This window comes from Paenarthrobacter sp. DKR-5, assembly GCF_018531425.1.
GTDB lineage: Bacteria > Actinomycetota > Actinomycetes > Actinomycetales > Micrococcaceae > DKR-5.
The window spans coordinates 1-110,768 of record NZ_JAHBOI010000009.1 but is presented as its reverse complement, the minus strand read 5'-3'; the positions used below and the strand labels follow the sequence as shown (position 1 = coordinate 110,768).

The following is a 110,768-nucleotide window of genomic DNA, read 5'->3' as shown; positions in this document are numbered from 1 at the left end:
CCCGATCGGCGGCGGCTGGTGGCGTCCGGGCAGGGAACCGCAGGGAGAAGTCGACTACGGCTACCTGCTGGACGGCTCGGACAAGGCGTTCCCGGACCCGCGCTCGCGGCGGCAGCCCCGCGGCGTGCACGAGCTCTCGCGCACGTTCAATCCCGGCGCGCACGAGTGGCAGGACGGCGGCTGGCGCGGCCGGCAGCTGGCGGGCGGCTCGATTTACGAGCTGCACATCGGAACCTTCACCCCGGAGGGCACCCTCGACGCAGCCATCGGGAAGCTTCCCTACCTCGTGGAGCTGGGGATCGACTTCGTGGAGCTGCTGCCGGTCAACGGTTTCAACGGCACGCACAACTGGGGCTACGACGGCGTGCTGTGGTACACCGTCCAGGAGCAGTACGGCGGCCCTGCGGCCTACCAGCGCTTCGTGGACGCAGCCCATCGCCACGGCCTCGGCGTGATCCAGGACGTGGTCTACAACCACCTCGGGCCGAGCGGGAACTATCTGCCGAACTTCGGACCGTACATGAGCTCCGGGGGCTCGAACACGTGGGGGGAGAGCATCAACCTCGACGGGCCGGATTCCGGGGAGGTCCGCTCGTACATCCTGCAGAACGCCCTGATGTGGCTGCGCGACTACCACGTGGACGGCCTCCGTCTGGATGCGGTGCACGCGCTGGCGGACCACACGGCGGTGCACCTGCTGGAGGAGATGGCGGCGCAAGTCGACGTGCTCTCCGCGCAGCTGGGTAAACCGTTGTTCCTGGTGGCGGAGTCGGATCTCAACGACCCGAAGCTGATCACCTCCCGCGAAGCCAACGGGTACGGCCTCACCGGCCAGTGGAGCGACGATTTCCACCACGCGGTGCACGTCAATGTCACCGGTGAAACCGCCGGCTACTACGAGGACTTCAATTCCCTTGCCGCGCTGGCCAAGGTGGTGACGCGCGGGTTCTTCCACGACGGCACGCTGTCCACCTTCCGCGGCCGTGTCCATGGCCGGCCCCTGGATCTGCACAAGACTCCGACCTGGCGACTGGTGACCTGCATCCAGAACCACGACCAGGTGGGCAACCGCGCGATCGGGGACCGCATCAGTGCCACCGAGAGCTACGGGCGCCTCGCGGTCGCCGCTGTGCTGAACCTGACCGCACCGTTCACGCCGATGCTCTTCATGGGAGAGGAATACGGTGCCTCTACGCCGTGGCAGTTCTTCACCTCGCACCCTGAGCCGGAACTCGGCAAGGCGACGGCGGAGGGCCGGATCAAGGAGTTCGAACGGATGGGCTGGGACGCCGCGGTGGTGCCCGACCCGCAGGATCCGGCCACCTTCGAACGCTCGAAGCTCGACTGGTCCGAGGCCGGGCAAGGGGACCACGCCCGGTTGCTGGAGCTCTACCGCGCGCTGCTCCGGCTCCGCCGTGAGGTGCCGGAGCTGACCGACCCTAGGTTCGGCGAGGTGGCGGCCGAATTCGACGAGTCCAACCAGTGGTTCCTGATGCGGCGCGGAGCCCTCGCCGTCGCGGTGAACCTTGCGGACGGCGCCAGGAGCGTACCCGTGGCCTTCGAAGAAATCCTTCTCTCCACCGAGCCCGGCATCGGTCCCGGCGCCGGCACCCTGGACCTTCCGGGCGCCAGTGCCGTCGTCGGACGGACGGCCTGAGGCTCACGCTGGTCCATGGCTTAGCGCCACGGACCAACGTGCACGGACCTGCGTCCGTCGATCAGTAGAGGGATCCCAGGATGTACTGCGTCACAAGGGGTCCGGTGAGCCTGACCCCCCGATAGCGGCGCGCATGCCGCCGCCGGATCGGCCGCCACGGTGTCGGTTTCACGCCGAGCCTTCTCAGCGCCCGGGTAAGCCGGCGGTCGCTGAGCGGTGTTTCGCCGCGCAGCTCGCACCAGGTCAGGTAGACGCCCGTCATGGAGTCGAGCGACGGCTGGATCAGTTCGTCGTCGGTGGACGCCGTGCACGTGGTGAGGAAATCCCTGACGTGGGCGGCGTCGCTATGGCTGCGGAGATGAGGGACGTTGAGCATGATCGTCCTTGCCCGCCGGCCGCCACGGGACGGTCGGCTTTGTACTGCGAAAGCCGGCCATGTCTCGACCTGCGCTTCGCACCATTCTTGTCTCCGCGCCCGGGGGTGGCAAGGGGTCGGCTGCAACCGGGGGTCAGGGACGGTGCTTGAAGCTCTCGTAGACGGCCGCGATGTCCTCGCTGCCATGGCCCGCGGCGCTGGCCGTGCCGAACCTGCCGCTGACCGCCTCCAGGATGCCCGTATCCACCCCGTGAGCCCGGGCGGCGTCGGTGATCAGGCCCAGGTCCTTGGCGAGCCCGTCGAGGGCGAACGCCGTCGGGTACGTCTCCGCCGTCATGGCACCGCCCTTGAGCTGCGCATAGGGCGTATCCACCGCGCTGCCCTTGATCGCGTCGAGGAAGAGCTGCGGGTCGAGGCCCTGTGCGGCAGCCAGCGCCAGCGACTGGGCGATGCCAGCGGTGATGGTCGCGAGCCAGGCATTGCAGGCGAGCTTGAGGGCGGTGCCGTCACCGATCCGGCTGCCGGTCTCGACGACCTTGGCGCTGATAGCCTCCAGGACCGGACGCGCGGCCTTGATGAGCTCGGAGGGCCCGGCGACGAGGGCCGTGAGCTGGCCCGATTCGGCCGGCTGCTTGGTCCCCAGCACCGGAGAATCCACGAGGGGAAGGTTGTTCTGCTCGGCGAAGCGGGCGACGGCGGCCGTTCCCTCGGCGCCGATCGTGGAGGCCTGCAGCCAGACCGCACCCTCGGCCAGCGCCCCGGGAAGCTCGCGGGCGACTTCCAGCACCGCGTCGGCGTCGATCAGGATGGTGATGACGACTTTGGCGCCGGCCACGGCAGAGGCGACGTCGGTGGCAACGTGGGCCCCCTCGTTGGCGAGCGGCTGTGCTTTCTCCGGGGTCCGGTTCCAGACCGTGACGTCGAAACCTTCGCTGAGCAGATGGGAGGCCATGCCCCGGCCCATGATGCCTGTTCCGAGGACTGTTACCGCAAGTGCCATGAGGTGGTGCCTTTCGATCGGTGCGTCGAGCAGACTTGATATCCGAGCCGGCTGCTTGACCAAGATACCAAGCCTACTTAGTATCACATCATCTTCACCCCCCGTCCGGTCAAGAGGCAATGAGATGGATCTCACTTCCGCCACGTGGACTTCCGTTGCGCGGTTCGCGTCTAATGAGTAGTGACAAACGTAGGAGCCCGTGACGATGCTTGCTCCGACTTTTCTTTAGTCTCCGCAGTGCAGCGGCCCGGCAGGAAAGTGCAAGCCGTCTCGGGTGGACCCGGAAGGCAACACTGTTGAACCACCTCGCTGACCAACACCTGCAGGGCTGGAGCGGTCGGGAGGCGCTTGCCGAAGCGATGATTCCGCTGATCGGCCGCCTGTACCGCGAGAACAATGTCGTGACCAGCGTGTACGGCCGCAGCCTGATCAACCAGTCCGTGATGGGACTGCTCAAGGCGCACCGCTTCGCCCGCCAGATCGACGACGTCGAACTTCCCATCGAGGAAACCTTCCCCGTCCTGAGCGCCCTCGACGGGCTTCGGCTGGGCGCGGCATCGGTGGACGTCGCGCGGCTCACGGTAGCCTTCCGCAGCGAGGCCGCGGGCCGGAGCCTGGAGCAGTTCCTGCGTGACGAGCTTGCCGACATCGTGGACCGCCAGGGGGCCGACGGGCGGACCAGCACCGACGTCGTGCTGTACGGCTTCGGCCGCATCGGACGCCTGCTGGCCCGGATCCTGATCGAGCACTCCGGCGGCGGCCACGGGCTGCGGCTGCGCGCCATTGTGGTCCGCAGAGGCTCGGAGAACGACCTGATGAAGCGCGCCAGCCTATTGCGCCGCGACTCGGTGCACGGCCCGTTCGAGGGCACCATCACCGTTGACACCGAGAACAACACCATCCTGGCCAACGGCACGCTCATCCAGGTGATCTACTCCTCGGATCCGGCGTCCGTGGACTACACCGCCTACGGCATCGAGGACGCGGTCGTGGTGGACAACACCGGCCGTTGGCGCGATGAGGAGGGCTTGTCCCAGCATCTGCGCAGCCGCGGGGTCTCCCGCGTCCTGCTCACAGCACCCGGCAAAGGCAGCTTGAAGAACATCGTGCACGGCATCAACCACGCCACGATCGAGGACAGCGACACCATCGTCACTGCCGCCTCGTGTACGACCAACGCCATCACCCCCGTCCTCAAGGCAGTCAATGACCGTTTCGGCGTCGAGCACGGGCATGTGGAGACTGTGCACTCCTTCACCAATGACCAGAACCTGACGGACAACTTCCACAAGGGCGACCGCCGGGGCCGTTCGGCCGCGCTGAACATGGTGCTGACCGAAACCGGCGCCGCGAAGGCCGTTGCCAAGGCCCTGCCCGAGCTCGCCGGCAAGCTCACCGGCAACTCGATCCGCGTGCCCACCCCGGATGTGTCCATGGCGATCCTGAACCTGACGCTTCAGACCGAGGCGACCAAGGACGAGATCAACGCCTACCTGCGCGGCATGTCGCTGAACTCGGACCTGCACAAGCAGATCGACTACATCGACTCGCCGGAAGTGGTCTCCACCGACTTCGTCGGTTCCCGCCGGGCGGGCATCGTGGATGGCCTGGCGACGATCGCCAACGGCCGCCACGCGGTGCTCTACGTCTGGTACGACAACGAGTTCGGCTACAGCTGCCAGGTGATCCGGGTCCTTGAGGAGATGGCTGGCGTGCACGCCCCGGCCTTTCCCGGCGTCGGCAAGGACGTTGCCAACGCCGAGCACGAGGACTTCGCCGCCGCACTCTGACTCCGGCTAAGAGTTTTTCCCTCTCTGGCCCTGCGTACCGGGGCGTGCCTCGCGGGCCAGCCGTTCCAGTATCTCCGCCAAGGGGTGCGGGGCATGGGTGGGCAGGACCAGTTCGAGGGAGATCTCGGGGGCGTCGGGAACGGCGATGTAGCGCACACCCGGGTGGGGATGCTGCCGGCCGGAAGCGGGAAGCACACCGATACCTCTGCCGGCCGCGACCGTTTCGATTGCTTCGTCGTAGTTGCGGCTGCTCAGAACGACGGCCGGCTGCCGGCCCCCGGGCCAGATGTCGGTGCCCACCGTGCCGCTGACCGCATTGACCACCAGCGGATAGTCGGAGAGCTCGGACCAGTGCAGCCTCCGCCTCCGCGCGAGCGGGTGGTCGCGCGCGACAGCCACAATGCGCGGCTCGGTGGTGAGTTCCACGGTGTGGACCGACGGCGCCGTGCCCGTTCCGGCATACACGATCGCCGCGTCCGTGCGCCCGTCGGCCACTCCGCCCCAGCGGTCGTCGCAGCGAACGAGCTGCACCTGTGAGCCGGTGGCCTTCTCGAGCCGGCCGATCAGGTCCTTGGTCAGTGAGCTGGGCAGCAGCCAGGTGAAGCCCAGCCGCAGAACATCGGACTCCTTCACCGCGCGGATGGCCGCGTCCAGCTGCGGCAGAACGGCCGCGAGTTCGGAGCGGAGCCGCTCGCCTGCGGGAGTGAGTGCCACGCTGCGCGTCGTTCTCACCACGAGCCGGGCATCGAGGGCGCGCTCCAGCCGGCCGACGGCGCGACTGAGCGTTGGCTGGCTGGTGCCCTTGAGCGCCGCCGCGCGGGTGAAGTGGGTTTCTTCGGCCAAGGCCATGAACAGTTCCAAGTCCCGCAGCCCGACATCCATGCATCCATTGTATGAATCCGGCGGAACGGGTATTTCACTTCGGGGCCGGCCGCGCCTAGCGTCGAGCGGGTATTTGAGCCGCACGGCACCTCGGTGCGCGGGCCGCACGGCTGCCAGACGACGCGCGCCGGGAAGACAGCATCGCTGTGCAAATCCATGAAGTGCTCCAGTCCATTGCAACCCCTCTCGGAGGTGGGGCCTATCCCCGGGGTCCGTACCGGTTCGTGGGCAGGGAGTACCTGAACATCACCTACCGCACGGACCCGGAGGCATTGCGGGCTGTCGTCCCCGAACCGTTGGAGGTCGCGGACCCGCTGGTGCGATTTGAGGTGATCCGGATGCCCGACAGCTCGGGCCTGGGTGATTACACCGAATCGGGGCAGGTCCTGCGGGTGAAGTACCAGGGCCAGGACGTGGATTATGTCCACAGCATGTTCCTGGACAACGGGCCGGCAATCTCCGGCGGCCGGGAAGCCAGCGCCTACCCGAAGAAGCTGGGCCGGCCGCGGCTGTTCGTCGATTCCGACACACTCGTCGGGACCCTGGACTACGGCAGCCTGCGGGTCGCCACGGCGACGATGGGCTTCAAGCACGCCGTGATGGATCCGGAGGAAGCGCGCGCCGAAATCGCCATTCCGACGCTGATGCTCAAGCTGATGCCCGGTTACGACGGCAAGCCCCGCATCGCGGAACTCGTCAGGACCGAGATTCAGGACCTGACCATCCGCGGCGCCTGGACCGGCCCCGCCCGGCTCGAACTGCACGCGCATGCTTTGGCGCCGCTGTCCGACCTGCCGGTGCGCGAGATCGTCTCGTCAAGCCACATCCTGACCGACCTGAGCCTGCCGCCCGCCGAATTGGTGCACGACTACCTGGCCGGCTGAGACGGGTCAGACCATCAGACCGGCGGCCAGAACGGCCATCAGCACCGCTATGCCGCCATCGAGGATGCGCCAGGAACGCGGCCGGGCAAAGACCGGCGCAAGGAACCGCGCGCCGAAACCGAGCAGGCTGAACCAGAGGGTGCTGCCGAGCGCGGCCCCGAGGGCGAACAGCCACCGTCCGTCGGGACCGTGCGGGGCAGCCAGTGAGCCGAGCAGCAGCACAGTATCCAGGTACACATGCGGGTTCAGCCAGGTGATGGCCAGGCAGGTTCCGACGGCGGCGGCCAGGCTGCCGGCCGCGCCGGAGCCCGCCGTCTGGAGTGCTCCCGGTCGCAATGCCCGCCGCGCGGCGATGACCGCGTAGGCGAGGAGGAACGCTGCACCTGCCCAGCGGACCACTTGCAGCACCCAGGGGGCTGTGCGGGTCAGGGCGCCAATCCCTGCAACCCCGGCAGCGATCAGCACCACGTCACTGGCGATGCAGATCAACACGATCGGGAGGATGTGTTCGCGGCGCAGGCCCTGGCGCAGCACGAACGCGTTCTGGGCTCCGATGGCCACAATGAGGGAGAGGCCGGCGCCCAGTCCGGCTGCTACGGCGAGAAGGGATTCCGGGAGGGTCACCCGCCCGACATTAGCGATCCGGACCGATGAATCCCAGCCGGATTTCCTTCACTGCTCCTAGCTCGAGATGGCGGCGATCAGGTCCCCGACGCGGTAGTCCGGGTAATAGCGGGCGATGTCAGCCTGGCTGAGGATCCCGACAAGTGTCTCGCCGCGGAGCACCGGCAGCCGGCGGACCCGGTGGCGCTGCATTACCGAGATGGCGTGCTCGATCGAGTCGTCCGCATTGACGGTGACCGGCAGTCCCTCCACCAGTTCACCGGCCGTCATACCGGACGGGTCGCGTCCCTGTGCAACACATTTGACGACGATGTCCCGGTCCGTGACGACCCCCACGAGATGCTGCTCCGGGTCCAGGATCGGCAGCGATCCGACGTTGAGGTCAGCCATCTTCCGGGCCGCTGCCTCCAGCGTGTCCTGCTCGGCGGCGCAGGCCGCCCCGGGGGTCATGATGTCGCGTGCCAAAGGCATTTTCCCTCACTCCTCCCTCGGAAACCGGGTCCGGACCTGGCCGGTCTGGAGTACTGCCAGACTAGACCCGGGTGGGGCGGCCGTCCATCAGGCCAAGCAGTCCTGAATGTGTGAGGCCGCAGCGCGCGCCGCGGGAACGAAGCCGACGACGGCGTCGAGGTCGGTAAGCAGTGTGACCGTCGAGATGCTGATGGCGCCGATGGTTTTGCCGCGGACCTGGACGGGTACGGCGAGGCAGCGGATATTGGTTTCGTTTTCTTCTTCGTCGAGCGAGAAGCCCCGTGCCCTGATGCCGGCGAGGTCAGACAGCAGGGCATCGAGCGTGACATGGGTTCGGGGCGTCCGGGCAGCAAGGCCGGTGCGTTGCACGAGTTCTGCCACCTCCGCGTCGTCCATGCCCGCGAGGATGCACTTGCCGATGGCTGTGCTGTGCAGCAGTTGCTTCATTCCCACGTGCGAGGCGATGCCAAAGCCCTGCGGCCCCTCGACCTTGTGGGTGTAAATGAAACGGTCGCCGGCCGCCAGGCCGAGGTGGACAGTCTGTGAAACCTCGTCGGAGAGGCTCTGCAGAATTCCGTCCACGCTGGCGTTCACCGGGTCGCGCATGGCCGCAGCCGCGACCGCCCGTGCCCGCGGGCCGAGCTCGTAGGAACCGCCTTCGTGGACTGCGGCCCATCCCTCGGACACCAGCACGGCGAGCAGGCGATGGGCGGTGGACTTCGCCATCCCGGCGTCGGCCGCCAGAGCCGACAACTGAATGCGGCCCCCGGCGCTGCCCAGCGCTTCCAGCAGCTTGAGCAGCTTCCTGGGCGCAGCTCCCTCCCCGGATCCGGATCCTGCCGGCATTACTGGCCCACTTCCTTGTTCTGCCCCACGACTCCCGCCCGGCATGGAGGATCTGCGATATTGACACGCCTATGCAGGGTGCCTAACCTACTTCCTATATGATTCCATCACCCCGAACACCATTCCGTCAAGCGGAACGCGGGTAGCCGGCAAAGGAGCCGTTATGGACCAGAAAGAACTGTTGACGCTCAGCGACCGTGCCGCCGAGCACGTGCTGAACCAGGAGGGGACCGGCGACGGGCGCCGTGCAGGGTGGCTGATGATCTCCACCATCCTGATTGAAGCCTGGGACCTCTACTCCATTTCATTTCTGCTGATTTTTGTGAGCAAGGACCTCCACCCCAGTCCCGCAATGCTCGGCCTGGCATCGGGCGCGGTGCAGGCGGGTGCTCTCCTTGGCGCCTTCTTCGGCGGCTGGATCGCGGACCGCCTCGGCAGGCGGAAGGTCTTCCTCGCCACGATGATCCTGTTCATTGTGCTGGCCGCTGCGCAGGGCTTCGCAACCGATATGTGGCAGCTGGTCATCATCCGGTTCCTGCTCGGGTTCCCGTTGGGCAGCGACATTTCGACCGGTTATGCCTACATCATGGAGAGCATGCCCAAGGGCAAGCGCGAGGTGATGGGCAACCGGTGGCAAATGATGTTCGGCATCGGGGAGATCGTCGCCATCATCGTGATCACCATCCTGTACATGACGGGTATGGACCACGCCCTGCTGTGGAGGCTCGGACTGGCACTGGGCGCCGTCCCCGCACTCGCCCTGCTGGTCATGCGCCTGGACGTTCCCGATACCGCTCTCGCCCTGATCCAGCGCGGCAAGTTCGCACAGGCCAAGAAGGTCTCGCGTGAGATGTTCAACGACGACCTCGACATGCTGCCCGACCAGGACTACGCGATCGACCGTCCCCGCACCCGCGACTTCCTCGCCAGCATCTGGGCCGACCGCACGCGCCGCCGGGCGACCATTTTCGCCTGGATCTCCAACGCCATGCAGGGCGCGGAGTTCGCCGCGTTCGGGTTCTACCTGCCGACCATCCTCATCCTCACCGGAGTATCCGGCATCACGGCAACCAACTTCCTCACCGCCGGGATCTACGTGATCGCGACGATCGGCGGTTTCACGGCGCCGCTGGCCACCCCGAAGATCGGACACAAGGGCGTGGCGCGCGTGGGCTACGGCCTGGCCTTCGTCTCCCTGATCCTGGCGGCCATCTTCCTGCAGGTGAACTGGAAGCCCTTGGTCCCGCTGGCAGCGGCCGGCCTGATGTTCGGCCACTATTGGGACGCCTCCAACGGGATGACGATCGCCTCCATGGTCGCCCCCTCGCGCTACCGCGCGACAGCGTCCGGATTCGGTTACATCTTCGTCAAGCTCGCCTCATTCGTCGCGATCTTCTTCTTCCCGATTATGTTCACCGCGCTCGGCGTGCCCCTGGCCACCGCCCTGGTTGCGTTGCTGTCCCTGACCGGTTACCTCGCGGCGACCTACATCCTTCCCGAGGTGTACGGCTATGTGGAGCAGGAGCGGGCTGGGGCGGCGGAACCGGCGGCGGAAGGCGCTCTGTGAGCACTTCGCCCCGCATCGTCGTCACCGACTGGGACCAGGACTCCCTCGCCGAGGAGGAGGCCGTCGCCGAGTCGAGGAGCATGGAACTGGTCCGGGCCGACTGCCGGACGGAGGAGGACGTCATCCGCGCGGCGGCCGGAGCCCAGGGAATCCTGGTCCAGTACGCCCCCGTCACGCGCAAGGTCTTCGAGGCTCTGCCTGAGCTGAAGGCTGTCGGGCGTTACGGCGTCGGCGTGGACACTGTGGATGTGGAGGCCGCCACCGACTCCGGCGTGGCGGTCTGCAACGTTCCTGACTACGGCACGGAGGACGTCAGCGACCACGCCATAGCTCTGGCGCTCACCCTGGCCCGCGGGGTTGCCGCCCTCGACCGGGCGATGCGCCGGGGGGATTACTCCCTGGCCCCGGCCCAGCCGCTGCACCGTCTTTCCGGACGGGTCTTCGGCGTCGTCGGGCTGGGCCTGATCGGAGCCGCCACCGCCCGCAAGGCGCGGGGAGTCGGTTACAGCACCATCGGGTTCGATCCGCTGCAGACGCCCGGGACCGTCAGCCCGGACGGCACAACGGTGGTGACGTTCGAGGAGCTCATCAGCCGCGCCGACGTGCTCTCCCTGCATGTGCCCCTCAACCGGCACACACACCATCTCGTCAATGCGGAGGTGCTGGCGCGCATGAAGCCGGGAGCCTTGCTGGTCAACACCTGCCGAGGCGGGGTTGTGGACACCGAAGCCTTAGTGGAAGCGCTCCAGTCGGGGAGCCTCCGCGGGGCCGGGCTCGACGTGTTCGAGGAAGAACCGCTTCCGTCCACCAGCAGCCTGCTCGGACTCCAGAACGTCGTCCTGACGCCCCACGCCGCTTGGTACAGCGAGGAGTCCCAGGAAGAGCTCAAGCGCCGGACAGCGGAAAACGTGATGGATGTCATCGCCGGGCGGGCGCCCCGCAACATCGTGAACCCGGAGGTACTCAAATGACCACTACCGAAACGACGGAAGAAGCAGCCGGGGCCGAGGTGCGCCCCGTCCCGGACGGCCGGGCGCCGGTGCGCCGGCAGCTCCCCCGCCTCTCGGAAGTGCGTGAGCTGCTGCAGTTCCGGGCCCCCGTCCTGGACCCGGTCAAACGACGCTTGGACAACGCCCTCACCATCGAGGACCTGCGGCGCATCGGACGCCGCACCACTCCGCGCGCTGTCTTCGACTACGTGGACGGCGCGGCGGATGCCGAGGTCACGGCGTCCCGGAACCTGCAGGCGTTCCGGGACGCGGTCTTCATTCCGGAGAACCTCAACTCCGTGGTCGATCCGAATCTGTCCACCGAGCTGCTCGGCGAACGCATCGACTTCCCGCTTGTCTTCGCGCCCACCGGATACACCCGCATGATGCACCACGAGGGCGAAGCGGCGGTCGCCCGCGTCGCCCAGCGCAACAACCTGCCGTACACCCTCTCCACGGTGGGAACCACCGCCATCGAGGGCGTACGGGAGGCCGCGCCGGAGGGGAAGAACTGGTTCCAGCTGTACCTCACCAACAATCACCGGTTGAACAACGAACTGGTGGACCGCGCGCTGGCCGCGGGATGCACGACGGTAGTGCTGACCATCGACACCGCAGTGGGCGGCCGTCGGCTTAAGGACGTCCGCAACGGGCTGACCATTCCGCCGTCCCTGACCGTGAAGACCTTCCTGGACATGTCCCGCTTCCCCTACTGGTGGATCAACAAACTCACCACCGCGCCCATTGATTTCGCCTCCGTGCGTGATTTCCCGGGAACCTCCGCGGACGTCGCGGCCCTCCTGTTCGATCCAGGCCTGGAGTACGAAGACCTGGCATGGCTGCGGAAGAAGTGGCCGCACAACCTCCTGGTAAAGGGGATCCAAAACCCCGAGGACGCGCGCCGGGTGATGGAGCTCGGGGCCGACGGCGTCGTGGTTTCCAACCACGGCGGACGCCAGCTCGACCGGACTCCGGCAACCCTCGACATCCTGCCGGCGGTCCGGGAGGCGGCGGGTCCTGACGCCACCGTGCTCCTGGACAGCGGAATCAGGCATGGACAGGACATCATCGCCGCGGTTGCCAACGGAGCCGACGCCGTGATGATCGGCCGGGCCTACCTGTACGGGCTGATGGCCGGCGGTGAGGCCGGCGTCGAACGGGCAGTCGAGATCCTGCGTTCGGAATACCGGCGGGGCCTCCAGCTTCTCGGGCTCGACGCGACGTCGAAGATCGCCGCACGCCACGTGAACATCCACGCTTCCAGCCTCGAAAGCAGCTCGATCCAATGACCAAGAATCACCTTTTTGACCCGAACGATGCGCCACTCGGAACGCTGCTCAAAGCCCGGACAGCTTCCGGGGAAGTCCGCTGGTTCCACCAAAGCCGGGACGGATTGCGCGAGCTGGGCGCGGAAACCGGACTCGGATCCTTGCTCGCCCTCGGGATTGCCGACGCCCTGCGGACCCTTGACGCAGCGCCCCTTGCCTCCGAGGCTCCGGTGGAGCTCCTCGCTCCGGTCGACGACCGTACGGAGGTCTGGGCAGCTGGCGTAACGTACCAGATCTCCAAGGAAGCCCGGATGGAGGAGAGCAGCGAGGCGGACATCTACGACCGGGTGTACGACGCCGAGCGGCCGGAGCTGTTCTTCAAGGCGATCGGCTGGCGGGTGTCCGGACCGGGGGGACCGGCGGGCATCAGAACCGATTCCGAACTGAACGTCCCGGAACCGGAACTGGCTCTCGTCCTGAACTGTGAAGGCGACATTGTCGGCTACACCATCTGCAACGACATGAGTTCCCGGTCCATCGAAGGCGAGAACCCGCTCTACCTGCCTCAGGCCAAGGTGTACCGGCACAGCTGCTCGATCGGCCCCTGGATCCGTCTCGCCTCCCACATGCCCGACCCGCAAGACGCAGGAATCACGATGGAAATCGCCCGGCGCGGTGAAGTGGCATGGAAGGGGGACACGTCGACGGCCAAACTCAAACGGACGTTCGCGGAACTTTCCGCATATCTGGTCCGGGCGGAGACCTACCCGGAAGGTGCAGTGCTGTCGACGGGCACGTCCGTCGTCCCGGGCCTGGACTTCATCCTGTCCGAGGGGGACATCGTGACCATCACCATTGAGGGCATCGGTGTGCTGTCCAACGCTGTTACCCGGGTCTGAGACCCCGAAAGGAGCATGAATGTCCGTGCTGAGCGGGGTCATCCCTGTGGCCCCAACCATCTTCGCCGAGGACGAAACTCTGGACCTGCCCGGGCAGCTGCGCGTCCTGGACTACCTCGTCGACGCAGGCTCCGACGGGGTGTGCATCCTGGCGAACTATTCGGAGCAGTTCTCCCTCGACGACGCCGAACGGGACCTGATCACCGTCAGCGCGCTGCAGCACCTGGGCGGACGCCTTCCGGTGTGCGTTGCCACGAGCCATTACAGCGTGAGGGTCGCCAGGGCCCGGGCGTTGCGCGCTCAAGAGCTCGGGGCCTCCCTGGTGATGCTCATGCCGCCGTTCTACGGCGCCGGCATCACCGCCGATGAAGAGTCGATCCTCGAGTACTTCAAGCGGCTGACGGACGGGCTGCACGTCGACGTCATGATCCAGGACGCCCCGGTGAGCCCGACCCGGCTTTCAGCGGCGCTGCTGGCACGCTTGGCGCGCGAAATACCCCAGGTCAAGTACGTCAAAATCGAGATGCCGCAGACCGCGGACAAGCTGCGTGCGCTGATCGCCGCTGCCGGGGATGACCTTCCTGGACCCTTCGACGGCGAGGAAGGCATCACGCTGATCCCCGACCTGGAAGCCGGTGCCAGCGGAACGATGAGCAGCGCGATGGTTCCCGACAAGCTCGGCCCGATTGTGCGTCGCTTCCACAAGGGCGAACGCGACGAGGCGGCGAAGGACTGGGAGGCGGTGCTGCCGCTCATCCACTTCGAGAACCGGCAGTGCGGCCTGCGCGCGACGAAAGCGCTCCTGCAGGAAGGCGGCATCATCGCGAGCGACAGGACGAGGTCTCCCTTCCCCGATTTGCCGCCCCACACCCGCGGCCAGCTGATCAGACTGGCGGAAAGCCGGGACCCGCTCATCCTGCGCTGGGCCTGAGGCCCTCGACGCCGTCGTCCCGGCGCCGCTGAGGCCTGAATACCGCTAACCGAAACAGCGAAGGAGCACTCATGGCCCTTAAATCGATCGAAACCATCAGGACCGGCCTGCAACCGAACGTCACCATCGTCGCGATCCGCGACCAGGACGGCAACCTAGGCCTCGGAGAGACGTTCTTCGGCGCATCCAGTGTGGAAGCGTACATCCACGACGTCGCCGCTCCCGTGCTGGCCGAAACCACCGTCGACACGCCCTCGGCCGCGGCAGCCGCGCTGGAGCCGTACGTCGGCTACACCGGCTCGGGTGCCGAAGCCCGTGGGAACTCCGCCATCGACATTGCGCTTTGGGACCTGCTTGCCAAACGCGCGTCGCTTCCGCTGAACGAGCTGCTCGGCGGCCGCTTCCACAACGGGCTCCCCGTCTACAACACCTGCGCCGGATACTCGTACATCAACGCCGAGTCCCGCCAATCCTCGTCCAACTGGGGCACCAGCCTCACTGAGGCAGGACCAGGAGGAGGTTACGAAGACCTGTGGGCTTTTCACAATGAACCCGCGAAGCTGGCCCGCGAGCTGGTCGAGGCCGGTTATCCGGGTATGAAGATCTGGCCGTTCGACCTCGCAGCCGAGCAGAGCGGCGGCAGCCGTTCCGCCGATCTCCGGGCCGGCCTGGCGGTGCTTGAGGCCATCAGGAACGAGGTGGGGGACGAAATCAACATCTACCTCGAGCTGCACGGCCAATGGACGCTTTCAGGAGCCACCCGACTGCTGCACGCCGTGGAACCTTACGACCTCACCTGGGCGGAAGACCCGATCAGGTCGGACCAGCCGGAAGCGCTCGCCGTGCTGCGCTCGCGAACCGACATCCCGATCGCAGTCGGAGAGAGCACCGGCGCCGGAAACCTCGGTTACAGAGCCCTGCTGGAACAAGGCGCCATCGACACAGCGATTCTTGACCTCGGCTGGTGCGGCGGCATCACCCAAGGCAGGAGGGCGGCCCACCTGGCTGACAGCCACGGGCTGCCGGTGGCCCTGCATGACTGCACTGGGCCGATCGCGCTCGCTACCGCAGTTCATCTTGCGACCGCCACCCCGAACGTGGAAGTCCAGGAAGTTGCACGAGCTTTCTACCATGGCTGGTATCAGGACATCGCCACCGGCTTACCCGAGCTCAGGGAGGGAACCATCAGCACGACGTCGGCACCGGGCCACGGCATCGAATTGGCGCCTGGGTTCCTCTCGCGGGCAGACACGTCCCGCCGGGTCACCACTCTGTAGCGCAAACCACTTCCAGGAGGACAGGAAATTCATGGATTTGAAACGTCAGGCACTGAAGTTTGTTCGGCTTGGGCCTGTGGGTGCTGAGCGTCCGGCGGTTATTGCCGAGGATGGTTCCGGCGGCGGGAAGACGTACGATCTGACGCCGTTGACGGCGGATGTGGACGGTGCTTTCCTGGCGGCCGGGGGTGTCGATGAGGTGCGCCGGGCTTTGGGGGAGGGGCGCCTGCGGGAATTGGATGCTGCCGGGCTACGGGTGGGTTCCCCGGTTGCGCGCCCGTCGGCGGTGGTGTGCGTGGGGATGAACTACGCCGCCCATGCGGCCGAGTCGGGGGCGGAGCCGCCGAAGGTTCCGATCATCTTCTTCAAGACGCCGAACACCGTCGCCGGGCCGGAGGACGAGGTGTCGATTCCGCGCAACAGCACCAAGACGGACTGGGAGGTTGAGCTGGGCGTGGTGATCGGGAAGCGGGCGAGCTATTTGTCCTCGGTGGAGGACGCGGCGTCGCACATCGCCGGCTACCTGGTGGCGAATGATTTGTCCGAGCGCACGTTCCAGATCGAGGACTCGGGCGGGCAGTGGTCCAAGGGTAAGTGCGCTCCCGGGTTTGCCCCGCTGGGTCCGTGGCTGGTGCCCGCGGACGAGGTGGATCCGGATAACCTGCGGCTGCGCAGCTGGGTCAACGGGGAGGCCCGGCAGGATTCGAGCACCGCGGACATGATTTTCCCGGTCCGTTACCTGATCCACCATCTGAGCCAGTACATGGCCCTGGAGCCAGGGGATGTGGTGCTGACCGGAACACCGCAGGGCGTGGCACTGTCCGGCAAGTTCCCGTACCTAAAGGCCGGGGACGTCCTCGAACTTGAAATCGAGGGCCTGGGCCGGCAACGCCAGACCTTCGCCCAGGCCTGAAGCAGGCGCAACGGCACGGCAGCGACGGAAGGAGATGTGATGGGTGAAATGGACTCGCTGGTGGCCATCGTCACCGGGGGGGCCTCCGGCATCGGGGCGGCGGCAGCGGCAAGACTCGCGGCAGCAGGGGCAACTGTGGCCGTCCTGGACCTGAACCCGGGTGAGGCAGGCGACGGGCATTTCGCGGTGGGTTGCGACGTGGCGGACGATGCCTCGGTCGCCGCCGCGGTGCAGGCCGTCGTCGACAGATTCGGCCGGCTGGACATCGTGGTGAACAACGCCGGGATCGGAGCGCAAGGAACTGTCGAAGACAACACCGACGAAGAGTGGCACCGGGTGTTCGACGTCAACGTGCTGGGTATGGTGCGCGTCAGCCGCGCGGCCCTGCCGCACCTGCGGCGTTCGCCCGCCGCCGCGATTGTGAACACCTGCTCCATTGCCGCCACCGCCGGTCTGCCCGCGCGGGCACTCTATTCGGCCAGCAAGGGCGCAGTTCTTTCGCTCACGCTGAGCATGGCGGCGGACCACCTGCGGGAGGGCATCCGGGTGAACTGCGTGAACCCCGGCACGGCCGACACGCCGTGGGTCTCCCGGCTTCTCGCTGCAGCGGATGATCCCGCCGCGGAGCGTGCCGCCCTGAACGCGCGCCAGCCCCACGGCCGGCTGGTGAGCGCGGACGAAGTGGCAGCCGCCATCGTCTATCTGGCGTCCCCGTCGGCCGGCTCCACCACGGGGACCTCGCTGGCGGTCGACGGCGGGATGCAGGGGCTGCGGCTGCGCCCCGTCCAGTGAAACGGGTCAGCCGCGGAAATGGGTGGACGGCGCTTCCTGTCCGATGGACTGGAGGACGGCGGCGGCGACAGCGTTCAGCTTGATGTTCCGTCCGCTCGAGGCGGCTTTGAGTATCGTCATGGCGGTGTCGTGGCTGCACCGGTTCTGGCCCATGATGATCCCCGCCGCGACGTCGATCACGGTGCGGGAATTCATGGCTGCCCTGAGTTGTTCCCCGGTGTCGGCCAGCCTCGCGATGCGCACGGCCAGGCGCAGTGACTTCGAGGCCTCGTCCGCCAGGGTCTCGGCGGCGGCAACATCCTCGGCAGTGAAATAGCCCGCGATCGGGGCGTACAGGTCCAGCCCCGCCTGGGCTTCCCCCTCGAGCCGGACAGGAATTCCGAGCGCGGAAAGGATGCCGTGGCTGGCAATCGCCTCGGCGTATCTGCCGAACCTTTTCTCGGTCCGGAAGTCCGCCACCACGTATGTGGTTTCCTCGCGGGCTGCGCGCAGGCACGGACCGTCGTCAAACGGGTACTGCACCTCGTCCATCTTTTGCGCCTGCTCGTTGCTGCTCGCCACCGTCGCCTTGGTGAGCGGGCGAAGGAGTGTTACTGCGGCAAGCACTTCGGTTCCGCGCGAGGAGAACTTGCCGGCGGCAAGTTTCGCCAAACCGGTGAGGAATTCGCCGATGTCTTGGCTCTGCAGGACCATGTCCTGCAGAGCGCCCGGCAGCTGGGCTTCGCTGCGGCTCGTGTTATCGGGCATGTCTCTCACTTTCGGGGCTTTCGCCGTCAGCGCTGCGGCCGCCGGGACCTGCACGGCGTTGACGGCCTCGCCTGAGTTGCGACGCCTGGGTGAGCTAACCCTACGCTCCCGCGGGTGCCCGTAGACTTGCGCTGTGGATGCTGGTCACGGGACGCTGGGTAGCCGGAGCTCCGAGGCGGTCGCAACCCTCGCCCCCGGATATTTCGCACTCGTGATGGCGAGCGGCATCATCTCGGTTGGCCTCGAGCTCGAGGGGTTCCACGCGTTCTCCGCCATCTTGCTCGCGGTGTGCGTCGTCGCCTACGGGGTCCTCGTCGCTCTCAACGCCGTGCGGCTCGCCGCTTTCCGGCGCCCTCTAAGAGCCGACTTCATGCACCCTGGCCGGGCCTTCGGCTTCTACACCTTTGTGGCCGGTACCAACGTCCTGGGCGTGCGGCTTGCGATGACCGGGGCGCACTGGGCGACGGCGGTCCTTCTTGCCGTCGCCGGGCTGGCGTGGTTCGTGCTCGGCTACGTCATCCCCTGGACAGCCGTCCTCGGTCGGGACGAGCGGCCCGTGGTCAAGGACGCCAACGGAACCTGGTTCATCTGGTGCGTCGCGAGCCAGTCCGTTGCCGTGGCCTGCGCGACGCTCGAGCCGCTCGCCGGCAGTTGGAAGGCGGGCCTGGCCCTGCTCGCCGTCGTGGCGTGGTCCGTGGGGATCATCCTCTATGCGGCCGTCGGCATCTTCGTCTCGCTCCGCCTCATGATGTACCGGATCAGGCCCGAGGACCTCGGACCGGCGTACTTTGTGGCGATGGGTGCGATGGCCATCACCGTCCTCGCGGGTGCGCGCATCGTTGAAATGGCGGATGCCCCCATGGTGGCAGTGACGCGCGGGCTCGTGGCCGGCGCCTCGGTGGTGTTCTGGGCGTTCGCCTCCTGGCTGTTCCCTGTCCTCATCGCGGCCGGCTGCTGGCGCCACCTCGTCAAGAAAGTTCCGCTCTCCTACGAGCCCGGACTGTGGGGGGTTATCTTCCCGCTGGGCATGTATGCAGTGGCTGGCATATACCTTGGCCGCGCGGACCGCCTCCCGGTGGTTGAGTTGATCGGGCGGACCGAACTCTGGGTCGCCGTCGGTGCCTTTGCCGTGACCATGGGAGGGATGCTGTTCCATCTCTGGACGACGCTCGTCCTACCGCGGCCCGGGCGCGAGCGGGCACACCCGTAGCTCATTGCATGCAACCTTGCATGCTATGAGCGATAGACTGGGTCCATGGAGACCAGTGCCGCCGCAGAGCGCGCCTACCAGCACGCCAAGCAGCTGATTCTGACGGGGTCCGTGCAGGGCGGGGAGTTGCTGTCGGAAGGCGTCCTCGCGGCTGAATTGGGGATCAGCCGCACGCCTGTGCACGAGGCGTTTCTGCGGCTGGATGCGGAAAAGCTGCTGAAACTGTCCTCACGCCGCGGGGCGGCAGTGGTGCCGATGGCTCCGGACGAGGCGCGGGACGTCCTGGAGATGCGGGAGGCAATCGAGCTGTCCACCGCCCGGCGCGCGTTGGCGGACGGCCCGCCGTCGCCGGAAGCGATCGCTGAGCTGAAGGCCAATCTTGAGCGCCAGCGCCAGCTGGCGGCGGCCGGGGACATCGACGGATTCGTCGAGGCGGACAACGAGTTCCACGCCTCGATCGTGCGTGCTTCGCGGAACCAGACCGCGCTGCACTTCCACGACGCGTTGCGCGACCGCCAGCACCGGCTCCGCCGGCAGCTGCTGCACGTGGGTCCGGAGAACGTCGCGGCGGCGCTGGCGGACCACGAGCTGATGCTGGCGGCGGCCGAAACCGGAGACGCTGAGGAATTCTGCCGCCTGATCACCCAGCACGTGCGCCGGCACCGGGGAATCCTGTGATGCGGGGCTGGAAGGGAGTCTTTGGTGCCCTGTTTGTCTGCTCATGGGCAGGAAACCAGTTCAGCCCGCTCCTGCTGATGTACGAAAACACGCGCGGGTACGACGCCGTCACCGTCAACGCGTTCCTTGGGGTCTACGTCCTCGGCTTGGTGCCGGCGCTTCTGCTGGCCGGGGTGCTCTCGGATCGGTACGGCCGGAAACCGGTGATGACGGCGGGCGTGCTTTTCGCGCTGCTGGCCAGCGCCGTGCTGTCGCTCGGAGCGGTCGGAACGGCGCCGATCTATGCCGGGCGGCTGCTCTCCGGCATGGCGGTCGGAACGGCGATGGCGGTGGGTAGCACGTGGCTGAAGGAGCTTTCCCAGCCACCCTTCGATCCCGCGGCCGACCGCGGATCCGGAGCGCGCCGCGCGTCCCTGGCCTTCACGCTCGGCTCCGGTCTGGGGGCGCTCCTGGCCGGTGCCCTGGCTCAGTGGGGGCCGCTGCCCGAGGTCCTGCCCTTCCTCCTGCACCTTGTCGTCGCGCTGCCGTTCGTCGTCGTCGTGCGCCGCATCGAGGAGACGGGCGGAACCAGCCGCGAGCCCCTGCGGGAACAGCTCCGCGTCCGCTCGATTGCACACAAGCGCTTCCGGCGGGTTGTTCTCGTCACCGCACCGTGGATCTTCGGCGCCGCCGCGCTCGCTTATGGCTACACCCCGGTCCTGCTCAAAGCGCAAACCCAAGGGTTCGGCATCGCCTATGCCACGCTGCTCACCGTTGTGTCCTTGGGCGTTGCCGCGGTTGTCCAGCCGGTGGCGAAGCGACTCGATTCCGTTTCCAGTGCCCGCGGCATCACCTTCGCCCTGCTCGTCCTCACCGCCTCGGTCGCCTGCATCGGGCTTGCCGTTGCGACGGCTTCGGTTTGGTTCGGCATCGTGTCCGCGGCGCTGAGCGGCGCGGGAATCGGGACGGCGCTCTCCACCGGACTGCTCGAAGTGCAGCGCATAGCGGGCACCCGCGACCTGGCCGGCCTGACGGGTGCCTTCTACGCGGCCGCGTATGCCGGGTTCCTCCTGCCCACGCTGATGGCAGCGATGACGCCGCCGTTCACGTCCGCCCAGCTTTTCGCTGCGCTCGTGCTCCTGGCACTCGTCTCAACCGCCGTCGTCGTGCGCAACTTCCGCAAGCACCTGCCGGCGGTAAGCGCGGCCGGCTGAGGCATTTAGGTGTTGTGTGTGGCCGGGGCGCTGATGGAGACAGAGTTTCCGACCGGACCCCTGCCGGAGCTTTCGTCAACGCCGGCCGGCTGGTTGACGTCCAGTGAGGTGGGGAAGAGCTCCGGACTGTAGGTGTAAAGCAGAGTGGCGAAGGTTTGGATGAGCAGGTTAACGCAGAACCCGAAGATCACTATGGCGATCGGATTGAACGTGAGTCCGTAGGCAAGGCCGCTGGCGGCCGTGGCCAGCGCAGCGATGACCAGGGGTACCTTGCGACCGAAACGGTCTGACACCGGCCAAGCGAGCAGTGCCCCCGGGATGGCGCCGATGGTGGTCAGCGCGGCGAACTGCAGCGACTGGGTCAGGCTGAAGCCTTGCTCGGCCAGGAGCGTGGGAACCCATGCCACGAAGCCGTAAAAGCCGAGGGTCTGAAAAATCCAGACCACCGCGAGGAACAGTGTTCGGCGGCCGACGGAACCACGGAACAGTTGAGCAAAAGCGGGCTTGGATTCGGTCTCGGGGCGCACAGACTTCAGATCTACCGGTCCGAGGTGGGGTGCGTGGTGTTCAAACTTGGCGAGGACTGCTTCGGCGTCGAGGTGCCGGCCTTTGTGCTGGAGCCACCTCGGGCTTTCGGGGAGAGCCAGGAGTGCGGGGACCGCGGCCAGGGCCAAGGACCCGGCCACGAAGACCAGTCGCCAGGCGTCATGCCCGAGGGGGATGATGCCCCTGGCGAGGAAGGACATACAGGGGATCCCCGCCAGCCCGATTGCCATGACCGCGGCCTGCATCCTGCCGCGGCGCGAAGCGGGCATGACCTCCGAAATGTACGTGGTGGCGGCCACCACCATGGCTGACAGCCCGGCACCGGTGAGCAACCTGAAGGCAAAGAAGCTCGGTATGTCATAACCGAGGGCGTTAACGAGGGAGAACACGGAGAAGACGAGCGTAGAGAACACCAGTGCGCGCTTGCGCCCGATATGATCGGAAAGCCGTCCGCCAAGGCTCGCACCAAGTGCCATGCCGGCAAAGGCGGCGGAGGTCACAATGGCGATGTCTGCGACGCTGAACCGGAGGTGTTCCTTCAGCGCGGGCGCGACGTACGCAAACGTGTTCAGGTCGCCGAATTCAAAGAGGAACACGAAGGCGAGGGTGAGGAGCGCGAGTTTGTGCAGGCGCGTGACGGGCAGCCGGTCCATGCGGGCTGCCACAAGTGCGGCGGATGGCATTTATCCTCCTTGATAAATCTTCTGGATCATATTTTCGCCTCGTAGGGCGACGTTTCCGCTATCGGGCACCGGCCGAAGGTGCGCCGTCCCCGCTCCAAGTAACGAACCGCGTGCGGAGGGCCACCAGGCCGTCGTTACGGCTGAACATGGAGCGGCCCTTACCGCCTGCCTGGACGAGCCAGAGGAACCGGCCGTCATAGGTCACGCCGTCGGCCGTGCCGTCGGACACTTCCACCCCGTCTCTGAAGAGGGTGATGCGGTCGTCTGTCTGGATCAGAGTCCAGTCCGCGATGTATTCCGCGGGAGCGCCGGTTCGCCGGTGCGGGGAGCGGAGGACTGTCATGGGGATTCCTGGTGCATAGGGGTCGGCGGTCCCGTCGCGGGACCCGGCCCGAGCCGGGACCCGCGACAGGATGGTAGGAGCTACTTGGTGTAGCCGAAGACCTTGTTCCACGTGGCCAGATCTTCCTTGCCAAAGGTGATGGCGTCGGAGTTCTGCATGCGGTAGACCTTGCCGGAATCGACGGCGGGAAGCTTCACCCCCATGATCGTGGGCGGTGCGACGTCGGTGCGGACCGGGTATTCGCCGATCTGGGCAAACACCTGCTGGCCCTGCTTGGAGAGGTTGTAGTTCAGGAATACCTTCGCCGCTTCCGCGTTTTTGGCCGTGCCGGTCATTCCGAGGTAGTAGTCGTAGGAGACCAGCCCTTCGTTGGGGACGACGAACTTCACGGGTGCTTTGTCCTGCACGGCGGAGATGTTGGTGCCGCTGATGGTGACGGTGCCGACGGCGATCTCACCGCGCGCGAGCGCAGTGGCTTCGGCGCCGAGAGAGTCATAGATCTTGGGTTTCTGGGCGGCGTACTTGCTGAAGTAGTCGCTGCCCAGCTTGGTCTCCATGAACCTGTTCAAAGCCGCCGTACTGCCACCGGAGCCGCCTTGGACGATGCCGATCTTGCCCTGCCATTTGCCGCTGACCGCGTCTGCCCAGGACTTGGGGGCGTCGGCTTCCTTTACGAGCTGCGTGTTGTAGCCGAGGGTGTAAACGGAGTTGAACATGCGCGTGAATTTGCCCCCGTCAACGGAGACGTCCTTGAACTTGGCCGCCCCGGGGACGTCGTACGCCTTCCAGACGCCGGCGTCCTCCATTGACTTGGCGATCCGGTAGTCGGAGGTGCGGATGACGTCGGCGGCGAGCTTGCCTGCGCCCTGTTCGGACAGCACCCGCTCCGAGAGCTTGTTCGGGGTCAGGCGCACGACGTTCACCTTAATGCCGGTGTCCTTGGTGAAAGCTGCCACGAGGGCGCTTTCGGAGGAGTCCGTGTAGCCGGAGTACAGCGAAAGGGTCTCGGTCCTGGCCTTGTCGAAGGTTGCCTTGTCGGCGATCGTTTCTCCATTGATCACCAGGCCGTTGTCAGTGTTGACGTTCGCGGCGGCGGTGACGACGCTGGCGCTTTGTGCCGCGCTTCCGCAGGCGCTGAGTCCAACGGCGAGGAGCAGGCCGGCAGCCGCGACGGCCGGCAGTTTGGACGCTAACTTCATTGTGTGTCCCTTTCGAGTGGTTGATGGGGCGGTCAGCTCTTGGTCTTGCGTTCCCCGCCCGCTTTTTGTGCGATGACGGCGAGGATTCCGATCACTAGGCAGTAGAGGACGCTGACAGCCGCAGCGGCCTGGCTTTGCCCGTTGTCGAAGTTGTCGAACACGAGGATGGACAAGATCCGGGTGTTGGAGGTGAACAGGAAGATGGAGGCGCTTAGCTCCCGCATCGAGAGCATTAGGAACAGCAGGAAGGAAGACGTGATGCCCACCCGCATGAGGGGCAGGGTGACATCCACGACCGACCTCGCGCGCCCTGCCCCGAGCATGACGGCGCTGTCTTCGAGATCCTGATCCATTTGGAGCATCGATGCCGAGACACCGCGGTAGCCCTGTGGAAGAAAGACCGCGACGCACGCGACGGCGAGGATGGCCAGCGTTCCGTAGATCGGCAGGGGCAGCAGCAGCCAGGTCCAGAGCAGGCCGATACCCATCACGATGGCGGGTACTGCCAGGGGGGTCATGGCGACCAGCTCGATCAGGCGTCCGGTCCGGGACTTGGTGCGGTAGCGGACGTAGGAGGCGATGAAGCTCAGGGTGGTGCCTGCGAAGGCAGCGATCAGGGCGACCAGCACGCTGTTTTTGAGGGCGAGCTGGAAATCGTTGGAGCCGAGGACCTCGAGCAGTTTCGCAAAGCTGAGCGAGTTCGCTTCCAGCAGCTGGGAGATTGAGGAAACGAACGGCGTGGCCTGCATGGAGGCGGTCAGCAGGGCGAGCATTGGCAGGACCACGGAAACCGCGAAGTAGCCCACGGCCAGAAGCGTGAACGGCCAGCGCAGCTTGCGCAGAGGCACCTGCCGGGGCCGGTTGCCCTTGCCTGTCATCGTGGTGAACTTGCGCTTGTTGATGATGCGTTGCTGGATAACGGTGACAGCCATGAGCGCGACGGTAAGGATGACGGCGACGCTGGCGGCTTGGTTGCTCTTCGCCGGAGTCGCGCTCATCAGGCGGTAAATGTAGGTGGGCAGGGTATCGACGCCGGCAGGGTTGCCAATGACCTGGGCCACGGGAAAGTTCTCCATGGTCAGAGCGAACACGAGGACCGCTGAGCCCAGGATTGCGGGCAGCGCCAAGGGCAGCGTGACGGTTCGAAGCATCGTCCGCAGGGGGGCTCCGTGCACCGTTGCCGCTTCTTCCAGGTCCGCGTTCATCATTGACAGCGAGCTGTGCAGCAGCAGGAAGGCATAGGGGGCGTAGAAAATTCCGAGGACAAAGACCAGCCCGGGGAGGCTGTAGATGTTGATGGCAGCGTCAATCCCGAGATCCCGCAGGAGGATATTGATGTAGCCGGCGCTGGGGGAAGACAGGAGCGACCAGGCGAGGGCTCCGACGAGGGCGGGAATGAACATCGGCGCCATGCCGATGAAGAAAATGAACTTCCGCCACGGTGCGTCCGAGCGGGCGCAGACGAAGGCGAGGAAGGCTCCGATAAGAAGGGCGATGAGTGCTGAGCCGGTTCCCACCATGAGGGAATTGACCAGGGCCCCGAATGCTTCGGGTGTGGCCAACAGGGCCAGATTGGAGAGAGTAAGTCCGCCCAGGGAGATGCTGCCGGGCCGGGGAACGCTGTCAGAGAATGCGGCGAGGAGCACGAGGCCGAGGGGGAGGACGACGAGGACGGAGAGGATGATCAGGACGACCAGGCCGGAGGTGTTCTTCTTCAGGACTGCCAGTGCGCGCGCCGGCCGGTGGCTGCCTTGCGCCGAGTTTGACGGGTGTCGTGCTTCTGCCGCGGTGGTCCTGGTGGGCGTCTTGAGGCTCATGCGAAGACCTCCGCCGGCAGGATCTGCACTTCGCGTGCGTTCACGGTGACCCAGACGCGGTCGCCCACATTATGCTGCTCGCCCCGCTTGAGGCCACCGAGGACATCGAGCTCCGGGCCGGCTTCAAGTTCGACGGCGTAGCGCACGTCGTTGCCTTGGAAGCCGGCTACACGCACCGTCCCCGGCCAGGAGTTCACGCTGCCCGTGGGTGCTGCGGTCACTTGCAGGTCTTCGGCCCGGATGCACACTTTGGGGGAGAGAGCGGCTTGGGCTGGCGGTTGGGTGGCGTGGATGGTCAGGTCACTGGCAGCAATACGTGCAGCGGTCTGTCCGTCAGCGGCCGTGATCTCCGTACATTCCATGATGTTGGAGACGCCGAGGAAATGGGCGATGGATGCGCTGGCGGGGGCCTCGTACATGTGCCGGGGTGCGCCCATCTGGACGATGCGGCCGCCCTGGAGCAGCGCGATGCGGTCCGCCAGTGCAAACGCTTCGTGCTGGTCGTGCGTGACGTACACGCAGGTGAGTCCGAGCTTGAGCTGAATCTCGCGCAGTTCGACGCGGAGGCGGTCACGCAGGCGTGCATCAAGGTTGGAGAGTGGTTCGTCCAGCATGAGGACGCTTGGCCGCATGACCAGACTGCGGGCGAGGGCTACCCGCTGCATTTGTCCGCCGCTGAGCAAACTCGCTCCGCGCTCGGCAAACTGGTCCAGGCCCACCAGGGTGAGGGCCTCGGTGACTCTTTCGTCGATTTCCTTCGTGGCGAGCTTCTTGCGCTTGAGCGAGTAGGCGACGTTTTGGGCGACGGTCATGTGCGGCCAGACCGCGTAGGACTGGAAGACCATCCCTACGTTGCGCTTGTTCGGCGGGAGGTTGATTCCCTTTTCGGAGTCGAAGACAACGATGTCATCGATGATGATCCGCCCGGAGGTAGGTTCTTCCAGACCGGCGATGCAGCGCATGGTGCTGGTCTTGCCGCAGCCTGACTGTCCCAGGAGGACGAGGGCTTCACCGTCTTCGATGTCGAGGTTGAGGTTCTCGATGGCTGTGAAGCTTCCGTATTTCAGTTGCAGGTTTTGGATGCTGATCTTCATGGCTTTTCCTTGGGCTGGTGGTTGCCGGTTCGGATTTTCAGTCGCGCGGCACCAGGACGGTGCCTTCGCTGATGACGCGGGCTGAGCGCTGGAACGAGGCTTCGGAGGGCTCGGGTGCGTCAAGGCCCACAATGGTTTTGTTCTTGAGCAGGTGGATCAGCAGTCCGGCGTTGTTGTCAGCGGCAGCCACTGCCTGCCGCTGCACGACGGTTCCAGGCGTCCCGAAAGCTGCGGCGACGGCAACGGCACTGGTCAGGCCGATGGCGGGGTGCAGTGCGCTCATGGAAATCATTCGGGCCGATATTCCTGATGATCCTTCCGGCGGTGCGCCCACCACGCCGACCTTCGGGACCGAGCTGAGGCCAGCGGGAAGGTTCATCTTTTGTGCCGCGGCCGCCCGTAGTGCGGGCGCCAACCGAACGAGACCGTCCAGCTCTGCGGCCTCCTCCCTGCCGGAAAGTCCCAGGTCGGGGGCATGGAAGAGCGCGGCCGGGGCGCCGGCGTCGATCAGGGTTGCCTGATAGCGGTGGCCGTCAAGCTCTATTTCGTCAATGGGGCTCCCCGTGGGGTACTGCGGGCCGTAACTGGACCAGGTGTCCTTTTGGAAGATGACGTCCACTGGTACGCCCGGATAGTGCTGGCCATCGAGCCTACGGCCGCCGTAGACCGGCACGTGTGCGCCCGGTGTCGGGATCTCGCAGACAAGCCGAAGCCCGGTCAGAACATTCAAAATGGTTACACGGGTGACCTCGGCTGCGGGAGCGACCAGGCCGCTGTGGAGAGCGTAGAGCCCCAGTGCCGTGGCGCAATTGCCGCAATTGCTCGCCCACTCGACGGCGGGCTTGTCGATGGCAACCTGAGCGAACCGGTACCGCACCGTTCCGTCCCCGTCCACGCCGTCCACGACAATGGCTTTGCTTGTTGTCGAGGAGGCGCCGCCCACACCGTCAATCTGCCGTAGGTCGGGGGAACCGAAGGTGCGGATCAGGAGCCGTTCTGTCGCATCGACGTCTGCAGGCAGATCTTGCGCACGGAAAATCCAACACTTGCTGGTACCGCCGCGAACGAGCGTTGAGGGGACAGAGACGACCGAGGGTCGGGCCGCCTGTGGCTTGGTCCCGGACAGAAGCGCCATTGTTTCTCCTTGAAGACTGCACGGACTGCATGCAGTTGGGGTGAATCTGCAAGAGGAGAGTCGAAAAGAATCCCGTGAACTCCACCTGTATGTCGTTGCTCACAAACGGTATACCGTTGGCGCGAAGGGCGCAACAGTCGTGCGGCAGTGAATACAACCGCTAGAAGATGCGCGCAGTGAGGCCGGGGAACATGAAGGGCCGCACGGACCTCTGTCTACAGACACGACAAACGGTATGCAGCGGGTTAGAATTGCGTCTCGGGGTATGGCGCACGGCGTCATCCCACTTTCCTGTATGGAGACCGGAGGCATCGCGTGACGTCACAACCTGTGATGAGCCCTTACCTGATGATCAGAAATGCCATCATTTCGCAGGAGTTTCCGCCGCGGGCCCAGCTCGTCGAGAGCGCTTTGGCCAAGAAGTACAACGTTTCGCGGACTCCCATCAGGGAAGCCCTGAGGCGTTTGGAGACGGAAGGGCTGGTCGAGCGCTTCGGCTCACGCATGCAAGTGCGTGAATACCGTCCGGAAGAGATGCTCGACCTCTACGAGGTGCGGACCTTCCTGGAGGAGGCTGCCGCCAAGACCGCGGCCCTTCGCCACACGGATATGGATCTGATGCTTATTGAGCGGGCCCATCAGGCGATGGTGGATGTCGATTTCGATGCTGCTGCGCCTGCGGAGCTGGCTGCCGTCAACCGCACCTTTCACGAGCGGGTCTGGGCTGCGAGCCATAGCGCTGCGCTCCTGGATCTGCTTGACCGGATTCTTGTGCATTTCATCCGGTACCCGGGCACGACGCTTTCAACACGGGAACGCTGGGACCGGGTTCTGAAGGAGCATGAGGAGCTCGTGGCGGCTATCCGTGACCGCGATGCCGAGGAAGCCGGCAAGATCGCCAGCGCCCACATGGATGAAGCTAAGAACATTCGGATCCAGATGTACATCGATGCGCAGGAAATCAGCCAGAACGCTCAGCGCTGAGGCGCTCGGCGTGGAAATTTAGCAGGACCGGCTCTTCCCTCGGCTTCGCGCCAGGTCGGCCCCAGGATTTTCCCTGCCCTGGACAAGGGCACCAACCCCGAAGGAGTAGCTGTGCACGGATCCATCGTCGTCGGAGTGGACGGAAGTGAAACGGCCCATCGGGCGGCGCAGGCGGCCGCCCGGCTCGCAGCGGAAAGAAACGCGTCGTTGCACTTGGTGACTGCCTACGGCAACGAAAAGACGGAAGTCAAAGAGATCGCCGGCGAAGCCTGGACCATCTCGAATGCATCTGAAGCGCTGAGGATAGCGCAGCGAACCGCCGCCCTGCTTGCCGAGGAAACCGGAATTCAAGCCTCGGCCGTGGCGGAGGCCGGCAAGCCGCACGAGGCACTCACGCGAGAGGCGCTGCGGCTCCACGCAGGCACTATCGTCGTCGGGAACCGTGGAATGAAGGGCATCGGCCGGGTGCTCGGCAGTGTTGCGAACTCGGTTGCCCACCATGCCCCCTGCGACGTCTACATCGTGAAGACGGACTAAGCACCCCCGAAGGCTCCGGGCGAGTCTGATGCACACATCGGCGCACCTATGTATACAATCGTATGCAGCGATGGAGCTGCGAGGAGGATTGTCGATGATCAGAACCGAAGTGCTTGTGATTGGCGGCGGAAACGCCGGATTTACTGCCGCCCTTGCTGCCTCCGAGCGGGGTCGCGAGGTTGTCCTGGTGGAAAAGGCTGAGGAACCAGCCTCGGGCGGTAACAGCTTCTACACTGCCGGAGCCACCCGTATCACCCACCAAGGGTTGGAGGAGCTCCTGGAGTTCGTCGAACCGGACGAGCGCCATGCCGTGACCGAGGTTCCTGCCTACACTGCCGCCGATTACCTCGCCGACCTGTCGAAAGTCTCCGAGGGCCGCAACGACCCGGCACTTTCTTCAGTCCTTGTGCAGGAGAGCAACCCGACCATGCGCTGGCTGCACGGGATGGGCCTGAAGTACCGTCTGATGTACGAGCGCCAGGCATACCGGACTTCGGACGGTGGCTACTTGTTCTGGGGTGGCCTGCACGTGGGCAATGTGGGCGGAGGGAAAGGCCTCATGGCCGATCACCGCGCGGCGGCGAGGCACCGCGGGGTTGAAGTCCTCTACGGGTGTGCCGCCAGCGGATTGACCGTGGAGAACGGCCGGGTGACCGGCATCCACTACAGATCGGCGTCGGGCGGGGGGATTATCGAGGCCGAATCCGTGATCATTGCCTCCGGTGGCTTCGAAGCATCACCGGAACTGCGGGGCCGCTACCTGGGTGAAGGGTGGCAAAATGCCAAGGTTCGTGGCACCCCTGGCAATACCGGGGAAATGATCCTTGCGGCGTTGGACGCCGGAGCGGCAAGAGGCGGCGACTGGTCGAGCTGTCACAGTGTGGCTTGGGACGCGTGGCACCCGAACAACGAAAGCAACCTCGAGCTGACCAACCAGCTCACCCGCGGCGGCTATCCCCTCGGGATCATCGTCAACAGAGACGGCGTCCGCTTCGTGGATGAAGGGGCCGATTACCGCAACTACACTTACGCGCGGTACGGCCGTGACATCCTTTCCCAACCCGGCTCAGCCGCTTTCCAAATCTTCGACTCATCCTCCCGCGGCATGCTTCGTGCCGAAGAATATGACATGCCCGGTGTCTCGGTCGTGTGCGCCGACACCGTCGACGAGCTGGCGCTACGAGCCGGGATCGACCCCGATGGGCTTGAGGAAACAGTGCGGAGCTTCAATGCTTCCATCAGCGACGCGGTGCCCTTCGACCCCAACATCAAGGACGGAAGGAAGGCGCGCACCACCCCACCGAAAAGCAACTGGGCCCGCAGCCTCGCGTCCCCTCCCTTCTACGCCTTCCCGGTGACCTGCGGCATTACCTTCACCTTCGGGGGCTTGAAGACAGACACGTGGGGCCGGGTGCTGGGTGAACACGATGCACCGATCGACGGGCTCTACGCATGCGGAGAAGCTCTCGGCGGCCTCTTCAGCGGAAACTATCCGGGAGGATCCGGTCTTGCAGCCGGCGCCGTCTTTGGACGTCGGGCCGGCTCCGTCGCTTGAACGCCACAGGCCGGCCGGTGCACCCCACCGGCCGGCACGCACCACCGCCAACAGGAAGAGGACAAATGGCCACCACCCCGGTCCATGAGCAGCTTCGCCGGGACATCCTGGCGCAGGTTTTCACCTCCGACGAACCGCTGACGGAAGCTAAGCTAACCGAGCGGTACGGGGCGTCGCGGACGCCGGTTCGGGAGGCCCTCCAACGCCTCGAGCAGGACGGGCTCGTTCAACGCCGGGGCAAGGTGGTGGTGGTCCGTACGCACTCAGCCGAAGAAATCATCGACATCTACGAATCAAGGATCGTCCTCGAACAGGCCGCCGCGTCAAAGGCCGCAGCCAAATCGACGCCCCTGGACCTGCGACTGCTCGAGGCCACCCTGCAGAAGATGCGAGAGCTGGACACCGCCGACGGACGGGCCCTCGCAGAAACGAACCGAACCTTCCATTCACAGCTCTGGCACGCCACGCACAGCCCCTCACTCATCGGACTGCTCGAACGCCTCGACCAACAGGTGCGCCGTTACACCTTGACCACGCTGACCTTCCCAGGCAGATGGGCTGAGGTACTCGCAGACTACGCAGAGCTTCTCCGGGCCATTGAGGCAAAGGATCAGGAGGCAGCAGGGCAGATCGCGGCCCGCCACATGTCGGAAGCCCTGAACATCAGATTGAAGATGTATGCGGAGGATCCGAACACACTCTAGGAGGGCCTTCCTTGTCCTGTCCGCGCACCTATTAGACCCGCCGGCCGACACCCCTGCATACTCCATCGCAACAGGTAACCCGAGAGTCGGGCGCAGGGATGGCCGGTGAAAGGAGGCGGGGCACGCTCCCAAGAGCATGCCCCGCCTCACCCCCAATTCCAGGCGCTTGCCCATGCCATCCGAACAGCGAACCGCCGGTTGAGGCCGTGGGAGAGCGTCCCTGAGTTCCCGGGCGCCGCCGCGCGCAGCGTGAGAACCGTCCGTTGTCCGGCGCACGTTTCGGGACGAAAGCCCCGTACCGGAAGCGGCCCAGGCGCGTAGCCTGATCTCGCTGGCGGACCGTCCTTCAACGACGACAGGAAACGGAAGGTGTCAGCAATGGGAGCAAAGGAAAACGAGGCCCTGGTTCGGCGCGGCTATGAAGCCTTCATGGCAGGGGACATGGCCACTCTTGGCACGCTCTTCACCGACGACGCGGCGTGGCACGTCGGTGGCAACGGAGCCCTCTCTGGCGATAAGCAAGGCAAAGACGCGATCTTCTCTTACTTCGGTGAGTTGTTCTCGCGTTCGGACGGGACATTGCGGCTGACCTTGGAAGACGTACTGGCAGGGGAGGATTATGCCGTCGGGGTGCAATCCAACCACGCCAAGCGCAACGGCCGGGAACTGGACCAACAGATCGTTGTCTTGTTCAGCCTGCGGGACGGCAAGGTTTGCGACGGTCGCGAGTTCTCCGAGGACACCGCTGCGAACGCCGACTTCTGGTCGTAGAATCGGCGGCCGTCAAAGCGGATCTTGCGGAAGCGGCGCCCTCCGGCCGCTTCCATGCTCCCCGCTTCGTAAATCAAACTCCGGCGCTGCAGAGTCTCGAGCCGTCGATAGAGCGCGGCGCGGGACACACCGGTGAAGGCGGGGAGTGCTGGCGCGACATGCCGCTGGCGGCCCGGATCAGGTCCAGAAGATGACCGCGAGGTGGCGCCGCTGATCCTGATAGATACATTCGATTGTCATCGGTCCTCCTGTCCGGCTGATCGTCATCTCGGCCGCCGGCCGTCCGCCATGCTGCCCCGGAAGTGTCGCAGGCGGCAAGAATCAAGCGTCGGAGCCGATCCACTCCAAGGCGGCTGCGGCGGTCCACGCCTGGTTCAGGCTACCCAGCGGTTCTCCGGTGAAGGGCTCGTAGTACTCACTGAACTTCAGGTCCGCAAGTTGCTCCAGCGAAGCGGTCCTGAGCATCTCGTAGAGGTCGCCCTGCCCGTTGCGCTGAGCCGCCCAGCCGAGCAGGAGGTTTAGGAACGGCCAGACCGGACCGCGCCAGTACGTTCGGGGCCGGAACGCGGGACTGGAGGGGGAGGTCGACGGCGGCAGTGGGAAGCGCAGTCCGGGATAGCCCATCCAGTCCGGACCAAGGAGCAAGGCCCGCTGGGCAGCGAGGGATTGGGCCCCGCCCCCCGCCACGAGGGGAGCAAAACCGGAGACCGTGTCGGTGGCGATCCATTCCCCGGCCAGGACGTCATAGTCGCGGGCCAAGCCGGTGCGGGGATCGACCGTGGAGGCAACGCCGTCGCGGAAGCGCCGCGACAGCCCCCTCAGTTCCTCCGCCTCTGAAGCGCGTCCGATGTCGTCCGCCAGGGCGGCGAGGACATCGCTGGACGCGGCCATGATCCCGGAGAAGAACACGTCCCGGACACGGAAGTCCACCACGTCCTGCATGGCCTTGTCGTCATAGTTCACCGAGGCCATCTGCTGGACGAGCCACAGGTACTTGGTGTACTCGGCGTCGTCAGGACGTTCGCTGGCGTCGGCGACGTGGAGGGTGTCCCGCCGGGTGAACGGTTCAACTGTCCCTGGGTTGATGCGCGCATACGGGCCGTCCCAGCGAGGGGAATTGTCGAAGCCGGATTCCCAACCGTGGTGGATCTCGATCAAGCCCGCGCCGTCGGGGTCCCGGACGTCGGCGAGCCAGCGGTGCCACGCCAGCCAGCCGTCGAAGGAGTCGCGCAGGAATGACTCGGCCGCTTCCTGGTCCTTTCCTCCGTTTTCCCGCCCGCGGTCAACAATGTGGCGGACCGCGATGGCGTGCACCGGCGGCTGGCAGATGCCGCTGCTCTTGACTGCGGACGGCCGGGCTTTCGCCGACTCGGTTCCCCAGCGGTCGAAACCCGGGAAGTAGCCGGCGGAATTTTCGTTGAAGACGATGTGGGGGATCATCCCTGTTGACCATTGCGCCGCCAGAAGGCTCCGCAGTTCGGTGATGGCACGCGGGACGTCGCAGCGCGCCAGCCCAATGGCCACGAAGGCGGCGTCCCAGCTCCACATGTGCGGGTAGAGGTTGGGTGCTGCGCTGGTCATGGTGCCAAGGTCGTTGAGTTTCAGGGCTTCAATGGCGGCCCGTCGCAGTTCCGTGACGCCGACGCGGGTTTGGGGATTCACTTGGCCTCCAGTGCCAGGGATGTCGCGCTGTCGTAGAAGCGCAGGGTGTTCGGGGAGAAGGTGAGCCAGATGGTCTGGCCCGGCAGAGTCCGGAAGGTCGGCAGGGCCTGCACCTTACTGCTCTGACCGTCGACGTCGACCGTCAGGAGGACTGAGGAGCCCATCTGCTTGACCGCCTGCACAGTCGCCGGGACACGCCGGGAGGACGCTTCGGCGGGACGGCCGCCCTTGCGGGGAGTGCTTGTAGCTGTGGTTCATTGACTGCTCCATTCAGGTGCGCGCCGCTGCAGCGCCTTTCGTCTAAGAGTGAGACAAAACGTTTGGATGTGCCAAGGACCACACTCGCCGATAGCATGAGCCTCCGGCGCTGGGCGGCTCGTGGCGGGCGTCGATCGAGCTATCGGGCGCGCGTCCTCGGAGATACCATTGTTGAACCCTGCTCGAAGACGGCACCCGCTGAGCTTCCGCGCAACGGGATCGATCTTTACACCAGGAGATACAGGCTGTGGCACAATCACCGGTCAAGGGCCGCCGCGCGCAGGCAGAATCTGCCAAGATCAACGCGATCCTGTCGGACCATCCCGTGATCGCAAGCATCAAGGACGAGGACGGGTTGCGGGCCGTTCTCAAGGCCCCGTGCCCTGTGGTTTTTGTGCTCTTTGGATCAGTGATGTCGATCAGAGGAATCGTGCAAGCCCTCAAGTCGGCCGGCAAGACGGTCTTTGTCGATGTGGACCTCCTTGACGGTTTCTCCAGCAAACCGGTCGTGGTGGATTTCCTGAAAGCAAACACCCAGGTTGACGGGGTCTTAAGCTCGAAGGCCGCAATAGTCCGGGCGGCGAAATCTGCAGGACTGTTGTCGGTCCACCGCCTCTTCCTTATTGATTCATTCAGCTACAACAGCCTGCCCAAGCAGGTCTCCATATCGGGCGCGGACGCCATCGAGATCCTGCCGGGATGCATGCCGCGGGTAATCTCCTGGGTCTGCGACGACATAGATCTTCCGCTGATAGCCGGCGGCCTGGTGTGCGACAAGGAAGATGTCATTGCAGCGCTGGGCGCAGGTGCCACCGCGGTGGCCTCGTCCAATCGCGACGTCTGGCTCATGTAGGGGGCGGCGTCCCAGCCCTATGCAGGGCCGTGGACTGTGTGCTAGAGTCCACTTCAACTTAAAACTTCATACTTGTTCCGGGCCTGGCCCGAAACGGTTGCTCGAAAACTAGAGAACAGCGACCCCCAATTCCAAGGGGATCGTTGTTCTCTTTTTTTGTGCCCGTCGTCGAACAAGGTGGAGGTTGAGCCACAGCCAGAAGATTATCTGCTTGAAAAGAACGGAACATTCGAATTGACAACCCTCACTCGCGAAGAGATCGTAAGCGCCTACGTCGATATCCTCGGCAGTGACCGCGTGATCACCGATGAGCAAACCCTCCGGGAGAACAGCGTCGACCGTTACTACAAGGTCGAGAATGTATTCGGGATCTATTCGCTGCCACTTCCGGCAGCTGTCGTAAAACCGTCCACGCCCGAAGAAGTTTCGTCAGTACTCAAACTGGCAAATGAATACGGCATCAGCGTCGTTCCGAAGACCGGGGGCTCTGCCACCGAAGGCGGCCTCGAAACCGTCGTCGAGAATTCCGTCGTCATCGACGGATCCGCGATGAACGAGATCATCGAGATCGACACGGACAACATGCTGGCAACAGTCCAGTGCGGTGTTCGCCTGCAGGATCTCGAAGACGAACTGAGGAAAGTCGGCTACACCACCGGGCACTCCCCGCAGTCCAAGCCGATCGCTCAGTTCGGGGGCCTGGTTGCCACTCGCTCCATCGGACAGTTCTCGACTCTTTACGGCGGCATCGAAGACATGCTCATAGGGGTTGAGACGGTCTTTCCCAACGGCGAGATCTGCCGCATTAAGAACGTCCCGCGCCGCGCGGCCGGTCCGGACATCCGCCACCTGGTCCTCGGCAACGAGGGTGCGCTCAACTTCATCACCGAAGTGAGCGTCAAGATCTTCCGCTACTATCCCGAAAACAACCGGTTCTACGGCTACCTCCTCGACGATATGAAGACCGGCTTCGAGATCCTCCGCGAGGTGGTCACCCAGGGTTACAAGCCTTCTGTCGCGCGCCTCTATGACAAGGAAGACGGGCTCTACCACTTCGAGCACTTCTCCGACGGGCGCTGTGTGCTGATCTTCATGGCGGAAGGCCCTAAGCCCATCGCTGATGCGACGGGCGAGGCGATCGAGCAGATTGTTGCCTCTTTCTCCGCTGCCGATCGTGTTGCGGATTCGCTGATCGAGGACTGGTTCAACCACCTCAACTGGGATGTCTCAAAAATCGAGGAAGAGCGGGTGGAGATTCGCGAGACATTGAACAACGGCTTCACGACCGAAATTTCGGGAAACTGGAGCGTTATCAACGACATCTACAACAACGCCCTGGCGAGGATTCGCAGCGAAGTTCCGGCGGAATTCACCCTGCTCGGCGGCCACTCGAGCCACAGTTACCTCAACGGAACCAATATGTATTTTGTCTACTACTACAAAATCGACGTGGATCCCACCGAAGAACGCACCACCTACCACGACCCCATTCAGAACATCATCGTCGAGGAAACACTGAAGCTCGGCGGTTCGATGTGTCACCACCACGGCGTAGGCAAGCACCGCACGCACTTCCTGGCTGAAGAATACGGCTCCTCGCTGTACATGCTGGAGACTCTCAAGTCCGCCTTCGACCCGAACGGCATCATGAACCCCGGCACAATCTTTCCCCTCTGAAGCCGTCGAAAACAATAGAACCGAGGAGTACGCATGTCCGATTTGAATATTGCCGACTTCGAGATGAGCTTCTTCTCGTTGAAAGGCAAGAATGCCATTGTGACCGGAGGGAACACCGGTCTCGGCCAAGCCTTCTCACTGGCCCTCGCCAAGGCGGGAGCCAATGTGCTGGCAGCGAGCATCATGCCCGACGACGGGCGCACCGGAAGCCTCGTCGAGGCCGCCGGCGCGAAATACGCCTACGTCATGTCCGACATCACGGTGGAGGGCAATCCCAAGAAGGTTGTGGACGCATGTGTCGATGAATTCGGCAGCGTCGACATCCTCATCAACTGTGCCGGCCGCAGCATCAATGAACCGGACGTCCTCAAGTACACCCGCGCCCAGTGGGACCCGATGGTGGCGCTGAACCTCACGGCCGCCTTCGAAATGGCACACGAGTGCGCCAAGCACATGGTCCGGCAGCGCAGCGGCAAGATCATCAACATCTGTTCAGTGTTCACTTTCCTTGGCGGTCAGTGGTCGCCGGCTTATGCCGCCACCAAGCACGGCATTGCGGGCTTCACCAAGGCTTACTGTGACGAACTGGCTCAATTCGGTGTGCAAGTGAACGGGATCGCGCCCGGCTACTATGCAACCGAGCTGACCGCGGACACGAGATCCGACCCGGAAGCCAACCAACGGGTCCTGGACCATATCCCGGCCAACCGCTGGGGGCAGACCCAGGACCTTATGGGCGCGACGGTATTCCTGGCGAGCCGGGCATCCGACTACGTCAACGGCCACATCCTCAGCGTCGACGGCGGCTACCTGGTGCGCTAAGCGCCGTCAGCAGATTAGGAAACCAGACATGACCACCCAGTACATCGTCGGACTTGACGGGGGATCGCAGAGTTCGAAGGTAGTCATTTTCGACACAAACGGCCGAGTCGTATGCGAGGCAAGCCAGGCCCTGGCGCCAATGCACACGCCCGGGGCCGGGATCGCCGAGCACCCGCATGACGATCTCTACGACTCCCTTGTTACTGCGGCCTCCCGGGCGATGGCGGCATTCCCGGGCAACCCGGAGGACATCATCGGTGTGGGATTGTGCAGCATCCGGTGCTGCCGCGCCCTCGTCCGCAGCGACGGAACGCTCGCCGAACCCGTCCAGAGCTGGATGGACCACCGGCTTTCCCGGGCATACGAGCACAACAACGACGACGTCGCGTACGTCACGACCGCTTCCGGATACCTCATGGGACGGCTCACCGGCGAGCTGACGGACACGGCCGCCAACTACATCGGGCCCTGGCCAATGGACGTCCAGACCTGGAACTGGTTCGACGACCAGGAAAAGTTCGACTCGTTCAACGTCCCGCGGGGGATGCTGTACCGGCTGCAGATGCCGGGGGACATCGGCGGTTATGTGAACAGCAGCTTCTCGAGGCAAACAGGCATCCCGCAAGGAATTCCTGTCGTCCACACCGCTAACGACAAGGCCGCCGAGGCGCTGGGCTCCGGCCTCCGGGACGACACCACCGGCCTCGTCTCCCTCGGCACCTACATTGCGGGCATGGTTGTCGGGAAGGAATTCGTGGCGGAACCGCGAAACTACTTTTCGAACTTCGCCTCCGAACCTCACCGCTACATATACGAATGCGCCGGCATTCGCCGGGGTATGTGGACGGTCTCCTGGCTCCGGGATCTGCTCGGTGCCGATAACGCCCGCGCCGCTGCCGAGTCCGGCGCCACGGGCGAGGAGCATCTCAACAAGCTGGCGTCCGACGTTCCTGCCGGAAGTGACGGACTGCTGTGCGTTCTCGATTGGCTCGCACCGCCGAACAAACCCTTCAAAAAAGGCATGTTCATCGGCTTCGACGAACGGCACGGGTACGCCCACATGTACCGCGCCGTCCTTGAAGGCATCGCTTTCACCATGAAGCGGAATATGGCCGCCATGACCGCCGAACGAAACATCAGTCTTAAAAGGCTTGTTGTCTCCGGGGGTGGGTCAAACAGCGACCTCGTCATGCAGATCTTTGCGGACGTCTTCAATATCCCTGCTGTGCGGAACGTCGTCCGTAACGCCGCTGGCCTGGGTGCCGCCATCTGCGTTGCTGTGGCCTGCGGAATCTACGCCGACTTCGATGAAGCATCCGAACACATGGTTCGACGCGAGGATCGCTTCGAACCCGATCCACGCAACGCAGAACTCTATGAACAGCTCTGTGCGGTCTCAGCGGAAATTCCCGCGCAGACAGACCCCATTCTGGAACGAATCCACCAAATCCTGTCCGATAACTAAGGAGTCGTCCTCATGCTCAAGCTCGGCAAATCAAAGAAGATTTTTCAGCTTGCATTGCTCATCCTCGCAGCGGGTTCCATTTATCCGCTTGTGTACCTTCGCCAAAACTTTGAGGCGACCATTCTCACGGTCTTTCATCTGAGCAACTCAGAGTTGGCCGGCCTCTATTCGATGCTTGGGATCATCTTTGTCATCGGCTACATCCCGAGCGGATGGCTGGCCGACAAGATCTCTGTTCGGTACCTGATCGTATTTTCGCTCGTCCTTACGGCGCTGACCGGTCTGTTCTACGCGCAGGTGCCGGACAAGTCCACGCTGGTCTATGTCTACCTCGCCTGGGGTTTCGCCACGGTCTTCACTTTCTGGAGCGCAATCCTCAAGACTGTCAGCCTGCTGGCCGACAAAAGCGAGGAAGGCAAGTACTTCGGTGCGCTTGACGGCGGACGTGGCCTTGTCGAAGCGATCCTGGCCAGCTGCGCAGTCGGTCTCTTCGCGCTCTTTGCGGGTAACGGTACCTCGGACATCACGCAGACCAAGGCGGGCTTCCAGGCCGTCGTCTACATGTACTGTGCAGTGCTCATCGTTATCGCCGTGCTGATCTTCTTCGTTCTCTCCGACACCCGGACGACAGCGACGGCCTCGCAGGAAGAGCCGGTGGAGTCAACGTTCGCCGCGGTACGCCGGATCCTGAAGATCCGCGAGGTATGGGTGATGAGCGTGGTGCTGTTCTGCGGCTACACGCTGTTCTGGGGACACTACTACTTCTCCGGGTTCCTCAACGTGAACCATGCCGTGACCCCGGTGAACGCGGGCGTGGTCACCGTTATCGTGCTGTGGATGCGTCCGATCGGCGGATTCGGAGGGGGATACCTCGCCGACAGGCTCGGCAAGTCCCGCGTCCTCGCGGTCTCCATGGTGGTCGCGGCATTGGGATTCATCTGCCTGGGCCTGCTCCCGAGCGGCTCTACTTCCCTGGCGTATGTCCTGGTCGTCGTCGTGGGCCTGTTCCTGTACGCAATTCGAGGAGTCTACTGGTCCTTGCTCGACGACTGCCGCGTCCCGGCCGCCGCGACCGGCATCGCCATCGGCATCATCTCGTTCGTCGGTTACCTCCCTGACATCGTCATCCCTCAGATCAGCGGCGCGATCTACTCCGCTTTCGGCAAGGACGTGGCCGGTGCCAACAACCTCTTCTTCATGGTTACCGCCGGGATCGGGCTGGTGGGCGCCGTCGCCGCGGCCTACTTCGCAGTGCTGATGAAGAAGCGCAGGAACTCCGAGACCGCAACTGTCAGTGAGGCGTTGCAGGCGGCGACCTGACCTGAGGCCGCTGACGACAGAGAGTGCCCGCCCGGGTATCCCGGGCGGGCACTCTCTGTCCAAAGGCGAAGGTGCCGCGCCCGCCGCCCTCGGCTAGCCTGCTTGGGTGACCCCGCCGAGCGGCGAGAAGTCCGTGGGGGTCATATAAGTGGAGGAGATATCGCTGATGAGATCACCGTTCGCCATCGAAGCCGCACGGGCGGCCACCCAGCGCGGGTCGTTCTTGAAGTTTTCCCAGTTGGTTTCGGGATTGCCTTCGTGGCGAACGAGATAAATGAGGAGATCGGGGTTGTCAGCCGAAATCCAGTACCCGATGTCATGGATTCCGTGGACACGGAAAAGCTCCTGGGTGTGGTCTCGGAATCGCTGAAGGAGCGCTTCCATCTTGCCCGGGGCTGCGGCGTAGGTACGTAGCTCGAATTGCACAGTGGCTCCCTTGTCGACACTAGGACGGTGTTGTTTGAGGGAGCTTAGCCTGATCCGGGCGGCTCCGCTGGTCAGAACCGCTCAAGGCCTCTCCAGCGTGGCGCTGTCCGGCAAGTTCCCGTACCTGAAGGCCGGGGACGTCCTCGAGCTCGAAATCGAGGGCCTGGGCCGGCAACGCCAGACCTTCGCCCAGGCCTGAAGCAGACGGAACCGGTGGCCCGGTCCGGCCGGTCAGCCGGACGCGTTGAGGTCGCGAGCGAACGGGATCGATTCCATGGCACCCGGCCGTGTCACTGCCCGGGCTGCCGCCGCGGTGGCGGCGGCAAGTGCGCCGGCCAGGTCGGACGGCGCTGCCAACAGGGCGGCCGCCAGGTAGCCGACGAAGGTGTCGCCGGCGCCCGTCGTGTCCACTGCGGCTACGGACGGAGCGGGGACGTGCTGCACGGTGCCGTGCGCCGCTGCGAAAGCGCCGCCCGCGCCCGCCGTGCAGATCACGGCGGTTCCCGTGGCTCCGGCAAGCTCGAGGGTCCGGTCCGCCAGCTCTTCGGCCGTGGCGCCGCTGAGCCTGCCGACGACGGCGAGTTCATGCTCGTTGACGACCAGAAGGTCGACGTCGTCGAACAACCGCTCCACCGACGTTGGTGCCGGCGCCGCGTTGAGGATCACGAAGGCCCCCTTGGCGCGGGCCGTCCTGGCGGCGCGGCGGACTGTGGCCACAGGGACTTCCAGTTGGAGGACCAGCACGTCGCCCGGACGCACCGCACCAAGGGATTCCTCGACATGCGCGGCCGTCAGTGACCGGTTCGCGCCGGGGCAGACGATGATGGCGTTCTCGCCGTGCTCATCCACGGGGATGACAGCCGTTCCGGTGGGAGTGCCGGGGTCCACGAGTACGGCTGCGGAGTCGATTTCCGCCTCGGCGAGGGCCTGGAGGATCAGCCGGCCGTGCTCGTCGTCGCCCACCGCTCCGACGAACGTGACCTGCGCGCCGCTGCGCGCGGCGGCGACAGCCTGATTGCCGCCTTTGCCTCCGGGGGCGAGGACGAGGCTGTCACCGATCACGGTTTCGCCCGCGCGGGGGAGGGACTGCACCTGAATCCGCTGGTCAATGTTCAGGCTTCCTGCCACGTAGACCGTGCGCACGTCGGATCCTCCTTGCAAGACGTGGAAACGATTCCCGGGGTATGACTTGTCCGCCTCCGGCTGCCCTCTCACCAGCGGCGGAACCCGCCTTCGGTGTTGAGCACCTGGCCCACCATCCAGCGACCTTCGTCGCTGACCAGCCACGCGATCAGTCGAGCCGGGTCATCCGGCTCCCCGAAGCGCCCGGTCGGGCAGTGTTCCAGCACCGCGCGGAGCGTCTCGGAGGGACGGTCGGAGGTCCCCTCGTTCAGGTAGCCGGTGTTCACCGGGCCCGGATTGACGGTATTGAGCAGGATGCCTTGGTCAATGAGGTCGTCCGCCACCGACGCCGTGATGCCCGCCAAGGCCGCCTTTGACGTGGCGTAGGCGATCTCGTTCGTCATCGGTCCCTGCGTCTGGCCCGACGTCATCCAGACAACGCGGCCTCCGGGCCGCCCGTCGTGCTGGGCAGCGAACGCCCGGGTCGCGAGCAGCGTGGACCGGGTATTGACCTGCCAGTGCGCGTCGAGCATCTGCGGGCTCAGGGTGGACAGCCGTCCGTCCCCGCCGCTCCGGGCATGGTTGCAGACCAAAATGTCCACGTGGCCGAGCGCTGCGCGGGCCTGTTCGATGAGCTCAGCTCCGGCGTCAGGAGCGGCGAGGTCGATACTGGCATCGCCCAGCCGCGCGCCCTCGGCGAGCTGCGCCCGCACGGCGCCGACGACGTCCTCCGGCCTATCGGCCCCCCACGGCTGCTCGGCGTCGTGCGGCGAGTAGTGGTGAAGGAAGAGGTTCGCTCCCATGGAAGCCAGTCTTGAGGCCACGGCAAAGCCGATCCCTTTGCGGCGGCTCACCCCGGTGACGACGGCGGTGCGCCCGGCGAGTGGCAGTCCGTTGGCATGCATTCGCCCATCGTAACCGCGGTAACAGAAAGAAAAGTGTTGCCCGAGCCTGCGCCATGACGGATGATGGAACCACTTGATGGATTGATATTTTCATCAAGTGATGTTGGTGGCTGGGGACCTTCATTCGGATGCAACACTGCCGAGGGGGAGCCATGACAAGTCCAGCGGGACTACCGCCGCGCCGGGAGCGGGCCTGGAGTGCGACCGGGACCAGGCGATGGGGTGCGGTCGCCGAGCGATGGGCTCCGGACGGCCCTCCGGACCGTGAGCACCCACCGCTGCGGCAGACCTCCGCTGCGCCGGACCGCCTCAGCGTCGAATTCACCCGAATCGGGTCCAACGAACATGTGCCTGATCTGGTCCTGCCGTGGATGGGCGTGCGGGAACTGCGCGACCACATCCACGCCTACGTCGAGGACCACCTCGGGCCGGTGGTGTTCAGCATCAGCCTCTCCGGCGACGGCGGGTTCATCGACCTGGGGACCCACAATGCCGGGCTGTTCCGGGTGCGCGCCCGGCACGAGTCGGCGCCTGGCCGTCCGCACCACGGCTAGTCCCTGCGGACCGGCGACCGCGCGCCCAGGCCGGCACTGATCAGCGACCACACGGCATCCAGCTCGGCGCCGATGCCGGGGCTGCGCCATTCGGCGGCGTGCGAAGGGTGGTGGAACCATGCCGTCGCCTGCAGGACGGCCCGTCCCGCCGTCGGAGGGTCCACTTGCGCGAACTCTCCACTGGCCACGCCCGCCGCCACAATGCGTGAGACCTGTGCGGTCAGCTGGTCGACATGCGCGGCGACCACTTCCCTCGCTTCAGCGGTGAGACGCTCGAAGGTCGCAAACAGCTCCGGGTCCTCCCGCGCCATCCGCTGCTTGACGGCTGCCAGCTGCTGCAGCCAGCGCAGCAGCCGTTGGGCGGCCGGCCCCTCGCCGTCGGCTGTCACTTCCAGCGGTTCAGACACCCTGGCCAGCCACCGCCGGGCGACGGCGTCCTGCAGGGCAGCCTTGGCCGGGAAGTGCCGGTACACGCTGCCATGGCTCACCCCGAGGGCCCTGGCGACATCGACCACTGTGGTCTTCGCCGGCCCGTAACGTCGCAGGACGTCTTCGGCAGCGTCCAGAATGGCTTCGGTGGTGAGGGCAGCTGGGGCCATCAGCGCTCGCTGTCCAGGAACGCCATCTGTCCGGCGTCGTAGCGCGTTCCCGCAGCGGCATCCGCCGGGACGGCAGCTTGAATGGCGGCAAGATCCGCTTCGCTGAGCTCCACCTCGACGGCGGCGAGCGACTCGGCCAGGCGGTCGCGGCGGCGCGCGCCGACGAGCGGAACGATGTCCTCGCCGCGCGAGAGCACCCACGCAATCGCCAGCTGGGCGACCGTCGTGCCGCGCTCCTCGGCGAGAGCGCGAAGGGTTTCCACCAAGTGGAGGTTCCGGCCCAGATTTTCCCCCGTGAAGCGAGGCAGGTGCGAGCGGAAGTCGCGGCCGCTCTCGCTCCGCTCGGGGGACCAATGCCCGGAGAGGAGCCCCCGGGAGAGCACGCCGTAGGCGGTGACTCCGATGCCCAGTTCCCGGGCGGCGGGCAGGATGGACTTCTCGATTCCGCGGGAGATCAGCGAATACTCGATCTGCAGGTCCGAGACGGGGTGCACCGCGTGCGCCTTGCGGAGGGTGTCCGCCCCGACCTCGGAGAGGCCGATGTGGCGGACGTAGCCTTGCTTGACCAGATCGGCTATCGCCCCGACCGTGTCCTCAACCCGGACCGAGCTATCCAGGCGCGCCGGGCGGTAGATGTCCACGTAGTCGGTCCCGAGCCGGCGGAGCGTGTACGCGATGAAGTTCTTGATGGCGGCAGGGCGCGTGTCCACGCCGCTCCAGCCGCCCGCAGGGTCCCTGAGGGCACCGAACTTCACGCTGACGACCACATTCTCGCGGTCGCGGCCCCGCAGGGCATCCCGCAGCAGGAGTTCGTTGTGGCCCATGCCGTAGAAGTCGCCGGTGTCCAGGAGGGTGACGCCGGCATCCAGGGCAGCGTGGATTGTGGCTTTGGATTCGGCCTCGTCGGCGGGTCCGTACAGATCGGACATGCCCATCAGGCCCAGGCCCAGCGGGGACACTTGCGGTCCCGTGGCCCCGAGGCGGCGGGAAGGTGACAGAAGGGCGGGCTGGCTGCTCATTCATCCAGCGTACGGGATCCTACTGACAGAATTCAGATTTTGTCAGTGCAACGGTCCCGGCCGCCGCGTGGACGCACGGCACGGACAGCTTGAGGGTAGACAAAGCTGTCTGCTAGGCTCGCATCATTCAACTAGACAAATCTGTCTACCCTATTCCTGGAAAGAAGACCATCATGAAAATCGCAGTTCTGGGCACCGGCACCGTGGGCCGCACCGTCGCTGGCGCGCTGGCGGAGCGCGGGCACGACGTCGTCGTTGGCACCCGGGATCCCGAGTCCACCGTGGCCCGCACCGAAGCGGACGGCATGGGCAACCCTCCGTTCGCTCAGTGGCAGGCCGGGCACGCCGCGGTCGCCCTGGCGTCCTACGCCGACGCGGCGGCGCAGTCCGAGCTGGTCATCAACGCGACCAGCGGAGCCGGGTCCCTTGCGGCCCTGGAAGCAGCCGGTGCGGCGAACCTCGACGGCAAGATCCTCGTGGACATCGCCAACCCCCTGGACTTCTCGCAGGGTATGCCGCCGTCGCTGAACCCGGTGAACAGCGACAGCCTCGGCGAGCAGATCCAGCGCGCTTTTCCCGCTGTCAAGGTCGTCAAGACTCTCAACACCATGAACGCCCATCTGATGGTGGATCCCGGAAGTGTGGCCGACGGCGACCACTCGGTTTTCGTCTCGGGGAACGACGCCGACGCCAAGCGTGCCGTCACCGAGCTGCTCGGCAGCCTCGGCCACACCGATGTCATTGACCTCGGTGACATCACCACCGCCCGCGGCTCCGAAATGCTCCTGCCCATCTGGCTGCGCCTGTGGGGCGCTCTCGGCACGCCCGCGTTCAACTTCAAGATCGCCCGCTAGTGGCGTCAGATCCCGCGGCTGGGGGCGCCGGCGCTCCGGACCGCCGTACGCTCGTCCTCGTCGCCCATCCTGACCTTTCCCGCTCGCGCATCACAGCGCGGCTGACCGAGGTGGCCGGGGGACTGCCCGGCGTTACGGTCCACGATCTCTCGGCCGCATATCCCGACCGGAGGATCGACGTCGCCCGGGAGCAGCAGCTCCTGCGCCGGCATGAGACCCTCGTGTGGCAGTTCCCGTGGCATTGGTACTCCGTTCCGGGAGTACTCAAGGAGTGGATGGACAGCGTGCTCACCTATGGCTTCGCCTACGGGTCCGGAGGGGATGCGCTGCGCGGCAAGCGGCTGCAGCTGGTCACTTCGACCGGCGGGCCGGCGGCGAGCTACGGCCGGGAGGGCCACAACAGGTTCACCATGGCGGAACTGCTGCGCCCCCTGGAGGCAACCGCGCACCTGTGCGGCCTGGACCTGGCCGAGCCGCTTGTGCTTCACGGGGCGCGGGGGATAGGCGACGACGGACTGCTTGAGCATGCGCAGCGCTACCGGGCCCTGCTCACGGCTGGCGCCGAGGGCTATTCTCGTTCTGAAGAGCCGGTAACGGTCGCTTAGGAACCACCGGTCCGGCCGGCGGTCGCGTGGAGAGCAGGTGAGCCGTGTCGCGCCACACAGGAGAGGTGTACCGGTGTCCGGACCCGGCCTGCGGGTGCGAGATCATTGTCGTCAAGGCGGCCGCGGGAGCGCAGTCCCCGGACAGCGCTCCCGTCTGCTTCTGCGGTCACCCCATGGAGCGGGTGAGCTGAACCAGGCTCACCCGAGCGGTTCGCGGGGTTCCTCGAAACCCTCGGCGCTGCCCTCCGTGCCGGTGCGGTCGTACGGACGCAGCCTCGGGCGCCCCGCCTCCGGTGAGCCGGCGGGAACCTCACCGGTCTCGGACCGGACGGTGTCCGAATAGGTCAGCTGGCCACCGTCGGGCTGGTAGTGCCGGAAGAGTTTGTCCTCCTCCTCGGGCTCAAGGTGGCCGCCCGGGTCCACCCGCGGCGCGTCCTTGATCTGGTCCTTGCTGTACTGCACGATGATGTCGCTGCCCTCGGTCCTGGCGCCCGCCAGCGGGATGAAGGTCTCGTGCGAGCCGAACAGACCGGTGCTGACGGTCACCCAGCTCGGCTGGTCGGTGCCGTCGTCGAGGTAGATCTGCGCGATGCCGCCGATTTTCTCGCCGTCGGAGCCGATCACATTGCCCGGGTGCATGAGCAGGTCGTTGAGGTGTTCTTTGGCGATCATGGCCGATGCTCTCCTTGGATCGTGCGGTCTGCCGTTCCAGCCTCCCCGGTGAGGGGCCTCCTCCATCATGGGCACGGTGGTTGCTCCGTTGGCAAGACCCGGGCACGCTCCACCGCTCGCGCACGGACAAAGCGGTGGGCCGCCGGGCGGCGCCGAAGCACCGCCCCGCGGCCCGGGAGTGGCGGCCCGCGGCCGCCGCACCATCGCGCTTAGTGCACGTGGTTGCCGAGCTCGCGCAGCGGCGTCTTGTTGGTTTCGCGGGCCCACAGCGCGCCGGCCAGCGCCAGGATGGAGGATGCGGCCACGATCCAGGCGGCCGGTCCCCAGTTGGCCTTCACCGAACCCACGAGCGCGGCGCCGAGCAGCGGGGTGAAGCCCGCGCAGAGGATGCCGACCTGCAGGCCGATCGCCATGCCGGAGTAACGGACCCGGACATTGAAGAGCTCGGCGAACCACGCCGGGTAGACCGAGTTCGATGCCGCGTAGGTGCCGGCCGTGATGAGGGTGCTGACCACGAAGATCATGGCGATGTTGCCGGTGGAGATCACCGAGAAGTAGATGAAGATCATCAGGCCGGAGCCGATGACGCCGCCGGCGAAGACCTTGCGGCGTCCCCAAATGTCGGAGAGACGGGCGAGGGCCGGCTGCGAGACGACGGCGATCACGTTGCCGAGGACGCTCACCCACAGCATGGTGGTGGCGTCCACGCCGACCGAAACGGCATAGGCCAGGCCGAAGGACTGCATGAAGGTGTTCGTCACGGTCTCGAAGGACATCAGCGCGACCTGGAAGAACTGGGCCGGGTGGGTCCTGAACATCTTGACGAAGGGAAGCTTGACCAGGTCACCCTTTTCCTGCTTCTCCTCGAAAATCTCGGGCTCCTCGAGCGACCGGCGCACCAGGTAGGCCACGATCAGCACGATGATGGAGAGCCAGAACGGGATGCGCCAGCCCCAGCTGAGACGGTCCGCTTCGCTCATCGCCGCGACCGGCAGGAACGCGAGCGAGGCCAGCACGATGCCCGCCGAGATGCCGCTCATTGCAAAGCTGGCGAAGAATCCGCGGCGTCCCGCCGGGGCCTCCTCCATCGTCAGGGCGGAAGCGCCTGCGGTCTCTGCGCCGGCCGAGAGGCCCTGCATCAGGCGCAGCAGGACGAGCAGGCCGGGGGCGAGGTAGCCGGCGGACTTGAAGTCGGGGAGGATGCCGATGAGGAACGTGGCGCTGCCCATCAGGACGAGCGTGAGCACCAGGGTGTTCTTACGCCCGATCTTGTCGCCGAGGTGGCCAAAGATCACGGCGCCGAAAGGCCGGGCGACGTAGGCGACTCCCAGGGTGGCGAACGAGGAGAGCAATGCCACGGTGGGGTCTCCCGACGGGAAGAAGATCTTCGAGAAGATCAGGGACGCGGCCGTGGCGTAAACGAAGAAGTCGTAGTACTCGAGGGCGCCGCCCAGGAAGCCGGCCAGAGCGGCCTTCTTGGCTCGGCGAAGACGCCGGGCAGCTGCTTCCGGAGACTCTGTCTCCGGGGTGGCCACGGAGGAGGAGAGATCAGACATTGCGGGTCCTTCCACATCGAAAGACGGTAGGGGATAACGGGATGGATCGAACGTCGATGTTCGTATGGTGAACATCCGTTCGTTTAGCGGTTGTGACGTACAATACATTGCCCGGGCGGAGACCACAAGATCTCCGGTACGGGGCAGGCGGGAGCTGCGGGTGAAGCGGCCCGGCGCTGTTGCGCGGGGCGGTGGAGGGTGCCGGGTGGAGGGGGCGGGCCTCAGCCGGCGGAGGGCCGGCGGGTGCTCTGCTGCACCAGCAGCGCGGCCGTGGCGCGCGCAGCCTCGGCTGCGGCCGGATCCGCGTCGAGGGCTCCGCTGGCGAGCCCGCCGTCCAGCAGCAAGGACAAGCTGCGGGCAAGCTGGCCGGGCTGGGCCGCTCCGGCGCGCGCGGCCAGGGTTTCCAGCCAGGCCAGCACCGCCTGCTTGTGCGCGACGGTCCTTGTGTGGATGGCAGTGCCCGGGGCGGACTCGGCCGCCGCGTTGATGAAGGCGCAGCCCCGGTATCCCTCGCGCTGGCAGGAGCTGTAAAGGGCATCGAAGAGGCCGACCAGCTGGTCCGCCGGATCCTCTCCCGCCGACGCGGCCGCTGCGTGCAGCTGCCCGGTCCAGACGCCGTCGACCTTGTCGAGGTAGGTGAGGATCAGGTCGTCCTTGGAGGGAAAGTACTTATAGAACGTCGCCTTCGCGACCCCGGATTCAGCGATGATGGTGTCAATGCCCACGGCGCGCAGCCCCCGGGCGTAGAAAAGCGCGAAGGCCGTCTCGAGGATCCGCTCACGGGCGCTTCCGGAGGGCGCGCCCGGCACTGGAGCGGGGGATTCGGCGGGCGCGGCGGTCATCTGTCCATCATACAAGACAAGTCTGTCTACTGGGGCTCCCCGCCGATCCGCAGGAGGGCGGGACGAAAGGCGCCGTAGGTTCGAAACTGAAGTTGGGCTCCATATTGTGGACACCGGAGAGTCCCCTGTTCACAGTGTAAACAGAGCTCGAAGCGAGCGGTTTCCCGGAATTGACACCCTTCTGTGACGGCCGTTACGCTCCTCAACAATGCCTGCGTCCACAAAGTGGTCGCCCCGGCCGACGTCCTCAACGCGGCCGTCCTGCCCCTATCTCGACGAGGAGACAAGCCCATGTCCAAGGTGCAATCAAGTTCCGGAGCGGCCCTGCAGGACGCCCTGCGCGACGGGATCACGCTCGCGGTAGGCGGCTTCGGCCTCAGCGGCATCCCGGCGGACCTGATCGAGGCCGTGCGGGACTCCGGCGTCAAAGACCTGACGGTCGTCTCCAACAACATGGGCATCGACGGCAAGGGGCTGGGCCTGCTGATCGAAGCCGGTCAGGTGCGCAAGGTCATCGCCTCCTACGTTGGTGAGAACAAGCTGTTCGCCGAGCAGTTCCTCGCCGGCCAGCTCGAGGTCGAGTTCACTCCGCAGGGCACCCTGGCCGAGCGCCTGCGGGCCGGCGGCTCCGGCATCCCCGCGTTCTACACCAAGACCGGGGTCGGAACCCTCGTCGCGGAGGGCAAGCCGCACGCTGACTTCGACGGCGTGACGTACGTCCAGGAGCGCGCCATCGTCGCCGACGTCGCGCTCGTGCACGCGCACACCGCAGACACGGACGGCAACCTTGTGTACCGCTACACCGCCCGCAACTTCAACCCGGTGGTCGCGTCTGCGGGAATCGTCACCATTGCCGAGGCGGAGGTCATTGTCGAGCCGGGAGCGATCCACCCGGACCACGTCGTCACGCCCGGCGTCTTCGTGCACCGCCTCGTCCAGGCCACCGCCCGGACCAAGGACATCGAGCAGCGCACCGTCCGCCCCCGCCTCGCTCCGGCAGCCGTCTAGCGCGCCGTCCGCAACCACCAATTTTCTGATTCAAGGGAGAACAACCATGGCCTGGAGCCGGGATGAAATGGCCGCCATCGCAGCAACGGAGCTCAGCGACGGCGATTACGTGAACCTGGGGATCGGTATTCCGACCCTGGTGGCAAACAATCTGCCCGAAGGGGTCCGTCTGGTGCTGCAGAGCGAAAACGGGCTCCTCGGGATGGGCCCCTTCCCCTACGAGGGAGACGAAGACGCGGACCTGATCAACGCCGGAAAGCAGACCGTCACGGTACTGCCCGGCGCCAGCATCTTTGACTCCGCCACGTCCTTCGGCATGATCCGCGGGGGCAAGGTGAAGGTGGCCATCCTGGGCGCCATGCAGGTCTCCGGCGACGGCGACCTCGCCAACTGGACGATCCCCGGCAAGATGGTCAAGGGCATGGGCGGTGCGATGGACCTGGTCGCCGGGACGCCCCGCGTGGTGGTGCTCACCGAGCACGTGGCGAAGGACGGCACGCCGAAGATCGTCTCCGGCTGCACCCTGCCGCTCACCGGCGTCAAGGTCGTGAACCGAATCATCACCGATCTCGCTGTCTTCGATGTCACGGACGCCGGCCTGGTCCTCACCCAGCTCGCTCCGGGCGTCACGGTGGAGGAAATCCGCGCCAAGACCGAACCCGGCTTCACCGTCGCCCCGGAGCTGGAAGGTGCCGCACGGTGAGCCTGCGCGAAGCATTCGGCAAGGACATCCTCCTGACCGGCTGGGGCCACAGCCGCTTCGGCAAGCTCACCGACGAGACCCTCGAGTCACTGATCGTGCAGGTGGCCACGGACGCCATCCGCAACGCCGGCCTGGAAGCCTCGCAGATTGACGAGGTGTACCTGGGCCAGTTCAACTCCGGCATGATGCCGCTCGGCTTCCCGTCCTCGCTGGCGCTGCAGGTCTCGGATGAACTCGCCAACGTGCCCGCCACCCGCACGGAGAACGCCTGCGCCTCCGGCTCGGCCGCATTCCAGCAGGGCGTCAAGGCGGTGCTGGCCGGAACGGCGCGCAACGTGCTGGTCATCGGTGCCGAAAAGATGACGCACGCCACGCCCGACGTCGTCGGCGCCGCGCTGCTCGGCGCCGACTACGAGATGGCGGGCAAGCCGTCGAGCACAGGCTTCACCGGGCTGTTCGCCGAGGTCGCCAAGCACTACGACAAGCGCTACGGCGCGCGGCTGGGAAGCTTCGCAACCCTCGGGGACGTGCTCGGGTCGATTGCCGCGAAGAACCACCGCAACGGCGTCGACAATCCCTATGCCCAGTTGCGCAAGAACCTCGGCGAGGAGTTCTGCCGCACCGTTTCCGACAAGAACCCGATGGTGGCCGACCCGCTGCGCCGCACCGACTGCTCGCCGGTGTCCGACGGCGCCGCCGCGGTGATCATCAGCTCCGGCCCCTCGGCGGGGGCGGCGACCGAGGCGGTCCGGCTGGCCGGTTTCGGCCATGCGAACGACTTCCTGCCGGCATCCCGCCGCGACCCGGTCGAGTTCGCCGCAACGCGTGTCTCCTGGCAGCGGGCGCTGGCGATGGCCGGCGTCGGGGTGGAAGACCTGGACTTCGCCGAAGTGCACGACTGCTTCACCATCGCCGAACTGCTCATGTACGAGGCGATGGGCCTCGCCCCTGCCGGGCAGGGCGCCCTCGCCCTCGAGGAGGGCTGGGTCTACAAGGACGGCAGGCTGCCGGTCAACGTGTCCGGCGGTCTGAAGGCGAAGGGGCACCCCGTCGGCGCGACCGGCGTCTCGCAGCACGTCCTCGCGGCCATGCAGCTGACCGGAACGGCCGGGGACATGCAGCTGGCGGCGCCGCGCCGCGCCGCGGTGCAGAACATGGGCGGCGTCGGCATCGCCAACTACGTGAGCGTGCTTGAAGCGGTCTAGGCGTAGTCGTTGTAGAAGCCGCGGCCGCTCTTGACGCCCAGCCAGCCCTTGTCGATGTACTCCTGCAGCAGCGGGGCGACCTTGTTGGGCCGGCCCTCGAGTTCGGAGTAGTGGTTCTCGATGTCGAGCACCACGTCCAGGCCGACCTGGTCCATGAAGCGGAACGGGGCCGCGTCGGCCTTGAACAGGTCGGCGAACAGGGCGTCGATGTCCTCCGGCTCGGCCACGCCTTCGGCGACGACGGCGAGGGACTCGCGCTTGATGGCGGCCCAGATGCGGTTGAAGATGAAGCCGGTGCTCTGCTCGCGGACCAGATGCGGAACGAGCGCATAGCGCGGAAGCTCCGCCGTGAGCAGGTCGAAGATGCGCGGGTCGGTGCTGGTGCTGGACATGAGCTCCACGGAGCGTGCGGCCGGGGGCATGTAGAAGTGCATGTTCAGCACCCGCTCCGGGCTGTTGACGCCGTCCATGAACTCGGCGGTGGCGAACGAGGAGGAGTTGCTGGCCAGGATGGCATCCGGTTCGGCCAGGCGGTCCAGGTCGGCGAAGATCTTCTTCTTCAGCTCCAGCTTCTCGGGGACGGCCTCGACGACGAGCCAGGCTCCGCGGAGGGCCGCGGCCAGGTCGTCGGACGTGGTCAGCTCACCCGCCGGGGCGCCGTCAAACGAAGCGGCGACGGCGGGGCGTTCCTGTTCGATGAACTCCACCGCCGCACGGGCGACGTCGAGGTTCGTGTCGAAGATGCGGATCTCGGCCCCGCGCAGCGAGAGCATCAGGGCGATGCGCCGGCCGAGCGTTCCGCCGCCGATGACGGTAATGGGCCTGGTGCCGATCTCGGCGGGCAGGGTGTACCACATGGTGGTTCCTTTCGTGGTGCGGGGACGTTCAGGCCTGGACGGCCGTCAAGGGGGACCGGCCGCGCCGGCAGACGGAGAAGAGTGCGGGCACGGAGGCCAGCACGAGGGCTGAGCCGTAGACCAGGGTTGTTCCCTGCATGCCCGCAACATTGAGCAGCAACCCGGCGGCCACAGCGGGAACGCTGAACCCGAGGTAGCAGATGACGTAGATGCTCGAGAGCATCGCGCCGCGTTCGTTCGGCCTGCACAGCGGCAGGGTCATCCGCATGGCGCCGTAGTAGCCGCTGCCGAAGCCGAGGCCGGCGACGCCGGTCCCAACGAAATACAGCGGAGCGGAGGCGAGTTGCACGGCGAGCACCGTGATGGTGATGCCCGCCATGAGGCAAACGACGCCGGCCATCAGGGTATTGCGGTCGGACCAGCGGCGGACGACCAGAATGGCGGCCGCGCCAGGGACGAAGAGCGTGAACAGGGCGAGGCCCCCGACCAGGACGGATCCGTTTCCGGTGATCGAGTGGGCCAGGCCGGGGCCGAGCGAGAGGTAGAACCCTGCCAGGGCCCACGTGGCAGCGGCGACGGGCATGGTGACAACCATGGTCCGCCGGGCAGCGGCAGGGATGGATGCCTTGGGCAGCAGGGAGTGCAGCCATCCCGGGGTCTTCGCTCCGGCGCTGGGGATGAAGAACAGCCCGGTGCCGAACACCAGGAGCAGGACGGCGATGCAGAAGTAGACGCCCTTGGTGGGCTCCGGAAGATAGCCAACCAGGGCCGCTGAACCGAGCGCACCGGTCGAGAGGCCGACGGGCGAGGCGGCGCTGTTGACGAGCGAGCCGCGGCCGGTCCGCGGACCTTCGAAGGCGAGCAGGGCCGAGCCTGCCGCGCCCATGGCGGCGCCGGTCGCGACGCCCTGGAGTGCCCGGGCTCCGGCCAGGACCGCGGCCCCGGGGGCGAAGGCGAAGACCATCATGGCCGCCACCTGGAGCAGGATCGCTGCCAGCAGGACCGGCCGTGTGCCGAAGTGGTCTGCCAGCGAGCCGACCACCAGCAGGGTGAGCAGGACGGCCACCGCGTAGACCGCGAACACCATGGTGACGGCGAGGGAGCCGAGGCCCCATTCGCGGGCGTAGTACTCGTACAGCGGCGACGGGGCGGAGGATGCCCCGATGAAGGTGATCAGGATCGCCGCGTGCAGCCAGAACGCGGAGCCATGGTTTTTCAAGTGTTGTCCCAACTCGTTAAAGCATAATTTATGCATTTAGTAGATTATCACTTAAAGCGGAACATTTGCGTTAGCATGATGTGATGACCGTTACAGGGACGCCCCGGCCGGGCGGACGCAGCGCGCGGGTGCAGCAGGCGGTGTATGCGGCTGTCCGGGAGCTGCTCGAGGAGCACACGGGGGACCGTGCGTCGCTTTCGATCCCGCTGGTGGCCGAGCGGGCCGGCGTGAATTCGTCGACGATTTACCGCCGCTGGGGGGATCTGCAGCGGCTGCTCGCCGCCGTCGCCTCCAACCGCTCGCTGCCGGAGCAGGTCGAAGATACCGGCTCTCTCGCCGGTGACATGCTGGCCTGGTTCGTGCCCTACGTGGAGGATTTTTCCTCCCCGCTGGGGCGTCAGGTGCTCCGCGACATGATTGCCGACGGGGACGTCACCCGCGACTACTTCGGGCTCATGCGCGGCCATGTGGACGAAATCCGGCGGCTCGCTCTCGAGCGCGGAGAGGTGCCGCCGGAGGCGCGCGACATCATCGACGTCGTCGTCGCCCCGGTGATTTACCGGATCCTTTTCAACAACGAATCCGCCGAGGAACTCGACGTGCGGGGAAGGATCGCCGCCGTCCTGAGCGCCGGCAGGCACTGACCCCGCGGCCGCAGGGGCAGCGGCCTGCACGGGAAGTGTCAGGGGAGCGGGCGTCCGCGGACCGAGCTCCAGAGGCCGTACCAGTCGGTCCGGCTCATCAGCGCGGCCTGCTCCTCGGCGCCGGCGCAGGCCCGGATGCGTTCCGGGTTCGTGGTACCGATGACCGGACGGATCCGGGCAGGGTGCTTCATCAGCCAGCCGAGAACGATCGCCTCGGGCGACGTCGACCGGGCCTCCGCCAGCTGCGTGACCAGGTCCGCGGTCGCGAGTTCGTCCGAGGACGAGGCGGCGGACGCCGTGCCCGAGAAGACGCCCTGCGCCAGGGCTCCCCACGCCTGCAGTTCCACGCCGTTCTCCCGGCAGTATTCGAGCGTGCCGTGCGGGAAGCTGACGCCGCGGCCGTCGGGATGGTTGACCAGCACGCCGGATTCGAGCCAGTCCAGCCGGGCCAGGCTCATTTCCAGCTGGTTCGCCACCAGCGGCTCGTCCAGGGAGCCCTGGAGCAGGCGCATCTGCTCCCCGGACATGTTGGAGACGCCGAAGGAGCGCACCTTCCCGGCAGCCCTCAGTTCCGCGAAGGCAGCGGCGACCTCGTCGGGTTCGAGCAGCGGATCAGGGCGGTGCAGCAGCAGGACCTCGACCTGCTCGGTGCCCAGCCGCCGCAGGCTCTCGTCAACCCGGGCGAGGATGGTCGCCTTGTCCAGGTCGTAGTGTCCCGGGATGCCGGGTTCGCCGAGCCGGATGCCGCACTTGGTCTGGATCGCGATGCTCTCGCGCAGGCCGGGCCGTTCCTTCAGCACCGTGCCGAACACGGCCTCGGCCTTGCCGTGCCGGTAGATGTCCGCGTGGTCGAAGAGCCGGATGCCGGCTTCCAGGGCGGCATCCACTGCCTGGTGTGCGGCGGCGACGTCGGCCTTGCTCACCGGATCGGTGTTCCAGGCGCCGCCCAGTCCCATGCAGCCGAAAATCAGCCGGCTGCCGCCGCCGGGACCGTAGGACTCCGCGGCGGCGCTCATGCCTCGTCCTTCCGGCCGGCCTGCTCGAGCCGGTAGGGGCTGGCGGCGTAGACCCCGAGGATCCGCACTTCGGTGGTGAAGAACGCCAGTTCCTCCAGCGCGAGGCGCAGGGGCGTGTCATCCGGGTGGCCTTCGACGTCGACCATGAACATCGTCGCGGCAAACTCCCCGCCCACCATGTAGCTCTCCAGCCGGGTCATGTTCACCCCGTTGGTGGCGAACCCGCCCAGGGCCTTGTACAGCGCCGAAGGGACGTTGCGCACCCGGAACATGAAGCTGGTGACCGCCGGCCCGGGCAGTTCCACCCGGTTGGGGATGGGGCGCTGATCGGCCAGCACGACGAACCGGGTGGTGTTGGTCGGGTCATCCTCCACGTCGGAGGCGAGCACGTCCAAGCCGTACATCGAGGCGGCCAGCGGCGGGGCGAGGGAGACCTTCGTCGGATCGTTCCATTCGCTCACCTCCCGCGCGGAGCCGGCCGTGTCCCCGGCGATGACGGGCTTGAGGCCGAGCCGGCGGATCAGCCTGCGGCACTGTCCGAGGGCGTGGATGTGGCTGTGCACCTCCTTGGCCTGCTCCACGGTGGCGCCGGGGATGCCGAGCAGGTCGAACCGGATGCGCAGGAAGTGCTCGCCGACGATCTGCAACGTGGTGGCGGGCAGCAGTGCGTGGATGTCCGCCACGCGCCCGGCGATCGTGTTCTCGATCGGGATCATGGCCAGTGCGGCCTCGCCGCTCGTGACCAGCTCGAAGGCGTCCTCGAAGCTGGCGCACGGCACCGCTTCCAGCTCCGGGTACATCTCGGTGCACGCGATGTGGGAGTTGGCGCCCGGCTCGCCCTGATACGCGATCTTTTCAACCATGGGCAAATGTTTTCACGTCCGGCCCCGGCGATGTTAGCCGGGACCGGACAGCGGTCACTTCGGGCCGCCGGAAACGGACCGGGGTTCAGTTCAGCTCGTCCACCAACTCGGACGCCGGACGGTTCGCCACCACCGGGTAGGGCCCGGTGAACCCTTCGCGCTCCTGCGCGATGGCCAGGATCCTGTCGCGGGAGAGGTACCAGCCGCCGATGAGCATCGGGATGACCAGGACCAGCGAGGCGACAGTCCAGGTGCCCACCGGGGAGTCCATGGCCATCAGCACCAGGACCGCGGCGAGGAAGGCCAGGGTCAGCCACCCGGTGTAGGGGGCGCCGAAGAGCCGGAACGAGGGCCGGGTCAGCAGGCCCTTGCGGGCCCACGACGCCAGGCGCATCTGGCAGAGCATGATCATGCCCCAGGCCGCGATGATGCCGACCGAGGCGATGTTCAGCACGATCTCGAACGCCTGCGAGGGGACCACGGCGTTCAGGCCGACGCCCAGAAGCGCGACCAGGGCGGTCAGCGCAATGCCGCCGTAGGGCACGCCTGCCTTGTTCATGCGTGCCGCGAACCTCGGCGCCGAGCCGGAGAGCGACATCGAGCGCAGGATCCGGCCGGTGGAGTAGAGGCCGGCGTTGAGCGAGGACAGGGCGGCGGTCAGCACCACGAGGTTCATCGCCGAGTCGATGCCCGGGATGCCGATCGAGCCGAAGAAGGTCACGAACGGGCTCTCGCCGCTCTTGTACGCGGTGTAGGGCAGCAGCAGGGACAGCAGCACCAGGGAGCCGACGTAGAAGACCGCGATCCGCAGCACCACCGTATTGATCGCCTTGGGCATGATCTTCTCCGGGCTCTTGGTCTCACCCGCGGCCGTGCCGATCAGCTCGATGGAGGCATAGGCGAACACCACGCCCTGGATCACTACGATGGCCGGCAGCAGCCCGTTGGGGAACACGCCGCCGTGGTCGCTGATCAGGCTGAACCCGGTTTCGTGCCCGGGCAGGGGCGTGCCGAAGATTACGAAGTACAGGCCGACGGCGAGGAAGGCGACGAGGGCGAGCACTTTGATCAGGGCGAACCAGAACTCCATCTCCCCGAACACCTTCACCGACACGAGGTTCAGCCCGAGCACCAGCAGCAGGGCGCCGAGGGCGAAGACCCACTGGGGCACCGCCCCGACGGGGGACCAGTATTTGGCGAAGAAGTGCATGTACAGCGCCACCGCCGTGACGTCCACGATGGCCGTCATGGCCCAGTTGAGCCAGTACAGCCAACCGGTGGCGAAGGCGGCCTTCTCGCCGAAGAATTCGCGGGCGTAGGAGACGAAGGAGCCGGAGGACGGCCGGTGCAGCACCAGTTCGCCCAGCGCCCGCAGGATGAGGAAGGCGAAGAATCCGCAGATGGCGTAGGTGATCACCAGGGCCGGTCCGGCTCCGGCAAGGCGGCCGCCGGCGCCCATGAACAGTCCGGTGCCGATGGCCCCGCCGATGGCGATCATCTGGATCTGCCGGGGCTTGAGTCCCTTGTGGTAGCCGTGCTCCTCCGCGTGCAGCGCGGCGCCGCGGACGGCGGCCGTGGAGGGCGTTTCGGGCGTGGGAGTACTCATGGAGGTCCTTTCGAGGGCAGGGCACGACGTCGTGCCCTGCAAGATGGCTCGTGAGGGTTGGTGAGGGTTGGTGCGGTTGGGAAGAGTCGGGTTACTTGGTGAGGTTGGCCAGCCGCTCGGGCAGCAGGAACTGCTCCAGCTGGCCCGCACTGAGCAGGCCGTGCTCGAGCACGAGTTCGGCGACGCCGCGGCCGCTCTGCAGCGCTTCCTGGGCGATGGCAGTGGCGGCGGCGTACCCGATGTGCGGGTTCAGTGCCGTGACCAGCCCGATGGACTGCTCCACGGAGATTCGCAGCCGTTCGGTGTTGGCGGTGATGCCGTCCACGCAGCGTTCGCTGAGGGTCAGGCACGCGGTGCGCAGGTGGGAGATGCTCTTGTCGAGGCTGTGCACGATGATCGGTTCGAACGCGTTCAGCTGCAGCTGGCCGCTTTCGGCCGCCATCGTGATGGTGACGTCGTTGCCGATCACCTCATAGGCCACCTGGCTGACAACCTCGGGAATGACAGGGTTCACTTTGCCCGGCATGATCGACGAGCCGGACTGCACGGCGGGCAGGTTGATCTCGTTGAGACCGGCGCGGGGACCGGAGGAGAGCAGGCGCAGGTCGTTGCAGATCTTCGAGAGCTTCACCGCGACCCGCTTGAGCACACCCGAGAGGTGGACGAAGGCTCCGACGTCCTGCGTGGCCTCGATCAGGTCCACCGATGTGACGACGGGCAGTCCGGTGACTTCCGCCAGCTGGCGGCAGGCTGCGTCCGCATAGCCGGGAGCCGCGTTGAGGCCGGTGCCGATGGCGGTCGCCCCCAGGTTGATCTCGTGCACCAGCTGCACCGCTTCGGCCAGCCGGTCGCGGTCCTCGCCCATGGTGACCGCATAGGACCCGAACTCCTGGCCCAGCGTCATCGGCACGGCGTCCTGCAGCTGGGTCCGGCCCATCTTTACCACGGCGCGGAATTCGGCAGCCTTGGCCGAGAAGCTTCCGATCAGCACCTCCATGGCGCCCAGCAGTTCCTGCACCGCCCAGATGGTGGCGACGTTGACTGCCGTGGGGTACACGTCGTTGGTGGACTGGCTGAGGTTCACATGGTCGTTGGGATGCAGCGCGGCGTAGTCGCCCTTGGCGCGGCCGAGGATTTCCAGCGCCCGGTTGGCGATCACCTCGTTGGCGTTCATGTTCGACGACGTGCCGGCGCCGCCCTGGATGACGTCGACGACGAAGTGCTCGTGCAGGCCGCCGTCGAGGATCTCACGGCAGGCCTGCTCGATGGCCGCACCGCGCCCGCGGTCCAGCAGCCCGAGCTCCTGGTTGGCGCGGGCCGCCGCGAGCTTCACGGCAGCCAGGCCCTTCACAAGGTTGCGGTTGGTGGAGAGCGGATGCCCGGTGATCGGGAAGTTCTCCACCGCCCGCAGGGTGTGGATACCCCAGTATGCGTCCGCCGGGACGTCCCGGTCGCCGAGCAGGTCGTGTTCGGAACGCGTTTCCGAACGAAGGGCTGTGTCCGTCACGGACGTCTCCTAAAGGTCGTTGGTGAAATCGGTGGCACTGAGGCGGCCCACGGGCCTGCCCCCGCCGAGGACGGGACGGCTGGCCAGTTCGTCCAAACCGGACGTGTCCACCCCGGCCAGCTGCAGGGCCCGCACGGTGACGGGCATCCGGGCCCGGTCCCCGCCGTCGGAAATCTTCACGGCAACCGCGCGGCCGTCCGGCAGCCCGACCAGCTGGACGCCTTCGAAGCCGTCCTTGGCTACGGCACCCGGCAGCAGGCGCATCAGGGCCGTCACGTCCCGGCCCTCACCGGCTATTTGTCCGGGGAAGGAGGACATCGCCGCTGCGACAGCCCCTTCCGGCGAGGAGGATGGGGAGGATGCGATGCGGCCGTAGGCCCGGGCAATGGCCGGCAGCGTGAGCGCATAGACGGGAGTGCCGCACCCGTCGGTGCTGCTGCAGGTGACGATCTCGCCGCTGAGGTCCTGGACCGTGGCGAGCACGGCCTGCTGCAGCGGATGCCCGGGGTCGAGATAGCCCTCCACCGGCCAGCCGTTGATGAGGCAGGTGGCGGTCATCGCCGCGTGCTTGCCGGAGCAGTTCTGCGCCAGCCGGTCCGGGCCGTTGCCCTCCCGCAGGTACTCCTCGCGCTCCGCCTCGCCGTAGGGCAGGTCGGGAATGTTGGCCAGGACCGAGACATCCAGGCCGTATCGGGCGAGGATCTTGGCCGCGCCGGTCCGGTGCGCTTCCGAACCGGAGTGGCTGGCCGCGGCGAGCGCGAGCAGCTCCGGTTCCAGTTCCAGCCCGGAGCGGACCATCGCCACGGCCTGCAGCGGTTTGAGGGCCGAACGCGGGTAGAACAGTTCCTGGGGGGCCCCGACGGCGAGCGTCACCCGCCCTGCGGCGTCGACCGCAGCCACCGAACCGTAGTGGACGCTTTCCACCAGGTCTCCGCGGATCATGCGTGCCACCGGCACGTGTCCCGGAACGTAATGCTGATCAGTCATTGTTGTCCTCTCCGATGATGCTGCCGAGCGCGCTTTCCACTTCCCGCAGGTGCATCTCCATGGCGTGGGCGGCCTCCTCGTAGGAGCCTTGTTCGATGGCGGCAAGGATGCGTGCGTGCTCCCGGTTGGACTTCTCCCGCCGGTCCGCCACCAGGTTCAGCGTTTCGGACTGGTTCGCCATCGCGTCCCGGAGTTCAGCGACCACGCCGGCAAAGACACCGTTCCCGCTGGCTCCGGCGACGGCGGCGTGGAAGGCCGCGTCCAGGCTGACCCACGCCTCGGGGTCATCCTCTTCGACCATGGCCTCTACGATCCCGCGCAGGGCTTCCAGATCGCTGTCGGTCCGGCGCTGCGCGGCGCGACCGGCGGCCGGGACCTCGATGTGCGGCCGGGCCTCGATCAGGTCGCGCGCCGAGTACCGCCCCAGGACAAGGTCCCGGGCGACGGTGTTTGAAATGACGAAGGTTCCGCGGCCGGTACGGGTTTCGGTGAGGCCCAGGGCGTTGCAGGAGCGCAGCGCCTCGCGGATCACGGAGCGGCTCACGCCAAACTGCCGGGCGAGGACCGCTTCGGAATCCAGCCCCGTGCCGACGCTGATCTTGCCCTCCTCGATGGCCTCCCGCAGTGCTTTGAAGACTGTCTCCGCGGCGCTCACGCGCACAATCGGGCCGTGTCCAGCTGTCCAGCTGTCTGACAAGTTCACCCGTTGACTATGACAGGCGTCACAGCACTCTGTCAACGGCGCCCGGAGCCCGTTCAGCTGCGGCACCTTTGCTGGCACACTGGACCGATGGGCCATATCGACGTCGCGAACATCGACTACTTCCTCTCCGACGGGCGCCAGCTGCTCAACGGCGTGTCCTTCCGCGTCGCCGACGGGGCCAAGACCGCACTGATCGGCCCCAACGGCACCGGCAAGACAACGCTGCTGCGGATCATCGCCGGGGATGTCGACGCCGAGGAAGGCAACATTGCGACCTCCGGGCACGTGGGGGTGATGCGCCAGTTCATCGGACAGATCCGGGATGACACCACCGTCCGGGACCTGCTGCTCGGCGTCGCTCCGCTGGCGCTGAGGGAGGCGGGCCGGGCAGTGGACGAGGCCGAACTGGCCATGATGGACAGCGATCTGGAGAAAGTGCAGATCGCCTACGCCCAGGCGCTCGCGGACTGGGGCGACGCGGGCGGCTACGAGCTGGAAACCGGATGGGACGAAGTAACGATGGCGGCTCTCGGCGTCGACTTCCACCGGGCGCAGTACCGCCGCGTCGCCACGCTGAGCGGCGGGGAACAGAAGCGCCTCGTGCTGGAGGCGCTGTTCGCCGGTCCGGACGAGGTGCTGCTGCTGGACGAGCCGGACAACTATCTCGATGTTCCGGGCAAGCGCTGGCTCGAGGCCAAGCTGGCCTCCTCGCCCAAGTCGGTGCTCTTCGTCAGCCATGACCGGGAGCTGTTGGCGACGGCGGCGACCCGCATCGTGACGCTGGAACCCGGTGCCTCCGGCGCCTCCGCATGGGTGCACGGCTCAGGGTTTGCCAGCTACCCGCAGGCCCGGGAGGACCGCAACGCCCGGTTCGAGGAGCTTCGCCGGCGCTGGGACGAGGAGCACGTCAAGCTCAAGGAGCTCGTGCAGCGGCTGCGCGAAAAGGCAAAGTTCAACGACGGCGTGGCGTCGCGCTACCAGGCCGCTCAGACCAGGCTGGCCCGGTTCGAACAGGACGGGCCACCCGAGGCCATCCCGGTGCAGCAGCATGTGACGATGAGGCTGTCCGGCGGCCGCACCGGCAAGCGGGCCGTCGTCGCCGAGCAGTTGGAACTGACGGGGCTGATGAAACCCTTCGATGCCGAACTCTGGTTCGGGGACCGGGTGGCCGTGCTGGGCTCGAACGGTTCGGGGAAGAGCCACTTCCTGCGGCTCCTCGCCGGCGGCGGCACGGACCCGGACCGGGAGCACCTGCCTGTCTCCGACGTCGTGCTGGCGCCGGTCCCGCATGAAGGCAGCGTGAAGCTCGGCGCGCGGATCCGGCCCGGATTCTTCGCGCAGACGCACTCGCGACCGGACCTTGCCGGGCGCACGCTGCTCGACATCCTGCACCGGGGGGACGAGCACCGGTCCGGTCTGAGCCGCGAGCCTGCCGCCAAGGCGCTGGACCGCTACGGCCTGGCCGGGGCCGCCGAACAGCTCTACGACTCGCTTTCCGGCGGCCAGCAGGCGCGGATGCAGATCCTGCTGCTGGAGCTCTCCGGGGCGACGCTGCTGCTCCTCGACGAGCCAACCGACAACCTCGACCTGCACTCGGCGGAGGCGCTGGAGCGCGCCATCGATGCCTTCGAGGGGACCGTCATCGCGGTCACGCACGACCGCTGGTTCGCGCGCCGGTTCGACCGGTTCCTGGTCTTCGGGGCGGACGGAACCGTGTACGAGTCGGCACAGCCCGTCTGGGACGAGGAGCGGGTCCGCCGCGCCCGCTGACCTCAAACGTGCCCGCCGCGCCCGCTGACATGACCCTGAGGCGGGACGTTCAGCCGGTGTGCATGGACACGACGGCGAGGATGAATCCCGTCAGCGCCACAGCCGCGCAGATCAGCCACAGGACCATCTGGCCGATGCCGCGGTTGCGGACTCCGGCGCCCGTATTGCTGGCCAGTGATTCTGCCCGCAGTAGTGCGACGGCGGCGCTAATGATTGCAGCCGACCAGAAGAGCCATTCGAGCGGAACGAAAGGGTCATTTCCCATGGGGACCTCCTCGGAACTGGTTCACCGGGAACGGGTGTCCGTCCCCTTCAACCATTCACCTGCAAATCCTTGCGTCAGCGCAACCATTCCTTCCGGATCGTGACCGGACATTAATGTTTCACGCTGATGTTGCGCCGCCGAGGTCCGAATTGCTCATGTCTAATGAGCAAATGATCAGGTGATGATAGTTTTTGGTGGTGCATACCGCCGACCGACACCGTTTGATCGCCGAGCTTCTCCGCCATCAGGAGACCGTCTCCGTCGCTGAGCTCGAAACCGTCTGCGGCGCGTCGGGTGCCACCATTCGGCGCGACCTTGAAGTGCTCGCCGGCCAAGGCGTGCTCCGGCGCACGCACGGCGGCGCGCGGAGCCTTCTGCTGCGGGGGGAGGAGCCCGGCTACGGGCAGCGCGCGCTCGAACACCGGGAGGCGAAGGTGCGCATCGCGGCAGCGGCCACGGCCGCGCTCCGGGACCGGGAGAGCCTCGTGCTGGACAGCGGCACCACCGCCGTGGAGCTGGCCAGGATCCTCGCCACCCGCCCGCTGACCGTGATGCCGCTGTCGCTGCAGGCGATCGCGGAACTCGGAGGCTCCGACGCCGTGGACCTGATCCTGCCGGGAGGCCAGCCGCGCGCCGGCGAGGGAGCAATCGCCGGACCGCTCGCGGAGGCCACCATCCGCTCCCTTCGGTTCGACACCGCAGTCCTCTCGCCCTGCGGCTTCTCACTGCAAGACGGTGCGACGGCCTACGATTTGGGTGACGCCGCGATCAAGCGGGCGGCCATGCAGTCCAGCGGCCGAACCATCCTGCTGTGCGACGCCGCCAAGTGGAACAGGACGACGCTCGCCGTCGTCGCGGCCGCGGACTCGATCGATCTGCTCATCACCGACCATCTCCTCACCGACGAGGAAGCCGACTTTTTCACCCACCATTCCGTGGAGGTAATCCAGGCATGACCGCCGTCAACCCGCGTGCCGCCGCCCGCGCCACCTTCCTCATCTTCGGCCTCAACGGCATGGTCTTTGCCAGCTGGGCAGCCCGCATCCCGGCCGTCACCGCCACCCTCGGCCTGAGCTCGGGCGAGATGGGGGCCCTGCTGCTGGTGACGGCGGTCGGCTCCCTGATCTCGCTGCCCCTCTCCGGCACCGTGGTGGCCAGGATCGGAACCGCCCACGCGGTGCGGGCGGGGGGACTGCTCGCCGCCGTGGGGGGAGTGAGCATCGCGCTGTCGCTGCTGGCCGTTTCCGTGCCAGGGGTCGCCGCCGGACTGTTCCTGTTCGGGGCCGGCGTCGGCCTCTGGGACGTGTCGCAGAACCTGGAAGGCGCAGAGGTGGAACGGCGTCTGCGCCGGACCGTGATGCCGCAGTTCCACGCCGGGTTCAGCGGCGGAGCGTTCGTCGGGGCGATGATCGGGGCCGGTTTGGCGAAGCTCGACGTCGGCCTGCCCGTCCACCTGCTGGCGATCGCGGGGATCGTGGTGGTGCTCGTACTGGTCGCTCCGCGCTACTTCCTTCCCGACCGGCCGCATGCCCCGGCCGCAGGCTCGCCCCAGCCGCGTGGTGCGACGGCGTGGCGTGAGGGCCGCACGCTGCTGATCGGACTGGTGGTGCTGGGGGCCGCGCTCACCGAAGGGGCAGCCAACGACTGGCTCGCGAAGGCCACGGTCGACGGCCTGCACGCGACGCAGGCCGTCGGGGCGCTGATGTTTGCGGTGTTCGTCGCCTCGATGACGGCTTTCCGGTTCGTGGGCGCCCGCTTCATCGATCGGTACGGGCGCGTGCTGGTGCTGCGGGCCAGCCTCGGCGCGGCCCTGGCCGGGCTGGTGGCGTTCGTGCTCGTGCCCAACGTCTGGCTCGCCGCTGTCGGGGCCGTCCTCTGGGGCGCCGGGGCGGCGCTGGGGTTCCCCGTGGGGATGTCCGCCGCGGCGGATGATCCTGCGCGGGCGGCCGCGCGGGTGTCGGTGGTCTCGACCATCGGCTACACGGCTTTCCTCGCCGGGCCGCCCGTGCTTGGCTTCATCGGGGACCATGTCGGAGTGCGGAACGCGCTGCTGGCGGTGGGGGTGGTGATCGTGGCCTCGCTGGTCACGATTCCGGCGGCCCGGCCGCTCCCGGTGCCCGAACCGGCGGTGCATTCCGACTGACGCATCGAAGCTGGAACGGGAGCCAAAAGGCAGCTGCGATGCCAAGGCCGAGCAGTGCCCCGGCCACCACGTCGCTGAACCAGTGCACGCCCAGATAGGTCCGGCTGTACATCATCAGGACGGTTCCCGCGCCCGCCGCGGCCCAGGCCCAGGCGTGGCCCACGACGAAGGCCGCGGCTACCAGCGCGACGCACGTGGCGGAAACATGCCCGGAAGGGAATGAATTGGTCGTCACGCTCACGAGCCGGTCCTCGGGCCGCTGGCGGTCCACCAGTATCTTCACGCCGTCAGTGGCGACCAGAGCCGTTACGCCGGTGACGGCCGTGTAGGCGGCGGACGCCCGCCGGCCGCCGAGCCACAAAGCCGCGAAGAACGCGGCGTGGAAGAGCCACATGCCCCACAGACCCAGCCAGTTCAGCACATAGTTGGCGTCCGTGAGCCACCCGGACCGGAAGGCTGAGACCAGGCCGGACCAGGCAAGATCGAGCGGCTGGAACACGGGATGGCGCCGGTCCAGCATGACCAGCGCTCCCAGCACCGTGAAGGCTGCCAGCGAAACGGCCGACCACGCGCGCAGGGGCCCGCGGCGGTAGCGGCGCGGAGCCAGCAGCTGTGCCATGAGCCCATGGTAACGGGCGTGGGAGGACGTAGGCTGAGCAAATGCGCAGACACCTCAGGCGGCCGCTGGCCCGGGTCTCCAGCTGGGACAAGGCGATGGTGGCCGCCCTGGCCGAGGTGCCGCACGGACCGTGGGACGCCGGCTTCCGGCACCTCTCCAATGCGGCCACGCACGGCAAGCTGTGGTTCGGCATCGCCGGCGTCCTGGCCTTCGTCCCCGGCCGTCCGCGCCGCGCCGCCGTGCACGGCCTGCTCGCCCTCGGGGTTGCCTCGGCCGCCACCAACCTGATCTTCAAGTCCGCGCTGCCCCGCCGGCGGCCGCTGCCGGTGCATCTGCCGCATTTCCGCTTCGTCAATCCGCAGCCGACCAGTTCCTCACTGCCGTCGGGCCATTCGGCCTCGGCCGTCGCGTTCGCCACCGGGATGGGGATGGTGAGCAGGCCGCTCGGCGCGGCCGCTGCTCCGCTGGCAGTCGGCGTCGCCTATTCGAGAGTGCACACCGGTGCGCACTGGCCCTCCGACGTCGTGCTCGGGTCCGCGATCGGGCTGGGTGCCGCGGCGCTCACCCGGCGCTGGTGGCCTGCCCGCGATGCCGCGCCGGAACCCTCCCCGACCCGTGAGCAGGTGCACCCGCTCGGCGCGGGGGAGGGACTCGTCGTGGCGCTGAATACCCTCGGCGGTTCCTACGACGACGACACACGGACGGCGGTGCAGACGGCGTTTCCGCAGGCCCGCCTCGTGGAAATCGGCAGAGGGGACGACCTGCGCGCGGAGCTCGAACGGGCCGCGGATGAGGGCGCTGCGGCGCTGGGGGTCTGGGGCGGCGACGGGTCGGTCGGGTCGGCCGCCGCGGTCGCCTGCGAGAGGGGGCTGCCGCTGCTGGCGTTTCCCGGCGGGACGCTGAACCACTTCCTCCGCGACGCCCTCGTCCGGGACGTGGTATCCGTGGCCGAGGCCGCCCGCTCCGGGCAGGCGGTCGTCAGTGACTGCGGCGTCGTGAGCATCGAACGCGGGGGCAAAGGCTCGGAGGAGCAGCAGGACCTGTTCATGCTCAACACGGCGAGCATCGGCATCTACCCCAACCTGGTGCGCCGCCGCGAGCTGCTGCAGCCGGAGCTTGGCAAGCCGCTGGCCGGGGTGCTGGCGGGACTGCGCACCTTCGCCGTAGCCAGGCCCTTCCCGGTGCTGCTGGACGGGGTCCGCACCCGGATCTGGATCCTGTACGTGGGCCGCGGCCGCTACTACCCGGAGGACCTTGCGCCCCTGGTGCGGCCCAAGCTCGACGACGGCCTGCTGGACATCCGGGTGCTCGAGGCGGAGGAGCGCTTTGCCCGCGTGCGCCTGCTCTGGGCCGTGCTGACAGGCACCACGCAGACCTCCAGCGTCACCCACCTTCGCACCGCCACCAGCCTCCAGGTGGAATCGGTGGACGGGCCGCTCTCCCTGGCGGTCGACGGCGAGGTGGTCGCCGGAGTGCGCAGTGCCAGGTTCGGCGTGCGCCCCGGCGCACTGCGGGTGTACTCGGCGACCAACGGCTGAACGCGGGCAGCCCCCGGCGGCGACGGGGGAGCCGGCAAGAACCATCCCGCAGGTACTCCCTCGGCACGCCGCCCGGCCGTAGCGTGGAGGATGTAGCCGCTGCTCCGCAACCCCGAAGGACCATCCGATGATTGAGGCAGTACAGCTTGCCAAGACCTACGGCGACAAGCACGCCGTCGACGGTGTCACCTTCACCGTGAAGCCGGGAGTTGTGACCGGATTCCTGGGCCCGAACGGTGCCGGGAAGTCCACCACCATGCGCATGGTCCTGGGCCTGGACCGGCCCAGCGGCGGCACCGTGACCGTCAACGGCCGGGCCTATGCCCGGCACAAAGCGCCGCTGCGGGAGGTCGGAGCCCTGCTCGACGCCAAAGCCGTGCACACCGGCCGCACCGCCTACAACCACCTGCGGGCCATGGCCGCAACGCACTCCATCCCGACATCGCGGGTACGGCAGGTGATCGAGATGACCGGCCTGGCCGACGTCGCCCGCAAACGCGTCGGCGGATTCTCCCTGGGCATGGGCCAGCGGCTCGGCATCGCCGGCGCGCTCCTCGGGGATCCGCACACCGTGATCCTGGATGAACCGGTCAACGGCCTGGACCCGGAGGGAGTCGTCTGGGTGCGCAACCTGGTCAAGTACCTGGCCGCCGAGGGCCGCACCGTCTTCCTCTCCTCCCACCTGATGAGCGAAATGGCGCAGACAGCGGATCACCTCATCGTGATCGGCCGCGGCCGGATCCTCGCGGATGCGCCGATCGCCGACATCATCAACGGCAACGGCGCCGCCCGGACCCGGATCCGCACCGAGCGGGTCTCCGACCTCCAGCGCCTGCTCGCCCGGGACGGGGTCTCGGTGGAAATCCCCGAACGGGAGACGCTCGTGGTCTCAGGCCTGGGCCCGAAGCAGATTGCCGCCGTCGCGCTGGAACACGGCCTGCTGCTCTACGAACTCACCCCGCTCCAGGCCTCGCTTGAGGAGGCCTACATGGAGCTGACCAAGGACGACGTCGAATACCACTCCCTGTTGACCGCCGGGGCCCCGGCAGAAGACGCCGCACCGTGAGCACCGCAGCTGCCAACCGCGCCCACCGCACCGTCGGCCCCGGCCTGGCCTTCCACCGCGTCCTCAACTCGGAATGGATCAAGTTCCGCACCCTTCGCTCGACCCTGATCCTGCTGGCGGGCACCGTGCTGGTGATGGTGGGACTGTCCGCGCTCAGCGGTTGGGGAATCGGACAGGCCTTGCGCGACGCCGCCGTCAATCCCCGGGCCGGGGCGGCCCTCAGCCAGCCTGACCTGCTCACCAGCATTCCTACCAGCGGGGTCGGCCTCGCCCAGCTGATCATCGGCTCGCTCGGGGTGCTGACCATCGCCTCGGAGTTCAGCACCGGCATGATCCGCTCAACCTTCGCGGCCGTCCCCACCCGGCTTCCGGCGTTCGTGGCCAAGGCGGTGGTCCTCACCGCGGTGGCCTATGTCGTGGCGACGGCGTCCGCCCTCCTCTCCTACCTCGTGGCGAAACCGATCCTTGCCCAGTACAGCCAGACCCTCTCGCTCGACCAGGCCGGAGTGCTGCAGGGCATCCTGCTCTCGGGGGTGTACGTGGCGGCGGTCGCCCTGATGGGCATGGCGCTGGGGGCCATCACGCGCAACTCGGCCGGCGGCATCATGAGCCTGGTGGGCCTCTTCTTCGTCGCTCCGATCGCCCTGCAGATCATCCCGGGCGACGTCGTGAAGACGCTGAACAAATACAGCCCCAGCGGCGCCGGGAGCAGGCTGCTGCAGCACACCACGCTGGCAGACCAGCTCGAACCGTGGCAGGGCGGCCTGGTGCTCGCCGCCTGGACCGTGGCGCTGCTGGCGGCCGCGGCGGCCCTGCTCAAGCGACGGGACGTCTAGGCCCGCAGCCGCCGTCCGGGCTACTGCCGTCCGGACTACTGGGCCAGGCCGACCACCAGGTTGATCGAGGTGGCGAGGATGACGATGCCGAAGATGAACGCGAGCAGGCTGTGCCTGAAGGCGGTGGCGCGGATGGCGCTGGTCTGGATGCCCGTGTCCGAGACCTGGTAGGTCATGCCGAGGCTGAACGCCATGTAGGCGATGTCCAGGTAGGTGGGCGGCTCGGGCTGGTTGAAGTCGATCCCGCCCGGCTCGGCGCCCCCGTAGTACTGGCTGGCGTAGCGCAGCGTGTACAGGGTGTGCACCAGGAGCCAGGAGACCGCGACGGTGCCGATCGCCAGCAGCGCCAGCCATGCCTTGCCGGCGCCCTGGGTGTTGCCGGACTCCACGAGCACGAGCCCGACGGCGGCGAGAGAGCCCACATTGGCCACCAGCAGGAGGATGTCGCGGGTGCTCGCGGACGGGTCCTCGGCCGTGGCGTGCCGGCGGGTTTCGGCAGGGTCCATCCGGGAGATCACGCTCCACACCCAGACGTCGTACACCAGGGCGGCGGTTCCCCAGCCGACGGCGGCCGCGTGGATCCAGTTGCCCAGCAGCCCCGTCCCCGCTGCGGCCGTGAGACCCGCCAGCAGCATGATGGCGAACCGGAGCTTGCCGTGCCGCGCGCGTTTGCTTTCCGAAGTCATGGCCCGATCATCCCATCCGCCCCGCACGCTCCCGCGAACGGCCAGTCGTGGCGACCTCCCGCGCCGCGGGGTCGCCGTTGCCGCCCGCTCGACGCGCGTGCTGCTCAGAGCCGGGCGTTGGCCAGCACCGGAAGCGTCTTCCGGACCTGTTCCACAGCACCTGGGTCGACGTCGGCCACGAGAAGCCCCGGGGCGCCGTCGAGCCGGGCCAGCACCGTCCCGTCGGGGCCGACGACGGCGCTGTGCCCGATGCCCGTGGGAGCCGTGCCGCGGGTCTCGATGCCGGCGGCAGCCGGATCAGCCTGTCCGCAGGCGAGGACGAACGTGGTGCTGTCGAGCGCACGGGCCCGCACCAGCAGGTCCCACTGGTCGGTCTTGCCGGGCCCGGCCCCCCAGGAGGCGCAGAGGATGTTGATGTGGGCACCCGCCCGCGCATTGGCGGTGAACAGGGCCGGGAAGCGCACGTCGTAGCAGGTGGCAAGACCGAAGGTGACGCCGCCCAGCGTGAAGGTGCTGACCGCGTCGCCGGCTTCGACAGTGTCCGACTCCGAGAACCCGAAGGCGTCGTAAAGGTGGATCTTGTCGTAATGCGCCTCGATGCCGGAGCCCGTTGCCAGCAAGGTGTTGCGCACCTTGCCCCCGGCAGCCGGGGTGAACATCCCGGCGACGACGGCGATCCCGTGCCGGGCGGCAACGTCCCGCAGACCCTGCGCCCACCGGCCGTCCAGGCTTTCGGCGATGTCCGTCAGGGAGTTGCCGAAGGCCCGCATGGAGGCTTCCGGGAACACCACGAGCTCGGCGCCGGCCTCCTTGGCCCGCCCGGCGTGCTCGTCGAGCAGCCGGAGATTGGCCTCGGGGTCGCGCCCGGTCACGATCTGGGCAAGAGCCACTCGCATGGGATCTCCTCTTCCTTTTCCACAAGCCTAGGCCGTGTCGCCGCCGCCAACGCTTTTCCGGTAGCATAGGGAAGTCTGTGCTGGCGCCCGGCAGCGGAAGTCTTCCGCCCCGCCGTCGCCGCATATTCGCATTGAACCTCCTGTTACGGAAGGACCGTAACCGCTTAGCCCAGAGGAGGTGGGTTCACATATGCGTCCTTACGAATTGATGGTAATCATCGACCCCGAGGTCGACGAGCGTACCGTTGAGCCGTCGCTCGACAAGTTCCTCAATGTTGTCCGCAACGATGGTGGCACCATCGACAAGGTGGACATCTGGGGTCGTCGCCGTCTGGCGTACGACATCAAGAAGAAGTCCGAGGGTATCTACGCCGTGGTGAACTTCACCGCTGCGCCGGCTACCGCCCAGGAACTGGACCGCCAGCTTGGCCTCAACGAGACCATCCTGCGCACCAAGATCATCCGTCCGGAAGACCAGAAGGTTTCCGCCGAATAGTCGGTGGCACCTGATTGGCTTATTCCCAACGGTTTATTCGGAACAGAACTTAGGAGGCAGTAGATGGCAGGCGAAACCACTATCACGGTCATTGGTAACCTCACCAGCGACCCGGAACTGCGGTTCACCCCGTCCGGCTCGGCAGTGGCCAACTTCACCATTGCGTCCACTCCGCGCACCTTCGACCGGCAGTCCAATGAGTGGAAGGACGGCGAAACGCTGTTCCTGCGCGCATCGGTCTGGCGCGAGGCTGCCGAAAACGTCGCCGAGTCCCTGACCAAGGGCACCCGGGTGATCGTCAACGGCCGGCTGAAGTCCCGTTCCTATGAAACAAAAGAAGGCGAGAAGCGCACCGTTATCGAGCTGGAGGTCGACGAGATCGGCCCCTCGCTGCGCTACGCGTCCGCCAAGGTCAACCGCACCCAGCGCTCCGGCGGACAGGGCGGCGGCGGCTTCGGCGGCAACAACTCCGGCCAAGGCAACTCCGGCTGGGGCGGCCAGTCCTCCCAGCAGGAAGACCCGTGGGGCGCGCCCTCCGGTGGCTCGTCCGGCTGGGGCAACGGCCAGGATTCCGAACCTCCCTTCTAAGCACCACCCCGACGGCGTCCCGCCGTCACCACCATCCCGCGGACACGGTGTCTGCGGGCTCCACTAGATACTAAGGAGCTCCACGATGGCTAAGGCTGAACTCCGTAAGCCCAAACCAAAGTCCAACCCCTTGAAGGCCGCTGACATCACTGTCATCGACTACAAGGACGTCGCCTTGCTGCGCAAGTTCATCTCCGACCGCGGAAAGATCCGTGCCCGTCGCGTCACCGGCGTGACCGTGCAGGAACAGCGCAAGATCGCCCTGGCGATCAAGAACGCCCGCGAAGTTGCACTGCTGCCCTACTCCGGCGCAGGCCGCGGCTAAGCGAAGGAGATAGAAGAACATGGCAAAGCTCATTCTGACCCACGAAGTCACCGGTCTCGGTGCTGCTGGCGATGTTGTTGAGGTGAAGAACGGTTACGCCCGTAACTACCTTCTGCCCCGCGGCTTCGCCCTCACCTGGACCAAGGGTGGCGAGAAGCAGGTTGAATCCATCAAGGCCGCCCGCGTTGCACGCGAGCACGCCACGCTGGAAGACGCCCAGGCCCAGGCCCAGGCTCTCGGTTCCAAGACGGTCAAGCTGGTCGTCAAGGCCGGCGAGTCCGGACGCCTGTTCGGCACCGTGAAGGCCGAGGACGTCGCGAAGGCTGTTGAGGCTGCTGGCCTCGGCGCCATCGACAAGCGCAAGGTCGAACTGCCGGCACACATCAAGTCGGTCGGTTCCTACCAGGCCAACGTCCGTCTGCACGAGGACGTCGCCGCTGTGATCGACCTCGAGGTTGTCGCGGGCTAGTTCCGCGTCCCCTTGCAGGACTGAAGGGCCTCTGTCTTCGGACAGAGGCCCTTTTTGCTCGGGCGACGGTGTGGGGCACCCCGGCGTCTCCTGCTGGAATACCGCGGCACCTCGCCGCGTTGACCCTCGTAGATGCAAATGCATGTACCGGCTTTGCCGGGGGAGAGGAGAAGCGCAATGAGCGAGCGCACCATCACTGTTGTTTCGGCGGGTCTGGCCAGGCCGTCGTCGAGCCGGCTGCTGGCGGACCAGCTTGCGGCCGCTGCCGGGCGCGCGGTCGCCGACGCGGGCGGCCTGGCGAGCATCGAGGTCATTGAACTGCGCGACCTGGCGGTGGACATCGCGAACCGCTTCGTGACCGGCTATGCAGCGCCGCGCTTGGCCGCAGCGCTGCGGCAGGTGGAGGAGGCCGACGCGCTGATCGCCGTCACGCCCGTCTTCAGCGCCTCCTACAGCGGCCTGTTCAAGTCCTTCTTTGACCTGGTGGACAACAAGGCCCTGGAGGGCAAGCCGGTGCTGATGGGGGCCACCGGCGGGACATCGCGGCATTCCATGGTGCTTGACTTCGCGCTCCGGCCGTTGTTCAGCTACCTGCGGGCGAGCGTCGTCCCCACCGCTGTCTACGCAGCGCCGGAGGACTGGGGTGCCGGAGAGAATGGCGTCGGCCAGCTCTCGGGGCGCATTGCGCGCGCCGGTCGTGAGCTCTCCGAGGCGCTCGGTACAGCCCGGCCCGCGCACCCCCGCCGGGAGGTCGACGGCGCCTCGTTCGAGGACCTCATGGCGGGGCTGTCCCGCTGACCGGTCGGGGCTGCCGTTGGCGCGGAAGCATGATCGTCCGGGTACATTCGGGCCCGGACCGATACCGCCGGCCACATATGCCCTGCTGACAGCCGCCTCGGCCAGGGCCGGGCTGTGGAAAGTGGCCCAAGTTACCTTCCGGTAAGGGCCGTCGCTGCGTTTGTCAACAGAGAAGCTGTGGATGAAAAAATTCTTTCAACTTCTTTTCCTCCACAGCATGTGAAGAGTGTATCCGCAGGTCAGCCCGCTGTTTCTGAAACCGCAGATCCTATATCCACAGTCTTCTCCCCAGCCTGTGCACACAAGCGGGGCGGATATCCCCAACTTATCCACAGCCCCTGTGTTCTGTGGGCTTGGAGCTGGTTCTGCTGGGAACTAACGTGACTTCGTACCCCCGCACCTGACCCCGACCGCGGAACTTCCCCGTCAAACGGCGGAGGCGTTCACGCCACTGTCGGGGCCAGGCGATAGAAAGGGTGCGGCGGCGGCCGACGCCGCCTGGAGTGGTCAGCCACGCGATGCCTAGGAGGTCCGCCGGGACATGTCGATAGCACATCTCGACTCAGTAGGAACATCCTCCCGGGAACCGGATTTCGCCCGAACGCCGCCGCAGGACGTCGTTGCCGAGCAGAGCGTCCTCGGAGGCATGATGCTCTCCAAGGACGCCATTGCCGACGTCGTCGAGGTGCTGCGCGGGCCCGATTTCTACCGCCCGGCGCACGAGAGCATCTACGAGGCCGTGCTTGACCTGTACGGCAGGGGTGAGCCTGCCGACGCCGTGACCGTGGCCGACGAGCTCACTAAGCGCGGCGAGATCGGCCGCGTTGGAGGGCCCGCCTACCTGCATGAGCTGATCCAGTCGGTGCCCACCGCCGCGAACGCGGGCTTCTATGCCGAGATCGTCCGCGAACGTGCCGTGCTGCGCCGTCTCGTCAATGCAGGCACGCGGATTGTCCAGATGGGCTACAGCCAGGACGGCGAGGTGGACGACATCGTCAACCAGGCCCAGGCCGAGGTCTACGCTGTCGCCGAGAAGCGGACGGCCGAGGACTACGTTCCGCTGAAGGACGTCATGGAGTCCACCGTGGATGAAATCGAGGCCTCCGGGCACCGCGGTGAAGGCATGGTCGGCGTGCCCACAGGCTTCTATGAACTCGACGAGCTCACCCATGGCCTGCACCCCGGGCAGATGATCGTGATCGCCGCCCGCCCCGCCGTCGGCAAGTCCACCTTCGCCCTGGACTTCGCCCGCTCCGCCGCCATCAAGCACAACCTGGCCACTGTCATGTTCTCGCTCGAAATGGGGCGTAATGAGATCGCCATGCGCCTGCTCTCGGCCGAAGCGACGATCAGCCTGCAGGACCTGCGCAAGGGCACCATCAAGGACGAGCAGTGGTCGAAGATTGCGACCACCATGGGCCGCATGAACGACGCACCCCTGTTCATCGACGACAGCCCCAACATGTCCCTGATGGAGATCCGCGCCAAGTGCCGGCGGCTGAAGCAGCAGCACGACCTCAAGCTCGTCGTGCTGGACTACCTGCAGCTGATGAGCTCCGGAAAGCGCGTCGAGTCCCGCCAGCAGGAAGTCTCCGAGTTCTCCCGTGCGCTGAAGCTGCTCGCCAAGGAGCTGCAGGTCCCGGTGATTGCCCTGTCACAGCTGAACCGTGGTTCCGAGCAGCGCACCGACAAAAAGCCGATGGTCTCGGACCTGCGCGAGTCCGGCTCCATCGAGCAGGACGCCGACATGGTCATCCTGCTCCACCGCGAGGATATCTACGACAAGGAATCCGCCCGCGCCGGCGAGGCCGACGTCATCGTCGCCAAGCACCGTAACGGTCCCACCAAGACAATCGTCGTCGGTTTCCAGGGCCACTACTCCCGCTTCTCCAACATGGCCAGCGAACACGGGTAGCAGACGTCGGTTTCCGGGTTGAGGCCGACCCACTTTGGAGATGCGGAGACGATGAGAACAGTCGTTGCCGCGACGGGGCGGCCCCCGGGACTTAGTCGTTGCCTTGGGGGAATAGATGCCGTCCTTGGTGCTTTATGCGTAGTGTCCGCGTCGGCTGCAGATGGACGGCATGTAATCCCTAGATATGCGAGGACCTCACCTTATGTCTCTTCTTGATCCACTTTTTACCTCGGCCCGTCTCGGTTCAACCGAATTGTCGAACCGCGTTGCCCTAGCGCCCATGACGCGAGTCAGTGCTATGGAGGACGGCCGCGCTACGGACCGGATGGTCTCTTACTATTCCCGGTTTGCGCGAGGCGGTTTCGGGCTGCTGATCACCGAAGGCATTTACACCGATACGGCCTACAGCCAGGGATACCTTCACCAGCCCGGGCTCGCCACGCAGGAACAGACCGAGGCCTGGAAGCCTGTCGTTGATGCTGTCCACGCCCGCGACGCGCGGATCTTCGCGCAGCTGATGCATGCCGGGGCGCAGTCCCAGGGCAACCGGTTCGTGGAGTCGACGATCGGGCCGTCTGCTGTGGCACCGAAGGGGGAACAACTGGGTTTCTACCGGGGAGAAGGACCCTACCGTGTGCCGCTCGCTGCGACGCGGGAGCAGATGGATCAGGTGCTTGAGGGGTTTGTCATGGCGGCTCTGAACGCCAAAGCCGCGGGTTTCGACGGGGTCGAGATTCACGGGGCGAACGGCTACCTCCTTGATCAGTTCCTGACCGACTACCTCAACCGGCGAACAGATGAGTACGGCGGGAGCCCGGAGAACAGGGCGAGGTTCGCTGTCGAGATTGCCCGCGCTGTCCGTGACGCGGCGGGTCCGGACATGACCGTCGGGATCCGGATTTCTCAGGGAAAGGTCAGCGATTACGCCCACAAGTGGACCGGCGGGGTCGAGGAAGCACGAACGATTTTCACAGCGTTGGCCACCGCGGGCATCGATTACATCCACACCACCGAATATCGGGCCGCTGCCCCTGCCTTCGATGAAAATGGCCCTTCACTCGCCTCCCTTGCCAAGCAGTATTCCGGGCTGACGATCATTGCCAACGGGAACCTGGACGACCCTGAAACGGCCGCCGCCCTGATCGCGGAAGGGCAGGCGGACGTCGCCGCCCTGGGGAAGGCCGCCCTGGCGACCAGGGACTGGCCCCACCGTGCCCGGGCCAACGCAGACCTGAATGAGCTGGACCCCGGTGTGTTCGCGCCTCTGGCTGACGTGAAGGATTGGGAACTGGAACAGCCAGCATAAGAGGAGGTTTTCAAACAGACTGCTTACGCTCCCCCGATTGTCGTCCCGCACAGGCCGCCGGCAGCCGGGACTGGGCGGCCTGCCAGCGCCCCGTTGCTGCTCACCCGAGAGCTCAGCGGCCCGGGTTGCCGGCAGATGTTAAAGCCAACCTTCCAATTCTGGCCCTTGGTCATACGCGTTCCCACGGTCGCATCCCTTGCGAACCCGTGAAATCCGACAATCGCTCGTGGCCGCCCGCGTTTCTGCTCGCAGGCTGCGGGATAACTATAGGTTCATCGACGTCTAGAAAACGGTTGAGCAAAGGAAAAGACAGAGCACGCAATCAACTAGTTCCTGATTGCCACGCCGGCCGATGTTTCTTGGATCCGACCGGGCTTTCCGCGTTTCGCAGCCTCCAAGGGCTTCCGTCTAGAAGGTCGCGTCGGTCCGGGTGCGGGTCCCGGAGAGAAGGCTGCCGGCGCCAGTGATGGTCGGCGTGTGTCCGAGGGCTTTCAGAATTTCGTACGTTGTGGCCGTCGCCGCAGTGATGACAGGCAGCCCGAGTTCATCTTCAACGGCTTGGACTGCCGGGAGGGAGGGCATTTGGACGCAGGCCGAAAGCACGATGGCCTCGGCGCCTTCGAGCTTGAGGTTACGTGCAATGCCGGGGAGGTTCTGCGGGTCCAAACAGCCCACGGCGAGGTTGTCCGCAACCTCAAGGCTGGTCGCATCCAGGACGGATATTCCTGCGGCCTCGATGTAGTCCACAACCATCCGTGTCAAGGGCTTCATGTACGGGGTGATCATCGCAACCTTGCGTGCGCCCAGCTCGTGCAGGGTTCGCACCAGCGCTCCCGCGCTGCTGGTGACCGGCGCCGGGTGTCCGTTCCCCGCGGCAGCAGCAGCGATCACTTCTTCGGATCCGGCGTGTGCCCCCGGGCCCTGTGCCATGACAGCTACGAGGCAGGCGTAGGCGATGACGTCCACGTCTGCGTCCGACACTGCTTCCGCACAGCCGGCCGCTTTGTTCACCATCGCGAGAAGCTCTTCACGGTTGACGTTCTTCATGCCCGCTCTGGCGGAATGGAAGGTGTACTTGTGGCCGGTGGCTTCAGACTGGCGGCGGAAAAGCTCGGGAAGCTCGGTCTCCATGGTGGTGTTGGAACTAGGAACGATCAAGCCGACTCGCGACGCGCCCGATTGCCTGGGCTCGGCGTCGGTTTCACAAGTGATTTCGGGGGTGCTCATAGTTCTCCACGACGGTGTGTTGACTCGGTGCTGACGGGGTGTTCATCCCATATTCTGGGTCTGATCTCATGATGTGGGTGGTCGAACGGAATGTCAACCTGATCCGCGCCGCCGTCGCCTCATTAGGCCGAGGCTGGTTCGGGGGCATCGGCTCGCTTCGTCCTGCCGATGGCGGTAGGGCGCAGGCGTCCTGGCTCGACCCTGACCTGAAAGACAAGGAAGGCGTCCAGAAGCTGCTGCTCAACATCCCCGAACCGCACCTGGTCCTGCGGGAAGTGGACAAGAAGGTCGGGTCAGCACTCAACAACGGGGCCCGAACTCATTGAACCCGTCACCGAGCCCCCGGCCGTGTCCAAAGGGGGAGTAGTAGCGGCCTGCCAGCTATTGATGACCACGGCGTGCAGCTGCCAGCCCTCCGGGATCTGCGCCTCCAGCGGAGCCTTGTCCTCCTGGTAGGAATCGGCCTCCGCCTCTACTTTCTGGGTCGGGGTGCTGCGCATAATCCCTATCTCCACCCCGCTCAGCGCTGCAGGTTTTCCTCCAGCGGATCCGGTTCGTACAGGGCCATCCACACCCCGGTGGTTGTGGTGCTGCCCTCGATGAGCCGCAGCGGTGCTTTTCCGGCGCCCTCAAAGAGCCGGCGTCCGGTACCGAGCACCAGCGGGTAGATCATGAGGAGGTACTCGTCGATCAGCTCCGCGGCCATCAGGGAGCCGATGAGCACGCCGCTGCCCATGATGACGAGATTGGTGCCCGACCTCTGGCGGAGTTCCGCCACCGAAGCCGGAACGTCGCCGCTCAGAAGGGTTGAGTTCGGCCACTCGAGTCTCGCCGCGGGATTGCTTGAGGCGACGTATTTATGAGTCTCGTTCAGGGCCTCCTTGAACGGACCGCCCCGCGCGTTCCAGGACGAGAGGAGCTGATCGTAGGTGCGCCTCCCGAACAGGAAGGCGTGGTCAGCACCCATCCGCTCGCCCATTCGGGCGACCATCGCGTCGTCCGCGTACGGGGCGGCCCAGCCGCCGTGCCCAAACTCACCCCTCGTGTCCTCGTCCCGACGGCCAGGGCCTTGCATGACCCCGTCGAGCGTCAGGTGGTTGATCACAATGACCTTTCCCATCGCTCCCGTCCTTTCGATGCAGACCGACTCGATGCAGACCGACCCGGTGCAGACCGACGATGTCGTCAATGCTTGCTCCGTGACCCGTTACGGGTCAACGGGCCGCAGCCGGACGGCCCAAGAGGCCCTGCACCTTCGGCGAGAAGGTGCAGGGCCGCCTTGACTGTCTGCGGACGTCGTGCCGTCAGCCGTTGGAGCCGGCCGGCGTCGTCGTCGCCGAATAGCCCTCGAGCTTGAGCGCCGCGTCCACGTACTTGTTGGTGAAGGTGTCGGTGAAGTTGATCTTGGAGGTGTCGACGCCGTTCTGCTTCTCCATCGCAAAGATCACCTTCGGGCCGCCCGCGGGCATGATGCCGTCGGGCAGGAACTGGGCCTTGTCCGTGTTCAGGGCCGAGACGTACTGGTCCTTGGAGATGGTGGCGTTCTGCACGAAGGAGGCCGGCAGCTTGTCAGCAATTTCCGCGGCCGAGTGGGTGCTGATCCAGTGCAGCGTGTCCACGAGGGCGTCGACGACTTTCTGGGCCGCGTCCTGATGGGCACTGACCCAGTCGGCCCGAGCCAGGACGCCTGCCGCCGGCCACGCGCCGCCAAGGGCGGCTTTGGCTCCGTCCGAGGTCGCAAGGTCAACCGCGGGGACTGCCAGGTTCTTGCTTTCGAGTGCCCCCACTGTCGGCTGGGTGGTCATCACGCAGTCGGCGGAGCCGCGCTGGATGGCAGCGATGGCGGTGGCTCCGGCCCCGACCGCGATGGTGTGGTAGTCCTTCTTGGTGACGCCGGCCTGGGAGGCGATGAACTGGGTGAGTTCATCGGTGCCGGAGCCGAGGTCGGTCACACCGACGGTCTTGCCGCGGAGGTCCGCCGCGGAGTGGACGTTCGCCTTGGGGCTGCACATGATGCGTTCACCCGGTGCGCCGGAGAGCTGTACGAGGTTGATGACATTCTTGCCTTTGGACTGGAAGTCGACCGTGTGGATGTACCAGGCTCCGGCCATGTCCACCTGGCCGGAGGCCATCGCATCCTCGGCCCCGACGCCGCCGTTCTGCTCGGTCGAGAGCTCGACCTTCACCCCGTACTTCTGGTAATTGCCCAGCCCTTCGGCGAGCTGGTAGGGGAGGTAGATCTGCTTGTCGATCCCGCCGACCATCAGCTTGACCGTGGGCATCGCCGAGCTGTCCGCGGCCGCGGCACTGGCGGACCCCGCCGTCGCCGGGCTGCTCGCCGCGGAGTTGTTGCCGCAGGCTGCGAGGCTGAGGGCGACCGCTCCCACGGTGGCGGCAACGTAGATCTTGTGCTTCATCATTGGGGCACTTTTCCTTTTCTTTTCGTAAGGGGTATTGCAGGTTTTCCGGGGTGAAGCCGAAGGTGTCAGATGGCCTGGGATTCTGACCTGTTCGGCGGCCGCCATTTCAGGACGGAATGTTCCAGCAGGCTGATCAGGTACTCGGCACCAAGCGTGATCACGGCGATGATCACCATGCAGGCAAAGACCGTGTTCGGGTCGAAGGTGCCCTGGGCCTGGCTGATGATCAGCCCCACACCTTGCTGGGCGCCGAGCACCTCCGCGACCAACGCGCCGATGATGGCGAAACCGAAGGCGGTGTGGAGGCTCGCGATGATCCAGGTCATCGCCGACGGGATGGTCACGTGGATGGCGACCTGGACGGGGGTGGCGCCGAGTACGCGGACGTTGGCGACCAGGTTCTGGTCCACCTCGCGCACGCCCTGGAAGGCGTTGAAGAAGACGACGAAGAACACGAGCACCGCGGCGAGCAGCACCTTCGGGAACACGCCCAGCCCGAACGCGACGATGAAGATCGACCCGAGCACAATGCGGGGGATGGAGTTAACGATCCTGATGTACGGCCCGACGACGGCCGAGAGGTACTTGTTCGAGCCGAGCAGGATGCCGAGCACCACGCCGACGAGCGTGCCGAGCAGGAAGCCCAGGATTGCCTCCTGCATGGTGACCCACAGGTTCTCCCAGATGGTCCCGAAGGCGGTTCCTTCGGTGAAGAGCTTGACGAGGCTGTTCCAGATCTCGCTGGGCTGGCCGAAGAAGAATTTGTCCACCCAGCCTTCCTCGGTGAACCATTGCCAGCCGCCGACCACGGCCACGGCGAGGATGGCGCGCCCCGCCCAGATCCATCTGGTCAGGCGTCGGTGGGCCGCCTTGCCGGCGTCCGCGGCCGCTGCCTGTCGTTGCGGCGTCACTGTTTCCCCTTGGGCGAGGGCGCTCATGCCGCTTCACCCGCGGTTCGGGCGTAGGCGCGCGTGACTTCGTCCTTGAGTGATTCCCAGATCCGGCCCTGCAATTCCAGGAAGCGCTCCTCGTGGCGGATCTGCTGGACGTCCCCCCGGGGCCGGGGCAGGTCAATGTCGAAGACGTCCTTGACCGTTCCGGGGCTGCTGGTCATGACCACGACCCGGTCCGACAGGGCCACGGCCTCGTCGAGGTCGTGCGTGATGAACAGGACGGAGGGCCGCAGCTCCTCCCACAGGGTCAGCAGTTCGTTCTGCATGATGGCTTTGGTCTGCACGTCGAGCGCGCCGAAAGGCTCGTCCATGAGCAGGATCCGGGGGTTGTTGATGAGGGCCGCCGCCATGGCCACGCGCTTGCGCATGCCACCGGAGAGCTGGTGCGGGTAGCGGTCTTCGAAGCCGGCCAGGCCGACACGGCGCAGCCAGTCCCGTGCGAGCAGGGTCGCTTCCCGCTTCGGAGTGCCAAGGAGGACCGGTCCCATCATTACGTTGTTCAGGACGCTCTTCCAGGGAAAAAGCGCGTCAGCCTGGAACATGTAGCTGACGCCCTTCGTGACGCCTTCAACCGTGTGACCGCCGACGCGGACGGAGCCCTCGCTCGGGCGTTCCAGCCCGGAAACCTGTGCCAGCGTGGTGGACTTGCCGCAACCCGTGGGACCGACGATCGAGCAGAACTGCCCGGGTTCGACCGACAGCGTCACGTCGGTGATCGCGGTGAAAGTCTCGCCCTTGGGGGTGAGGTACCGCTTGGTCAGCCCGCTAATGCCGATGCCGGCGTTGGCGCCGGTCTCGCCCGGCGGCCGATGTTGGTGGGTTGCACCCATAGCGTGAGGCCTCTCTGTCGAGCGGGCGTCAATTGCCACATTTGCGGCGACGCCCTTGTCGGTGGATTCTTTACTCATGCCTCGTGACCACTCACGCTTCGTGACATGACTCACAACTGCTGCACCCACCGTAGAAACGGCCGGCACGGTGCAGCCACGCTTGCGTGGCTTGCGAGGAATACCAGCTTTCATTCACTTTTTGAGCCTTCTGCTCAACACCCTGACCCGGACCAGCGATGAGCGGCACGCGCCGGTGGTGGCGTGCCCGGTCGCTCGCATCCCAGATCCTGGTGTGGACACTCGTGCTGCTCGCCGTTGCGGTGGCGCTCGGCGCACTTGTGGCCGGCCGCATCACCGGCCAGACCCTCGATGACCAGTTCCGGCTGCGCGCCCTTGGCGTCGCGGAGTCCGTTGCGCAGATGCCGGAGGTGGCGGCGGCCGTTGTCTCCGGCGACCCGACGCACCGCATCCAGGCGATTGCCGAGCGTGTGCGCACGCGGGCCCAGACGGACTACGTCGTCGTGACGGACAGGGACGGGGTCCGCTTTTCGCACCCCACTCCGTCGCTCATTGGGAAGCGTCTCGAGGAGCCTGTGGCGGCACTGGACGGCCAGTCACACGTCGGGACCAACCATGGCAGCCTCGGCGACTCGGCCAACGCCAAGGCTCCGATCCTGGACGCTTCGGGAAAGGTCGTGGGACAGGTTTCGGTGGGCATCCTCGAAGCCACTGTCAGCACGCAGTTCGCACGCGACGCGGGCGTGGTCGGGGGATATTCGGCGCTCATTCTTCTGATCGGGGGTGCAGGTTCGTTCCTGCTCGCACGGGCCATCAAGCGCGCCACGTTCGGACTCGAACCGGCGGAGATCGCTTCGCTCCTCCAGGAGCGGGAAGCGCTGCTGCACGGCATCCGCGAGGGCATGGTCGGCCTGGACGACGCCGGCCGCGTCACCGTGATCAACGGCGAAGCGCGCCGCCTCCTGCAGCTCGAGGACGTCCCGCTCGGCCGCCGGGTCGAGGAGCTCATCCCGCCGGGCAGGCTCCTTGACGTCCTCACCGGCGGTGTGCCGGGCACGGACCAGACGGTGATCACCGATGACTCGTTGCTCGTGGCGAACCGCATGCCGGTCAGCGTGGCCGGCCGCAGCGTGGGCGCCGTCGTGACGCTGCGCGACCGGACCGAAGTGGAAGCGCTCGTCCGGGACCTGCGCTCGCTGGAAGGGCTTATGGAGGCCTTGCGCGCGCAGGAACACGAGTACGCCAATCGTCTCCATACAGTGGGCGGCCTGCTCGACCTTGGCGAGACCGAACATGCGCGCTCGTTCATCTCCGGCATCGCAGACACCTCGCGTTCCCTCGGCGAAGGCCTGCGCGCCCGGATCGAGCCGCCGGAGCTCGCGGCGCTCATCCACGCCAAGATCACGGTCGCCGCGGAGCAGGACGTGCAAGTGACCGTCACCGACGAATCGCGTCTTCGCGAGCCAGGGCTCGGAACGCAGGACCTGCTCACCATCGTGGGCAACCTGCTCGACAACGCGATAGACGCCGTCTCAAGCCTCCCCGGCCCGCGTGACGTAGCGCTCACCCTGGACGATTCCTCCGGCGTTTTTGTCGCTGTGTCTGACAGCGGACCCGGCGTACCTGCAGGGTCCGTCGAAGACGTAGTGCGGGACGGCTACACGACAAAGGACGCGCGCTCCGCCAACGCGGGCGGACCGCAGCTGCGGCGCGGCATCGGGCTGGCGCTGGTGGCGAGGATCGTGCGACGGGCAGGCGGCACAATGGACGTGTTCGCGGGACCGGGCGGACGATTTGAAGTGTGGATTCCGAAAGGCGGCTCAGAAGGATGATTCGGGTGCTCGTGGTCGACGACGACTACCGCGTTGCGCGGCTCCATGCCTCCCAGGTGGTGCGGGTGCCGGGATACGAATGCGTCGGCGAGGCGCACACCGCGGCGGAAGCGCGCGCGGCGATCAGCCGTGAGCGTCCGGACCTGCTGCTCCTGGACGTGTACCTTCCGGACGAAGACGGCATTTCGCTGCTGCAGTCCCTGCGCGAGGCGGGCCGGGACGTGGACGTCATCATCATCACCGCGGCGCGGGACGTGGCGACGGTGCGCGCGGCAATGCGCGGGGGAGCGGTGTACTACCTCGTGAAGCCGTTCGGGTTCGAGCAGCTTGCCGAGCAGTTGCGCGCCTACCAGAAATGGCGCGTGGACGCCGAGTCGCGCCGCATCACCGGGCAGACCGACGTGGACGCCCTGTTCGCGTCACAGCGCGCCGCCCTGCCGCGGTCGCGCTCCGGCCCGTCTGCCCGACGTCTGCCGCCGACGATGCAGAAGGTCCTTGACGCCGTCGTTGCTGCCCGTCGACCGCTGGGCGCCCAGCACGTCTCGGACTTGATTGGCATCTCCCGGCCCACTGCGCAGCGGTATCTGAGTGAGCTCGAGCGGAAGGGCCGGGTGAGCCTCCACCTCGAGTACGGTGCCACCGGCCGCCCCGTCAACACGTACGTGCCCGCGCAAGGCCGGTAAGTCCCGGGCGACGGCGGAGAAGTGCGTCGCGCCGGCACGGACTCTGTCAGGATGGCGACGGGGTCGCCTCGGGGTGTCCTGCTTCGAGGGCAGCGTCCCCGTTAGCCGGCAGGATGAGCTGCTCCCGCGCGGTCTTGTCCTGCAGGGTGACGCCGATGCCTGCCGCCACCACGAGAGCGATTCCTGTGACGGCGGCGGGCCCAGGAGCTTGCCCGAGGACAGCGAAGCCGATGGTTGCCGCGATCGCAGGTTCCAGGCTCATCAGGGTGCCGAAGGTGGAGGCCTTCAGCCGGCGCAGGGCGAGCAGCTCGAGGCTGAAGGGGACCACCGGCATGAGCAGCGCCAAGCCGGCGCCCGTGAGCAGAAGTCCCCAGTCGAGACGCCCGAAGACCGCAGGCCCGGCGATGAGGGTCGTGACCGCCGCTGCGGCAGGCATTGAAACCGCCAATGCCTGCAGGCCGTTCACTTCGTCCCCTGCCCGCTGGGTGAGCAGAATGTAGGCGGCCCAGCACGCGCCCGCGCCCAGTGCCAGGAGCACCCCGGCCGGATCGGCGTCGCCGCGCCAAGGCTCCGTCAGGGCGGCGACGCCGGCCGCTGCAACCACCGCCCACCAGCGCCCGGACTTGCGGCCGCGGATAACAGCGACGGAGAGCGGACCCAGGAACTCCAGGGCGCTTGCCATGCCGAGGGATATCCGGACCGCCGCTGCCATGAACAGCAGCGTCATGCCCGCGGTGACCACGCCCAGCAAGAGGCAGGTCAGCAAGGCTGGGCGGCTGAGCCTGGCGCGCCAAGGCCGGGTAACAGCCACCAGGATCACTGCCGCCCATGCCAGGCGCAGCCAGGCCACCCCTTCAGAACCAAGGCGGGCGGAGAGTTCCACGGAAGCAGCCAGACCCAGCTGCACGCAACACATCGCGGCGCCGGCCATGGCGGTCCCGCCACCGGCACCGTTCACACGCCTCTGAGGCAACATCGTCATGCCCCCAGTAGACCGTTGCCGACCGTCGTCGTCCACGTGACAATGCTTCACATATCGTCCACGAATCATGGACAATAATCCCGTGGAGACGCGCCGCCTGGAATTCCTTCTCGAACTTGCCCGCCAAGGCTCCATGCGCAACGTCGCCGACGCCTTGGGCACCACGACGTCCACTGTTTCGCAGCAGATTGCCGCCCTGGCCCGCGAAACCGGCACAGCGCTGCTCGAACCTGTCGGCAGGGGCGTGCGCCTGACTCCCGCCGGCCGCCGCCTGGCCCGGCAGGCGGAAGCAATTCTCGCCGCGGTGAATTCGGCGGTCGCGGAACTCGACTCCGGCGCCGAACCGGCGGGAACAGTGCGCGTAGCCGGCTTCGTTACCGCCGTGCGCAAGGTCCTCATGCCCATCATCGGGGACCTTGCCCTCAGCCACCCGCGCGTCAAACTCGAAGTACGGGAGCACGAACCCGATGAAGCCCTCGCTCTGCTCGCAGGCGACAAAGTGGATCTGGCCCTGACCTACGATTACAATCTTGCGCCGGACGGGCGCGGCGCCGGCTTTGACTCAACCCCTTTGTGGAGCACCCCGTGGAGCCTCGCCGTGCCGGAACATGACAAGCCCGCACACCCTGCGAGTGCCCCTGAAGTCTTCGCGAGGTTCCGCGCCCAGGACTGGATCGTCAATTCGCGAAACAACGCGGACGAACACGTCCTCCGGTTGATCTCCTCCATGGCGGGCTTCGAGCCCAAGATACGGCATCAGGCGGACAGTCTGGACCTCGTCGAGGACCTCATTCTCGCCGGACTCGGAATAGGCCTCCTGCCCGCTGACAGCCTGCCTCCGGCGGGCATCCACCTCGTCCCTTTGACACAACCCGACGTGGCGCTGCGGGCCTATGCCCGCAGCCTGCGAGGCAACAGCAACTGGCCCGCGCTTGCCGCTGTCCTGCACCACATCAAAAGAAAAAGCGCGGCTGCGGCCACGAGGGGCCCAGCCCCGGAACGTGATGCGGCAGGATGAGGCGTATGACCATCGCAAAGACCGTGCTGCTGTTCATCCTGGCCGCCGCCGCGGAGATCGGGGGCGCCTGGATGGTGTGGCAGGCCGTGCGCGAAGGCCGTGCCTGGTGGTGGGCCGGGATCGGAGTGATCGCCTTGGGCCTGTACGGGTTTGTGGCGACCCTGCAGCCGGACGCGCACTTCGGACGGGTGCTTGCCGCCTACGGCGGGGTTTTCGTCGCGGGGTCCTTGGTGTGGGGGACGGCCGTCGACGGGTTCCGGCCGGACCGCTGGGACCTCATCGGGTCCGCGATCTGCATCGCGGGAGTGGCTGTGATCATGTTCGCTCCGCGCGGACCGGCTTCGTAGCCGCCCACCGACGCTCAGCTCAGTTGGTCGGCAGTTGGTTCCCGGGCCGCAGCGGGGCGGAGGCTTCAACGCCCGCACCTTGCTGCATTCCGCCGAGCACCGCCGAAACTGCCTCCTGCGACGTCTTCGAGGGGGACCAGCCGAGCTCGTTCCGTGCGCGCGAGGTGTCCATCAGCGGCACCTGCGCACCCATGTCCACCCAGCCCGGGTCTGAACGCTGAAGGTGCAGCCGCCAGCTGGCCGCGACGAGGCCGCGCAGCAGCCCGAGCGGAATCTGCACGGCGCGGCGGGCGCCGACCAGCGGGGGAAGAGTGCTCCCGTCCAGCACGGGCTCCGCGGCGACATTGAAAGCGCCCCGCGCCTTTTGCTGCAGCACGCGGAAGTAGGCATCGGCGACGTCGTCGGCGTGTACCGCCTGGAAGACAAGCTGCCGCGGCAGCGGCAGCACCGGAACCCGCAGCCGGCTGAGCTGGACCGGAAGCAGCGGCCCGAGGAAGTAGCGGCCCACTTCCTGCGCCTGGCCGGACTGGAAAATCAGCCCCGGCCGGAGCCGGGCCACCGCCGTGCCGGGGTGTGCAGCTTCGATGCGGTCCAGCGCTGTCTCAACCTGCGCTTTATGCCGGCTGTAATGCGAGGTGGCGATGCCGCCGGTCGGCCATTCCTCGCCGACGCGCCTGTCCTTCGGTCCCGGGCTGTAGGCGCCCACCGAGGAGGCGTAGACCAGATGGGGGACACCGGCGCGGCAGGCCGCTTCGAAGACGTTGATGCTCCCCGTTACGTTGATCCGCCGGAGCTGGTCCTGGTGGTGGTTCGGCTGGATCGCCCAGCCCAGGTGGACGACGGCGTCGCATCCGGCGAAGACAGCCTCCAGCAGCGCCGGCGCCGCGACGCTGCCGACGTCGATCGAGTGCCACGCGGCTCCCGCATAAGGCTCCGCTCCGGCGTCCGGTTTGCGCCGCGCTATGCCGATCAGCTCATGGTGTTGCTGGTCCTGCTGCAGCCGGCGCAGCAGCGCCGTACCCGCATTTCCGCTGGCTCCCACGATGGCAATGCGCATCTCGCTCCTTCGGATCGTCTGTCCGCTCCACGCTAGCCCCTGCTCGCACCGATAGGAACCGCTTAGCTTCCGCGCGGCTGCCGGGCAGCGCTGTACGAGGGTTCCCGCAGTTGCCGGGTCCAGCCGTACACCCCGGCACCCGGGATCGGATTCAGCACCGGGTCGTAGCGGGCCGCGGTGTCGGCCCGTTCGCCGTCCGGCCGCAGGGTGAGCGTGGCGAACTGCGTCCAGGGTTCCAGCGGGCCGGCGTGGTACAGGCCCAGCGTCCAGGGATCTCCGCCGAGGCTCCGGCGGAACGCCTCCGCATCGGCAGGCAAATTTGCCGCGGCGCTCAGGGGACGGGCCGCCAGCAGCAGCGGCCCGCGGCCCGTCCGGTAGGGCATGAGGCTCGTGAACGGCCCCGCGGCCGCCGAGCGGCGCATGGTGAGCACGAACCGGCCGGCCCGCGTGGCGCCGGTGGAGGCCAGCAGAATGTCGAGATGGCGCCCTTCGTGGGGGACTCTCAGGGCGAGCCCGAGGATATCCGGCCAGCCGCCGGGGAGCCCCAGGGAGCGGGAGAGGCGGGCCGTGACCTGGTCTGAACCCCCGGCGTCGATCCACTCGACGCCGGTCGGTTCCTCCAGCCCGTGGCGTTGGAGCATCCCGGTGAGCGCGACACCGTCGGGGTGGATGGGCCGCCCGGGGCGCGCGGCCTTGAGCGCGCGGAAGAGCATGGCGAAGCCCCGGCCGGCTGCGGCTGCCGCCAAATTTCCGGGCTGGTCTTCCATCGGTGCCTCCATCGTGGGTTTATCGCTGGGACTGTGAGGTCGGGGCGGGGGCTTCCGCCGGTCACGACAGTGTACGGCTCGGGACGAAAGAGCGGTGCGCAGAAAATCTTATTAGTAAGCATGCTTGTCAACCTGATGCTAAGCATGCTTAGGTTGATTCATGGAGACCTCAAGGGGAACCTGAAGTCTTCCTCCACAAGGCCGAGGCACACCGGCAACGGACAGGGCCACATACAGCGGGCGCACCTTTTTGCTCCCGGATGACCACAGTCCGTCCGAATGCCGCAACCGAGCAATCCAAGGAGAACATCATGATCACCAAGGAACACATCGATAACCTGGTCAACGGCGGCGGAGACGTCCTGACTGAAGACGGAGACAAGATCGGCGGCATCGGCCAGATCTACGTCGACGACCACACGGAGCAGCCCAGCTGGGTGACTGTGAAGACCGGTCTGTTTGGCAGCCATGAGTCCTTCGTCCCCCTCGAGGGAGCCCGGTCGCAGGGCGCCGATCTCGTGGTTCCTTACGCCAAGGACCTCGTCAAGGATGCGCCGAGGGTAGCCCCTGACGGGCACTTGGAGCCCGGCGAGGAGGACCGTCTCTACCAGCACTACCAGGTCGTCGGCGGCCGGGATGCGCGCGGCACTGTGGGTGAGGCGGGATACGAAGGCACCGAACCCGTTCAGGGCGGCACCGCGGGCGGCTACGACACCCGGTCGGAGGGCACCGTCGGCCGCGACACGTCGGGGCCGACCACCGACGACGCGATGACGCGCTCCGAGGAGCAGCTTCACGTGGGCACGGAACAGCAGGAGACGGGACGTGCGCGGTTGCGCAAGTACGTCACCACGGAAAACGTCACGAAGACCGTTCCGGTCCAGCGCGAAGAGGTCCGGCTGGAACGCGAGCCGATCACGGACGAAAACCGGGGCGCGGCACTCGACGGTCCGGACCTGTCCGAGGAAGAGCACGAGGTGACCCTGCACGAGGAACGCCCCGTGATCGACAAGGAAACGGTCCCGGTCGAGCGGGTGCGCCTGGGCAAGGAAACGGTGACCGACGAGCAGACGGTCAACGAGGAAGTCCGCAAGGAACACATTGACACAGACGGACTCGACGAACGCCGATAAGGTTCGAAGCGAACGCGGGGGCCGGGCGAAAGCGCCCGGCCCCCGCAGGCGTGCCAGCTACTAGGAGGACTCCCTTGGCGAACGTACCCGTCCCGGCTACCCGCAACAACGACAAGCCCGGCGCCCCCGCCTCGCTGTGGTCCGACTCATTGGGCAGGGCGGCCACCCGCGCAGGGCAGGCGCTGCTGATCGCAGGCCTGGTGTGGGTCATCGTATGGGCTGTGACCCGGGTCCCCCTGGTCATCATTCCAGTGGTGATCGCCCTGATCCTGGCGTCCGCCATCGCACCCCTGGTGCGCTGGCTCACCGCTCACGGCTGGCCACGGGCTCTGGCCGTCCTGGCCTCCTTCGTTGCCATCCTCGTCGTCTTTGGTGGCGTCGTCACCGGGGTTGTCTCCCTGATCCGGCACCAGTGGAAGGAGCTGGCGTCCCGGGCGCTGGCGGGCGTGGACCAGCTGCACGGCTTCCTGAACAACGGACCGATCCCCGTGAGCGACCAGGAGATCAGCGCCGCCCGCGGGTCGGTGCAGAAATTCTTCTCCAGCGGCAGCTTCGGAACGGATGCCCTCACAGGGGTGCGGACCGCCGGCGAAATCATCGCCGGGATGGTACTGATGGCCGTCATTTTGTTCTTCTTCCTCAAGGACGGCGAACAGATCCGCGGCTTCCTCTTCGGCTTCCTCCCCGCCCGACATGAAACAAAAGCCCACCGCGCGGCCGACCTCAGCACCCGCGTGCTGGGCGGATACGTGCGGGGAACCGCGATCATCGCAGCCATCGACGGCCTCATCATCGCGGTCACCCTGCTGCTTCTGGGGGTGCCCCTGGCCGTTCCGCTGGCAGTGTTCGTGTTCATCGGCGGTTTCATCCCGATCATCGGGGCCACCGCTGCCGGAACCCTTTCCGTACTGGTGGCCCTCGTCTCCAACGGGCCCGGAGCGGCACTCATCGTGCTGATAGTGCTCATCGGAGCGAACCAGCTCGAGCACCACGTTCTGCAGCCCCTGCTGATGGGCAAGGTGCTGCATATCCACGGCCTGGTGATCCTGCTCTCGCTGGCTGCCGGAACCATGCTCGCCGGCGTCATCGGCGCCCTGCTGGCGGTTCCGCTGGCCGCCGTCGGATGGACAATCATCAAGACCTGGTCCGGCCGGGACGTGCCCGGGCCCGAGCCGATCAACGAGAACGCCGAAGGGGCTGTCGTCTAAGCAGACCGCGGGTGCCATCGCCGACCGCGGCGTGCCATGATCGCTGGTGTGACCGAACGACTGATGCTCCTGGACACCGCCTCGCTGTATTTCCGCGCCTTCTACGGGCTTCCCGATACGATCCGCGCGCCCGACGGTACGCCGGTCAACGCGGTGCGGGGGCTGCTGGACATGGTGGCCCGGTTGGTGACGGATTTCGAGCCGACCGGGCTCGTGGCCTGCTGGGACGACAACTGGCGCCCGAATTGGCGGGTGGAGTTGCTCCCGGCCTACAAGGCGCACCGCGTGGCGGAAGTGGTGGCGGATGGGAACGACGTCGAGGAGACGCCGGAGCTGCTTGCCGCGCAGGTCCCGCTCATCCGCGAAGTGCTGGGTGCGCTGGGCATTCCTGTCGTTGGCGCCGAGGATCATGAAGCCGACGACGTCATCGGGACGCTCTCGGCACGGGCGCGGATCCCGGTCGACGTCGTCACGGGGGACCGGGACCTGTTCCAGTTGGTCGATGACGAGGCGGCGGTGAGGGTCATCTATACCGCGCGCGGCATGAGCAAACTTGAGCTCGTCACCGCCGACGTGGTGACCGCCAAGTACGGGGTTCCGGCGGACCGGTACGCGGACTTCGCCGCGCTGCGCGGTGATCCCTCCGACGGGATACCGGGCGTCCCCGGCATCGGGGAGAAGACGGCCGCGTCACTGCTGGCTCAGTTCGGCGACTTGGCCGGCGTCCTCCGCGCGGCGCAGGATCCAGCGGCCGGCATGTCGGCGTCGGTCCGGGCTAAGCTCACAGGCGCCTCCGCCTACCTTGACGTCGCGCCCCGGGTCGTGAAGGTCCGGCGTGACCTGGTGCTTCACGACCCGGAGGCGCGTCTGCATCCGCTCGGTGCGGACCGCCTTGAGGCGCTCGGTGAGCTCTCCGACAAGTGGGGACTTGGCGGCTCGCTCACCCGCGCGCTCAAGGCGCTCGGCGCCGCGACTTAGGCCAGCGTGGCGCTGTCGATGACGAAGCGGTACCGCACGTCCGAGGCCAGCACGCGCTCGTAGGCCTCGTTGATCTTGTCGGCCGGGATGACCTCGATCTCTGCGCCGATGCCGTGCTCGGCGCAGAAGTTGAGCATTTCCTGGGTTTCGCGGATGCCGCCGATCATCGATCCGGCGAAGGAGCGGCGTCCGCCGATCAGGGCGAATGCATTCACCGGCAGCGGCTCGGCCGGTGCGCCCACGTTGACGAGCGCGCCGTCGAGCTTCAGCAGTTGCAGGTAGGAGCTGATGTCGATCGAGGCGCTGACGGTGTTGACGATCAGGTCGAAGCTGCCGGCCAGGTCCGTGAAGGTGTTCTCGTCGCTGGTGGCGTAGTAGTGGTCAGCGCCCAGGCGCAGGCCGTCTTCCTGCTTCTTCAGCGACTGCGACAGGACAGTGACCTCCGCGCCCATGGCGTGGGCGATCTTGACGGCCATGTGCCCGAGTCCGCCCAGGCCGACCACGGCGACCTTCTTGCCGGGACCTGCGTTCCAGTGGTGCAGCGGCGAGTAGGTGGTGATGCCGGCGCAGAGCAGCGGGGCAGCCACGTCGAGTTCCAGACCCTCGGGGATGGACACCACGAAGTCTTCGGTGACGACGACGTGCGTGGAGTAGCCGCCCTGGGTGATGGTTCCGTCACGGTCGACGGCGCCGTAGGTGCCGGTGTTGCCCTTCAGGCAGTACTGCTCCTCGCCGGCCTGGCAGTTGGCGCACTCGCCGCAGGAGTTCACCATGCAGCCGACGCCCACCCGGTCGCCGATCTTGTGCCGGGTGACGGCCGAGCCGACCTCGGTCACGATGCCGGCAATCTCGTGGCCGGGTGCCAGCGGGTAGGACTGGGGTCCCCAGTCGCCGCGGACGGTGTGGATGTCAGAGTGGCAGATGCCGGCGAACTTGATGTCGATCAGCACGTCGTGCGGGCCGACGTCGCGGCGCTCGATGGTGGTGGGGACGAGGTCCTCGGTAGCGGACGGCGCTGCATAAGCATTTACGGTGAGCATTGTTCTCCAGTAAGGGTAGGTGGTTCGGTACGGTCTTGGGGGAGAAGGCCGGAATCCGGCCAAAGCCACTTTTTGGTCCAACACCTTACCGGTCACGATTGTTCCGCGCACCGGATCCTCGCACCCCCGCAATGCCTAGGTTCCCTAGATACATGACGGGCTAGGGCGGAGTTGCTAGGGTTTGAGCATGACAACCCGGACCGCTGGCGAAGGAGCGGGGTACTGGTACGGCGGCAGGGCGGAGCCCGGCTCCGTCGACGTGCTCAACGCGCTTCGCGACTACCGGGCGTCCGAGGCGGCCATGCGCCGCCGGACCCGCTCCTCCATGGGTATGGGCGAAACGGACCTGCTGGCCCTGCGCTACCTGCTGCAGGCCCAACAGTCGGGAAAGCCGGGACTTGGGTCCAAGGAGCTGGGCGCGCGGCTGGGCATCTCGTCCGCCTCAATGACAACCCTCATTGACCGGCTGTCCAAGAGCGGCCATGTCGAGCGCCGGCCCCACCCGACGGACCGGCGGGCACTGATTGTGGCAGCGACCGGGGCGTCCAATGAGGAAGTGCGGGAAACACTCGGCGCCATGCATCAGCGCATGATGGCCGCAGCGGCGACGCTCAGCCCGCAGGAAGCGTTGACCGTGATCGAATTCCTGCGCCGCATGAGCGACGCCGTGGATGCCGTCGAGGAGCACGGGGACGGCCGGTGACCCATCCCGGAATGACGATTTGCGCCGGCAAGTCCACCCTTGAAGTCCGCGACGCCATCATCCACCAGCGGTGGACGCCCGGGTCCGAGGTCGATGCCCGCGACGCGGAGGAATCGGTCCGCGCCGTCCGGGCACTCGGCGGCGACACGCCCCGGCCGCTGCTGTTGGAGATGAGCGACGTCAGCATGAGCGCGGCGGCAAGGAACGTCTATGAACATGCCCAAAGCGTGTGTGCCGTTGCGCTCGTGGGGGCCACCCTGGTGGACCGGGTGGTGGCGGCAACCATGCGGCGCCACGACTTCTGCCCGCACGAGTTCTTCACCTCCGCCCAGGATGCCCTGGCGTGGCTGCGGCAGTTCGACGGGCAGCAGTTCGACGGCGGCCGCGGCCACTAAGCGGAGGATCGCGTCGATCTGGCCGAGCGCCTGGCTCATGCCTTCTTCCATGCCCATGGCGGTGAGCCGCTCGAGCTCCGCCAGGCTGTCGAAGCGCGTCGCCACGGTCATGCGGGTGCCTCCGCCCAGTGCTTCCAGGGTCACGGTCGCGTGGCTTGTGGGCATGTCATGAAGTAACGGGATTCGCCGCCCTTGACGGAGTCGTGCACGGTAAAGGTTGCGGGCCAGGTGGGCGGCCCCACCAACGCTCGAGCTGGCGCGGGTCCTCCCAGAGCTGCCACACCTTTCCGACGCCGGCGTCGAACTCGACGACGAAGGTGAGGCTCAGCGCTTCGGTGTCCCGGCTGGAACTGATGACGGTCATGGCGGACCCCTCTCGGTTCGGCTCTTATTCCTCTTCCAGTATGTTTGCGAGCCGTTCCGCGCCGGCGCCAGAACGCCTCGTAGTCATCGAGCAGCCGGCGGGCCTCCGACCGCCGCCTGTCAACGGGGGACCCGCCGCGGATTCGGGGCGGCTGCGCCGCCTCAGCCCAGCAGCGAGTGGGCGCCCAGCCGGTGGAACGAGCGGTCACGATACACCAGCGGGTCGCCGGCTGGCCCCTGTTGCCGTACGTCGAGCACGGCCGCAGCAAGCAAAGTGGACCTGCCGGCGGGGACGCGGTGGAGCACCTCGCACCGCAGCACCCACGGGGCCCCGCGCAGCAGCGGCTCGCCGGTGGGAAGGACCTCCCAGTCCATGGCGGTACCGAAGCGCTCGGCACCGGGGGTAGCGAAGGCCCTGATGACGTCGAGCTGCGCCGAGCCCATGAGGTGGACGAGGACCGTCGGCGCCGTAGCCAGGACGCTGGCCGAACGGGACCCCGAGACGGAGAAGGCGAGCACGTCCGGATCGGCGGACACGGACGCGACGGACGACGCCGTCAAGCCCACAGGGCCGGCAGGTCCTGCGGCGGTGACCACGGCGACGCCGGCGGGGTGGCTTCGGAAAGCGTCCCGGAAGAGCCGCGAAGCCGCCGGAGTCCGCTGATGAGAGGAGATCGTCATGCCTGCGCTTTCGTCGTCTGTCCGCCCGTTCTGCCGGGTCCGCTATTGACGCTAAAACCTCAACCGCTGTTGAGGTCAATTCCGCGGCGGCCGCTCCTCCCCGGGCTCCAGCGCCGGGGCGCCCGTGCGGGTGGCCCCCAGGCGGTCGCCCGGGTTGACGAAGGTGCAGGCGGACAGCGAAAGGCAGCCGCATCCGATGCACCCTTCCAGACGGTCCCGCAAATGCGCCAGCCGTTCCATGCGCGCCTCGATCTCGCCGCGCCACGCGGCCGAAAGCTTCTGCCAGTCCGTCTGGTCCGGAACCCCGTCCCCGGGAAGTTCCTCGAATGCTGTCGCGACGGTGGCGAGCGGTATCCCGGCACGCTGCGCGGCCATGATCACGGCGACACGCCGCAGCACCGAACGGGAAAACCGCCGCTGGTTTCCCGGCGTTCGGCGGCTGTGGATCAGGCCCTGCCGCTCGTAGAAGTGCAGGGCCGAGACCGAAAGCCCGCTGCGCGCGGCCAACTGCCCGACGCTCAGCTCCGAATCATCGCGCACTGAGGGTTACTGCTCCGGCTGTGCGCCGGTCCGGGCCTCCGGCTTCGGGGCGGTCCCGTTCGAGGCACGCCCGTCCGGGGCGGCCCCGTCCGAGGCCGCGGCATCGGGGGCCGGCCGAGCATCCCCGCGGGGACCACGCGGCATCGCCAGGACGGCCACGACCGTCAGGGCGGCGCCCACCAGCACCGCCAGGAACACGGACCCGGAGGCGGAAATGACGGTGTGAGGGTCCGTCCCGCCGTTCGGGACGCGCGCATAGACGGCGTTTGCCACGGCGCCGAAGACGGCGACACCCAGGGCGCTCCCGATCGAACGCGCGAACAGGTTCGTGCCGGTGACCACGCCCCGCTCGTTCCAGTCGACGCTCGACTGGGCCGCGATCAGCGTCGGAGTGGCTACGAGACCCATGCCAAGCCCCACGATGAAGCAGCTCGCCGCCGTCAGCGCAACGTTCGGTGTGGCGGCGGTCAGGGCGAGCACGGCGGCGCCGGCAACGGCAACCGTGATGCCGATGAGGGCAGTCGAGCGGAAACCGATCCGGAGGTAGAGGCGCCCGGACTGGGAGGCGCTGATCGGCCAGCCGATCGTCAGTGCGGCGAGGGCGAGGCCGGCGAGCACCGGGGACACGGAGAGGGATCCCTCGAGGAAGGTTGGCACGTAGGATGTGAGGCCCAGGATGATCGCGCCGACGCCGAATGAGATCAACGCCGTCGTCGCCAGCAGCCGCCGCGACACCACCCACAGCGGCAGCACCGGTTCGGGCGCGCGCCGCTCAGCCAGCGGGAACAGGGCAAAGAGCACGGCGCCGGCGGCGAAGACTGCGATGCTGGCGGGGGAGTTCCATGCCCAGGCCTGGCCGCCCTCGAGCGCGCCCAGGATGACGAGCGTGAGCGAGGCGGTCAGCAGGGAGGATCCGAGGTAGTCGACGCGGTGCCGCGTGCGCTCGATGTTCTCGTGGAAGGTGCGGATGAGCATCCAGGCGGCCAGCAGGCACAACGGGATGTTGACAAGGAAGATCCCGCGCCAGATGCCGAGCGAGGAGAACACCCCGCCCAGCGTCGGTCCGACCACCGAGGAGATAGCCCAGACGCTGGCCAGATAGCCCTGCACCTTGGCGCGCTCGGTGAGCGAGTAGATGTCACCGGCAACGGTGATCGACATGGGCTGTACCGCACCCGCGCCGAGGCCCTGGAGGACGCGGAACGCGATCAGCGCCGGCATGCTCCAGGCCACTCCGCAGAGCACCGACCCGAGCAGGAAGAGGCCGATCCCGGCGAGCAGGATCGGTTTGCGCCCGACCATGTCGGAGAGCTTTGCGTAGACCGGTACCGAGACGGCCTGGGCCAGCATGTAGGCCGAGAAGAGCCACGGGAAGGAGGCGAAGCCGCCCACGTCGCGCACAATCGAGGGGACCGCTGTCGCCACGATGGTGGAGTCGATGGCGACGAGGCCGGTGGTCAGCATGAGGGCGATCAGGATCGGCCCCCGCTGCGAGCGGAAGCCGACGCCGTCGGCATGCGTTGTCATGAGATGGTCTCGATCCGGTCGGGGTTCAAGCGCGCGCAGGCGCGAACCGCTTGTCAGGCTCCGAGAGCGACAACCACGGCAGCGGCCGGATTAGTCCCGGCCTCTTCGGCGACGGCGAGGACGTATCGCCCTGTGCTGCTTCCCCGCGCAATTCGTAACGTTCTCCTGTCACCACTTCGAGAAGGGGTTTTTGATGAAGGCACTCGGGGGCACTGTTCGCGTCAGTCTTCCTTTTCTGATCCTGGCGGCCCTGCTCGCATCCGGCCCGGCCGCCCGGGCGGCGGGGGGTGAATCTACGCCGGGAGTTACGGTGACTGCGCAAAACGCAGGTGGGGTAGGGGATCCCAGCAGTATGCGGCTCACCCTGACGGCCCACAGCGAGTCAAGCGACGTCGTCAGCCCTTCCTGCAGGCCGCAGGACGCGAGCCTGCGATGCGCGGGTTCGCTGGTGCTGCGCCTGCCCGAGTTCGGCGGCATGGCGCTCCGCGGCCTTGAGGTGCACCGCCTCGCCCTCGGCGACATCAGCTGCGGTGGCGATGAGGGGGACGAGTGCGGAGGCGAGGTGGCAACGTCCTCTGAGCCGGGTACGTACCCGGTGCAGGCGCAGGTCAACGGTCTTTCCACAATTACCGAACCAGGTTCCTCAGGGCTGACCCCGGGCGCTCGTGTGCAAGTGAAGATCGCTCTGAGGGACGCCGGGCCGGAGCAGTACATGGACACAGTCGACGTGCAGATTCGCCAGTTCGTGTCCGGCCCGGTGAAGCCCCTCGTCTACGACACCGGCGAACAGGGTGTCCAACAAGTCCAGATCCACGAGCAGGGCCACTAGGACGCGCGATGAACGCCCGGCACCTATCGTCCGGGCATCCCAGAGAAAGAGAAAAGTTATGGCGATCATTCAAAAAGTCCTTGCAGGCATGGCCGGCGTCGCCGCTGCGGCGGCAATGGCCCTGGTTCCGGCCTCCGCCTTCGCGGCCGGGCCCGGCGCCGGGCACGGTGGCGGTGGCGGCGGTGGCGGCGGTGGCGGGGAAACCACGGCGAGCAACAACCTCTCCGTCCCGGCTGTGTTCATCGGCTCGGCCGGGTTCGGCCTCACCGACCCTGCACTCCAGCCCCCCACAGGGACCCCGTCCACCGGCTACGAAATCGACCCGACCGCTTACTACTACGTCCAGGGCAAGAACAAGTGGCAAGCCGAATACACAGTGCAGAGCACCGATACGGCCACGGTGAAATGGGGCGACAATCTTTCCGGCTCCGCATCTCTGAAGGCGGGCCATCCAGTCCGAGTCGAGATGGGCCTGACCTCGGACACCCAGACGTCCATGCTGGGTTACACCGTGGTGAAGCTCCAGCCGAGCCTCCTTGACCGGAACTCCGCCTACGGCACCCTCGCTTCCCCGGACGGCAACGGTGGCTATACGGCGTCTGATCAGGCCATGCCGGCGCGCGTCTGGGTCGCCGGAGCCTCGGTTACTATCACCGGCCCGAACGGAACGGTGACCGCGGGGATGCCCGGGGAGATCAACGCGACAGGTGCGGTTGTCTTCGGCTACAACTGGCGTCCCTCCGAGCCGGGGACTTACCAGCTGAAGTTCCAGGTGCCTGAGGGTACCGTGAGTTTCTCCAACCCTGCTGACGCGGTCAAGACCGTCACAGTCACGTCCGGAGGAGGAGGGGGCAAGCGAGGCTAAGAACGGCTACGGCAGGAGTCCGACGACCACGTACATGGCGGCGGCGCCGGCCACGGTGAGGGTCAGCGCCCCGGACGATGGTCGCTTCGCGTGTGCTTGGGGAAGTACGTCGCTTGCACCGATGTAGAGGAGGAAACCGGCGAACACTCCGAGGTAGATCAGGAGCCCGCTGTCAGGAACGTGTATGAACAGTGTCAAGGCCGCGCCGACCAAAGGTGTGAGCGCGTCCAGCGCCAGGTACTTGAACACTTGCCGGCGGCTGTTGCGGTTGGCGAGGAGCAGGCCGACAGTATTCAAGCCGTCAGCGAAGTCGTGTCCGATGACAGCGAGTGCGACCCCAATGCCGGCCGTGGGGCTGACCTGGAACGCCAGGCCGATCGCGATGCCGTCGGTCAGGCTGTGGCCTGCCAGCGCGAGTGCCGAGGCAACGCCGACCGAGGGGTGTCCGTGGCTATGCACGCCGTACTCGCCTTCGTGTGCACTGTGGATCAGGACAGCTTTTTCAATGATGTGGAAGCCGAGGAAGCCTGCCGCCAACGCGATCATCGGCGCCTGAAAAGGCACCGCGGTCTGCTGGGCCAGTCGGGAGATCTCCGGCAGGAGGTCGAAGGCCACCACGCCCAGGATCAACCCAGCGCTGAAGCCGAGGACCAGGTGAAGCCTGTCCTTGTTCCGCAGGGCGAATAGACCACCTGCAGAAGTGGAAAAGAAGGTGCTGAGCGCCATGAGCAGAGCCATACCCCCGAGGGTACCATTATTGAGAATGGATCGCATGTTGGTGGCCTGCTGGGGGATCTCTGGCACCGCCAGCGCGGGGCTGTGCGTCCAGGAAGGCGGAGGGCCGACCTTGCCGCGTCGCAGCGCGGGGCGGAATCGCCGGAGAGGACTTCGGCGGCCTGCGAATCTGGTTGACGGTTGTACAGAAGAGCAGTATCAGGAGATTGAAGCCGATCACACTGAGAACCAAGCGGTGGTGGCGGCATAAATGTGATTCCGGCCCGGGTCGCTGGTGGCCGCTGCCAGCAGACGGAAAGCCCCCGGCCCGACGAAAACCCCGCTTAAACCTGGTCGACTTTTCGGCGGAGGAACTGATCGAGAACCTGCGACGCAAGACCGCTGGCGGCTTGCTGGAGCCCCATCAGGAGGAGGGGGGCGGTGATGGAGGTGACAGTGATGACCGTCGCCGCCATGGTCTGCAGCACGTTGGCAGTAATCGAGTGCGAACACCGGCACGACCAGGGCGACGAAGCAGGGGGCGATCAGTATCGGGAGGGTGAGGAGTTCGGTACAGGCAAAGCCGCACGGCCCGCCTGGCTTCTCCGCGACGTACGTTCGCTCGCTCGCTTCTTCTCGCGGGCCGCGGCCGGCCGCGCCGGCAGACTCGAGGGCCGTGCCAACTTACCTCCCCCTCGCGCCCTGGCCCGGACCTCCGGTGCGCTTGCCGTTTCTCAAGGCGAAGGCCACCCCTCGTCTGTGCGAATACGTCCCTGTGACCAAACCGAGATAGAAAATGTTCTTCCATGTTTCTTTTCGATCTATTATGATCGTTCCTGTGAGTGATGCACATCACATGCCCTCTTTACAAAGGAGTAAAAATGGTTCCCGATGAAAGCGTCTTTGCTGCCGCCGGCCGTTCCCCCATCGACCGGCGCACGCTGCTGCGGACCCTGGGCCTCGGCGCTGCCGGCATCGCGGCCGCCCCTTGGCTGTCCGCCTGCACCGGCGGCAGCGGCCCGTCCGGCGGCGGCTCCTCGTCGAAGTCCCTCACCTTCGGCTCCAGCGCCTCGGACGAAGTACCCAAGAACGCCTACAAGGCCGTGACCGACGCGTTCACCAAGAAGACCGGCGACACCGTCACTACCAACGTGGTCCCGCACAACGACTTCCAGAACAAGATCAACAGCTACCTGCAGGGCAGCCCGGACGACGCGTTCACCTGGTTCGCCGGCTACCGGATGCGCTACTACGCCACGAAGGGCCTCGTCGCACCCATCGACGACGTCTGGGAGAAGATCGGCGGCAACTACTCCGACGCGATGAAGAAGGCCTCCACCGGCGACGACGGCAAGATGTACTTCGTTCCCAACTACAACTACCCGTGGGGCTTCTTCTACCGCAAGAGCCTATGGGCGCAGAAGGGGTACACCGTCCCGAAGACCTTCGACGAACTGAAGACCCTGGCGGGGAAGATGAAGAACGACGGCCTGATCCCGATCGAATTCTCGGACAAGGACGGCTGGCCCGCGATGGGCACGTTCGACTACATCAACATGCGCCTGAACGGCTACCAGTTCCACCTCGACCTGTGCGCGCACAAGGAAAGCTGGGACCAGAAGAAGGTCAGCGACGTTTTCGACACCTGGAAGGCGCTGCTGCCGTTCCAGAACCCGAACGCGCTGGGCATGACCTGGCAGGACTCCGCCCAGAGCCTGGGCGCGAAGAAGTCAGGCATGTACCTGCTCGGCTCCTTCGTCACCCAGCAGTTCACCGACAAGGCTGTGCTGGCCGACATCGACTTCTTCCCCTTCCCGGCGATCGCCGTCGAGGGCACCGACGCGGTGGAAGCCCCCATCGACGGCCTGATGCTCTCCAAGAAGGGTGGCCAGAACCAGGCCGCAAAGGACTTCCTGGCCTACATGGGCACGGCGGAGGGCCAGGACGTGTACGCCTCGGTCGATCCCTCGAACATCGCGACAGCGAAGGGCGCGGACACCTCGAAGTTCACCCCGTTGAACAAGAAGTGCGCCGACGTGATCGCCAACGCGAAGAGCATCAGCCAGTTCTTTGACCGGGATGCGCTGCCGGCAATGGCCAACAACGTGATGATCCCGGCGCTGCAGAGCTTCATCAAGGACGGCAGCGTCGACGTCAAGAACCTCGAGTCCCAGGCCAAGGCGCTCTACGCCGCCCAGTAACCATGCACGGGACAGCGCGAAAGAAATGACTCCATGAGCTCCTCAACGAAGACATCACTTGCCGGCGCCGCGGCTGCGGCGCCGGCGCCGAACCGGCGGGTCCGCCGCCTTTCCGGGCGGGACAAGCTCGTCCTCGCCGTCATGGTGGCGATTCCCACCCTGATCCAGCTGGTGCTGGTCTGGATCCCCACCCTGCTCTCCATCGGACTGTCCTTCACCCGGTGGAACGGTCTGGACCTGGCTGACATCAAGCCGGCCGGGACCGCGAACTACCAGTACGTGGCACAGGACTACCCGCCGTTCTGGCCCGCCGTCCAGCACAACATCCTCTGGCTGGTGTTCCTGGCCGTCATCGCCACGCCCCTGGGGCTGCTTCTGGCGGTGCTGCTGGACCAGAAGATCAAGGGCAGCAAGATCTACCAGAGCATCTTCTTCACCCCGGTGATGCTCTCCCTGGCCCTGATTGGCATCATCTGGCAGTTGTTCTACAACCGCGACAGCGGGCTCCTGAACTTCCTGCTCGGAACAGCGGGCAAGCCCAACGCCGTCGACTGGTTCGGCGACGCGGGCGTGAACATCTGGGCCGCACTCTTCGCCGCCACCTGGCGGCACGCGGGCTACGTCATGATCCTGTACCTGGCCGGCCTGAAGGGCGTCGATCCGTCCCTGCGGGAAGCCGCGGCGATCGACGGCGCCACCGCCACCCAGACCTTCTTCCGCGTGGTCTTCCCGGCCATGCGCCCCATCAACATCGTCATCATCGTCATCACACTGATCGAGTCCCTGCGGGCCTTCGACATCGTTTACGTGATCAACCGCGGCACCAACGGTCTGGAACTGATCAGCGCCCTGGTCATCCAGAACCTGGTCGGGGAGGGCCAGGTGATCGGCGTAGGCTCCGCGCTCGCGGTGATCCTGCTGGTGATCTCGCTGGTGCCGATCACCTGGTACCTGGCCCGCACCTTCAAGAAGGGAGTGGCGGAATGAGCGCCCCCGCCATCACGAGGCTGGACACCGGCCACGCGGAACCTGTCGGACGCAAGGGGAAGCGCCACTACGGCACGCACATCTTCCTGACCGTGATGGCGGTGATTTGGCTCATCCCGCTGCTGTGGACCCTCTTCACCGCCCTGCGGCCCAAGGCCGACACCGACAAGTACGGCTATTTCAGCTTCCAGGGAAGCTTCGGCTTTGAGAACTTCATCCAGGCCTGGAACCAGGGCGGCTTCTCCCGGTACTTCTGGAACTCCGTGCTGATCACCGTCCCTGCGGTGGTCCTGACCCTGTTCTTCGCCTCGCTGATGGCCTTTGCGGTCAGCCGGTTCAGCTGGAAGTTCAATATCACCCTGCTGATCATGTTCACCGCGGGGAACCTGCTTCCTCCCCAGGTGCTCGCCGCGCCGCTGTTCGAAATGTTCAAGCACTTCAACCTGCCGTACGCGTTGAGCGACTCGGGGAACCTGCTGAACACCTACGTCAGTGTGATCGCCGTCGACACGGCTTTCCAGATCGGTTTCTGCACCTTCGTGCTGTCCAACTACATGAAAGCCCTCTCGTCCGATCTCACGGAGGCGGCCCTGGTGGACGGCGCCGGGGTGTGGACGCAGTTCTGGTCCATCATCCTGCCGCTCTGCCGTCCGGCGCTCGCCGCCATGGCCACGCTGGAAGTCATCTTCATCTACAACGACTTCTTCTGGCCCCTGCTGTTCATCCAAAGCGGGGACCGGCTCCCCGTGACCACTGCCATCAACAACCTGCAGGGCAATTTCCTCTCCAACTACAACCTGATCGCCGCGGGGGCGATGCTCACCGCGATTCCCACCCTGGTCATCTACGTGCTCCTGCAACGGCACTTCGTGGCAGGCCTGACCCTCGGCTCCAGCAAGGGGTGAACTGATGCTTCCGGCCGAGCGGCACGCCGCCATCATCGACACCCTGCGCTCGGAGCGGATCGTGCGCGCGGCGGAGCTGGCCAAGCTCCTGGGCGTCTCAGTCGTCACGGTCCGCCGCGACATCGACGCCCTCGACGAGGCCGGGCTGCTGGAGAAGATCCACGGGGGAGCCAAGCTGCCAGGCAGCGCCGGCACCGACGAGCCGGGCTTCGACCTCAAAGCCACCCAGGCCGAGGAAGAGAAGACCGCCATCGCCCGCGAAGCCTTGTCCCTCGTCCATGACGGCATGGCCGTGGGCCTGAGCGCGGGCACGACCACCTGGGCGCTGGCGAAGCTGCTGGCCCCGGAAGCGCGCATCACGGTGGTCACCAACTCGGTGCGGGTAGCCGGGGTGTTCTGGGCGGCGGGCAGCCGCTCCACCGTGATCCTGACCGGGGGAGAGCGCACGCCGTCGGACGCCCTGGTCGGGCCGGTCGCCACCGCCGCGCTCAGCAAGCTCCATCTTGACCTGCTCTTCCTCGGCGTCCACGGCATGGACCCCGACGCCGGGTTCACCACGCCGAACCTGCTCGAGGCGGAAATGAACAGGGCCTTCATCAAGGCCGCACGCCGGGTGGTGGTGCTCGCCGACCACACCAAGTGGGGAACGGCGGGCATCAGCACCATTGCCGCACTCGACGACGCGGATGAGGTCATCTCCGACGACCGGCTCGGCGCTGAGGCGCAACGGCTGATCAAGGAGAGGGCGGGCAGGCTCCGGCTCGCCCACGACCTGCCCCGCTCAGCCTGAACCTGCACCACTCGAAAGGAAACGCCTCCATGCCCACGGATACCGCCTTGTCCTACGTCGAAGATGTCTCACCGGGCCACGGAGCCCTTCCACCCCGGGCCTTCGCCGCCAGCGATGCGCCGGCGCTCGACCTCAACGGCGACTGGGCGTTCCGGCTCCTCCCCGACCTGGGCGCCGTGACGGCGGGATTCGAGGCGGAGGATTACGACGACGGCGGCTGGGACCGGCTCGCCGTCCCGTCCTGCTGGCAGATGGCGGGGCTGCCGGACCACCCGCGCTACGGGCTGCCGGCGTACACCAACGTCATCTTCCCGTTCCCGGTGGACCCGCCGCACGTGCCGGACGAGAACCCCACCGGCGAGTACCGCCGCCGGTTCGACCTGCCCGCCGGTTGGGAGGGAGCCGGTCGGATCATCGTGCGCTTCGAAGGGGTGGACTCGGCCTACGCCCTGTGGTGCAACGGTGTGCCTGTCGGCGACGCGAAGGGCTCGCGCCTGGTGCACGAATTCGACCTGACCGACGCGGTGCGCCCGGGCGGCAATGTCCTCGCAGTCCGGGTGCACCAGTGGTCAGCCGGAAGCTACCTGGAGGACCAGGACATGTGGTGGGTCTCCGGGATCTTCCGCCCGGTGACCCTCCTGCTGCGTCCCGAGGGCGGCATCGGCGATTTCTTCGTGCACGCCGGCTACGACTACGCCGCCGGGGCCGGGACGCTGTCGGTCGAGACCGTTCCGGGCGCCCTCCTCACCGTGCCTGAGCTGGGCCTGGACGGCGTGGATGCCGGCGGTCCGCACCGGATCGACGGCGTGGAGCCCTGGAGCGCCGAGGTGCCTCGGCTCTACCACGGCACGCTGGCCGCGGGCGGCGAAAGCGTGCCGCTCCGGATCGGGTTCCGCACGGTCGAGATCGAGGACGCCCAGCTGCTGGTCAACGGGGTGCCGGTGCTGTTCCGCGGCGTCAACCGGCATGAGTGGCACCCGCAGACCGGCCGCTCGCTCGACGACGGGACGATCCTGCAGGATGTGCTGCTGATGAAGCAGCACAACATCAATGCCGTCCGCACCAGCCACTACCTGCCGGACCCCCGCTTCCTGGAGCTGTGCGACGAGTACGGCCTCTGGGTCATTGACGAATGTGACCTCGAGACGCACGGCTTCGAGAAGGTCGGCTGGCACCGCAATCCCAGTGATGACCCGCAGTGGCGCCCGGCCTATCTGGACCGGATGCAGCGACTGGTGGAGCGGGACAAGAACCATCCCAGCGTCATCGGCTGGTCCCTGGGCAATGAAAGCGGCAAGGGCTCGAACCTCGCCGCCATGGCGGCCTGGACGAAGGACCGCGACCCGAGCCGCTTCATCCACTACGAAGGGGACTGGGACAGCCCGTACGTGGACGTGTACAGCCGCATGTACGCGGACCACGCCGAGACCGAGCTGATCGGCCAGCAGAAGGAGGATCCGACGTCGGACCCGTCCCACGACGCGCACCGGCGCGGCCTGCCGTTCATGCTCTGCGAGTACGCCCACGCGATGGGCAACGGCCCGGGCGGCCTGGCCGAATACCAGGAACTCTTCGAGACCTACCCGCGGCTGGCCGGCGGGTTCGTCTGGGAATGGCTGGACCACTGCGTGCCGAAGCGGGCAGCGGACGGTCCGAATGCCGGCGAACTGTTCTACGGGTACGGCGGCGACTTCGGTGAACCGGTGCACGACGGGAATTTCATCGCGGACGGGCTCGTCTTCCCCGACCGGACACCCTCGCCGGGGCTGATCGAGTTCAAGAAGGTCATCGAACCGGTCCGGATTTCCGTCACGGAACGGGACCTGGAGATCTCCAACCTCTACGCCGTGCGCGACACCTCCCACCTGCGGTTCGAGTGGGTGCTGGAGGACGACGGCGGGGAAGTGGCCGCGGGGGAGCTGGGCGTGCCCCTGCTGGGCCCGGGCTCCGGCGAGGCACTTCCCCTGCCGGCCGAGGCACGCGCCGCAGCCCCGGCGTCCGGGGCGGAACGCTGGCTGACGGTCCGCGCGCTGCTGGCGGCCGATGAGGCGTGGGCGGCCGCGGGCCACACCGTCGCCTGGGGCCAGGGGCGACTCGGGGCCGCCGCGGTGCAGGAGGGTGCCGGGCAGCCGGCTCCGGAGCCGGGACAAGCGGCGTCACCTGAAGCGACGGCCTCCGGTTGGCGGCTGGGCGAGGCGGAGTTCGACGCCCGCGGCCAGCTCATCCGGCTCGGCGGAACCGACGTCGTCGGGCCGCGCGTGGACCTGTGGCGCGCCACCACCGACAACGACGACCTCGCCTGGGTGAACCCGCCCTCGGCGGCATGGCGCCTGCTGGGCCTGCACCGCCTGCGCCACAAGGTTCTCCAGGCGCACGTCGACGGTGACGCCCTCACGGTGCTCAGCCATGCGATGCCGGCCGGGACCGACCTCGGCTACGAAGCGCGGTTCTCCTGGCGCTGGCGGGACGGGGAGCTGCAGCTCACTGCGGACCTGGCCCCGCTCGGCGTATGGGAGTGCCCGCTGCCGCGGCTGGGGCTGCGGATGGGGCTGCCGACGGCCTTCGACCGGCTCGAATGGTTCGGCCAGGGCCCCGGCGAGGCGTATTCGGACACCCACCTGGCGCAGCGCGTCGGACGGTTCTCGGCGGGAATCGACGAGCTGCAGACCAGCTACGTGCGCCCGCAGGAGAACGGCAGCCGGCGCCAGGTGCGGTGGGCGCAGGTCGGCCGCGGCGACGGTTCCTCCTTGCGCATCACCGGTCCGGCGCCTTTCGACCTGACCCTTCGGCCCTGGACCACGGAGGCGCTGGACGCAGCCCGGCACACGACGGATCTGGTCCCGGACCCGCAGTGGCATTGGCTCAACCTGGACCTGGCCCAGCAGGGCATCGGAACCGGTGCGTGCGGGCCGGTCGAGCTGCCCCGGTACACCCTGGAGGCCCGTCCGGCCAGGCTCGAACTCCGGTTCCGGCTCGGGTGACCTCGCTCCGCCGGCCGGCACGGTGCCCGCCGGGGGCAATTTCACTGGCCGGGGGACGGTCTCAGCGGCCGGTGAGCACCGCGGCGACGGCGTCGAGGGAGCCGGGCACGAGCGAGAAGTAGGCCCAGTTCCCTCGCTTCTCCCGGCTGAGGATGCCCGCGTCGACGAGGATCTTCAGGTGGTGGGAGACTGTCGGCTGGCCCAGCCCGAGCGGCTCGGTGAGGTCGCAGACGCAGGACTCCCCGTTCTCTCCTGCCGCCACCAGGGAGAGCAGGCGGAGACGGGTGGGATCGGCCACGGCCTTGAGCAGATGGGCATGTTTCTGCGCGTCCTCGAAGCTCATCACTTCGCGGGTGACGGGAGCGCAGCAGGCGGCAGCTGCGAGCGGATCGAGCGTTAACGCAGTGGTCATGCATCCATTATGCATCCGGATTGACATTCGTCGATATGCACAGCAATACTCGTCGTATCGACCACCATCAATCCTAACGCTGCCCGCTGCGAAGCCGGCGCAGAGGAGTCCAGTGCGCACCGAAACCCGTCCAGCTCCCGCCGCTGCGGCCGCCGTCACCGGCCGCCTGTCCGCCGCTGACCGCTTCCTGCCGGTCTGGATCATCGCCGCAATGGCGGCAGGTCTTCTGCTGGGCCGCTACGTGCCTGGTCTGGGTGCAGCGCTGGACGCGATGAAGATCGGCAACGTGTCCCTGCCGATCGCCGTTGGCCTGCTGGTGATGATGTACCCGGTGCTGGCCAAGGTCCGCTACAACGAGACCGGACGCGTGATCGGGGACCGCAAGCTCATGCTTACGTCCCTGCTGCTGAACTGGGTCCTCGCTCCCGCGTTCATGTTCGCGCTGGCCTGGATCTTCCTGCCGGACCTGCCCGAGTACCGCACCGGACTGATTATTGTCGGCCTCGCCCGATGCATCGCGATGGTGCTGATCTGGAACGACCTGGCCTGCGGCGACCGGGAAGCAGCCGCCGTCCTGGTGGCGGTCAATTCGGTGTTCCAAGTGCTCGCGTTCGGCGCGCTGGGCTGGTTCTACCTGCAGGTGCTCCCCGGCATGCTGGGGCTCCCGACGACCAGCGCCGCCTTCTCTTTCGGAGCCATCACGGCCAGTGTCCTGGTGTTCCTGGGGATCCCGCTGCTGGCGGGCTTCCTGACAAGGTCCGCAGGGGAGAAGCTGCTGGGCCGGGACGGGTACGAAGCCCGCGTGCTGCCCAAGCTGGGCCCGTGGGCTCTCTACGGGCTGCTGTTCACCATCGCGCTCCTCTTCGCCCTGCAAGGGGGCACCATCACCTCCAGGCCGCTGGATGTCGCCCGGATCGCACTTCCCCTGGCCGTCTACTTCGCCGTTGTCTTCGGCGCAGGCATGCTCTGGGGACGCTCCCTGAACCTCGGTTACGCGAAGACCACCACTCTTGCCTTCACCGCAGCGGGCAACAACTTCGAGCTCGCCATCGCGGTGGCAATCGGCACGTTCGGGGCCGCTTCCGGCCAGGCGCTCGCCGGCGTCGTCGGGCCGCTGATCGAGGTTCCAGCCCTCGTTGCCTTGGTCTACGCCGCGCTGGGGGCACGCCAACGCTTCTTCCCCGCCCCCGACCCCGTACACGTTGAAGGAGAATCCCTATGAGCACCCAATCCCCCGACCCCAAGCCTTCAGTCCTGTTCGTCTGCGTGCACAACGCCGGGCGCTCGCAGATGGCGGCGGCCTACCTGGGTCACCTGGCGCGCGGCCGCATCGAGGTGCGCTCGGCCGGTTCCGAGCCGGCGGACCGGGTGAACCCGGCGGCCGTTGAGGCAATGCAGGAGGAAGGCATCGACATCACGGCCGAAATCCCCAAGATCCTCACCACCGAGGCGGTCAAGGAGTCCGACGTCGTCATTACGATGGGATGCGGCGACACCTGCCCGGTTTTCCCCGGCAAGCGCTACGAGGACTGGGCCCTTGAGGACCCGGCGGGCAAGGGCGTCGACTCGGTCCGGCCTATCCGGGACGAGATCAAGAAGCGCGTTGAAACACTGATTGCCGAGCTGCTGCCGGCCGGAAAGTAGGCACCCATGTCTGAGAAGTTGATCATTGTTGGTTCGGGTCCGGCTGGTTACACGGCGGCGATTTACGCGGCCCGGGCCGGGCTGGAGCCGCTGGTGATTGCCGGGTCGGTGACGGCCGGCGGCGCGTTGAT

At 66.7% G+C, this 110,768-nt stretch carries 114 protein-coding genes and 3 pseudogenes (1 of these 117 running past the window's edge); 65 read left to right on the top strand and 52 right to left on the bottom strand.

Annotated features, from left to right (window positions below):
* Window positions 1-1,657, top strand: partial view of a malto-oligosyltrehalose trehalohydrolase gene (gene treZ, locus KIH31_RS17055; protein ID WP_214428334.1) — the 3' portion only. 80 nt of this gene lie to the left of the window's left edge; only the last 1,657 of its 1,737 coding nucleotides appear in the window; the start codon falls outside the window, past its left edge; the stop codon is at window positions 1,655-1,657.
* A 61-nt stretch (window positions 1,658-1,718) separates the two neighbouring features.
* On the opposite strand, the gene KIH31_RS17050 is transcribed toward treZ, so the two are convergent.
* Together KIH31_RS17050 and KIH31_RS17045 are read right to left on the bottom strand one after the other, a co-directional pair.
* Window positions 1,719-2,033, bottom strand: a complete 315-nt coding sequence (locus KIH31_RS17050) for a hypothetical protein (protein WP_214428333.1) — start codon at window positions 2,031-2,033, stop codon at window positions 1,719-1,721.
* Between the two features lie 133 nt (window positions 2,034-2,166).
* A complete protein-coding gene (locus tag KIH31_RS17045) occupies window positions 2,167-3,033 on the bottom strand; it encodes an NAD(P)-dependent oxidoreductase (protein WP_214428332.1) in 867 nt (288 codons plus the stop codon).
* 296 nt (window positions 3,034-3,329) lie between these two features.
* Between KIH31_RS17045 and KIH31_RS17040 the strand changes: the two genes are divergently transcribed.
* Window positions 3,330-4,823 (top strand): glyceraldehyde-3-phosphate dehydrogenase, encoded by a 1,494-nt coding sequence (locus tag KIH31_RS17040; protein ID WP_214428331.1) that lies wholly within the window; start codon window positions 3,330-3,332, stop codon window positions 4,821-4,823.
* 6 nt (window positions 4,824-4,829) lie between these two features.
* On the opposite strand, the gene KIH31_RS18345 is transcribed toward KIH31_RS17040, so the two are convergent.
* Window positions 4,830-5,705 (bottom strand): LysR family transcriptional regulator, encoded by an 876-nt coding sequence (locus KIH31_RS18345; RefSeq protein ID WP_214428330.1) that lies wholly within the window; start codon window positions 5,703-5,705, stop codon window positions 4,830-4,832.
* Between the two features lie 146 nt (window positions 5,706-5,851).
* Between KIH31_RS18345 and KIH31_RS17030 the strand changes: the two genes are divergently transcribed.
* Window positions 5,852-6,589: an acetoacetate decarboxylase gene (locus KIH31_RS17030; protein WP_214428329.1), complete on the top strand. Its 738-nt coding sequence runs from the start codon at window positions 5,852-5,854 to the stop codon at window positions 6,587-6,589.
* A gap of 6 nt (window positions 6,590-6,595) precedes the next feature.
* Here the strand turns inward: KIH31_RS17030 and KIH31_RS17025 are convergent, their stop codons facing one another.
* The 3 genes from KIH31_RS17025 to KIH31_RS17015 form a co-directional block, all read right to left on the bottom strand.
* Window positions 6,596-7,213: a LysE/ArgO family amino acid transporter gene (locus KIH31_RS17025; protein WP_307857691.1), complete on the bottom strand. Its 618-nt coding sequence runs from the start codon at window positions 7,211-7,213 to the stop codon at window positions 6,596-6,598.
* Between the two features lie 57 nt (window positions 7,214-7,270).
* Window positions 7,271-7,684, bottom strand: a complete 414-nt coding sequence (locus KIH31_RS17020) for a CBS domain-containing protein (protein WP_214428328.1) — start codon at window positions 7,682-7,684, stop codon at window positions 7,271-7,273.
* 87 nt (window positions 7,685-7,771) lie between these two features.
* A complete protein-coding gene (locus KIH31_RS17015) occupies window positions 7,772-8,530 on the bottom strand; it encodes an IclR family transcriptional regulator (protein WP_214428327.1) in 759 nt (252 codons plus the stop codon).
* A gap of 163 nt (window positions 8,531-8,693) precedes the next feature.
* On the opposite strand from KIH31_RS17015, the gene KIH31_RS17010 reads away from it, so the two are divergent.
* The 8 genes from KIH31_RS17010 to KIH31_RS16975 all read left to right on the top strand — a co-directional run bounded on the left by KIH31_RS17010 (window position 8,694) and on the right by KIH31_RS16975 (window position 17,166).
* Window positions 8,694-10,097: an MFS transporter gene (locus KIH31_RS17010; protein WP_214428326.1), complete on the top strand. Its 1,404-nt coding sequence runs from the start codon at window positions 8,694-8,696 to the stop codon at window positions 10,095-10,097.
* Window positions 10,094-11,068 (top strand): C-terminal binding protein, encoded by a 975-nt coding sequence (locus KIH31_RS17005; protein ID WP_307857690.1) that lies wholly within the window; start codon window positions 10,094-10,096, stop codon window positions 11,066-11,068. Before KIH31_RS17010 ends, KIH31_RS17005 begins: the two co-directional genes overlap by 4 nt.
* Window positions 11,065-12,375 carry an alpha-hydroxy acid oxidase gene (locus tag KIH31_RS17000; RefSeq protein WP_214428325.1) on the top strand — a complete coding sequence of 437 codons (1,311 nt, stop codon included), beginning with the start codon at window positions 11,065-11,067 and terminating at the stop codon, window positions 12,373-12,375. Before KIH31_RS17005 ends, KIH31_RS17000 begins: the two co-directional genes overlap by 4 nt.
* Window positions 12,372-13,253 carry a fumarylacetoacetate hydrolase family protein gene (locus KIH31_RS16995; protein ID WP_214428324.1) on the top strand — a complete coding sequence of 294 codons (882 nt, stop codon included), beginning with the start codon at window positions 12,372-12,374 and terminating at the stop codon, window positions 13,251-13,253. Before KIH31_RS17000 ends, KIH31_RS16995 begins: the two co-directional genes overlap by 4 nt.
* A gap of 19 nt (window positions 13,254-13,272) precedes the next feature.
* Window positions 13,273-14,184 (top strand): dihydrodipicolinate synthase family protein, encoded by a 912-nt coding sequence (locus KIH31_RS16990; RefSeq protein WP_214428323.1) that lies wholly within the window; start codon window positions 13,273-13,275, stop codon window positions 14,182-14,184.
* A 71-nt stretch (window positions 14,185-14,255) separates the two neighbouring features.
* Entirely contained in the window at window positions 14,256-15,461 is a 1,206-nt protein-coding gene (locus KIH31_RS16985) for a mandelate racemase/muconate lactonizing enzyme family protein (protein ID WP_214428322.1), read from the top strand.
* A 52-nt stretch (window positions 15,462-15,513) separates the two neighbouring features.
* Entirely contained in the window at window positions 15,514-16,374 is an 861-nt protein-coding gene (locus KIH31_RS16980) for a fumarylacetoacetate hydrolase family protein (protein ID WP_214428375.1), read from the top strand.
* Between the two features lie 39 nt (window positions 16,375-16,413).
* A complete protein-coding gene (locus KIH31_RS16975; RefSeq protein WP_214428321.1) occupies window positions 16,414-17,166 on the top strand; it encodes an SDR family NAD(P)-dependent oxidoreductase in 753 nt (250 codons plus the stop codon).
* Between the two features lie 6 nt (window positions 17,167-17,172).
* Here the strand turns inward: KIH31_RS16975 and KIH31_RS16970 are convergent, their stop codons facing one another.
* Window positions 17,173-17,913, bottom strand: coding sequence for a GAF and ANTAR domain-containing protein (locus tag KIH31_RS16970; RefSeq protein ID WP_214428320.1), 741 nt, complete (start codon window positions 17,911-17,913; stop codon window positions 17,173-17,175).
* Window positions 17,914-18,046: 133 nt separating this feature from the next.
* Between KIH31_RS16970 and KIH31_RS16965 the strand changes: the two genes are divergently transcribed.
* Genes KIH31_RS16965 through KIH31_RS16955 form a run of 3 tightly spaced genes read left to right on the top strand, consistent with a single transcriptional unit; the run spans window position 18,047 to window position 20,994 of the window.
* On the top strand, window positions 18,047-19,123 hold the full coding sequence (locus KIH31_RS16965; protein ID WP_307857689.1) for a tellurite resistance/C4-dicarboxylate transporter family protein: 1,077 nt from the start codon (window positions 18,047-18,049) through the stop codon (window positions 19,121-19,123).
* A 45-nt stretch (window positions 19,124-19,168) separates the two neighbouring features.
* On the top strand, window positions 19,169-19,801 hold the full coding sequence (locus tag KIH31_RS16960; RefSeq protein WP_214428319.1) for a GntR family transcriptional regulator: 633 nt from the start codon (window positions 19,169-19,171) through the stop codon (window positions 19,799-19,801).
* Window positions 19,801-20,994 carry an MFS transporter gene (locus tag KIH31_RS16955; RefSeq protein WP_214428318.1) on the top strand — a complete coding sequence of 398 codons (1,194 nt, stop codon included), beginning with the start codon at window positions 19,801-19,803 and terminating at the stop codon, window positions 20,992-20,994. The genes KIH31_RS16960 and KIH31_RS16955 overlap by 1 nt, the downstream gene beginning before the upstream one ends.
* Before the next feature lie 5 nt (window positions 20,995-20,999).
* Here KIH31_RS16955 and KIH31_RS16950 read toward each other — a convergent pair whose 3' ends face one another.
* The 6 genes from KIH31_RS16950 to KIH31_RS16925 all read right to left on the bottom strand — a co-directional run bounded on the left by KIH31_RS16950 (window position 21,000) and on the right by KIH31_RS16925 (window position 27,811).
* Window positions 21,000-22,223, bottom strand: a complete 1,224-nt coding sequence (locus KIH31_RS16950; RefSeq protein ID WP_214428317.1) for an MFS transporter — start codon at window positions 22,221-22,223, stop codon at window positions 21,000-21,002.
* A gap of 58 nt (window positions 22,224-22,281) precedes the next feature.
* Complete coding sequence (locus KIH31_RS16945; RefSeq protein ID WP_214428316.1) at window positions 22,282-22,566, bottom strand: hypothetical protein; 285 nt, start codon at window positions 22,564-22,566, stop codon at window positions 22,282-22,284.
* An 80-nt stretch (window positions 22,567-22,646) separates the two neighbouring features.
* On the bottom strand, window positions 22,647-23,765 hold the full coding sequence (locus KIH31_RS16940; protein WP_214428315.1) for an ABC transporter substrate-binding protein: 1,119 nt from the start codon (window positions 23,763-23,765) through the stop codon (window positions 22,647-22,649).
* A gap of 32 nt (window positions 23,766-23,797) precedes the next feature.
* Entirely contained in the window at window positions 23,798-25,582 is a 1,785-nt protein-coding gene (locus tag KIH31_RS16935) for an iron ABC transporter permease (protein ID WP_250546150.1), read from the bottom strand.
* Window positions 25,579-26,676 (bottom strand): ABC transporter ATP-binding protein, encoded by a 1,098-nt coding sequence (locus tag KIH31_RS16930; protein WP_214428314.1) that lies wholly within the window; start codon window positions 26,674-26,676, stop codon window positions 25,579-25,581. Before KIH31_RS16930 ends, KIH31_RS16935 begins: the two co-directional genes overlap by 4 nt.
* 37 nt (window positions 26,677-26,713) lie before the next feature.
* Window positions 26,714-27,811 (bottom strand): PrpF domain-containing protein, encoded by a 1,098-nt coding sequence (locus tag KIH31_RS16925; RefSeq protein ID WP_214428313.1) that lies wholly within the window; start codon window positions 27,809-27,811, stop codon window positions 26,714-26,716.
* Between the two features lie 333 nt (window positions 27,812-28,144).
* Here KIH31_RS16925 and KIH31_RS16920 point away from each other — a divergent pair, with 333 nt between their 5' ends.
* The 5 genes from KIH31_RS16920 to KIH31_RS16900 all read left to right on the top strand — a co-directional run bounded on the left by KIH31_RS16920 (window position 28,145) and on the right by KIH31_RS16900 (window position 32,362).
* Window positions 28,145-28,795: a GntR family transcriptional regulator gene (locus KIH31_RS16920; RefSeq protein WP_250546149.1), complete on the top strand. Its 651-nt coding sequence runs from the start codon at window positions 28,145-28,147 to the stop codon at window positions 28,793-28,795.
* Window positions 28,796-28,906: 111 nt separating this feature from the next.
* Window positions 28,907-29,332 carry a universal stress protein gene (locus KIH31_RS16915; RefSeq protein ID WP_214428312.1) on the top strand — a complete coding sequence of 142 codons (426 nt, stop codon included), beginning with the start codon at window positions 28,907-28,909 and terminating at the stop codon, window positions 29,330-29,332.
* A gap of 94 nt (window positions 29,333-29,426) precedes the next feature.
* On the top strand, window positions 29,427-30,887 hold the full coding sequence (gene tcuA / locus KIH31_RS16910; protein WP_214428311.1) for an FAD-dependent tricarballylate dehydrogenase TcuA: 1,461 nt from the start codon (window positions 29,427-29,429) through the stop codon (window positions 30,885-30,887).
* 65 nt (window positions 30,888-30,952) lie between these two features.
* Window positions 30,953-31,591, top strand: coding sequence for a GntR family transcriptional regulator (locus KIH31_RS16905; RefSeq protein WP_214428310.1), 639 nt, complete (start codon window positions 30,953-30,955; stop codon window positions 31,589-31,591).
* A 378-nt stretch (window positions 31,592-31,969) separates the two neighbouring features.
* Window positions 31,970-32,362 (top strand): nuclear transport factor 2 family protein, encoded by a 393-nt coding sequence (locus tag KIH31_RS16900; protein ID WP_214428309.1) that lies wholly within the window; start codon window positions 31,970-31,972, stop codon window positions 32,360-32,362.
* A gap of 321 nt (window positions 32,363-32,683) precedes the next feature.
* Here KIH31_RS16900 and KIH31_RS16895 read toward each other — a convergent pair whose 3' ends face one another.
* A complete protein-coding gene (locus KIH31_RS16895) occupies window positions 32,684-34,024 on the bottom strand; it encodes a glycogen debranching protein (RefSeq protein WP_214428308.1) in 1,341 nt (446 codons plus the stop codon).
* Window positions 34,021-34,221, bottom strand: a pseudogene (locus tag KIH31_RS16890) (TOBE domain-containing protein); the annotation flags it as partial. The gene KIH31_RS16895 and the pseudogene KIH31_RS16890, both read right to left, overlap by 4 nt.
* 308 nt (window positions 34,222-34,529) lie before the next feature.
* Here KIH31_RS16890 and KIH31_RS16885 point away from each other — a divergent pair.
* The 5 genes from KIH31_RS16885 (at window position 34,530) to KIH31_RS16865 (ending at window position 40,419) form a co-directional block, all read left to right on the top strand.
* Window positions 34,530-35,135 carry a glycerol-3-phosphate responsive antiterminator gene (locus tag KIH31_RS16885; protein ID WP_214428306.1) on the top strand — a complete coding sequence of 202 codons (606 nt, stop codon included), beginning with the start codon at window positions 34,530-34,532 and terminating at the stop codon, window positions 35,133-35,135.
* 72 nt (window positions 35,136-35,207) lie between these two features.
* Window positions 35,208-36,812, top strand: coding sequence for an FAD-binding oxidoreductase (locus KIH31_RS16880; protein WP_250546147.1), 1,605 nt, complete (start codon window positions 35,208-35,210; stop codon window positions 36,810-36,812).
* Between the two features lie 33 nt (window positions 36,813-36,845).
* Entirely contained in the window at window positions 36,846-37,634 is a 789-nt protein-coding gene (locus KIH31_RS16875) for an SDR family oxidoreductase (protein WP_214428305.1), read from the top strand.
* A 28-nt stretch (window positions 37,635-37,662) separates the two neighbouring features.
* The gene (locus KIH31_RS16870) at window positions 37,663-39,099 is read left to right on the top strand and encodes an FGGY-family carbohydrate kinase (protein WP_214428304.1); all 1,437 of its coding nucleotides are present in this window, start codon (window positions 37,663-37,665) and stop codon (window positions 39,097-39,099) included.
* Window positions 39,100-39,111: 12 nt separating this feature from the next.
* Window positions 39,112-40,419, top strand: a complete 1,308-nt coding sequence (locus KIH31_RS16865) for a nitrate/nitrite transporter (protein WP_214428303.1) — start codon at window positions 39,112-39,114, stop codon at window positions 40,417-40,419.
* Window positions 40,420-40,512: 93 nt separating this feature from the next.
* On the opposite strand, the gene KIH31_RS16860 is transcribed toward KIH31_RS16865, so the two are convergent.
* Window positions 40,513-40,845 (bottom strand): NIPSNAP family protein, encoded by a 333-nt coding sequence (locus tag KIH31_RS16860; RefSeq protein ID WP_214428302.1) that lies wholly within the window; start codon window positions 40,843-40,845, stop codon window positions 40,513-40,515.
* 97 nt (window positions 40,846-40,942) lie between these two features.
* On the opposite strand from KIH31_RS16860, the pseudogene KIH31_RS16855 reads away from it, so the two are divergent.
* Window positions 40,943-41,044, top strand: a pseudogene (locus KIH31_RS16855) (FAA hydrolase family protein); the annotation flags it as partial.
* Between the two features lie 32 nt (window positions 41,045-41,076).
* Here the strand turns inward: KIH31_RS16855 and KIH31_RS16850 are convergent.
* Window positions 41,077-41,988, bottom strand: a complete 912-nt coding sequence (locus KIH31_RS16850) for a ribokinase (RefSeq protein WP_214428301.1) — start codon at window positions 41,986-41,988, stop codon at window positions 41,077-41,079.
* 68 nt (window positions 41,989-42,056) lie between these two features.
* The gene (locus KIH31_RS16845; protein WP_214428300.1) at window positions 42,057-42,872 is read right to left on the bottom strand and encodes an SDR family oxidoreductase; all 816 of its coding nucleotides are present in this window, start codon (window positions 42,870-42,872) and stop codon (window positions 42,057-42,059) included.
* Between the two features lie 347 nt (window positions 42,873-43,219).
* Here KIH31_RS16845 and KIH31_RS16840 point away from each other — a divergent pair, with 347 nt between their 5' ends.
* Entirely contained in the window at window positions 43,220-43,426 is a 207-nt protein-coding gene (locus KIH31_RS16840; protein WP_214428299.1) for a hypothetical protein, read from the top strand.
* Here KIH31_RS16840 and KIH31_RS16835 read toward each other — a convergent pair.
* Both KIH31_RS16835 and KIH31_RS16830 read right to left on the bottom strand, forming a co-directional pair.
* Window positions 43,423-44,025 (bottom strand): TetR family transcriptional regulator, encoded by a 603-nt coding sequence (locus tag KIH31_RS16835; RefSeq protein WP_214428298.1) that lies wholly within the window; start codon window positions 44,023-44,025, stop codon window positions 43,423-43,425. The genes KIH31_RS16840 and KIH31_RS16835 overlap by 4 nt on opposite strands.
* The gene (locus KIH31_RS16830; protein ID WP_214428297.1) at window positions 44,025-45,044 is read right to left on the bottom strand and encodes an aldo/keto reductase; all 1,020 of its coding nucleotides are present in this window, start codon (window positions 45,042-45,044) and stop codon (window positions 44,025-44,027) included. Before KIH31_RS16830 ends, KIH31_RS16835 begins: the two co-directional genes overlap by 1 nt.
* 173 nt (window positions 45,045-45,217) lie before the next feature.
* On the opposite strand from KIH31_RS16830, the gene KIH31_RS16825 reads away from it, so the two are divergent.
* Both KIH31_RS16825 and KIH31_RS16820 read left to right on the top strand, forming a co-directional pair.
* A complete protein-coding gene (locus KIH31_RS16825) occupies window positions 45,218-45,898 on the top strand; it encodes an NADPH-dependent F420 reductase (RefSeq protein WP_214428296.1) in 681 nt (226 codons plus the stop codon).
* Window positions 45,898-46,503, top strand: coding sequence for an NAD(P)H-dependent oxidoreductase (locus KIH31_RS16820; RefSeq protein WP_214428295.1), 606 nt, complete (start codon window positions 45,898-45,900; stop codon window positions 46,501-46,503). Before KIH31_RS16825 ends, KIH31_RS16820 begins: the two co-directional genes overlap by 1 nt.
* A gap of 198 nt (window positions 46,504-46,701) precedes the next feature.
* Here the strand turns inward: KIH31_RS16820 and KIH31_RS16815 are convergent, their stop codons facing one another.
* From KIH31_RS16815 to KIH31_RS16805, 3 genes are all read right to left on the bottom strand, one after another.
* Window positions 46,702-47,175 (bottom strand): PRC-barrel domain-containing protein, encoded by a 474-nt coding sequence (locus KIH31_RS16815; protein ID WP_214428294.1) that lies wholly within the window; start codon window positions 47,173-47,175, stop codon window positions 46,702-46,704.
* A 209-nt stretch (window positions 47,176-47,384) separates the two neighbouring features.
* Entirely contained in the window at window positions 47,385-48,731 is a 1,347-nt protein-coding gene (locus KIH31_RS16810; protein WP_214428293.1) for an MFS transporter, read from the bottom strand.
* A gap of 221 nt (window positions 48,732-48,952) precedes the next feature.
* Complete coding sequence (locus KIH31_RS16805; RefSeq protein WP_214428292.1) at window positions 48,953-49,573, bottom strand: TetR/AcrR family transcriptional regulator; 621 nt, start codon at window positions 49,571-49,573, stop codon at window positions 48,953-48,955.
* A 291-nt stretch (window positions 49,574-49,864) separates the two neighbouring features.
* On the opposite strand from KIH31_RS16805, the gene KIH31_RS16800 reads away from it, so the two are divergent.
* The 3 genes from KIH31_RS16800 to KIH31_RS16790 are packed head-to-tail and all read left to right on the top strand — an operon-like array spanning window position 49,865 to window position 52,489.
* Entirely contained in the window at window positions 49,865-50,581 is a 717-nt protein-coding gene (locus KIH31_RS16800; RefSeq protein WP_214428291.1) for a CoA transferase subunit A, read from the top strand.
* A 46-nt stretch (window positions 50,582-50,627) separates the two neighbouring features.
* The gene (locus KIH31_RS16795) at window positions 50,628-51,284 is read left to right on the top strand and encodes a CoA transferase subunit B (protein ID WP_214428290.1); all 657 of its coding nucleotides are present in this window, start codon (window positions 50,628-50,630) and stop codon (window positions 51,282-51,284) included.
* Window positions 51,281-52,489: an acetyl-CoA acetyltransferase gene (locus tag KIH31_RS16790; RefSeq protein WP_214428289.1), complete on the top strand. Its 1,209-nt coding sequence runs from the start codon at window positions 51,281-51,283 to the stop codon at window positions 52,487-52,489. The genes KIH31_RS16795 and KIH31_RS16790 overlap by 4 nt, the downstream gene beginning before the upstream one ends.
* Here the strand turns inward: KIH31_RS16790 and KIH31_RS16785 are convergent.
* Window positions 52,486-53,346 carry a 3-hydroxyacyl-CoA dehydrogenase family protein gene (locus KIH31_RS16785; protein WP_214428288.1) on the bottom strand — a complete coding sequence of 287 codons (861 nt, stop codon included), beginning with the start codon at window positions 53,344-53,346 and terminating at the stop codon, window positions 52,486-52,488. The genes KIH31_RS16790 and KIH31_RS16785 overlap by 4 nt on opposite strands.
* Window positions 53,347-53,374: 28 nt before the next feature.
* Complete coding sequence (locus tag KIH31_RS16780; RefSeq protein WP_214428287.1) at window positions 53,375-54,565, bottom strand: MFS transporter; 1,191 nt, start codon at window positions 54,563-54,565, stop codon at window positions 53,375-53,377.
* A gap of 83 nt (window positions 54,566-54,648) precedes the next feature.
* On the opposite strand from KIH31_RS16780, the gene KIH31_RS16775 reads away from it, so the two are divergent.
* The gene (locus KIH31_RS16775; protein ID WP_214428286.1) at window positions 54,649-55,209 is read left to right on the top strand and encodes a TetR/AcrR family transcriptional regulator; all 561 of its coding nucleotides are present in this window, start codon (window positions 54,649-54,651) and stop codon (window positions 55,207-55,209) included.
* Between the two features lie 38 nt (window positions 55,210-55,247).
* Here the strand turns inward: KIH31_RS16775 and KIH31_RS16770 are convergent, their stop codons facing one another.
* The 6 genes from KIH31_RS16770 to KIH31_RS16745 all read right to left on the bottom strand — a co-directional run bounded on the left by KIH31_RS16770 (window position 55,248) and on the right by KIH31_RS16745 (window position 61,891).
* Entirely contained in the window at window positions 55,248-56,225 is a 978-nt protein-coding gene (locus KIH31_RS16770) for an aldo/keto reductase family oxidoreductase (protein WP_250546146.1), read from the bottom strand.
* Window positions 56,222-57,088, bottom strand: a complete 867-nt coding sequence (locus tag KIH31_RS16765) for a prephenate dehydratase (protein WP_214428285.1) — start codon at window positions 57,086-57,088, stop codon at window positions 56,222-56,224. Before KIH31_RS16765 ends, KIH31_RS16770 begins: the two co-directional genes overlap by 4 nt.
* 85 nt (window positions 57,089-57,173) lie before the next feature.
* Entirely contained in the window at window positions 57,174-58,694 is a 1,521-nt protein-coding gene (locus KIH31_RS16760; protein ID WP_214428284.1) for an amino acid permease, read from the bottom strand.
* A gap of 91 nt (window positions 58,695-58,785) precedes the next feature.
* On the bottom strand, window positions 58,786-60,201 hold the full coding sequence (locus tag KIH31_RS16755; protein WP_214428283.1) for an aspartate ammonia-lyase: 1,416 nt from the start codon (window positions 60,199-60,201) through the stop codon (window positions 58,786-58,788).
* A gap of 9 nt (window positions 60,202-60,210) precedes the next feature.
* Complete coding sequence (locus KIH31_RS16750; protein ID WP_214428282.1) at window positions 60,211-61,188, bottom strand: asparaginase; 978 nt, start codon at window positions 61,186-61,188, stop codon at window positions 60,211-60,213.
* On the bottom strand, window positions 61,181-61,891 hold the full coding sequence (locus KIH31_RS16745; protein ID WP_214428281.1) for a FadR/GntR family transcriptional regulator: 711 nt from the start codon (window positions 61,889-61,891) through the stop codon (window positions 61,181-61,183). Before KIH31_RS16745 ends, KIH31_RS16750 begins: the two co-directional genes overlap by 8 nt.
* Before the next feature lie 87 nt (window positions 61,892-61,978).
* On the opposite strand from KIH31_RS16745, the gene KIH31_RS16740 reads away from it, so the two are divergent.
* Window positions 61,979-63,661, top strand: a complete 1,683-nt coding sequence (locus KIH31_RS16740; protein ID WP_214428280.1) for an ABC-F family ATP-binding cassette domain-containing protein — start codon at window positions 61,979-61,981, stop codon at window positions 63,659-63,661.
* A gap of 49 nt (window positions 63,662-63,710) precedes the next feature.
* Here KIH31_RS16740 and KIH31_RS16735 read toward each other — a convergent pair whose 3' ends face one another.
* Window positions 63,711-63,926, bottom strand: a complete 216-nt coding sequence (locus KIH31_RS16735; RefSeq protein WP_214428279.1) for a hypothetical protein — start codon at window positions 63,924-63,926, stop codon at window positions 63,711-63,713.
* A gap of 197 nt (window positions 63,927-64,123) precedes the next feature.
* Between KIH31_RS16735 and KIH31_RS16730 the strand changes: the two genes are divergently transcribed.
* A complete protein-coding gene (locus KIH31_RS16730) occupies window positions 64,124-64,882 on the top strand; it encodes a DeoR/GlpR family DNA-binding transcription regulator (protein WP_214428278.1) in 759 nt (252 codons plus the stop codon).
* On the top strand, window positions 64,879-66,069 hold the full coding sequence (locus KIH31_RS16725) for an MFS transporter (protein WP_214428277.1): 1,191 nt from the start codon (window positions 64,879-64,881) through the stop codon (window positions 66,067-66,069). The genes KIH31_RS16730 and KIH31_RS16725 overlap by 4 nt, the downstream gene beginning before the upstream one ends.
* Here KIH31_RS16725 and KIH31_RS16720 read toward each other — a convergent pair.
* The gene (locus KIH31_RS16720; protein WP_214428276.1) at window positions 66,011-66,688 is read right to left on the bottom strand and encodes a phosphatase PAP2 family protein; all 678 of its coding nucleotides are present in this window, start codon (window positions 66,686-66,688) and stop codon (window positions 66,011-66,013) included. The genes KIH31_RS16725 and KIH31_RS16720 overlap by 59 nt on opposite strands.
* Window positions 66,689-66,729: 41 nt before the next feature.
* On the opposite strand from KIH31_RS16720, the gene KIH31_RS16715 reads away from it, so the two are divergent.
* The 3 genes from KIH31_RS16715 to KIH31_RS16705 all read left to right on the top strand — a co-directional run bounded on the left by KIH31_RS16715 (window position 66,730) and on the right by KIH31_RS16705 (window position 70,128).
* A complete protein-coding gene (locus KIH31_RS16715) occupies window positions 66,730-68,226 on the top strand; it encodes a bifunctional phosphatase PAP2/diacylglycerol kinase family protein (RefSeq protein ID WP_214428275.1) in 1,497 nt (498 codons plus the stop codon).
* Between the two features lie 127 nt (window positions 68,227-68,353).
* Window positions 68,354-69,292: an ABC transporter ATP-binding protein gene (locus tag KIH31_RS16710; RefSeq protein WP_214428274.1), complete on the top strand. Its 939-nt coding sequence runs from the start codon at window positions 68,354-68,356 to the stop codon at window positions 69,290-69,292.
* Entirely contained in the window at window positions 69,289-70,128 is an 840-nt protein-coding gene (locus KIH31_RS16705; protein ID WP_214428273.1) for an ABC transporter permease, read from the top strand. Before KIH31_RS16710 ends, KIH31_RS16705 begins: the two co-directional genes overlap by 4 nt.
* Window positions 70,129-70,163: 35 nt before the next feature.
* On the opposite strand, the gene KIH31_RS16700 is transcribed toward KIH31_RS16705, so the two are convergent.
* A complete protein-coding gene (locus KIH31_RS16700; protein WP_250546145.1) occupies window positions 70,164-70,814 on the bottom strand; it encodes a DUF1345 domain-containing protein in 651 nt (216 codons plus the stop codon).
* 104 nt (window positions 70,815-70,918) lie between these two features.
* Window positions 70,919-71,710 (bottom strand): carbon-nitrogen hydrolase family protein, encoded by a 792-nt coding sequence (locus tag KIH31_RS16695; protein ID WP_214428272.1) that lies wholly within the window; start codon window positions 71,708-71,710, stop codon window positions 70,919-70,921.
* Window positions 71,711-71,900: 190 nt separating this feature from the next.
* Between KIH31_RS16695 and rpsF the strand changes: the two genes are divergently transcribed.
* The 7 genes from rpsF (at window position 71,901) to KIH31_RS16660 (ending at window position 77,607) form a co-directional block, all read left to right on the top strand.
* Entirely contained in the window at window positions 71,901-72,206 is a 306-nt protein-coding gene (gene rpsF / locus KIH31_RS16690; RefSeq protein WP_214428271.1) for a 30S ribosomal protein S6, read from the top strand.
* 63 nt (window positions 72,207-72,269) lie between these two features.
* A complete protein-coding gene (locus tag KIH31_RS16685) occupies window positions 72,270-72,794 on the top strand; it encodes a single-stranded DNA-binding protein (protein ID WP_214428270.1) in 525 nt (174 codons plus the stop codon).
* 85 nt (window positions 72,795-72,879) lie between these two features.
* The gene (gene rpsR / locus KIH31_RS16680; protein ID WP_205161597.1) at window positions 72,880-73,119 is read left to right on the top strand and encodes a 30S ribosomal protein S18; all 240 of its coding nucleotides are present in this window, start codon (window positions 72,880-72,882) and stop codon (window positions 73,117-73,119) included.
* A gap of 19 nt (window positions 73,120-73,138) precedes the next feature.
* Complete coding sequence (gene rplI, locus KIH31_RS16675; RefSeq protein ID WP_214428269.1) at window positions 73,139-73,588, top strand: 50S ribosomal protein L9; 450 nt, start codon at window positions 73,139-73,141, stop codon at window positions 73,586-73,588.
* 177 nt (window positions 73,589-73,765) lie between these two features.
* Window positions 73,766-74,386, top strand: a complete 621-nt coding sequence (locus KIH31_RS16670; RefSeq protein WP_214428268.1) for a CE1759 family FMN reductase — start codon at window positions 73,766-73,768, stop codon at window positions 74,384-74,386.
* A gap of 541 nt (window positions 74,387-74,927) precedes the next feature.
* Window positions 74,928-76,301 (top strand): replicative DNA helicase, encoded by a 1,374-nt coding sequence (gene dnaB, locus KIH31_RS16665; protein WP_214428267.1) that lies wholly within the window; start codon window positions 74,928-74,930, stop codon window positions 76,299-76,301.
* Between the two features lie 202 nt (window positions 76,302-76,503).
* The gene (locus KIH31_RS16660; RefSeq protein WP_214428266.1) at window positions 76,504-77,607 is read left to right on the top strand and encodes an NADH:flavin oxidoreductase; all 1,104 of its coding nucleotides are present in this window, start codon (window positions 76,504-76,506) and stop codon (window positions 77,605-77,607) included.
* Window positions 77,608-78,015: 408 nt separating this feature from the next.
* Here the strand turns inward: KIH31_RS16660 and KIH31_RS16655 are convergent, their stop codons facing one another.
* Window positions 78,016-78,834, bottom strand: coding sequence for an Asp/Glu racemase (locus KIH31_RS16655; protein ID WP_284676041.1), 819 nt, complete (start codon window positions 78,832-78,834; stop codon window positions 78,016-78,018).
* A gap of 77 nt (window positions 78,835-78,911) precedes the next feature.
* On the opposite strand from KIH31_RS16655, the gene KIH31_RS16650 reads away from it, so the two are divergent.
* Window positions 78,912-79,160, top strand: coding sequence for a hypothetical protein (locus tag KIH31_RS16650; protein ID WP_214428265.1), 249 nt, complete (start codon window positions 78,912-78,914; stop codon window positions 79,158-79,160).
* Here the strand turns inward: KIH31_RS16650 and KIH31_RS16645 are convergent.
* From KIH31_RS16645 to KIH31_RS16625, 5 genes are all read right to left on the bottom strand, one after another.
* Entirely contained in the window at window positions 79,128-79,334 is a 207-nt protein-coding gene (locus KIH31_RS16645; RefSeq protein ID WP_214428264.1) for a hypothetical protein, read from the bottom strand. The two genes, KIH31_RS16650 and KIH31_RS16645, sit on opposite strands and share 33 nt — an antisense overlap.
* A gap of 20 nt (window positions 79,335-79,354) precedes the next feature.
* The gene (locus KIH31_RS16640) at window positions 79,355-79,954 is read right to left on the bottom strand and encodes a dihydrofolate reductase family protein (protein ID WP_214428263.1); all 600 of its coding nucleotides are present in this window, start codon (window positions 79,952-79,954) and stop codon (window positions 79,355-79,357) included.
* Between the two features lie 184 nt (window positions 79,955-80,138).
* On the bottom strand, window positions 80,139-81,254 hold the full coding sequence (locus KIH31_RS16635; RefSeq protein WP_214428262.1) for an ABC transporter substrate-binding protein: 1,116 nt from the start codon (window positions 81,252-81,254) through the stop codon (window positions 80,139-80,141).
* A gap of 65 nt (window positions 81,255-81,319) precedes the next feature.
* On the bottom strand, window positions 81,320-82,165 hold the full coding sequence (locus KIH31_RS16630) for an ABC transporter permease (RefSeq protein WP_214428261.1): 846 nt from the start codon (window positions 82,163-82,165) through the stop codon (window positions 81,320-81,322).
* A gap of 23 nt (window positions 82,166-82,188) precedes the next feature.
* Window positions 82,189-83,037: an ABC transporter ATP-binding protein gene (locus KIH31_RS16625; protein WP_214428260.1), complete on the bottom strand. Its 849-nt coding sequence runs from the start codon at window positions 83,035-83,037 to the stop codon at window positions 82,189-82,191.
* Window positions 83,038-83,273: 236 nt separating this feature from the next.
* On the opposite strand from KIH31_RS16625, the gene KIH31_RS16620 reads away from it, so the two are divergent.
* Together KIH31_RS16620 and KIH31_RS16615 are read left to right on the top strand one after the other, a co-directional pair.
* On the top strand, window positions 83,274-84,887 hold the full coding sequence (locus KIH31_RS16620) for a sensor histidine kinase (protein WP_214428259.1): 1,614 nt from the start codon (window positions 83,274-83,276) through the stop codon (window positions 84,885-84,887).
* Between the two features lie 5 nt (window positions 84,888-84,892).
* The gene (locus KIH31_RS16615; protein ID WP_214428258.1) at window positions 84,893-85,570 is read left to right on the top strand and encodes a response regulator; all 678 of its coding nucleotides are present in this window, start codon (window positions 84,893-84,895) and stop codon (window positions 85,568-85,570) included.
* 46 nt (window positions 85,571-85,616) lie between these two features.
* Here KIH31_RS16615 and KIH31_RS16610 read toward each other — a convergent pair whose 3' ends face one another.
* Entirely contained in the window at window positions 85,617-86,552 is a 936-nt protein-coding gene (locus KIH31_RS16610) for a DMT family transporter (protein ID WP_250546143.1), read from the bottom strand.
* Window positions 86,553-86,619: 67 nt separating this feature from the next.
* Between KIH31_RS16610 and KIH31_RS16605 the strand changes: the two genes are divergently transcribed.
* Together KIH31_RS16605 and KIH31_RS16600 are read left to right on the top strand one after the other, a co-directional pair.
* Window positions 86,620-87,570 (top strand): LysR family transcriptional regulator, encoded by a 951-nt coding sequence (locus KIH31_RS16605; protein ID WP_214428257.1) that lies wholly within the window; start codon window positions 86,620-86,622, stop codon window positions 87,568-87,570.
* A gap of 5 nt (window positions 87,571-87,575) precedes the next feature.
* Window positions 87,576-87,917 (top strand): YnfA family protein, encoded by a 342-nt coding sequence (locus tag KIH31_RS16600; protein ID WP_214428256.1) that lies wholly within the window; start codon window positions 87,576-87,578, stop codon window positions 87,915-87,917.
* A gap of 19 nt (window positions 87,918-87,936) precedes the next feature.
* Here KIH31_RS16600 and KIH31_RS16595 read toward each other — a convergent pair whose 3' ends face one another.
* Entirely contained in the window at window positions 87,937-88,974 is a 1,038-nt protein-coding gene (locus tag KIH31_RS16595) for an NAD-dependent epimerase/dehydratase family protein (RefSeq protein ID WP_214428255.1), read from the bottom strand.
* Between the two features lie 62 nt (window positions 88,975-89,036).
* The gene (locus KIH31_RS16590) at window positions 89,037-89,741 is read right to left on the bottom strand and encodes a hypothetical protein (RefSeq protein ID WP_214428254.1); all 705 of its coding nucleotides are present in this window, start codon (window positions 89,739-89,741) and stop codon (window positions 89,037-89,039) included.
* A gap of 311 nt (window positions 89,742-90,052) precedes the next feature.
* Between KIH31_RS16590 and KIH31_RS16585 the strand changes: the two genes are divergently transcribed.
* The 3 genes from KIH31_RS16585 to KIH31_RS16575 all read left to right on the top strand — a co-directional run bounded on the left by KIH31_RS16585 (window position 90,053) and on the right by KIH31_RS16575 (window position 93,060).
* Window positions 90,053-90,874 (top strand): YsnF/AvaK domain-containing protein, encoded by an 822-nt coding sequence (locus KIH31_RS16585; protein ID WP_214428253.1) that lies wholly within the window; start codon window positions 90,053-90,055, stop codon window positions 90,872-90,874.
* A 74-nt stretch (window positions 90,875-90,948) separates the two neighbouring features.
* Complete coding sequence (locus KIH31_RS16580) at window positions 90,949-92,082, top strand: AI-2E family transporter (RefSeq protein WP_250546142.1); 1,134 nt, start codon at window positions 90,949-90,951, stop codon at window positions 92,080-92,082.
* Window positions 92,083-92,145: 63 nt separating this feature from the next.
* Window positions 92,146-93,060 carry a 5'-3' exonuclease H3TH domain-containing protein gene (locus tag KIH31_RS16575; RefSeq protein WP_214428366.1) on the top strand — a complete coding sequence of 305 codons (915 nt, stop codon included), beginning with the start codon at window positions 92,146-92,148 and terminating at the stop codon, window positions 93,058-93,060.
* On the opposite strand, the gene KIH31_RS16570 is transcribed toward KIH31_RS16575, so the two are convergent.
* Window positions 93,057-94,100, bottom strand: a complete 1,044-nt coding sequence (locus KIH31_RS16570) for an NAD(P)-dependent alcohol dehydrogenase (RefSeq protein ID WP_214428251.1) — start codon at window positions 94,098-94,100, stop codon at window positions 93,057-93,059. The genes KIH31_RS16575 and KIH31_RS16570 overlap by 4 nt on opposite strands.
* 187 nt (window positions 94,101-94,287) lie before the next feature.
* Between KIH31_RS16570 and KIH31_RS16565 the strand changes: the two genes are divergently transcribed.
* Window positions 94,288-94,803 carry a MarR family winged helix-turn-helix transcriptional regulator gene (locus KIH31_RS16565; protein WP_214428250.1) on the top strand — a complete coding sequence of 172 codons (516 nt, stop codon included), beginning with the start codon at window positions 94,288-94,290 and terminating at the stop codon, window positions 94,801-94,803.
* An 11-nt stretch (window positions 94,804-94,814) separates the two neighbouring features.
* Complete coding sequence (locus KIH31_RS16560; RefSeq protein ID WP_214428383.1) at window positions 94,815-95,198, top strand: STAS/SEC14 domain-containing protein; 384 nt, start codon at window positions 94,815-94,817, stop codon at window positions 95,196-95,198.
* A gap of 3 nt (window positions 95,199-95,201) precedes the next feature.
* On the opposite strand, the pseudogene KIH31_RS18225 reads toward KIH31_RS16560, so the two are convergent.
* The 4 genes and pseudogenes from KIH31_RS18225 to KIH31_RS16540 form a co-directional block, all read right to left on the bottom strand.
* Window positions 95,202-95,562: pseudogene (locus KIH31_RS18225) on the bottom strand (SRPBCC domain-containing protein); the annotation flags it as partial.
* Between the two features lie 161 nt (window positions 95,563-95,723).
* On the bottom strand, window positions 95,724-96,242 hold the full coding sequence (locus KIH31_RS16550) for a flavin reductase family protein (protein ID WP_214428249.1): 519 nt from the start codon (window positions 96,240-96,242) through the stop codon (window positions 95,724-95,726).
* 75 nt (window positions 96,243-96,317) lie between these two features.
* Window positions 96,318-96,782, bottom strand: a complete 465-nt coding sequence (gene soxR, locus KIH31_RS16545) for a redox-sensitive transcriptional activator SoxR (RefSeq protein WP_214428248.1) — start codon at window positions 96,780-96,782, stop codon at window positions 96,318-96,320.
* Window positions 96,783-96,788: 6 nt separating this feature from the next.
* Complete coding sequence (locus tag KIH31_RS16540) at window positions 96,789-98,309, bottom strand: MFS transporter (protein WP_214428247.1); 1,521 nt, start codon at window positions 98,307-98,309, stop codon at window positions 96,789-96,791.
* Between the two features lie 352 nt (window positions 98,310-98,661).
* On the opposite strand from KIH31_RS16540, the gene KIH31_RS16535 reads away from it, so the two are divergent.
* Together KIH31_RS16535 and KIH31_RS16530 are read left to right on the top strand one after the other, a co-directional pair.
* On the top strand, window positions 98,662-99,138 hold the full coding sequence (locus tag KIH31_RS16535) for a hypothetical protein (protein WP_214428246.1): 477 nt from the start codon (window positions 98,662-98,664) through the stop codon (window positions 99,136-99,138).
* Between the two features lie 58 nt (window positions 99,139-99,196).
* Window positions 99,197-100,003, top strand: a complete 807-nt coding sequence (locus KIH31_RS16530) for a hypothetical protein (RefSeq protein ID WP_214428245.1) — start codon at window positions 99,197-99,199, stop codon at window positions 100,001-100,003.
* A 6-nt stretch (window positions 100,004-100,009) separates the two neighbouring features.
* On the opposite strand, the gene KIH31_RS16525 is transcribed toward KIH31_RS16530, so the two are convergent.
* Window positions 100,010-100,741: a ZIP family metal transporter gene (locus KIH31_RS16525; protein WP_214428244.1), complete on the bottom strand. Its 732-nt coding sequence runs from the start codon at window positions 100,739-100,741 to the stop codon at window positions 100,010-100,012.
* A 320-nt stretch (window positions 100,742-101,061) separates the two neighbouring features.
* The gene (locus KIH31_RS16520; protein WP_214428243.1) at window positions 101,062-101,205 is read right to left on the bottom strand and encodes a hypothetical protein; all 144 of its coding nucleotides are present in this window, start codon (window positions 101,203-101,205) and stop codon (window positions 101,062-101,064) included.
* A 393-nt stretch (window positions 101,206-101,598) separates the two neighbouring features.
* On the opposite strand from KIH31_RS16520, the gene KIH31_RS16515 reads away from it, so the two are divergent.
* From KIH31_RS16515 to KIH31_RS16495, 5 genes are read left to right on the top strand one after another with little or no spacing between them, the layout of a single operon-like run.
* The gene (locus tag KIH31_RS16515; RefSeq protein WP_214428242.1) at window positions 101,599-102,918 is read left to right on the top strand and encodes an ABC transporter substrate-binding protein; all 1,320 of its coding nucleotides are present in this window, start codon (window positions 101,599-101,601) and stop codon (window positions 102,916-102,918) included.
* Window positions 102,919-102,951: 33 nt separating this feature from the next.
* Window positions 102,952-103,905 carry a carbohydrate ABC transporter permease gene (locus tag KIH31_RS16510; RefSeq protein ID WP_214428241.1) on the top strand — a complete coding sequence of 318 codons (954 nt, stop codon included), beginning with the start codon at window positions 102,952-102,954 and terminating at the stop codon, window positions 103,903-103,905.
* Window positions 103,902-104,810 (top strand): carbohydrate ABC transporter permease, encoded by a 909-nt coding sequence (locus KIH31_RS16505; RefSeq protein WP_214428240.1) that lies wholly within the window; start codon window positions 103,902-103,904, stop codon window positions 104,808-104,810. Before KIH31_RS16510 ends, KIH31_RS16505 begins: the two co-directional genes overlap by 4 nt.
* Before the next feature lie 4 nt (window positions 104,811-104,814).
* Window positions 104,815-105,600, top strand: coding sequence for a DeoR/GlpR family DNA-binding transcription regulator (locus tag KIH31_RS16500; protein WP_214428239.1), 786 nt, complete (start codon window positions 104,815-104,817; stop codon window positions 105,598-105,600).
* Between the two features lie 29 nt (window positions 105,601-105,629).
* Complete coding sequence (locus KIH31_RS16495) at window positions 105,630-108,581, top strand: glycoside hydrolase family 2 TIM barrel-domain containing protein (RefSeq protein ID WP_214428238.1); 2,952 nt, start codon at window positions 105,630-105,632, stop codon at window positions 108,579-108,581.
* Window positions 108,582-108,642: 61 nt separating this feature from the next.
* On the opposite strand, the gene KIH31_RS16490 is transcribed toward KIH31_RS16495, so the two are convergent.
* Window positions 108,643-108,993 (bottom strand): metalloregulator ArsR/SmtB family transcription factor, encoded by a 351-nt coding sequence (locus KIH31_RS16490; RefSeq protein WP_250546141.1) that lies wholly within the window; start codon window positions 108,991-108,993, stop codon window positions 108,643-108,645.
* Between the two features lie 112 nt (window positions 108,994-109,105).
* On the opposite strand from KIH31_RS16490, the gene arsB reads away from it, so the two are divergent.
* The 3 genes from arsB to KIH31_RS16475 all read left to right on the top strand — a co-directional run.
* Window positions 109,106-110,215, top strand: a complete 1,110-nt coding sequence (arsB, locus tag KIH31_RS16485; protein WP_307857688.1) for an ACR3 family arsenite efflux transporter — start codon at window positions 109,106-109,108, stop codon at window positions 110,213-110,215.
* Window positions 110,212-110,637: an arsenate reductase ArsC gene (locus KIH31_RS16480; protein WP_214428235.1), complete on the top strand. Its 426-nt coding sequence runs from the start codon at window positions 110,212-110,214 to the stop codon at window positions 110,635-110,637. Before arsB ends, KIH31_RS16480 begins: the two co-directional genes overlap by 4 nt.
* 6 nt (window positions 110,638-110,643) lie before the next feature.
* A partial coding sequence (locus KIH31_RS16475; RefSeq protein ID WP_214428365.1) for an FAD-dependent oxidoreductase occupies window positions 110,644-110,768 on the top strand: 125 nt, incomplete at its 3' end.

Excerpts from the sequence above, each read along its gene's own strand:
- KIH31_RS17050 (WP_214428333.1), bottom strand. The coding sequence starts at position 2,033 with ATGCTCAACGTCCCTCATCTCCGCAGCCATAGCGACGCCGCCCACGTC.
- KIH31_RS17045 (WP_214428332.1), bottom strand. The coding sequence starts at position 3,033 with ATGGCACTTGCGGTAACAGTCCTCGGAACAGGCATCATGGGCCGGGGC.
- KIH31_RS18345 (WP_214428330.1), bottom strand. The coding sequence starts at position 5,705 with ATGGATGTCGGGCTGCGGGACTTGGAACTGTTCATGGCCTTGGCCGAA.
- KIH31_RS17020 (WP_214428328.1), bottom strand. The coding sequence starts at position 7,684 with ATGCCTTTGGCACGCGACATCATGACCCCCGGGGCGGCCTGCGCCGCC.
- KIH31_RS17015 (WP_214428327.1), bottom strand. The coding sequence starts at position 8,530 with ATGCCGGCAGGATCCGGATCCGGGGAGGGAGCTGCGCCCAGGAAGCTG.
- KIH31_RS17010 (WP_214428326.1), top strand. The coding sequence starts at position 8,694 with ATGGACCAGAAAGAACTGTTGACGCTCAGCGACCGTGCCGCCGAGCAC.
- KIH31_RS17000 (WP_214428325.1), top strand. The coding sequence starts at position 11,065 with ATGACCACTACCGAAACGACGGAAGAAGCAGCCGGGGCCGAGGTGCGC.
- KIH31_RS16995 (WP_214428324.1), top strand. The coding sequence starts at position 12,372 with ATGACCAAGAATCACCTTTTTGACCCGAACGATGCGCCACTCGGAACG.
- KIH31_RS16990 (WP_214428323.1), top strand. The coding sequence starts at position 13,273 with ATGTCCGTGCTGAGCGGGGTCATCCCTGTGGCCCCAACCATCTTCGCC.
- KIH31_RS16985 (WP_214428322.1), top strand. The coding sequence starts at position 14,256 with ATGGCCCTTAAATCGATCGAAACCATCAGGACCGGCCTGCAACCGAAC.
- KIH31_RS16975 (WP_214428321.1), top strand. The coding sequence starts at position 16,414 with ATGGGTGAAATGGACTCGCTGGTGGCCATCGTCACCGGGGGGGCCTCC.
- KIH31_RS16970 (WP_214428320.1), bottom strand. The coding sequence starts at position 17,913 with ATGCCCGATAACACGAGCCGCAGCGAAGCCCAGCTGCCGGGCGCTCTG.
- KIH31_RS16960 (WP_214428319.1), top strand. The coding sequence starts at position 19,169 with ATGGAGACCAGTGCCGCCGCAGAGCGCGCCTACCAGCACGCCAAGCAG.
- KIH31_RS16955 (WP_214428318.1), top strand. The coding sequence starts at position 19,801 with ATGCGGGGCTGGAAGGGAGTCTTTGGTGCCCTGTTTGTCTGCTCATGG.
- KIH31_RS16950 (WP_214428317.1), bottom strand. The coding sequence starts at position 22,223 with ATGCCATCCGCCGCACTTGTGGCAGCCCGCATGGACCGGCTGCCCGTC.
- KIH31_RS16945 (WP_214428316.1), bottom strand. The coding sequence starts at position 22,566 with ATGACAGTCCTCCGCTCCCCGCACCGGCGAACCGGCGCTCCCGCGGAA.
- KIH31_RS16940 (WP_214428315.1), bottom strand. The coding sequence starts at position 23,765 with ATGAAGTTAGCGTCCAAACTGCCGGCCGTCGCGGCTGCCGGCCTGCTC.
- KIH31_RS16935 (WP_250546150.1), bottom strand. The coding sequence starts at position 25,582 with ATGAGCCTCAAGACGCCCACCAGGACCACCGCGGCAGAAGCACGACAC.
- KIH31_RS16930 (WP_214428314.1), bottom strand. The coding sequence starts at position 26,676 with ATGAAGATCAGCATCCAAAACCTGCAACTGAAATACGGAAGCTTCACA.
- KIH31_RS16925 (WP_214428313.1), bottom strand. The coding sequence starts at position 27,811 with ATGGCGCTTCTGTCCGGGACCAAGCCACAGGCGGCCCGACCCTCGGTC.
- KIH31_RS16920 (WP_250546149.1), top strand. The coding sequence starts at position 28,145 with ATGAGCCCTTACCTGATGATCAGAAATGCCATCATTTCGCAGGAGTTT.
- tcuA (WP_214428311.1), top strand. The coding sequence starts at position 29,427 with ATGATCAGAACCGAAGTGCTTGTGATTGGCGGCGGAAACGCCGGATTT.
- KIH31_RS16905 (WP_214428310.1), top strand. The coding sequence starts at position 30,953 with ATGGCCACCACCCCGGTCCATGAGCAGCTTCGCCGGGACATCCTGGCG.
- KIH31_RS16900 (WP_214428309.1), top strand. The coding sequence starts at position 31,970 with ATGGGAGCAAAGGAAAACGAGGCCCTGGTTCGGCGCGGCTATGAAGCC.
- KIH31_RS16875 (WP_214428305.1), top strand. The coding sequence starts at position 36,846 with ATGTCCGATTTGAATATTGCCGACTTCGAGATGAGCTTCTTCTCGTTG.
- KIH31_RS16870 (WP_214428304.1), top strand. The coding sequence starts at position 37,663 with ATGACCACCCAGTACATCGTCGGACTTGACGGGGGATCGCAGAGTTCG.
- KIH31_RS16865 (WP_214428303.1), top strand. The coding sequence starts at position 39,112 with ATGCTCAAGCTCGGCAAATCAAAGAAGATTTTTCAGCTTGCATTGCTC.
- KIH31_RS16845 (WP_214428300.1), bottom strand. The coding sequence starts at position 42,872 with ATGCATGCCAACGGACTGCCACTCGCCGGGCGCACCGCCGTCGTCACC.
- KIH31_RS16835 (WP_214428298.1), bottom strand. The coding sequence starts at position 44,025 with ATGGCCCCAGCTGCCCTCACCACCGAAGCCATTCTGGACGCTGCCGAA.
- KIH31_RS16830 (WP_214428297.1), bottom strand. The coding sequence starts at position 45,044 with ATGAGCAGCCAGCCCGCCCTTCTGTCACCTTCCCGCCGCCTCGGGGCC.
- KIH31_RS16825 (WP_214428296.1), top strand. The coding sequence starts at position 45,218 with ATGAAAATCGCAGTTCTGGGCACCGGCACCGTGGGCCGCACCGTCGCT.
- KIH31_RS16815 (WP_214428294.1), bottom strand. The coding sequence starts at position 47,175 with ATGATCGCCAAAGAACACCTCAACGACCTGCTCATGCACCCGGGCAAT.
- KIH31_RS16810 (WP_214428293.1), bottom strand. The coding sequence starts at position 48,731 with ATGTCTGATCTCTCCTCCTCCGTGGCCACCCCGGAGACAGAGTCTCCG.
- KIH31_RS16805 (WP_214428292.1), bottom strand. The coding sequence starts at position 49,573 with ATGACCGCCGCGCCCGCCGAATCCCCCGCTCCAGTGCCGGGCGCGCCC.
- KIH31_RS16800 (WP_214428291.1), top strand. The coding sequence starts at position 49,865 with ATGTCCAAGGTGCAATCAAGTTCCGGAGCGGCCCTGCAGGACGCCCTG.
- KIH31_RS16795 (WP_214428290.1), top strand. The coding sequence starts at position 50,628 with ATGGCCTGGAGCCGGGATGAAATGGCCGCCATCGCAGCAACGGAGCTC.
- KIH31_RS16785 (WP_214428288.1), bottom strand. The coding sequence starts at position 53,346 with ATGTGGTACACCCTGCCCGCCGAGATCGGCACCAGGCCCATTACCGTC.
- KIH31_RS16775 (WP_214428286.1), top strand. The coding sequence starts at position 54,649 with ATGACCGTTACAGGGACGCCCCGGCCGGGCGGACGCAGCGCGCGGGTG.
- KIH31_RS16770 (WP_250546146.1), bottom strand. The coding sequence starts at position 56,225 with ATGAGCGCCGCCGCGGAGTCCTACGGTCCCGGCGGCGGCAGCCGGCTG.
- KIH31_RS16765 (WP_214428285.1), bottom strand. The coding sequence starts at position 57,088 with ATGGTTGAAAAGATCGCGTATCAGGGCGAGCCGGGCGCCAACTCCCAC.
- KIH31_RS16760 (WP_214428284.1), bottom strand. The coding sequence starts at position 58,694 with ATGAGTACTCCCACGCCCGAAACGCCCTCCACGGCCGCCGTCCGCGGC.
- KIH31_RS16750 (WP_214428282.1), bottom strand. The coding sequence starts at position 61,188 with ATGACTGATCAGCATTACGTTCCGGGACACGTGCCGGTGGCACGCATG.
- KIH31_RS16740 (WP_214428280.1), top strand. The coding sequence starts at position 61,979 with ATGGGCCATATCGACGTCGCGAACATCGACTACTTCCTCTCCGACGGG.
- KIH31_RS16735 (WP_214428279.1), bottom strand. The coding sequence starts at position 63,926 with ATGGGAAATGACCCTTTCGTTCCGCTCGAATGGCTCTTCTGGTCGGCT.
- KIH31_RS16725 (WP_214428277.1), top strand. The coding sequence starts at position 64,879 with ATGACCGCCGTCAACCCGCGTGCCGCCGCCCGCGCCACCTTCCTCATC.
- KIH31_RS16720 (WP_214428276.1), bottom strand. The coding sequence starts at position 66,688 with ATGGCACAGCTGCTGGCTCCGCGCCGCTACCGCCGCGGGCCCCTGCGC.
- KIH31_RS16715 (WP_214428275.1), top strand. The coding sequence starts at position 66,730 with ATGCGCAGACACCTCAGGCGGCCGCTGGCCCGGGTCTCCAGCTGGGAC.
- KIH31_RS16710 (WP_214428274.1), top strand. The coding sequence starts at position 68,354 with ATGATTGAGGCAGTACAGCTTGCCAAGACCTACGGCGACAAGCACGCC.
- KIH31_RS16700 (WP_250546145.1), bottom strand. The coding sequence starts at position 70,814 with ATGACTTCGGAAAGCAAACGCGCGCGGCACGGCAAGCTCCGGTTCGCC.
- KIH31_RS16695 (WP_214428272.1), bottom strand. The coding sequence starts at position 71,710 with ATGCGAGTGGCTCTTGCCCAGATCGTGACCGGGCGCGACCCCGAGGCC.
- rpsF (WP_214428271.1), top strand. The coding sequence starts at position 71,901 with ATGCGTCCTTACGAATTGATGGTAATCATCGACCCCGAGGTCGACGAG.
- KIH31_RS16685 (WP_214428270.1), top strand. The coding sequence starts at position 72,270 with ATGGCAGGCGAAACCACTATCACGGTCATTGGTAACCTCACCAGCGAC.
- rpsR (WP_205161597.1), top strand. The coding sequence starts at position 72,880 with ATGGCTAAGGCTGAACTCCGTAAGCCCAAACCAAAGTCCAACCCCTTG.
- rplI (WP_214428269.1), top strand. The coding sequence starts at position 73,139 with ATGGCAAAGCTCATTCTGACCCACGAAGTCACCGGTCTCGGTGCTGCT.
- KIH31_RS16670 (WP_214428268.1), top strand. The coding sequence starts at position 73,766 with ATGAGCGAGCGCACCATCACTGTTGTTTCGGCGGGTCTGGCCAGGCCG.
- dnaB (WP_214428267.1), top strand. The coding sequence starts at position 74,928 with ATGTCGATAGCACATCTCGACTCAGTAGGAACATCCTCCCGGGAACCG.
- KIH31_RS16660 (WP_214428266.1), top strand. The coding sequence starts at position 76,504 with ATGTCTCTTCTTGATCCACTTTTTACCTCGGCCCGTCTCGGTTCAACC.
- KIH31_RS16655 (WP_284676041.1), bottom strand. The coding sequence starts at position 78,834 with ATGAGCACCCCCGAAATCACTTGTGAAACCGACGCCGAGCCCAGGCAA.
- KIH31_RS16645 (WP_214428264.1), bottom strand. The coding sequence starts at position 79,334 with ATGCGCAGCACCCCGACCCAGAAAGTAGAGGCGGAGGCCGATTCCTAC.
- KIH31_RS16640 (WP_214428263.1), bottom strand. The coding sequence starts at position 79,954 with ATGGGAAAGGTCATTGTGATCAACCACCTGACGCTCGACGGGGTCATG.
- KIH31_RS16635 (WP_214428262.1), bottom strand. The coding sequence starts at position 81,254 with ATGATGAAGCACAAGATCTACGTTGCCGCCACCGTGGGAGCGGTCGCC.
- KIH31_RS16625 (WP_214428260.1), bottom strand. The coding sequence starts at position 83,037 with ATGGGTGCAACCCACCAACATCGGCCGCCGGGCGAGACCGGCGCCAAC.
- KIH31_RS16620 (WP_214428259.1), top strand. The coding sequence starts at position 83,274 with ATGAGCGGCACGCGCCGGTGGTGGCGTGCCCGGTCGCTCGCATCCCAG.
- KIH31_RS16610 (WP_250546143.1), bottom strand. The coding sequence starts at position 86,552 with ATGACGATGTTGCCTCAGAGGCGTGTGAACGGTGCCGGTGGCGGGACC.
- KIH31_RS16605 (WP_214428257.1), top strand. The coding sequence starts at position 86,620 with ATGGACAATAATCCCGTGGAGACGCGCCGCCTGGAATTCCTTCTCGAA.
- KIH31_RS16600 (WP_214428256.1), top strand. The coding sequence starts at position 87,576 with ATGACCATCGCAAAGACCGTGCTGCTGTTCATCCTGGCCGCCGCCGCG.
- KIH31_RS16595 (WP_214428255.1), bottom strand. The coding sequence starts at position 88,974 with ATGCGCATTGCCATCGTGGGAGCCAGCGGAAATGCGGGTACGGCGCTG.
- KIH31_RS16590 (WP_214428254.1), bottom strand. The coding sequence starts at position 89,741 with ATGGAAGACCAGCCCGGAAATTTGGCGGCAGCCGCAGCCGGCCGGGGC.
- KIH31_RS16585 (WP_214428253.1), top strand. The coding sequence starts at position 90,053 with ATGATCACCAAGGAACACATCGATAACCTGGTCAACGGCGGCGGAGAC.
- KIH31_RS16575 (WP_214428366.1), top strand. The coding sequence starts at position 92,146 with ATGCTCCTGGACACCGCCTCGCTGTATTTCCGCGCCTTCTACGGGCTT.
- KIH31_RS16570 (WP_214428251.1), bottom strand. The coding sequence starts at position 94,100 with ATGCTCACCGTAAATGCTTATGCAGCGCCGTCCGCTACCGAGGACCTC.
- KIH31_RS16565 (WP_214428250.1), top strand. The coding sequence starts at position 94,288 with ATGACAACCCGGACCGCTGGCGAAGGAGCGGGGTACTGGTACGGCGGC.
- KIH31_RS16560 (WP_214428383.1), top strand. The coding sequence starts at position 94,815 with ATGACGATTTGCGCCGGCAAGTCCACCCTTGAAGTCCGCGACGCCATC.
- KIH31_RS16550 (WP_214428249.1), bottom strand. The coding sequence starts at position 96,242 with ATGACGATCTCCTCTCATCAGCGGACTCCGGCGGCTTCGCGGCTCTTC.
- KIH31_RS16540 (WP_214428247.1), bottom strand. The coding sequence starts at position 98,309 with ATGACAACGCATGCCGACGGCGTCGGCTTCCGCTCGCAGCGGGGGCCG.
- KIH31_RS16535 (WP_214428246.1), top strand. The coding sequence starts at position 98,662 with ATGCGGCTCACCCTGACGGCCCACAGCGAGTCAAGCGACGTCGTCAGC.
- KIH31_RS16530 (WP_214428245.1), top strand. The coding sequence starts at position 99,197 with ATGGCGATCATTCAAAAAGTCCTTGCAGGCATGGCCGGCGTCGCCGCT.
- KIH31_RS16525 (WP_214428244.1), bottom strand. The coding sequence starts at position 100,741 with ATGGCTCTGCTCATGGCGCTCAGCACCTTCTTTTCCACTTCTGCAGGT.
- KIH31_RS16515 (WP_214428242.1), top strand. The coding sequence starts at position 101,599 with ATGGTTCCCGATGAAAGCGTCTTTGCTGCCGCCGGCCGTTCCCCCATC.
- KIH31_RS16510 (WP_214428241.1), top strand. The coding sequence starts at position 102,952 with ATGAGCTCCTCAACGAAGACATCACTTGCCGGCGCCGCGGCTGCGGCG.
- KIH31_RS16505 (WP_214428240.1), top strand. The coding sequence starts at position 103,902 with ATGAGCGCCCCCGCCATCACGAGGCTGGACACCGGCCACGCGGAACCT.
- KIH31_RS16500 (WP_214428239.1), top strand. The coding sequence starts at position 104,815 with ATGCTTCCGGCCGAGCGGCACGCCGCCATCATCGACACCCTGCGCTCG.
- KIH31_RS16495 (WP_214428238.1), top strand. The coding sequence starts at position 105,630 with ATGCCCACGGATACCGCCTTGTCCTACGTCGAAGATGTCTCACCGGGC.
- KIH31_RS16490 (WP_250546141.1), bottom strand. The coding sequence starts at position 108,993 with ATGACCACTGCGTTAACGCTCGATCCGCTCGCAGCTGCCGCCTGCTGC.
- KIH31_RS16480 (WP_214428235.1), top strand. The coding sequence starts at position 110,212 with ATGAGCACCCAATCCCCCGACCCCAAGCCTTCAGTCCTGTTCGTCTGC.